100 protein-coding genes and 1 pseudogene (1 of these 101 running past the window's edge) are annotated in these 113,192 nt (G+C 73.0%); 52 read left to right on the forward strand and 49 right to left on the reverse strand.

Annotation, left to right across the window (positions count from 1 at the left end; all coding sequences use genetic code 11):
• Positions 1–208: 208 nt before the first annotated feature.
• Entirely contained in the window at positions 209–1,363 is a 1,155-nt protein-coding gene (locus ACZ3YO_RS14945; RefSeq protein ID WP_465569313.1) for an LCP family protein, read from the reverse strand.
• Between the two features lie 227 nt (positions 1,364–1,590).
• On the opposite strand from ACZ3YO_RS14945, the gene ACZ3YO_RS14950 reads away from it, so the two are divergent.
• Both ACZ3YO_RS14950 and ACZ3YO_RS14955 read left to right on the forward strand, forming a co-directional pair.
• The gene (locus ACZ3YO_RS14950) at positions 1,591–2,928 is read left to right on the forward strand and encodes a UDP-glucose dehydrogenase family protein (protein ID WP_396321312.1); all 1,338 of its coding nucleotides are present in this window, start codon (positions 1,591–1,593) and stop codon (positions 2,926–2,928) included.
• 136 nt (positions 2,929–3,064) lie between these two features.
• Positions 3,065–3,754, forward strand: a complete 690-nt coding sequence (locus ACZ3YO_RS14955) for a hypothetical protein (RefSeq protein WP_465569318.1) — start codon at positions 3,065–3,067, stop codon at positions 3,752–3,754.
• 32 nt (positions 3,755–3,786) lie between these two features.
• Here ACZ3YO_RS14955 and ACZ3YO_RS14960 read toward each other — a convergent pair whose 3' ends face one another.
• From ACZ3YO_RS14960 to ACZ3YO_RS14975, 4 genes are all read right to left on the reverse strand, one after another.
• Complete coding sequence (locus ACZ3YO_RS14960; RefSeq protein ID WP_465569319.1) at positions 3,787–4,212, reverse strand: CoA-binding protein; 426 nt, start codon at positions 4,210–4,212, stop codon at positions 3,787–3,789.
• A gap of 166 nt (positions 4,213–4,378) precedes the next feature.
• The gene (locus ACZ3YO_RS14965; RefSeq protein WP_465569320.1) at positions 4,379–5,623 is read right to left on the reverse strand and encodes a dipeptidase; all 1,245 of its coding nucleotides are present in this window, start codon (positions 5,621–5,623) and stop codon (positions 4,379–4,381) included.
• Positions 5,624–5,646: 23 nt separating this feature from the next.
• Positions 5,647–6,216, reverse strand: coding sequence for a 5-(carboxyamino)imidazole ribonucleotide mutase (gene purE, locus ACZ3YO_RS14970; RefSeq protein ID WP_465569321.1), 570 nt, complete (start codon positions 6,214–6,216; stop codon positions 5,647–5,649).
• Positions 6,213–7,370: a 5-(carboxyamino)imidazole ribonucleotide synthase gene (locus ACZ3YO_RS14975; RefSeq protein WP_465569322.1), complete on the reverse strand. Its 1,158-nt coding sequence runs from the start codon at positions 7,368–7,370 to the stop codon at positions 6,213–6,215. Before ACZ3YO_RS14975 ends, purE begins: the two co-directional genes overlap by 4 nt.
• A gap of 228 nt (positions 7,371–7,598) precedes the next feature.
• Here ACZ3YO_RS14975 and ACZ3YO_RS14980 point away from each other — a divergent pair, with 228 nt between their 5' ends.
• Positions 7,599–8,138 carry a GtrA family protein gene (locus tag ACZ3YO_RS14980; RefSeq protein WP_465569323.1) on the forward strand — a complete coding sequence of 180 codons (540 nt, stop codon included), beginning with the start codon at positions 7,599–7,601 and terminating at the stop codon, positions 8,136–8,138.
• A 110-nt stretch (positions 8,139–8,248) separates the two neighbouring features.
• Positions 8,249–8,941: an ester cyclase gene (locus tag ACZ3YO_RS14985; protein WP_465569324.1), complete on the forward strand. Its 693-nt coding sequence runs from the start codon at positions 8,249–8,251 to the stop codon at positions 8,939–8,941.
• 117 nt (positions 8,942–9,058) lie between these two features.
• On the opposite strand, the gene ACZ3YO_RS14990 is transcribed toward ACZ3YO_RS14985, so the two are convergent.
• Together ACZ3YO_RS14990 and ACZ3YO_RS14995 are read right to left on the reverse strand one after the other, a co-directional pair.
• Positions 9,059–10,306 (reverse strand): ATP-binding protein, encoded by a 1,248-nt coding sequence (locus ACZ3YO_RS14990; RefSeq protein ID WP_396321320.1) that lies wholly within the window; start codon positions 10,304–10,306, stop codon positions 9,059–9,061.
• A gap of 54 nt (positions 10,307–10,360) precedes the next feature.
• Positions 10,361–11,035 (reverse strand): response regulator transcription factor, encoded by a 675-nt coding sequence (locus ACZ3YO_RS14995; RefSeq protein WP_030290974.1) that lies wholly within the window; start codon positions 11,033–11,035, stop codon positions 10,361–10,363.
• A gap of 329 nt (positions 11,036–11,364) precedes the next feature.
• Between ACZ3YO_RS14995 and ACZ3YO_RS15000 the strand changes: the two genes are divergently transcribed.
• Positions 11,365–12,873: a peptide MFS transporter gene (locus ACZ3YO_RS15000; RefSeq protein WP_465569325.1), complete on the forward strand. Its 1,509-nt coding sequence runs from the start codon at positions 11,365–11,367 to the stop codon at positions 12,871–12,873.
• A 189-nt stretch (positions 12,874–13,062) separates the two neighbouring features.
• A complete protein-coding gene (locus ACZ3YO_RS15005; protein ID WP_465569326.1) occupies positions 13,063–15,153 on the forward strand; it encodes a prolyl oligopeptidase family serine peptidase in 2,091 nt (696 codons plus the stop codon).
• 47 nt (positions 15,154–15,200) lie between these two features.
• Here ACZ3YO_RS15005 and hutI read toward each other — a convergent pair whose 3' ends face one another.
• The 4 genes from hutI to hutU all read right to left on the reverse strand — a co-directional run bounded on the left by hutI (position 15,201) and on the right by hutU (position 20,767).
• The gene (hutI, locus tag ACZ3YO_RS15010; RefSeq protein ID WP_465550953.1) at positions 15,201–16,370 is read right to left on the reverse strand and encodes an imidazolonepropionase; all 1,170 of its coding nucleotides are present in this window, start codon (positions 16,368–16,370) and stop codon (positions 15,201–15,203) included.
• 136 nt (positions 16,371–16,506) lie between these two features.
• Positions 16,507–17,883, reverse strand: a complete 1,377-nt coding sequence (locus ACZ3YO_RS15015; protein WP_465550955.1) for a formimidoylglutamate deiminase — start codon at positions 17,881–17,883, stop codon at positions 16,507–16,509.
• Entirely contained in the window at positions 17,874–19,076 is a 1,203-nt protein-coding gene (locus ACZ3YO_RS15020) for an allantoate amidohydrolase (protein WP_465569608.1), read from the reverse strand. The genes ACZ3YO_RS15015 and ACZ3YO_RS15020 overlap by 10 nt, the downstream gene beginning before the upstream one ends.
• A 20-nt stretch (positions 19,077–19,096) precedes the next feature.
• Positions 19,097–20,767 carry a urocanate hydratase gene (gene hutU, locus ACZ3YO_RS15025; RefSeq protein ID WP_465569327.1) on the reverse strand — a complete coding sequence of 557 codons (1,671 nt, stop codon included), beginning with the start codon at positions 20,765–20,767 and terminating at the stop codon, positions 19,097–19,099.
• Positions 20,768–20,949: 182 nt separating this feature from the next.
• Here hutU and ACZ3YO_RS15030 point away from each other — a divergent pair, with 182 nt between their 5' ends.
• Together ACZ3YO_RS15030 and ACZ3YO_RS15035 are read left to right on the forward strand one after the other, a co-directional pair.
• Complete coding sequence (locus tag ACZ3YO_RS15030) at positions 20,950–21,870, forward strand: Uma2 family endonuclease (RefSeq protein ID WP_465569328.1); 921 nt, start codon at positions 20,950–20,952, stop codon at positions 21,868–21,870.
• Between the two features lie 102 nt (positions 21,871–21,972).
• Entirely contained in the window at positions 21,973–22,452 is a 480-nt protein-coding gene (locus tag ACZ3YO_RS15035; RefSeq protein WP_465569329.1) for an SRPBCC family protein, read from the forward strand.
• A 33-nt stretch (positions 22,453–22,485) separates the two neighbouring features.
• Here ACZ3YO_RS15035 and ACZ3YO_RS15040 read toward each other — a convergent pair whose 3' ends face one another.
• Positions 22,486–23,355: a MurR/RpiR family transcriptional regulator gene (locus ACZ3YO_RS15040; RefSeq protein ID WP_396321329.1), complete on the reverse strand. Its 870-nt coding sequence runs from the start codon at positions 23,353–23,355 to the stop codon at positions 22,486–22,488.
• 235 nt (positions 23,356–23,590) lie between these two features.
• Here ACZ3YO_RS15040 and ACZ3YO_RS15045 point away from each other — a divergent pair, with 235 nt between their 5' ends.
• A complete protein-coding gene (locus tag ACZ3YO_RS15045; protein ID WP_465569330.1) occupies positions 23,591–24,016 on the forward strand; it encodes a hypothetical protein in 426 nt (141 codons plus the stop codon).
• Positions 24,017–24,051: 35 nt separating this feature from the next.
• Here ACZ3YO_RS15045 and hutH read toward each other — a convergent pair whose 3' ends face one another.
• The gene (gene hutH, locus ACZ3YO_RS15050; RefSeq protein ID WP_396321331.1) at positions 24,052–25,635 is read right to left on the reverse strand and encodes a histidine ammonia-lyase; all 1,584 of its coding nucleotides are present in this window, start codon (positions 25,633–25,635) and stop codon (positions 24,052–24,054) included.
• 150 nt (positions 25,636–25,785) lie between these two features.
• On the opposite strand from hutH, the gene fdhD reads away from it, so the two are divergent.
• On the forward strand, positions 25,786–26,610 hold the full coding sequence (gene fdhD / locus ACZ3YO_RS15055) for a formate dehydrogenase accessory sulfurtransferase FdhD (protein WP_465569331.1): 825 nt from the start codon (positions 25,786–25,788) through the stop codon (positions 26,608–26,610).
• Here fdhD and ACZ3YO_RS15060 read toward each other — a convergent pair.
• Positions 26,600–27,088: a MarR family transcriptional regulator gene (locus ACZ3YO_RS15060; RefSeq protein WP_465569332.1), complete on the reverse strand. Its 489-nt coding sequence runs from the start codon at positions 27,086–27,088 to the stop codon at positions 26,600–26,602. The genes fdhD and ACZ3YO_RS15060 overlap by 11 nt on opposite strands.
• 143 nt (positions 27,089–27,231) lie before the next feature.
• Between ACZ3YO_RS15060 and ACZ3YO_RS15065 the strand changes: the two genes are divergently transcribed.
• Both ACZ3YO_RS15065 and ACZ3YO_RS15070 read left to right on the forward strand, forming a co-directional pair.
• A complete protein-coding gene (locus ACZ3YO_RS15065; protein ID WP_465569333.1) occupies positions 27,232–28,077 on the forward strand; it encodes an alpha/beta fold hydrolase in 846 nt (281 codons plus the stop codon).
• A gap of 92 nt (positions 28,078–28,169) precedes the next feature.
• Positions 28,170–28,781, forward strand: a complete 612-nt coding sequence (locus ACZ3YO_RS15070; protein WP_465569334.1) for a TetR/AcrR family transcriptional regulator — start codon at positions 28,170–28,172, stop codon at positions 28,779–28,781.
• On the opposite strand, the gene ACZ3YO_RS15075 is transcribed toward ACZ3YO_RS15070, so the two are convergent.
• The 4 genes and pseudogenes from ACZ3YO_RS15075 to ACZ3YO_RS15090 form a co-directional block, all read right to left on the reverse strand.
• Entirely contained in the window at positions 28,778–29,143 is a 366-nt protein-coding gene (locus ACZ3YO_RS15075) for a hypothetical protein (protein WP_465569335.1), read from the reverse strand. The two genes, ACZ3YO_RS15070 and ACZ3YO_RS15075, sit on opposite strands and share 4 nt — an antisense overlap.
• Positions 29,144–29,893: 750 nt before the next feature.
• Positions 29,894–31,123: pseudogene (locus tag ACZ3YO_RS15080) on the reverse strand (GGDEF domain-containing protein); the annotation flags it as partial.
• Positions 31,124–31,364: 241 nt separating this feature from the next.
• Positions 31,365–32,489 carry an adenylate/guanylate cyclase domain-containing protein gene (locus tag ACZ3YO_RS15085; RefSeq protein ID WP_396321337.1) on the reverse strand — a complete coding sequence of 375 codons (1,125 nt, stop codon included), beginning with the start codon at positions 32,487–32,489 and terminating at the stop codon, positions 31,365–31,367.
• A gap of 197 nt (positions 32,490–32,686) precedes the next feature.
• Positions 32,687–33,577, reverse strand: coding sequence for a biotin--[acetyl-CoA-carboxylase] ligase (locus ACZ3YO_RS15090; RefSeq protein WP_465569336.1), 891 nt, complete (start codon positions 33,575–33,577; stop codon positions 32,687–32,689).
• Positions 33,578–33,840: 263 nt separating this feature from the next.
• On the opposite strand from ACZ3YO_RS15090, the gene ACZ3YO_RS15095 reads away from it, so the two are divergent.
• From ACZ3YO_RS15095 to ACZ3YO_RS15110, 4 genes are all read left to right on the forward strand, one after another.
• A complete protein-coding gene (locus ACZ3YO_RS15095; RefSeq protein ID WP_396321339.1) occupies positions 33,841–35,421 on the forward strand; it encodes an acyl-CoA carboxylase subunit beta in 1,581 nt (526 codons plus the stop codon).
• Positions 35,422–35,461: 40 nt separating this feature from the next.
• Positions 35,462–35,677, forward strand: a complete 216-nt coding sequence (locus tag ACZ3YO_RS15100) for an acyl-CoA carboxylase subunit epsilon (protein WP_396321340.1) — start codon at positions 35,462–35,464, stop codon at positions 35,675–35,677.
• A gap of 145 nt (positions 35,678–35,822) precedes the next feature.
• On the forward strand, positions 35,823–35,948 hold the full coding sequence (gene mmpB / locus ACZ3YO_RS15105) for a morphogenic membrane protein MmpB (RefSeq protein WP_396321341.1): 126 nt from the start codon (positions 35,823–35,825) through the stop codon (positions 35,946–35,948).
• A 35-nt stretch (positions 35,949–35,983) separates the two neighbouring features.
• Positions 35,984–36,583: a nucleoside triphosphate pyrophosphatase gene (locus ACZ3YO_RS15110; protein WP_465569337.1), complete on the forward strand. Its 600-nt coding sequence runs from the start codon at positions 35,984–35,986 to the stop codon at positions 36,581–36,583.
• A gap of 1 nt (position 36,584) precedes the next feature.
• On the opposite strand, the gene ACZ3YO_RS15115 is transcribed toward ACZ3YO_RS15110, so the two are convergent.
• Positions 36,585–37,358: an alpha/beta hydrolase gene (locus tag ACZ3YO_RS15115; protein WP_465569338.1), complete on the reverse strand. Its 774-nt coding sequence runs from the start codon at positions 37,356–37,358 to the stop codon at positions 36,585–36,587.
• Between the two features lie 106 nt (positions 37,359–37,464).
• Here ACZ3YO_RS15115 and ACZ3YO_RS15120 point away from each other — a divergent pair, with 106 nt between their 5' ends.
• Positions 37,465–38,217 (forward strand): hypothetical protein, encoded by a 753-nt coding sequence (locus ACZ3YO_RS15120; protein ID WP_465569339.1) that lies wholly within the window; start codon positions 37,465–37,467, stop codon positions 38,215–38,217.
• 220 nt (positions 38,218–38,437) lie between these two features.
• On the forward strand, positions 38,438–40,213 hold the full coding sequence (locus tag ACZ3YO_RS15125; protein ID WP_465569341.1) for an acetyl/propionyl/methylcrotonyl-CoA carboxylase subunit alpha: 1,776 nt from the start codon (positions 38,438–38,440) through the stop codon (positions 40,211–40,213).
• Between the two features lie 96 nt (positions 40,214–40,309).
• Here ACZ3YO_RS15125 and ACZ3YO_RS15130 read toward each other — a convergent pair whose 3' ends face one another.
• Both ACZ3YO_RS15130 and ACZ3YO_RS15135 read right to left on the reverse strand, forming a co-directional pair.
• A complete protein-coding gene (locus tag ACZ3YO_RS15130; RefSeq protein WP_465569611.1) occupies positions 40,310–41,272 on the reverse strand; it encodes a DeoR/GlpR family DNA-binding transcription regulator in 963 nt (320 codons plus the stop codon).
• A 236-nt stretch (positions 41,273–41,508) separates the two neighbouring features.
• Positions 41,509–42,963, reverse strand: a complete 1,455-nt coding sequence (locus ACZ3YO_RS15135; protein WP_465550993.1) for an NAD(P)H-quinone dehydrogenase — start codon at positions 42,961–42,963, stop codon at positions 41,509–41,511.
• Positions 42,964–43,041: 78 nt separating this feature from the next.
• Here ACZ3YO_RS15135 and ACZ3YO_RS15140 point away from each other — a divergent pair, with 78 nt between their 5' ends.
• The gene (locus ACZ3YO_RS15140; protein WP_396321347.1) at positions 43,042–43,479 is read left to right on the forward strand and encodes a gamma-glutamylcyclotransferase family protein; all 438 of its coding nucleotides are present in this window, start codon (positions 43,042–43,044) and stop codon (positions 43,477–43,479) included.
• Positions 43,480–43,495: 16 nt separating this feature from the next.
• Here ACZ3YO_RS15140 and ACZ3YO_RS15145 read toward each other — a convergent pair whose 3' ends face one another.
• Positions 43,496–44,500, reverse strand: a complete 1,005-nt coding sequence (locus ACZ3YO_RS15145; protein WP_465569342.1) for a hypothetical protein — start codon at positions 44,498–44,500, stop codon at positions 43,496–43,498.
• A gap of 210 nt (positions 44,501–44,710) precedes the next feature.
• On the opposite strand from ACZ3YO_RS15145, the gene ACZ3YO_RS15150 reads away from it, so the two are divergent.
• From ACZ3YO_RS15150 to ACZ3YO_RS15175, 6 genes are all read left to right on the forward strand, one after another.
• Positions 44,711–46,954, forward strand: a complete 2,244-nt coding sequence (locus ACZ3YO_RS15150) for a HAMP domain-containing protein (protein WP_465569344.1) — start codon at positions 44,711–44,713, stop codon at positions 46,952–46,954.
• A gap of 15 nt (positions 46,955–46,969) precedes the next feature.
• Positions 46,970–48,439, forward strand: coding sequence for a poly-gamma-glutamate synthase PgsB (pgsB, locus tag ACZ3YO_RS15155; RefSeq protein WP_465569345.1), 1,470 nt, complete (start codon positions 46,970–46,972; stop codon positions 48,437–48,439).
• Positions 48,436–48,918, forward strand: coding sequence for a poly-gamma-glutamate biosynthesis protein PgsC/CapC (locus ACZ3YO_RS15160; protein WP_465569347.1), 483 nt, complete (start codon positions 48,436–48,438; stop codon positions 48,916–48,918). Before pgsB ends, ACZ3YO_RS15160 begins: the two co-directional genes overlap by 4 nt.
• 24 nt (positions 48,919–48,942) lie before the next feature.
• Positions 48,943–50,040 (forward strand): NlpC/P60 family protein, encoded by a 1,098-nt coding sequence (locus ACZ3YO_RS15165; protein WP_465569349.1) that lies wholly within the window; start codon positions 48,943–48,945, stop codon positions 50,038–50,040.
• Between the two features lie 127 nt (positions 50,041–50,167).
• Entirely contained in the window at positions 50,168–50,989 is an 822-nt protein-coding gene (locus tag ACZ3YO_RS15170) for a purine-nucleoside phosphorylase (protein ID WP_396321353.1), read from the forward strand.
• A 130-nt stretch (positions 50,990–51,119) separates the two neighbouring features.
• Positions 51,120–52,823: a phospho-sugar mutase gene (locus tag ACZ3YO_RS15175; protein ID WP_465569351.1), complete on the forward strand. Its 1,704-nt coding sequence runs from the start codon at positions 51,120–51,122 to the stop codon at positions 52,821–52,823.
• 71 nt (positions 52,824–52,894) lie between these two features.
• Here the strand turns inward: ACZ3YO_RS15175 and ACZ3YO_RS15180 are convergent, their stop codons facing one another.
• Entirely contained in the window at positions 52,895–53,572 is a 678-nt protein-coding gene (locus ACZ3YO_RS15180; RefSeq protein ID WP_465569353.1) for a PH domain-containing protein, read from the reverse strand.
• A 140-nt stretch (positions 53,573–53,712) separates the two neighbouring features.
• Between ACZ3YO_RS15180 and deoC the strand changes: the two genes are divergently transcribed.
• The 5 genes from deoC (at position 53,713) to ACZ3YO_RS15205 (ending at position 58,430) form a co-directional block, all read left to right on the forward strand.
• Positions 53,713–54,699 (forward strand): deoxyribose-phosphate aldolase, encoded by a 987-nt coding sequence (gene deoC / locus ACZ3YO_RS15185; RefSeq protein ID WP_465551009.1) that lies wholly within the window; start codon positions 53,713–53,715, stop codon positions 54,697–54,699.
• A 5-nt stretch (positions 54,700–54,704) separates the two neighbouring features.
• Positions 54,705–56,186 (forward strand): aldehyde dehydrogenase family protein, encoded by a 1,482-nt coding sequence (locus ACZ3YO_RS15190; protein ID WP_465569355.1) that lies wholly within the window; start codon positions 54,705–54,707, stop codon positions 56,184–56,186.
• Positions 56,179–57,081: an aldehyde dehydrogenase family protein gene (locus ACZ3YO_RS15195; RefSeq protein WP_396321358.1), complete on the forward strand. Its 903-nt coding sequence runs from the start codon at positions 56,179–56,181 to the stop codon at positions 57,079–57,081. The genes ACZ3YO_RS15190 and ACZ3YO_RS15195 overlap by 8 nt, the downstream gene beginning before the upstream one ends.
• A 217-nt stretch (positions 57,082–57,298) precedes the next feature.
• Entirely contained in the window at positions 57,299–57,724 is a 426-nt protein-coding gene (locus ACZ3YO_RS15200) for a hypothetical protein (protein WP_465569357.1), read from the forward strand.
• A 70-nt stretch (positions 57,725–57,794) separates the two neighbouring features.
• Positions 57,795–58,430, forward strand: a complete 636-nt coding sequence (locus tag ACZ3YO_RS15205; protein WP_396321360.1) for an ATP-binding protein — start codon at positions 57,795–57,797, stop codon at positions 58,428–58,430.
• A 240-nt stretch (positions 58,431–58,670) separates the two neighbouring features.
• Here the strand turns inward: ACZ3YO_RS15205 and ACZ3YO_RS15210 are convergent, their stop codons facing one another.
• Positions 58,671–59,453 (reverse strand): SigE family RNA polymerase sigma factor, encoded by a 783-nt coding sequence (locus ACZ3YO_RS15210; RefSeq protein WP_465569360.1) that lies wholly within the window; start codon positions 59,451–59,453, stop codon positions 58,671–58,673.
• Positions 59,454–59,945: 492 nt separating this feature from the next.
• Here ACZ3YO_RS15210 and ACZ3YO_RS15215 point away from each other — a divergent pair, with 492 nt between their 5' ends.
• The 4 genes from ACZ3YO_RS15215 to ACZ3YO_RS15230 all read left to right on the forward strand — a co-directional run bounded on the left by ACZ3YO_RS15215 (position 59,946) and on the right by ACZ3YO_RS15230 (position 63,216).
• The gene (locus tag ACZ3YO_RS15215) at positions 59,946–60,623 is read left to right on the forward strand and encodes a response regulator transcription factor (protein ID WP_148644494.1); all 678 of its coding nucleotides are present in this window, start codon (positions 59,946–59,948) and stop codon (positions 60,621–60,623) included.
• Between the two features lie 74 nt (positions 60,624–60,697).
• Positions 60,698–62,209, forward strand: coding sequence for an ATP-binding protein (locus ACZ3YO_RS15220; protein ID WP_465569362.1), 1,512 nt, complete (start codon positions 60,698–60,700; stop codon positions 62,207–62,209).
• On the forward strand, positions 62,206–62,538 hold the full coding sequence (locus ACZ3YO_RS15225) for a hypothetical protein (protein ID WP_465569364.1): 333 nt from the start codon (positions 62,206–62,208) through the stop codon (positions 62,536–62,538). Before ACZ3YO_RS15220 ends, ACZ3YO_RS15225 begins: the two co-directional genes overlap by 4 nt.
• A gap of 186 nt (positions 62,539–62,724) precedes the next feature.
• Positions 62,725–63,216 (forward strand): VanZ family protein, encoded by a 492-nt coding sequence (locus ACZ3YO_RS15230; protein WP_465569365.1) that lies wholly within the window; start codon positions 62,725–62,727, stop codon positions 63,214–63,216.
• 62 nt (positions 63,217–63,278) lie between these two features.
• On the opposite strand, the gene ACZ3YO_RS15235 is transcribed toward ACZ3YO_RS15230, so the two are convergent.
• Complete coding sequence (locus ACZ3YO_RS15235; RefSeq protein ID WP_465569367.1) at positions 63,279–63,938, reverse strand: PhzF family phenazine biosynthesis protein; 660 nt, start codon at positions 63,936–63,938, stop codon at positions 63,279–63,281.
• A gap of 141 nt (positions 63,939–64,079) precedes the next feature.
• Here ACZ3YO_RS15235 and ACZ3YO_RS15240 point away from each other — a divergent pair, with 141 nt between their 5' ends.
• Positions 64,080–64,622, forward strand: coding sequence for a hypothetical protein (locus tag ACZ3YO_RS15240; protein WP_465569369.1), 543 nt, complete (start codon positions 64,080–64,082; stop codon positions 64,620–64,622).
• A 424-nt stretch (positions 64,623–65,046) separates the two neighbouring features.
• Positions 65,047–65,229, forward strand: coding sequence for a PspC domain-containing protein (locus ACZ3YO_RS15245; protein ID WP_396321369.1), 183 nt, complete (start codon positions 65,047–65,049; stop codon positions 65,227–65,229).
• 80 nt (positions 65,230–65,309) lie between these two features.
• On the opposite strand, the gene ACZ3YO_RS15250 is transcribed toward ACZ3YO_RS15245, so the two are convergent.
• The 3 genes from ACZ3YO_RS15250 to ACZ3YO_RS15260 all read right to left on the reverse strand — a co-directional run bounded on the left by ACZ3YO_RS15250 (position 65,310) and on the right by ACZ3YO_RS15260 (position 68,194).
• Positions 65,310–65,663 (reverse strand): hypothetical protein, encoded by a 354-nt coding sequence (locus tag ACZ3YO_RS15250; RefSeq protein WP_465569372.1) that lies wholly within the window; start codon positions 65,661–65,663, stop codon positions 65,310–65,312.
• 204 nt (positions 65,664–65,867) lie between these two features.
• Positions 65,868–67,016 (reverse strand): adenosine deaminase, encoded by a 1,149-nt coding sequence (locus ACZ3YO_RS15255; RefSeq protein WP_465551031.1) that lies wholly within the window; start codon positions 67,014–67,016, stop codon positions 65,868–65,870.
• 251 nt (positions 67,017–67,267) lie between these two features.
• Positions 67,268–68,194, reverse strand: a complete 927-nt coding sequence (locus tag ACZ3YO_RS15260) for a LysR family transcriptional regulator (protein WP_465569613.1) — start codon at positions 68,192–68,194, stop codon at positions 67,268–67,270.
• A 154-nt stretch (positions 68,195–68,348) separates the two neighbouring features.
• Between ACZ3YO_RS15260 and ACZ3YO_RS15265 the strand changes: the two genes are divergently transcribed.
• The 3 genes from ACZ3YO_RS15265 (at position 68,349) to ACZ3YO_RS15275 (ending at position 71,015) form a co-directional block, all read left to right on the forward strand.
• Positions 68,349–69,653: an MFS transporter gene (locus tag ACZ3YO_RS15265; RefSeq protein WP_465569374.1), complete on the forward strand. Its 1,305-nt coding sequence runs from the start codon at positions 68,349–68,351 to the stop codon at positions 69,651–69,653.
• Positions 69,654–69,743: 90 nt separating this feature from the next.
• Positions 69,744–70,418 (forward strand): alpha/beta fold hydrolase, encoded by a 675-nt coding sequence (locus tag ACZ3YO_RS15270; protein ID WP_465569376.1) that lies wholly within the window; start codon positions 69,744–69,746, stop codon positions 70,416–70,418.
• 42 nt (positions 70,419–70,460) lie between these two features.
• Positions 70,461–71,015 (forward strand): Uma2 family endonuclease, encoded by a 555-nt coding sequence (locus ACZ3YO_RS15275; protein WP_396321374.1) that lies wholly within the window; start codon positions 70,461–70,463, stop codon positions 71,013–71,015.
• 27 nt (positions 71,016–71,042) lie between these two features.
• On the opposite strand, the gene ACZ3YO_RS15280 is transcribed toward ACZ3YO_RS15275, so the two are convergent.
• The 8 genes from ACZ3YO_RS15280 to ACZ3YO_RS15315 all read right to left on the reverse strand — a co-directional run bounded on the left by ACZ3YO_RS15280 (position 71,043) and on the right by ACZ3YO_RS15315 (position 81,636).
• The gene (locus ACZ3YO_RS15280) at positions 71,043–72,320 is read right to left on the reverse strand and encodes a thymidine phosphorylase (protein WP_465569378.1); all 1,278 of its coding nucleotides are present in this window, start codon (positions 72,318–72,320) and stop codon (positions 71,043–71,045) included.
• A 268-nt stretch (positions 72,321–72,588) separates the two neighbouring features.
• The gene (locus tag ACZ3YO_RS15285; protein ID WP_396321376.1) at positions 72,589–72,987 is read right to left on the reverse strand and encodes a cytidine deaminase; all 399 of its coding nucleotides are present in this window, start codon (positions 72,985–72,987) and stop codon (positions 72,589–72,591) included.
• Positions 72,984–74,249 (reverse strand): ABC transporter permease, encoded by a 1,266-nt coding sequence (locus tag ACZ3YO_RS15290; protein WP_465569380.1) that lies wholly within the window; start codon positions 74,247–74,249, stop codon positions 72,984–72,986. Before ACZ3YO_RS15290 ends, ACZ3YO_RS15285 begins: the two co-directional genes overlap by 4 nt.
• On the reverse strand, positions 74,246–75,400 hold the full coding sequence (locus tag ACZ3YO_RS15295) for an ABC transporter permease (RefSeq protein WP_465569382.1): 1,155 nt from the start codon (positions 75,398–75,400) through the stop codon (positions 74,246–74,248). The genes ACZ3YO_RS15290 and ACZ3YO_RS15295 overlap by 4 nt, the downstream gene beginning before the upstream one ends.
• A 4-nt stretch (positions 75,401–75,404) precedes the next feature.
• Positions 75,405–76,946, reverse strand: a complete 1,542-nt coding sequence (locus tag ACZ3YO_RS15300) for an ABC transporter ATP-binding protein (RefSeq protein ID WP_465569614.1) — start codon at positions 76,944–76,946, stop codon at positions 75,405–75,407.
• Positions 76,947–77,285: 339 nt separating this feature from the next.
• The gene (locus ACZ3YO_RS15305) at positions 77,286–78,347 is read right to left on the reverse strand and encodes a BMP family lipoprotein (protein ID WP_465569385.1); all 1,062 of its coding nucleotides are present in this window, start codon (positions 78,345–78,347) and stop codon (positions 77,286–77,288) included.
• Between the two features lie 233 nt (positions 78,348–78,580).
• Complete coding sequence (locus ACZ3YO_RS15310) at positions 78,581–79,855, reverse strand: amidohydrolase (RefSeq protein ID WP_465569387.1); 1,275 nt, start codon at positions 79,853–79,855, stop codon at positions 78,581–78,583.
• Between the two features lie 191 nt (positions 79,856–80,046).
• Positions 80,047–81,636 (reverse strand): acyl-CoA mutase large subunit family protein, encoded by a 1,590-nt coding sequence (locus ACZ3YO_RS15315; RefSeq protein WP_465569389.1) that lies wholly within the window; start codon positions 81,634–81,636, stop codon positions 80,047–80,049.
• Positions 81,637–81,775: 139 nt separating this feature from the next.
• Here ACZ3YO_RS15315 and ACZ3YO_RS15320 point away from each other — a divergent pair, with 139 nt between their 5' ends.
• The 3 genes from ACZ3YO_RS15320 to ACZ3YO_RS15330 all read left to right on the forward strand — a co-directional run bounded on the left by ACZ3YO_RS15320 (position 81,776) and on the right by ACZ3YO_RS15330 (position 85,014).
• Positions 81,776–82,516 (forward strand): SDR family oxidoreductase, encoded by a 741-nt coding sequence (locus tag ACZ3YO_RS15320; protein WP_396321382.1) that lies wholly within the window; start codon positions 81,776–81,778, stop codon positions 82,514–82,516.
• Positions 82,517–82,582: 66 nt separating this feature from the next.
• Entirely contained in the window at positions 82,583–84,235 is a 1,653-nt protein-coding gene (locus ACZ3YO_RS15325) for an alpha/beta hydrolase (RefSeq protein ID WP_465569391.1), read from the forward strand.
• 293 nt (positions 84,236–84,528) lie between these two features.
• Positions 84,529–85,014 (forward strand): 2-oxo-4-hydroxy-4-carboxy-5-ureidoimidazoline decarboxylase, encoded by a 486-nt coding sequence (locus ACZ3YO_RS15330; protein ID WP_396321384.1) that lies wholly within the window; start codon positions 84,529–84,531, stop codon positions 85,012–85,014.
• Positions 85,015–85,021: 7 nt separating this feature from the next.
• Here the strand turns inward: ACZ3YO_RS15330 and ACZ3YO_RS15335 are convergent, their stop codons facing one another.
• Entirely contained in the window at positions 85,022–85,786 is a 765-nt protein-coding gene (locus ACZ3YO_RS15335; RefSeq protein ID WP_465569393.1) for a hypothetical protein, read from the reverse strand.
• A 254-nt stretch (positions 85,787–86,040) separates the two neighbouring features.
• On the opposite strand from ACZ3YO_RS15335, the gene sdhC reads away from it, so the two are divergent.
• Genes sdhC through ACZ3YO_RS15355 form a run of 4 tightly spaced genes read left to right on the forward strand, consistent with a single transcriptional unit; the run spans position 86,041 to position 89,469 of the window.
• Positions 86,041–86,421, forward strand: a complete 381-nt coding sequence (sdhC, locus tag ACZ3YO_RS15340) for a succinate dehydrogenase, cytochrome b556 subunit (protein ID WP_360631421.1) — start codon at positions 86,041–86,043, stop codon at positions 86,419–86,421.
• Positions 86,422–86,429: 8 nt separating this feature from the next.
• Positions 86,430–86,921, forward strand: a complete 492-nt coding sequence (locus tag ACZ3YO_RS15345; protein ID WP_465551055.1) for a succinate dehydrogenase hydrophobic membrane anchor subunit — start codon at positions 86,430–86,432, stop codon at positions 86,919–86,921.
• 32 nt (positions 86,922–86,953) lie between these two features.
• Positions 86,954–88,696 (forward strand): succinate dehydrogenase flavoprotein subunit, encoded by a 1,743-nt coding sequence (gene sdhA / locus ACZ3YO_RS15350; protein WP_465569396.1) that lies wholly within the window; start codon positions 86,954–86,956, stop codon positions 88,694–88,696.
• A complete protein-coding gene (locus tag ACZ3YO_RS15355; protein WP_396321388.1) occupies positions 88,696–89,469 on the forward strand; it encodes a succinate dehydrogenase iron-sulfur subunit in 774 nt (257 codons plus the stop codon). The genes sdhA and ACZ3YO_RS15355 overlap by 1 nt, the downstream gene beginning before the upstream one ends.
• A 73-nt stretch (positions 89,470–89,542) precedes the next feature.
• Here ACZ3YO_RS15355 and ACZ3YO_RS15360 read toward each other — a convergent pair whose 3' ends face one another.
• Positions 89,543–89,800 (reverse strand): SCO4848 family membrane protein, encoded by a 258-nt coding sequence (locus tag ACZ3YO_RS15360; RefSeq protein ID WP_396321389.1) that lies wholly within the window; start codon positions 89,798–89,800, stop codon positions 89,543–89,545.
• A 144-nt stretch (positions 89,801–89,944) separates the two neighbouring features.
• Here ACZ3YO_RS15360 and ACZ3YO_RS15365 point away from each other — a divergent pair, with 144 nt between their 5' ends.
• On the forward strand, positions 89,945–91,171 hold the full coding sequence (locus ACZ3YO_RS15365; RefSeq protein WP_465569397.1) for a D-alanyl-D-alanine carboxypeptidase family protein: 1,227 nt from the start codon (positions 89,945–89,947) through the stop codon (positions 91,169–91,171).
• Between the two features lie 22 nt (positions 91,172–91,193).
• Here ACZ3YO_RS15365 and ACZ3YO_RS15370 read toward each other — a convergent pair whose 3' ends face one another.
• On the reverse strand, positions 91,194–92,162 hold the full coding sequence (locus ACZ3YO_RS15370; protein WP_465569399.1) for a YihY/virulence factor BrkB family protein: 969 nt from the start codon (positions 92,160–92,162) through the stop codon (positions 91,194–91,196).
• Positions 92,163–92,232: 70 nt separating this feature from the next.
• Positions 92,233–93,231 (reverse strand): glycosyltransferase family 2 protein, encoded by a 999-nt coding sequence (locus ACZ3YO_RS15375; RefSeq protein ID WP_465569401.1) that lies wholly within the window; start codon positions 93,229–93,231, stop codon positions 92,233–92,235.
• A 196-nt stretch (positions 93,232–93,427) separates the two neighbouring features.
• Here ACZ3YO_RS15375 and ACZ3YO_RS15380 point away from each other — a divergent pair, with 196 nt between their 5' ends.
• Together ACZ3YO_RS15380 and ACZ3YO_RS15385 are read left to right on the forward strand one after the other, a co-directional pair.
• Positions 93,428–97,000 (forward strand): bifunctional glycosyltransferase/CDP-glycerol:glycerophosphate glycerophosphotransferase, encoded by a 3,573-nt coding sequence (locus ACZ3YO_RS15380; protein ID WP_465569402.1) that lies wholly within the window; start codon positions 93,428–93,430, stop codon positions 96,998–97,000.
• Between the two features lie 285 nt (positions 97,001–97,285).
• Positions 97,286–99,784 (forward strand): CDP-glycerol glycerophosphotransferase family protein, encoded by a 2,499-nt coding sequence (locus tag ACZ3YO_RS15385; protein ID WP_465569404.1) that lies wholly within the window; start codon positions 97,286–97,288, stop codon positions 99,782–99,784.
• 7 nt (positions 99,785–99,791) lie between these two features.
• On the opposite strand, the gene ACZ3YO_RS15390 is transcribed toward ACZ3YO_RS15385, so the two are convergent.
• From ACZ3YO_RS15390 to ACZ3YO_RS15415, 6 genes are all read right to left on the reverse strand, one after another.
• On the reverse strand, positions 99,792–100,346 hold the full coding sequence (locus ACZ3YO_RS15390; protein WP_396321396.1) for a 2'-5' RNA ligase family protein: 555 nt from the start codon (positions 100,344–100,346) through the stop codon (positions 99,792–99,794).
• Entirely contained in the window at positions 100,343–101,383 is a 1,041-nt protein-coding gene (trpS, locus tag ACZ3YO_RS15395; RefSeq protein ID WP_396321397.1) for a tryptophan--tRNA ligase, read from the reverse strand. The genes ACZ3YO_RS15390 and trpS overlap by 4 nt, the downstream gene beginning before the upstream one ends.
• Positions 101,384–101,413: 30 nt before the next feature.
• Positions 101,414–102,736, reverse strand: a complete 1,323-nt coding sequence (locus ACZ3YO_RS15400) for a hemolysin family protein (protein WP_396321398.1) — start codon at positions 102,734–102,736, stop codon at positions 101,414–101,416.
• 73 nt (positions 102,737–102,809) lie between these two features.
• The gene (locus ACZ3YO_RS15405) at positions 102,810–103,802 is read right to left on the reverse strand and encodes a malate dehydrogenase (RefSeq protein ID WP_396321399.1); all 993 of its coding nucleotides are present in this window, start codon (positions 103,800–103,802) and stop codon (positions 102,810–102,812) included.
• Positions 103,803–104,015: 213 nt separating this feature from the next.
• Complete coding sequence (locus tag ACZ3YO_RS15410) at positions 104,016–104,438, reverse strand: DUF3017 domain-containing protein (protein ID WP_465569407.1); 423 nt, start codon at positions 104,436–104,438, stop codon at positions 104,016–104,018.
• A gap of 20 nt (positions 104,439–104,458) precedes the next feature.
• Complete coding sequence (locus ACZ3YO_RS15415) at positions 104,459–105,313, reverse strand: bifunctional methylenetetrahydrofolate dehydrogenase/methenyltetrahydrofolate cyclohydrolase (RefSeq protein WP_396321401.1); 855 nt, start codon at positions 105,311–105,313, stop codon at positions 104,459–104,461.
• Positions 105,314–105,853: 540 nt separating this feature from the next.
• Here ACZ3YO_RS15415 and ACZ3YO_RS15420 point away from each other — a divergent pair.
• The gene (locus tag ACZ3YO_RS15420; RefSeq protein ID WP_465569410.1) at positions 105,854–106,606 is read left to right on the forward strand and encodes an RDD family protein; all 753 of its coding nucleotides are present in this window, start codon (positions 105,854–105,856) and stop codon (positions 106,604–106,606) included.
• A 74-nt stretch (positions 106,607–106,680) separates the two neighbouring features.
• Here the strand turns inward: ACZ3YO_RS15420 and purH are convergent, their stop codons facing one another.
• Entirely contained in the window at positions 106,681–108,258 is a 1,578-nt protein-coding gene (gene purH / locus ACZ3YO_RS15425; protein ID WP_465569412.1) for a bifunctional phosphoribosylaminoimidazolecarboxamide formyltransferase/IMP cyclohydrolase, read from the reverse strand.
• Positions 108,255–108,914 (reverse strand): phosphoribosylglycinamide formyltransferase, encoded by a 660-nt coding sequence (gene purN / locus ACZ3YO_RS15430; protein ID WP_396321404.1) that lies wholly within the window; start codon positions 108,912–108,914, stop codon positions 108,255–108,257. Before purN ends, purH begins: the two co-directional genes overlap by 4 nt.
• 344 nt (positions 108,915–109,258) lie before the next feature.
• On the opposite strand from purN, the gene ACZ3YO_RS15435 reads away from it, so the two are divergent.
• The gene (locus tag ACZ3YO_RS15435; RefSeq protein WP_465551085.1) at positions 109,259–109,903 is read left to right on the forward strand and encodes a hypothetical protein; all 645 of its coding nucleotides are present in this window, start codon (positions 109,259–109,261) and stop codon (positions 109,901–109,903) included.
• Positions 109,904–109,930: 27 nt separating this feature from the next.
• Here ACZ3YO_RS15435 and ACZ3YO_RS15440 read toward each other — a convergent pair whose 3' ends face one another.
• A complete protein-coding gene (locus ACZ3YO_RS15440; protein ID WP_465569415.1) occupies positions 109,931–111,661 on the reverse strand; it encodes a cell division protein PerM in 1,731 nt (576 codons plus the stop codon).
• Between the two features lie 132 nt (positions 111,662–111,793).
• On the opposite strand from ACZ3YO_RS15440, the gene ACZ3YO_RS15445 reads away from it, so the two are divergent.
• A protein-coding gene (locus ACZ3YO_RS15445) for a LuxR C-terminal-related transcriptional regulator (protein WP_465569417.1) crosses the window boundary here: on the forward strand, positions 111,794–113,192 show its 5' portion. Its footprint extends 782 nt past the window's final position; only the first 1,399 of its 2,181 coding nucleotides appear in the window; its start codon is at positions 111,794–111,796; its stop codon lies beyond the right edge, outside the window.

Here is a 113,192-nt window from a genome sequence, read left to right on the forward strand (position 1 = left end):
CCGCCGCGAACGGAGCGATCTTCGCCTCGGCCAGCGAACGCACCGCCTCACGGAGCATCTCGTGCTCCTCGGAGATCCGGAAGAGATCGAAGTCCGCCCCTGCGCTGCCCGCCATGATTCCCGCCTCGTTCGTGTGATGAAGGAGTGAAGTGAGTTAACTACCGTTCAGTAGACAGATCCTAGGGCTCCGACCTGCGGCTGCCTAGGTTCAGTCGACGTCCACCCCCAGGGTGTCGCCGGCCCGGTGCTCCTGGAAGTACTGCGGCATCCGGTCGTTGCGCATCGCCTCCCAGAGCTGGGCGGCCGGGCGCTCGGCCAGCAGGACGACGCTCTGGCCCTCCCGCGTGTCGAAGCCGCCGAACGGCGCGTTCATGAAGCGGACGTCGTCCGGCCGCAGCGAGCGCAGGCTCCAGGCGAGTTGGAAGAGGTCGCCGTTGGAGAGCCGGTCGTCCACGCTGACCACCTCGCCGACCGACTGCAGCAGGCCGCCGAGCCTGGACGGGCTGGTCAGCGTGCCCGAGTCCATGATCCGCAGCATCAGCGCGCGCAGGAAGTTCTGCTGTCGCTTGGTGCGGTCGAGGTCGCCGCCGGGCAGGCCGTAGCGCTCGCGGACGTAGAGCAGCGCCTGCGCGCCGTCCATGTGATGAGTGCCGGCCTCCCAGGCGCGGGCCTCGCCGGCCGCCTCGATGGTGCGCGCGATGGTGATGTCCACCCCGCCGACGGCGTCGGTGAGCTCGCGGAAGCCGTTCCAGTCGATGACGGCGAGGTGGTCGATCCGGATGCCGGTGAGGTCCTGCACGGCCTCGGTCATCAGCGCCGGGCCGCCCCAGGAGTACGCGGCGTTGAGCTTGGCCTGGCCGTGGCCGGGCACGGAGACCCAGGTGTCGCGGGCCAGCGAGACCAGCGAGGCGCTGCGGCGGTCGTCGGAGAGGTGCAGCAGCATCATGGTGTCGCTGCGGGCCGCGCCCGCCTGCCAGGCCGGGGAATCGGCCCTGCTGCCGGTGGTCGGGACGTCCGAGCGGGCGTCCAGGCCGACCAGCAGCAGGTTGAGGCCGCTCGACGGGACGGGCCTCGGCTGGGCGGACTCCGGCGCGGTGGGGAAGGCGTTCGGGATCCGGGTGACGGACGAGGCGTAGTGCTCGGCCGTCCAGTAGAGCGCGCCGCCGGCGCCGCCGGCCAGCACCAGCAGCACGGAGAGGGTCCAGAGCAGGACGCGGCGGGTGCGGCGGCGCCGGCCCGGCGGCTCGCGGTCGGCGTCGGGCCCGGGCGCTCCCCCGCCGTCCTCACGCGGCTCGAAGAGGCTGAGCCCGGCCGTCTCGTCGGTGTTCTCGGGTTCGTCCGTGCGCTCGGGCTTCGGATCCATGCGCGCATTGTGCCGCCGGTCACATCTCCCGCGCGGGGGTTCCGCCGAGATCGCACCCCCGGTCCGCGCCGGGCCCCGTGCCCTGCCCGGAAACCGCGCCCCCGCGGCCGAAAACCCGGTGCCGCCGGGACGGCCTGGGCGGCACCCGTGCAGCCGGATAGCATCGGTCCTCGCACGTCATGTCCGCCCGCACCCGCCCAGGTCGAGATTCCACATAAGGGGAACCCGTGGCCCTCCGCATCTCCGTGATCGGCACCGGCTATCTCGGTGCCACCCACGCCGCCGCCATGGCGGAGTTCGGCTTCGAGGTGCTGGGGCTGGACGTCGACCCGGAGAAGATCGCCACGCTGACCGCCGGCCGGGTCCCGATGTACGAGCCGGGCCTGTCCGAGCTGCTGCTCAAGCACGTGGCGGGCCACGAGGGATCGACCGGCCGGCTGCGCTTCACCACCTCCGCCCAGGAGGCCGCCGACTTCGGCGACGTGCACTTCGTCTGCGTCAACACCCCGCAGCGCAAGGGCGAGTTCGCCGCCGACATGTCGTACGTGGACGCCGCGATCGACGCGCTCGCCCCGCACCTGACCCGCCCGGTGCTGGTGGTCGGCAAGTCGACCGTCCCGGTCGGCTCGGCGGGCCGGCTGGCCGAGCGGCTGGCCTCGCTGGCACCGGTCGGCGAGGGCGCCGAACTCGCCTGGAACCCGGAGTTCCTGCGCGAGGGCTTCGCCGTCCAGGACACCCTGCGCCCGGACCGGATCGTGGTCGGCACCCGCAGCGAGCGCGCCGAGCAACTGCTGCGCGAGGTGTACGCGGACCCGATCGCGGCCGGGGTGCCGTTCGTGGTCACCGACTACGCGACCGCCGAGCTGGTCAAGGCCGCCGCCAACTCCTTCCTCGCCACCAAGATCTCCTTCATCAACGCGATGGCGGAGGTCTGCGAGGCGGCCGGCGCCGACGTCACCCAGCTGAGCACCGCGCTCTCCTACGACGAGCGGATCGGCGGCAAGTTCCTCAACTCCGGCCTCGGCTTCGGCGGCGGCTGCCTGCCCAAGGACATCCGCGCGTTCATGGCCCGGGCCGGGGAGCTGGGCGCCGACCAGGCGCTGACCTTCCTGCGCGAGGTCGACTCGATCAACATGCGCCGCCGCTCGCGGATGGTGGAGCTGGCCCGCGAGCAGTGCGGCGGCGGCTTCCTCGGCCGCCGGGTCGCCGTCCTGGGCGCCGCCTTCAAGCCGAACTCGGACGACATCCGGGACTCGCCCGCGCTCAACGTCGCCGCCCAGATCCAGCTCCAAGGCGCCCAGGTCACGGTGTACGACCCGAAGGCGATGGACAACGCCCGCAAGATGTTCCCGGGCCTGGCCTACGCCGACTCCCCGCTGGAGGCCGCCGAGGGCGCGCACGTGGTGCTGCACCTCACCGAGTGGCAGGAGTTCCGCGCCCTCGACCCGGCCGAGCTGGGTGCGGTGGTCGCCGAGCGCCGTCTGCTGGACGGCCGCAACGTCCTCGACGCCGACGCCTGGCGCGAGGCCGGCTGGACGTACCGCGCGCTCGGCCGCCCCAGCTGACGGGAGCCCCCGCCGCCGATCGCGGGGACGGCCGAACGGCTCATCCTCGTTGGCACCGCCCGCCCGGTCCGCCGCATGCTCGACGGACGGGGCATCGGCTCCCCCGTCGCCGGAACGGGCCGGATGAGGTGAGGGCATGGCCGCAGCGGACGCGTCGGGCGTCGTCCACGACGTGGTGACGTCGGCGCTCCCGGCCACCGTGGCCGCGCTCCTCGGCGCCGCGGGGCTCTGGTTACGGGACTGGCGTGCCCGACGGAGCGCCGCGACCAGGCGGCGGCAGCAGCTGGAGGAGGCGCAGGCCTACCTCGGCTTCCTCGGCCAGTGGTTCAGCACCTACGCGGCCATCGCCCCGGGGGTGGACGCCGCCCCGGCACGGGCCTGGGCGGCCGGCTACCTGGAGGACCAGCTCCGGGCCCTGCAGACACCGGAAACCGAGGCGCCGCAGGGCGAACAGACCCCGTTCTGGAGGAGGACCAGGCTGGTCCTCCTCCTCTATCCCCTGCACTCCTTCGCCGGATCGATGGTGCGACTGCTCTTCTACGTCGCGCTGGCACTCACCTGCGAGTTCGCCTCGGCCTCCCTGGTGACCTCGGACGACTGGGCCACCAGGATCGGCCTGGCCGCGTTCTTCCTGGTGGCCGGGCTCGTGACCCTCGGCATCCTCTGGCGACTCGCCCTGGGGCTCTCACCCGAGCACGCCGTTCCCCGGGTCCCCCGCGAAGGCCCCGCGCGGCGACGGGGCCCCGTCCCGAACTGGACCGGTTCGGACCATGACCGGGCACCTCCCCCGCCGCCCTCCTCCCCGCCACCCGGGCCACCGCGCTGACCCGACGGCCCCGGAGCCGTCCCGGAGGGGCCCTAACCGAACCGGCCGGCCAGGCCGAGGCGCGGGATCTCGATGGCGGGGCACTTGTCCATCACCATCGAGAGCCCCGCGGCCCGCGTCCGCTCGTACGCGGCCTCGTCGACCACGCCGAGCTGGAACCAGACGGCCGCGGCCCCGATCGCGGCCGCCTCGTCCGCGACCCCGCCGGCGAGTTCCGGCCGGACGAAGACGTCCACCACGTCGACCTCGAACGGGATGTCCGCGAGGGAGGCGTACCCCTTCTCGCCGTGTACCGTCTCCGCCTTCGGGTGCACGGGCACGATCCGCTTGCCGAAGCGCTGCAGCACCTCGGCGACACCGTGGGCCGCCCGCCGCCGGTTGGACGAGAGGCCCACGACGGCCCAGGTGTCACCGAGCTCGGTAAGGATCTTCCGGACCGTCTCCGGGTCGCCGTACATGTCCTGCCTCCTCGCAGCCGAGAACCCACCCGACCCAGCGCCACCGCGGCCCCGGCCATTCCCGGCCGACGGCGGCGCAGGTCGGCGCAGGTCGGCGCCGGTCGGCGCAGGTCGGCGCAGGTCGGCGCAGGTCGGCGCGCCCGGCCGTCCGGATCCCGCGACCGGGTCAGGACTCCCGGGGCTCGGCGCCGTCCAGCTGCGCGATGGTGGCGATGGACGGGCCGCGGGTGGACCGGAGGTCGCGCGCGACGGCCTCGGCGTCGCGCAGCACGCGCACGGCGTTGTGCCAGGTGAGCTTTCCGAGGTCGGTCTCCGACCAGCCACGACGGAGCAGTTCGGCGATCAGGTTGGGGTAGCCGGCCACGTCGTCCAGCCCGTCCGGGAGGAAGGCGGTGCCGTCGAAGTCGCCGCCGATGCCGATGTGGTCGATGCCGGCCACCTCGCGCATGTGGTCCAGGTGGTCGGCCACGGTGGCGGGGGTGGCGACCGGGCGCGGGTTGGCCTCCTCGAAGGCGCGCTGGCAGGCCATGGCGGCCGGGGTGGTGTCGAGGTGGTCGAAGCCCTGGGCGCGCATGTTCTCGTCGGCGGCGGCGGTCCACTCGATGGCGGCCGGCAGGATGAACTTGGGCACGAAGGTGGCCATCGCGACGCCGCCGTTGGCGGGCAGCTGGGCGAGCACGTCGTCCGGGATGTTGCGCGGGTGGTCGCAGACGGCGCGCGCGGAGGAGTGCGAGAAGAGCACCGGCGCCTCGCTGACCCGCAGCGCGTCACGCATGGTGCCGGCGGAGACGTGCGAGAGGTCGACCAGCATGCCGAGCCGGTTCATCTCCCGGACGACCTCCTCGCCGAACCGGGTCAGGCCGCCGGCGGCGGGCTTGTCGGTGGCGGAGTCGGCCCACGGGGTGTTGTCGTTGTGGGTGAGCGTCAGGTACCGGACGCCGAGCGCGTACAGGGCGCGCAGGGTGGCGAGCGAGCAGTCGATGGAGTGGCCGCCCTCGGCGCCCATCAGGGAGGCGATCCGGCCCTCGGCGCGGGCGGCCTCCATGTCCGCGGCGGTGGTGGCGAGCCGGAGCCGGTCGGGGAAGCGCGCGGCGAGGGCGCGGACGAAGTCGATCTGCTCCAGGGTGGCGCTGACCGCGTGGTCGCCGGCCAGCCGGGAGGGGACGTAGACGGACCAGAACTGCGCGCCGACCCCGCCCGCGGTGAGGCGGGCGAGGTCGGTGTGCAGGCGGTCGCGCTGGTCGGCGGCCAGGTCGACCGCGTCGAGGTCGTATCCGGCCTGCTCGCGCATCGCCCAGGGGAGGTCGTTGTGCCCGTCCACCACGGGGGTGTCGCGGAGGACGGCTCGGGCACGCTCCAGCAGGGCGGTGGAGTCCGACGGGGTGGAGGAGTCCAACAGCTCAGATGTCATACGAGCTGTTGTATCCGATTTGACTACTTTCCAAAGCCGAAGGAGGAGGAACCCGCCACCTTGGCCCGCAGCTTCTTCCCCTTCTCGGTGGCCTGGCTGTTCAGCTCGGCCTGGAAGTCGGTCATCCGCTCGGTCAGCTCCGGGTCGAACGCGGCCAGCATCCGCACCGCCAGCAGGCCCGCGTTGCGCGCGCCCGCCACCGAGACGGTGGCCACCGGCACGCCGGCCGGCATCTGGACGATCGACAGCAGGCTGTCCATGCCGTCCAGGTAGCGCAGCGGTACCGGCACGCCGATGACCGGCAGCGGGGTGACCGAGGCGAGCATGCCCGGCAGGTGGGCCGCGCCGCCGGCGCCGGCGATGATCGCCTTCAGCCCGCGGGTGTGGGCGTTCTCGCCGTACGCGACCATCTCGCGCGGCATCCGGTGCGCGGAGACGACGTCCACCTCGTAGGGGATCTCGAACTCGTCGAGGGCCTGGGCGGCGGCCTCCATCACGGGCCAGTCGGAGTCCGAGCCCATCACGATGCCGACGAGGGGGGTGCGCGCGTCGGTGCTCGAGTAGGGGTGCTGGCCGGGCGACGGGTGGGTCATTCGGTGATCGTTCCTCGCAGGTAGGCGGCCGCGTGGCGGGCGCGCTCGCGGACGTCGTCGAGGTCGTCCCCGAAGACGTTGACGTGGCCGACCTTGCGGCCGGGCTTCACGTCCTTCCCGTACATGTGGATCTTCAGGCCCGGGTCGCGGGCCATGCAGTGCAGGAAGGCGTGGTACATGTCCGGGTAGTCGCCGCCGAGGACGTTGACCATGACGGTCCACTTGGCACGCGGCCGGGGGTCGCCGAGCGGCAGGTCCAGCACGGCCCGCAGGTGGTTCTCGAACTGCGAGGTGACGGCGCCGTCCTGGGTCCAGTGCCCGGAGTTGTGGGGGCGCATGGCCAGCTCGTTGACCAGGATCCGGCCGTCCCGGGTCTGGAACAGCTCGACCGCGAGGTGGCCGGTGATGTCCAGCTCGCCGGCGATCCGCAGGGCCAGCTGCTGGGCCTCGTCGGACAGGGCCGGGTCGAGGTCCGGCGCCGGGGCGGTGACCTCGGCGCAGACTCCGTTCTCCTGGAGGCTCTCCACCACCGGGTAGGCGACGGCCTGGCCGCTGGGCGAGCGGACCACGTTGGCGGCCAGCTCGCGGACGAAGTCGACCTTCTCCTCGGCCAGCACCGGGACGCCGGCCAGGAACGGCGCGTGCGCCTCCCGCTCGTCGCCGACGACCCAGACACCCTTGCCGTCGTAGCCGCCGCGGACGGTCTTCAGCACGACCGGGTAGCCGGCGCCCTCCTGCGCGAAGGCGGTGACGTCGGCCGGGTCGGCGACGATCCGGTGGCGGGGGCAGGGCACGCCGATGGAGTCGAGCCTGGCCCGCATCACGCCCTTGTCCTGGGCGTTGACCAGCGCCTCCGGGCCCGGCCGGACGGCGACGCCGTCGGCCTGCAGGGCCCGCAGGTGCTCGGTCGGCACGTGCTCGTGGTCGAAGGTGATCACGTCACAGCCGGCCGCGAAGCGGCGCAGCGTGTCGAGGTCGCGGTAGTCACCGAGAACGACCTCGGAGACCACCTGCGCGGCGGAGTCCTGGGGCGTGTCGGCGAGGAGTTTGAACCTGACCCCGAGCGGGATGCCCGCCTGGTGTGCCATGCGGGCCAACTGCCCGCCGCCGATCATGCCCACCACTGGAAAATTCGCATTGCCCGGGGAAGTCACCCCGCCAGGATATCCGGGCCGGTGGGAGCCCGTGGAACCGCTCCGCCCCCGGGGGGCGTCCCAGAATGCACGGGACCCTCGGGGCTGAGCCGAACGGCGGAAGCGGGTAGCCTGGGCCGCTAGGTCCTGGTACGCGTGGTCTGATCATGTGCGTGCACGCAGGGCTCAAGGGCCGACCGAGCATCCGCTCCGGGCCCATCGTCCGCTGGTACATGGAGGCAGCCCGGTATGGCGACGACCGAAGCGTCGAACCCCTCGCTGGCGCAGAAACTGCGTGGGCTCAAGGGCGAAGTCGTGAAGTTCGGCATCGTCGGCCTGAGCGGCGTGGTGGTCAACTTCGCCCTCTTCTGGATCTGCATCAACGGGCTGGGCCTCGCCTCGGTGCGGTCGAACATCGTGGCGACGGTCATCGCGATCGCGACCAACTACCTCGGCTACCGCTACTGGCTGTACCGGGACCGCGACGCCGCCTCCCGCAAGCGGGAGATCACGCTCTTCCTCGTCTACAGCGGCATCGGCATGCTGATCGAGACCGGCGTGCTCGGCTTCTCGAGGTACGTGCTGGGCCTCGACTCGAACTACGAGCAGCTGGGCGCCAAGGTGGTCGGCCTCGCGGTGGCCACGGTGTTCCGCTTCATCTCGTACCGGACCTGGGTGTTCACCACGACCCCCGAGCCGGAGAGGGCGGAGGAGCCCGGCAGCGAGCTGGCGGCACAGGCCGAGCTGATGCTGGCCGCCCGGGAGATCCGGTACGCCAAGGCCGAGTAGGCCTCCCCCGTCCCACTTGCCGCGCGCGCCTCCACAAGAGGACAGTGGTGACCGAGGGCGAGCACGGCCGGCGAACGATCGAGGCCCGGGGGGTACTCAGGAGGCTCGCCATGGCGTTCGTCCAGATCATCGACTGCAAGACCGACAAGTTGGACGACCTCAACCGGCTCATGGACAGCTGGGCCGAGCAGACCAAGGGCAGGCGGACGGCCGGCCACGCGGTGGTCGCCACGGACCGCTCCGACACCAAGCACGTCGTGGAGATCGTGGAGTTCGCCTCGTACGAGGAGGCCATGAAGAACTCCCACCTGCCCGAGACCGACCGGATATTCCGGGAGATGGTGGCGCTCTGCGACGAGCCGCCGACCTTCACCGACCTCGACGTGGTCCGCGACGAACAGTTCAACAAGGACACCGCGACCCGGCTCCTGGACGAGATCGCCAAGGGCAACCTCGGCATGATCGACGAGTGCATGGCCGCCGACTACCGCGACCACGACTACGCCAGTGAGGGGGAGGCGGTCGGCCCGGCGGCCTTCAAGGAGCGCTGCGCCGGCTACGTCGGAGCCTTCGACTTCACCTTCGCCATCGACAGCCAGATCGCCGAGGGCGACGAGGTCGCCACCCGGTGGACGTGGCACGCCACACAGAAGGCCGACTTCATGGGCGTGCCGTCCACGGGCAAGTCGGTCGTCGGACGCGGCACGACGACCTTCCGCTTCGCGGACGGAATGATCGCGGAAGGCTGGTGGCAGTGGGACGTCATGGGCCTGATGCGCCAGCTGGGGATGATGCCCAGCTGATCCACCGCTCACGCCGGGCCGGTGGGCCCTGCGGCTCCGCCCCAAGAGCCGCCGGTCGCGCTTGGGGCGGCACCCCCGGCCCCGCCGCTCGCCCGTGCGGCTCCGCCCCAGACACCGCTAGTCGTCCCTGCGGCTCCGCCCCAGGAAGAGCGCGAACACCGGCGGCTGGAGCGAGAGCAGTTCGAGCCGCCCACCGTCCGCCTCCGCGAGGTCGCGGGCGACGGCCAGGCCGATGCCGGTCGAGTTGCGGCCGCTGACCGCGCGCTCGAAGACCCGGTTGCCCAGCTCCGGCGGGACCCCGGCGCCTTGGTCCTGCACCTCGACCACCACCGACGTCCCGGACGGCCGCACCCGCAGGGTGATCATCCCGGCACCGTGCATCAGCGAGTTCTCGATCAGGGTGGCCAGCACCTGGGCCACGGTGCCCGGGGTGCCGACCGCGGTGACCCCGCGCAGGCCCTCCAGCTGGAGCACCCGGCCGGTGCCGCGCAGCGACGGGCCCCACTCCTCGACCTGCTGCTTGACCACGTCGTCCAGGTCGAAGGCGACGGCGGTGGGGCTGCGCGGGTCGCGCTGGGTGGTGAGCAGCCGCTGGACGACGTCGGTGAGCCGCTCGACCTGCTGGAGGGCGATGGTCGCCTCCTCCTTGACGGTCTCCGGCTCCTCGGCGAGCGCGGTGATCTCCTCCAGCCGCATGGAGAGCGCGGTGAGCGGGGTGCGGAGCTGGTGGGAGGCGTCGGCGGCGAGCCGGCGTTCGGCGGTGAGCATCCGGGCGATCCGCTCGGCGCTGACGTCCAGCACCTCGGCGACGCGGTCGAGCTCGGGCACCCCGTAGCGGCGGTCGCGCGGGCGGGGGTCGCCGGAGCCGAGCCGTTCGGCGGTCTCGGCGAGGTCGGTGAGCGGGCGGGCCAGCCGTTTGGCCTGCCAGACGGCGAGGGCGACGGCGGCCTGGACGGCGAGCAGGGCGACGACGCCGAGCAACAGCAGCATGTTGGCGATCTCGTGGTCGACCGCCTCCCGGGACTGCTCGACGGTGACGGTCTCGCCGCTGGCGCCCTGCTCCACCGCCTTCAACAGGTGGTTCCCGGCCGGGCGCTCGCCGCTGGAGACGGGCTCCTTGCCGGGGATGTCCACCTCGACGTACTGGCCGTCGGTGACCTGGTTGGCGAACTTGTCGCCGGTGACCGGCTCACCCGCGGCGAGCCGGTTCTCCACCAGGGCCAGGACCCGGACGGCGGCGGCGTCCACCCGGTCCTGGGCCGAGTTGACGATGGTGCGCTTCTCGACCAGGGCGAGCGGGACACAGAAGACCGCGACCACCACCAGGACGACGCCCAGCAGCGAGTTGATCATCCGGCGTTTCACGCTGCCGCTCCCCGTGGTGGTACGTACCCCCGCGGGGGCTGGATCGTTTCGCGGCTAATTCTTCTCGAAGCGGAAGCCCACCCCGCGCACGGTGGCGATGTAGCGGGGGTTGGCCGCGTCGTCGCCGAGCTTCTTGCGCAGCCAGGAGATGTGCATGTCCAGCGTCTTGGTGGAGGTCCACCAGGTGGTGTCCCAGACCTGGCGCATGATCTCCTCGCGGGTGACCACCCGGCCCGCGTCCCGGACCAGCACCCGCAGCAGCTCGAACTCCTTGGCGGAGAGGGTGAGCTCCTCCTCGCCGAGCCAGGCGCGGTGCGACTCGATGTCGATCTTCACCCCGTGCGCGCCCGTGGTGAGCTGGTCGACGTTGCCGCGCCGGAGCAGGGCACGGACGCGGGCCAGCAGTTCGGCGAGGCGGAAGGGCTTGGTGACGTAGTCGTCGGCTCCGGCGTCCAGGCCGACCACGGTGTCCACCTCGTCGGCGCGGGCGGTGAGCACCAGGACGGGGCAGCTCTTGCCGTCGGCGCGCAGGCGGCGGCAGACCTCGAGGCCGTCCATCTCCGGCAGGCCGAGGTCGAGGACGACGAGATCGACCTCCTCGGTGAGTCCGGCGGCCAGTGCGGTCGGACCGTCCTCGCGGACGAGCACCTCATAGCCCTCGCGTCGCAGGGCCCGGGCGAGCGGTTCGGAGATCGCCGGATCGTCCTCGGCGAGCAGCACACAGGTCATGTGGTGATGGTAGTCCGCCGGGGTATGGCCGTTTCCCCTGTGAGCTAGTTCACAGAGCGTGATCGTTATACGGGGGGTGATCACCGCTCAACGGACATGTCCGGACCGCCCGTTCGGCGAAGATTCTGCTCCCCGGGCTTCAAACCGAAGGAATTCTCTCGACGGAACCATGGATCAGCCGAGTTAGCCTGTCGCGAGCTTTACCATTGGCATACCTGATTGGCGTGTTTTGTCAGCTGATGGCGCCAAATATCGCCACGTACAGTGGTTTGGTCCACGTCCGCCGCCACCCCCCTAGGCGGACGCTGTCAGGCAAGGAACCACTACACATGGCGTCTACGACCCTGGAGCCCGGCGTTCAGTCGGCCTCTCCCAGCGGCAAGACCTTCCTCGGGCACCCCCGGGGCCTCGCCACCCTCTTCATGAGCGAGATGTGGGAGCGCTTCAGCTACTACGGCATGCGTGCCCTGCTGGTGCTCTACATGACGGCCTCCATCGCGGAGGGCGGTCTCGGCATGAAGGCGGCCGTCGCCGCCGCCGTCTACAGCGTGTACACGGCGATGGTCTACCTGCTCGCCCTGCCGGGCGGCTGGATCGCGGACCGCTTCCTCGGCGCGCGCAAGACCGTCGCCCTCGGCGGCTCGATCATCATGATCGGCCACTTCCTGCTGGCCGTGCCGGCGAGCGTGTCGTTCTTCGTCGGCCTCGCGTTCATCGCGGTCGGCTCGGGTCTTCTCAAGGCCAACATCTCGACGATGGTCGGCCACCTCTACGACGGGCCGAACGACCCGCGCCGTGACGGTGGCTTCACCATCTTCTACATGGGCATCAACCTCGGTGCCTTCGCCGCTCCGCTGGTCATCGGCACCGTCGGCCAGAGCGTCAACTGGCACCTCGGCTTCGCCCTGGCCGGCATCGGCATGGCGCTCGGCCTGATCCAGTTCCTGCTCGGCACCCGCCACCTGAGCGCCAAGAGCGACGTGGTGACCTCGCCGATCTCGGCGGCCGAGAAGAGCGCGATCTTCAAGAAGGCCGGCCTCTGGCTGGCCGTGGCCGTGGTCTTCTACGCGGTCGTCGCGCTGACCGGTCACTTCACCATCAACTGGGCGATCTGGCCGCTGTCGATCGCGGGCATCGCGATCCCGGTCTTCGTCTTCGCCAAGGTGAAGCGCGACAAGGACCTCGACGAGACCGAGCAGTCCCGGATGAGCGGCTACATCTGGTTCTTCATCGCCGCCGCCGTCTTCTGGATGATCTACGACCAGTCCGGCTCGACGCTGAGCATCTTCGCGGACGAGAACACCGCGTCCACGCTGTTCGGCTTCAACTTCCCGTCGACCTGGTTCCAGTCGCTGAACCCGCTCTACATCATGGCGCTGGCCCCGGTCTTCGCCTGGCTCTGGGTGGCCCTGGCCCGCAAGGCCAAGAACCCCAGCACCACCGTGAAGTTCGCCTTCGGTCTGCTGATGATCGGCGGCTCCTTCCTCGTCATGATGCTGGCGATGGCCGCCGCCACGGGCGGCACCAAGGTCACCCCGCTCTGGCTGGCCATGGTCTACCTGGTCCAGACCGTCGGTGAGCTGACCCTCTCGCCGGTCGGCCTCTCCGTCACCACCAAGCTGGCCCCGACGAAGTACGCCAGCCAGATGATGGGTGTCTGGTTCCTCGCGGTCACCGCGGGTGACTGTGTCGCGGCCATCTTCCAGCTGGTCCTCGGCGACAAGGTGGTCGGCTCCACCGGGTACTTCGCGGTCCAGGGCGTGATGGCGATCCTCGCCGGCGTGGCGCTGTGGATGTACCGCAAGAAGGTCGTCCGGCTGATGGGCGACGTCCACTGACGGCGCGCTGACGGCACACCTGCCACCGGGGCCGGTGCGGATTCCTGAGATCCGCACCGGCCCCGGCCGCGTTCGCCCCGGCCGGCCGCGGCTCCGGCCGTGTGTCCGGGCACGCCCGCCCCCGGCCGTGATCGAGGCCCCGGCCGATTTCCCTCGCACGCCCGCGCCCGGCCGTGCGAGGGTGTCGGGATGCCGACCGACAGCCTCCCCCGCCAGCTCGCCCGCACCCGGCGGTTCACCCTGGGCACCCCCGTCCACCCGGCCGTCTCCGCCGACGGCGGCACCGTGCTCTTCCTGCGCAGCCGGGCCGGCGACGACCCGCTCTCCTGCCTCTGGGCGCTGGACACCGCCACCGGCCGGGAACGGCTGGTCGTCGATCCGTCCACACTGGCCGGCCCCGGTGACGAACTGCCCGAGGCCGAGCGCATCCGCCGCGAACGGGCCCGGGTCCTGACCACCGGCATCACCGCGTACTCCACCGACGCCACCGGCCGGCTGGCCGCCTTCGCCCTCGGCGGCGCGCTCTGGCTCGCCGACACCACCACCGGCACCGTCCGGCCGGTCCCCACCGCCACCGAGGTGTACGACCCGCGCCTCGACCCGGCCGGCCGCCGGATCGCCTATGCCGGCGGCGGCGCGCTGCGCGTGGTCGGGGCCGACGGCAGCGGCGACCGGGTGCTCGCCGAACCCGAACAGGAGGAGGTGGCGTACGGGGTCGCCGACCACGTCGCCGCCGAGTCCATGTTCCGCACCCGGGCCCACTGGTGGTCCCCGGACGGCACCCGGCTGCTGGCCACCCGGGTCGACAACGGCCCGCTGAGCCGCCTCCACCTCGCCGACCCGGCCAACCCGCAGCGGCAGCCGCGCGTCATCCGCTACCCGCTGGCCGGCACCGCCAACGCCGACGTCTCGCTCTGGCTGCTCGGCCTGGACGGCGCCCGCACCGAGGTCCGCTGGGACCGCACGGCGTACGAGTACCTGGCCGCCGCCGGGTGGGACGGGCACGGCCCGTTCGCCGCCGTGCAGAGCCGCGACCAGCACACCGTGCTGACCCTGGCGGTCGACCCGGCCGACGGCACCACCCGGCTCCTCGCCGAGCAGCGCGACGAGCGCTGGGTCGAGCTCGTCCCTGGTCTGCCGGTCCGCACCGCGGCGGGCGCGCTGGTCGGCTCCGCCGACCACGGCGACACCCGGCACCTCACCGTCGACGGCGAGCCCGTCACCCCGGCCGGGCTCCAGCTGCGCGAGGTGACCGGGACCGACGGCGAGCAGGTGCTGTTCACCGCCACCACCGAGCCCACCGAGACCCACCTCTGGCTGTACGAACCGGTCGCCGGCCTCCGGCGGCTGAGCGACGGGCCGGGCCTCCACACCGGCGTGCGGCGCGGCGGCACGCTCGTCCTCACCACCCGGGAGCCCGGAGCCCCCGCCGGCCGGACCAGCGTCCGGAGCGACGGCCGCCCGCCGCTCCCCGTGGCCTCCCACGCGCAGCCGCCCGTCCTGACCGCGCGGCCCGAACTGCTCCGCCTCGGCCCGCGCGACCTGCGCGCCGCACTCTTCCTGCCCGCCGGCCACCGCCCCGAGGACGGCCCGCTGCCCGTCCTCCTCGACCCGTACGGCGGGCCGGCGCAGCAGAAGGTCACCACCGCCGGCGCCTGGTGGGACCTCGTCTCCCAGTGGTTCGCCGACCAGGGCTTCGCCGTGCTGACCGTCGACGGCCGCGGCACCCCCGGGCGAGGCCCCCGCTGGGACAAGGAGGTGTTCGGGGACAAGGCCACACCGGCCCTGGAGGACCAGGTCGACGCCCTGCACGAGACCGCCCGCCTGCGGCCCGGGCTGCTCGACCTCGACCGGGTCGCCATCCGCGGCTGGTCCTACGGCGGCTACCTCGCCGCGCTCGCCGTCCTCCGGCGCCCGGACGTCTTCCACGCCGCCGTCGCCGGGGCGGCCCCCTCCGACCAGCGGCTCTACGACACCCACTGGCAGGAGCGCTTCCTCGGCCACCCCGACGAGCACCCCGAGCGCTACGACGCGTGCTCGCTGGTCGGCGACGCTCCCCGGCTGCGCCGCCCGCTGCTGCTCGTCCACGGCCTCGCCGACGACAACGTGTTCCCCGTCCACGCCCTGCGGCTCTCCGGCGCCCTGCTGGCCGCCGGCCGCCCGCACGAGCTCCTGCCGCTCAGCGGCACCACCCACACGCCCTCCGACGAGTCGGTGGCGGAGAACCTCCACCACCACCAGCTCGACTTCATCCGGCGCTCGCTGGGCCTGGGCCGGTGACGGACGCCCCCGCACCCGGACCGGGGTGCGGGGGCAGGCCCTCGGCGTCAGACCTCCCGCACGCCCGCGCGCCAGACCGCCGCCGTCAGCGGCACCCCGGGCCGGTAGGCGAGGTGGACGTGCGAGGGAGCCTCCAGCAGCTGGAGGTCGGCCCGGGCACCCACCGTCACCGTCCCGACGTCCGTCCGCCGCAGCGCGTGCGCGCCGCCTGCGGTGGCGGCCCAGACCGCCTCGTCCGGCGTCATCCCCATCTCCCGGACCGCGACCGCGATGCAGAACGCCATCGAGCTGGTGAAGCTGGAGCCCGGGTTGCAGTCGGTGGAGAGCGCGACCACGGCGCCCGCGTCGAGCAGCCGGCGCGCGTCCGGGTAGGCGGCGCGCGTGGAGAACTCCGCGCCGGGCAGCAGCGTGGCCACCGTCGCCGAACCGGCCAGCGCGGCGACGTCCTCGTCCGTCAGGTGGGTGCAGTGGTCCGCGGAGGCCGCCCCCAGTTCGACGGCGAGCTGCACACCCGGCCCGTAGGAGAGCTGGTTGGCGTGCACCCGGGGGGTGAGGCCGCGCTCGATCCCGGCGGTCAGGACGGCCCGGGCCTGGTCGCCGTCGAAGGCACCGTTCTCGCAGAACACGTCCACCCAGCGGGCGTACGGCGCGCAGGCGTCCAGCATGTCGCCGGTGACGAGGTCGACGTAGCCGGCCGGGTCGTCCGCGAACTCGGGGGCGACGACGTGGGCGCCGAGGTAGGTGGTCTCGGGGGTGTACGAGGAGGCGATCCGCAGCGCCCGGGCCTCGTCCACGACCGTCAGCCCGTAACCGGACTTGCACTCGATCGCGGTGGTGCCCTGCCGCAGTGCCTCGCGGACGAAGCGGGCCAGGTTGGCGTCCAGCTCGGCGTCGCTCGCCGCCCGGGTGGCGGCGACCGTGGTGCGGATCCCGCCGGCGGAGTACGACTGGCCGGACATCCGGGCGTTGAACTCGGCGGTGCGGTCGCCCGCGAAGACCAGGTGGGCGTGCGAGTCGACGAAGCCCGGCAGCAGCGCCCGGCCCGCCGCGTCGAACCGCTCGTCGGCGGCGGGCGCCTCGGCCGCCGGACCGACCCAGGCGATCGTGCCGCCGTCCACCACCACGGCCGCGTCGGTGAGCAGGCCGAGCGGCCCGGTCCCGTGCGCGGGGTCGTTGGTGACCAGGCTGCCGACACCGGTGATCAAGGTGCTCGGCATGCCCTGGCTCTGGGGGCTGCTCGGGGTGCTCACATGGGACCTTTCACGGACGGATGGATCCGGGGGCGGGGCGGGATCGGCCCCCGCCCCGCCCCCGGGAGTGACGGGGACTTCAGCCGCTCAGCCGCTCGACGGCTCAGCAGCTCAGCGCGGCGATCGCGGAGTGCAGCGCGCCCGGGACGTCCGGCACCAGCTGGTGCACCCCGTCCCTGACCACGTGCCGGCCGCCGACCACCACGTGCCGCACGTCGGCGGCGGAGGCCGCGAACACCGCGATCTCGGCACCGAGCCGGGGCGGCGGTCCGGCGGTGCGCACCGAGTCCAGCGCGATCACGGTGAAGTCGGCCAGCGAACCGGCCTCGATCCGCCCCGCCTCCGGCCAGCCGAGCGAGGCGTGCCCGTCCTCGGTGCCGGCCCGCAGCAGCGCGTTGGCCGTCCAGTGGCCGCGGGTGCGGGTGCGCAGCCGCTCGTCCAGCTCCAGCGCGCGGGCCTCCTCGAACGGGTCGATGACGGCGTGGCTGTCGCTGCCGAGGGTGACCGGGCAGCCGGCCGAGGCCAGCTGGCGGGCCGGGCCGATGCCGTCCGCGAGGTCCCGTTCGGTGGTGGGACACATGCAGATGCTGGTGGAGGTGTCGGTGAGGAGCTTGATGTCCTCGTCGGTGAGGTGGGTGGCGTGCACCGCGGAGGTGCGCGGGCCGAGTGCGCCGTGGTCGGCGAGCAGCCGGGTCGGGGTGACGCCGTGCGCGGTGAGGCAGGCGTCGTTCTCGGCGGTCTGCTCGGAGAGGTGGACGTGCAGCGGGGCCTTGCGCATCGCCGACCAGTGCGCGACGGTGCCGAGCTGCTCGGCCGGTACCGCCCGCACCGAGTGGATGGCGGCGCCGATCCGGGCGTGCTCGCGCGGCTTGAGCCCGTCGGCGCGCTCCGCCCAGGCGTCCGCGTCACCGTCGCTGAACCGGCGCTGCGGCTTGGTCGGCTCCGCGCCGAAGCCGGACGAGAGGTAGCAGGTGTCCAGCAGGGTGATCCGGATGCCGGCCCGGGCGGCGGCCTCGATCAGCGCCTCGCCCATCGCGTTCGGGTCGTCGTAGCGGACGCCGCCGGGCGCGTGGTGCAGGTAGTGGAACTCCCCCACCGCGGTGATCCCGGCGAGTGCCATCTCGGCGTAGACGGCGGTGGCCAGCGCCAGGTAGCTGTCCGGGTCGAGCGCGGTGGCGAACCGGTACATGGTGTCGCGCCACGTCCAGAAGGTGCCGGAGCCGACCTGGACGTTGCCGCGCAGCGCCCGGTGGAAGGCGTGCGAGTGGGCGTTCGCCTGGCCGGGCAGCAGCAGCCCCTCCAGCCGGACGGCGCCGGGCGGGCACGGCCCGCTGTCCGGCGTCACCTTGGCGATCCGGCCGCCGGGCCCGGTGGCGATCAGCACGTCCTGCTCGACCACCGGCCCGTTCACGTGCGGCAGCCAGGCGTACTGCGCCCAGAAAGTCGTCGTTTGCGCGCCTCCGGCACGGCCTACTGACACGCCAGGTCCTCCAGTACGTCGGCGAGGGCGGCGACTCCGGCCAGGCAGTCGGCCGTCTCGGCGTGTTCGGCCGGGGAATGCGAGACGCCGCTCGGGTTACGTACGAACAGCATGGCGGTCGGGATCGCCGATGCCAGGATTCCGGCGTCGTGTCCCGCGCCCGTGGGCAGGATCGGCACGCCGCCGAGGGCCCCGTCCCTGTTGAGACGACGGGCGAGCCGGTCGCGCAGCGGCCCGTCGAAGTCCACCACCGGGGTGTAGGACTCGCGGGTCAGCTCGACCCGGACACCGTCGCGCTCGCCGCGCTCGTACGCGGCCCGCTCGATCTCCTCGACCAGCGCGGTGAGCGTCACCTCGTCGGCGGCCCGGGAGTCCAGCCAGCCGCGGACCAGCGAGGCGATCGCGTTGGTGCCGTTGGGCTCGACGGCGACCTTGCCGAAGGTGGCCAGGGCGCCCGCCAGCTTCGCCTTCTTCCGCGCGGCGAGCACGGTGTTGGCGTAGGTCAGCATCGGGTCGCGGCGGTCCTCGATCCGGGTGGTGCCGGCGTGGTTGGCCTCGCCGTGGAAGTCGAACCGCCAGCGGCCGTGCGGCCAGATCGCGCTGGCCACACCGACCGGCTGGTCCTCGGCCAGCGAGCGGCCCTGCTCGACGTGGAGTTCGACGAAGGCGCCGATCCGGGCCAGCCGGTCGCCGTCCGCGCCGATCGCGGCCGGGTCGTAGCCGGCCTTCTCCATCGCGTCGGGCAGCCGGACGCCGTCGGCGTCGCGCAGCTCGTACGCGGCCTCCCGGCCGAGCACGCCGGCGCTGAGCCGGGAGCCGATGCAGGCCACGCCGAACCGGGCGCCCTCCTCGTCGCCGAAGTTGACGATCGCCAGCGGCCGGGTGAGGTCCGCCTTCCTGCCGCGCAGGTCGTCCAGTGCGGCGAAGGAGGAGACGACGCCGAGCGGGCCGTCGTAGGCGCCGCCGTCCGGGACGGAGTCCAGGTGCGAGCCGGTGACGACCGCGCCACCGGCGGCCGGGTCGCCCAGCCAGGCCCACTGGTTGCCGTTGCGGTCCAGCTCGTAGGTCAGGCCGCGCTTGCGGGCCTGCTCCTCGAACCAGGCCCGGCACTCGGCGTCGGCGGAGTTCCAGGCGAAGCGGCGGTAGCCGCCGGAGGCGGCGGAGCGGCCCACGGGGAGCAGCTCCGCCCACATCTCCTCGAAACTGTCGGAGCTCACAGCTCACCCATCGGGACGCGGACCCCGCGCTCGGCGGCGACCTCGTCGGCGCGGTCGTAACCGGCGTCGACGTGCCGGATGACGCCCATGCCCGGGTCGTTGGTGAGCACCCGGCGGATCTTCTCACCGGCCAGCGCGGTGCCGTCGGCCACCGTGACCTGGCCGGCGTGGATCGAGCGGCCGATGCCGACGCCGCCGCCGTGGTGGATGGAGACCCAGGACGCGCCGGAGGCGACGTTGACCATGGCGTTGAGCAGCGGCCAGTCGGCGATCGCGTCGGAGCCGTCGAGCATCGCCTCGGTCTCGCGGTACGGGGAGGCGACCGAGCCGCAGTCCAGGTGGTCGCGGCCGATGACGATCGGGGCGGACAGCTCACCGGAGGCGACCATGTCGTTGAACCGCTCGCCGGCCTTGTCCCGCTCGCCGTAGCCGAGCCAGCAGATGCGCGCGGGCAGGCCCTGGAAGTGCACCTTCTCCTGGGCCATCTTGATCCAGCGGTGCAGCGACTCGTTCTCCGGGAAGAGGTCGAGCACGGCCTTGTCGGTCTTGGCGATGTCCTGCGGGTCGCCGGAGAGCGCCGCCCAGCGGAACGGGCCCTTGCCCTCGCAGAACAGCGGCCGGATGTACGCCGGGACGAAGCCGGGGAAGGCGAAGGCGCGGTCGTAGCCGGCCAGCTGGGCCTCGCCGCGGATCGAGTTGCCGTAGTCGAAGACCTCGGCGCCGGCGTCCATGAAGCCGACCATCGCCTCGACGTGCTTGGCCATCGACTCGCGCGAGCGCTGGGTGAACTCGGCGGGCTTCTCGGCCGCGTAGGTCGCCATGTCGTCGAAGGAGACGCCGACCGGCAGGTAGCTCAGCGGGTCGTGGGCGCTGGTCTGGTCGGTGACGATGTCGATCGGCGCGTCCATCGCGAGCAGTTGCGGGAAGAGCTCGGCGGCGTTGCCCAGCAGGCCGATGGAGAGCGGCTGCTTCTTGTCGCGGGCGGCGGTGGCCAGCTCCAGCGCGTGGGCGAGGTTCTTGGCCTCGACGTCCAGGTAGCGGTGCTCGATCCGGCGGGCGATCCGGGACGGGTCGCAGTCGATGCAGATCGCCACGCCGCCGTTCATGGTGACGGCCAGCGGCTGGGCGCCGCCCATCCCGCCGAGGCCGGCGGTGAGGGTGATCGTCCCCGCCAGGGTGCCCTCGAACCGCTTGTTGGCCACGGCCGCGAAGGTCTCGTAGGTGCCCTGGAGGATGCCCTGGGTGCCGATGTAGATCCACGAGCCGGCGGTCATCTGCCCGTACATGGTGAGCCCGAGGCTCTCCAGCCGGCGGAACTCCTCCCAGTTGGCCCAGTCGCCGACCAGGTTGGAGTTGGCGATCAGCACCCGCGGCGCCCACTCGTGCGTCTGCATGACACCGACCGGACGCCCGGACTGGACCAGCATGGTCTCGTCCTGCTTCAGCGTCTGCAGCGTGCGGACCATGGCGTCGAAGGAGCGCCAGTCGCGGGCCGCCTTGCCGGTGCCGCCGTAGACCACCAGCTTCGACGGGTGCTCGGCCACCTCGGGGTCGAGGTTGTTCATCAGCATCCGCAGGGCGGCCTCCTGCTGCCACCCCTGCGTCGTCAGCGCCGTCCCGCGCGCCGCACGCACCTCACGCGGTCCGCTCGTCTGCTGCTGCACCATGTCCCGGCCTCTCTGCGGATGAATTCATTCAAGCTCGACTCTGCTGAATATATCCAATCATTCAGCCCTCGGCCAGACCTCGGACCCCATCCGATCAGCGCCCGTACGATCGACCGCCGAGCGCTACCCCGAAGCGAGCGAACACCAGCCACTCGGCCCAGTGCCAAGGAGCGGAGGACACGATGACGGCCATCAGCGTGCGACCGGGCAGGCTCCGGGACGCGGCGGAGGAGATCGAGCGGAGCACCGGCCTCCGCGTCCAGATCATCGGAGGAACCCTGGTGATGTCCCCCACTCCTCGCGGCAAGCACGCGGGAACCGTCCGCCGGCTGAGGATCCAGCTGGAGTCGCGACTGCCGGACAGGCTCGGTGCCTTCGAGGTTTCGTCCGTCGCCATGCCCGACGACGCGGAGGACTACGCCACACCCGCTCTCGTCGTCCTCCCCACCGGCTGGGAGGAGGACGACGACTGGTTGGCCGACCCGCACGACGTCGCACTGGCCGTGGAGGTGATCTCCAGCGCCGAGCGCGCCGGCGGCATCACGGCCAAGGCCGAGTGGTACGCGATCGCCGGGGTGGCCGTGCTGCTCTCGGCCGACCCCCGCACGGGCGTCTGGACGCTCTACACCCACCCGCGCGACGGCGCTACCAGGGCGTACTGCACGGCAAGTACGGCGAGCCCGTCCCGCTCGCCGCACCCCTGCCGCCGGAGCTGCGCACCGACGAGCTGCCGCTGTACGCCCAGAGGCGCTGAGCGCACGTCACGCCGCCGCGTCGCCGTCCCAGTCGATGCCGATCTCGGCGAGCCACCGGCGGTCGTCGGCGTCGGGGCCGGCCGCGGCCGGGGGGCGGGGCGGGCGGGGGATCTCCTGGACCGGGCCGAGGCCGTACTTCTCGGCGGCGGCCGTGCCGGCGTCGGGCTCGATGACGCCGACGTGGACGGCGCTCTGGTCACCCGGGTCGAGGACGACGAGTTCGGGGTCGGGCAGACGGCGCAGGGTGACGCGGCGTCCGCAGGCGGGGCAGGACCATTCGTCGGCGCCGGAGGCGAGCCGGCCGACGAACTTCATCTCGTGGATCACGCGCATGGCGGCACCCCCTGACAGGGTGATACCCGCTCTGGGCGGATCGGCAACGTGACGGTACGGTCACTTGCGCGCGCAGAAGCGCCGACACCGGGCGGGAGCGATCGGGGAGGGGCCGCAGTGGGCCGCGAGTGGAGCGTTGAGGAAAGCATCACGGTGGCGGCCGGACCGGCCGCCGCGTACCGGGCCGTCAGCGAGGTGCGCCGGACGGGCGAGTGGAGCCCCGAGTGCCGCGCGGTCTGGGCCCGCCGGGGGTCGCTCCGGGCGGGCGAGCGGTTCGTCGGGTTCAACCGCCGCGGCCTCTTCGTCTGGTTCACCACCTGCCGGGTGACGGTCGCCGACCCGGACCGTGAATTCGCCTTCCGGGTCGACTCGTTCGGGATCCCGATCGCCGAGTGGGGCTACCGCTTCGCGGCGGACGGGAACGGCGGGACGACGGTCACCGAGTACTGGCGGGACCTGCGCACCGGTCGCAGCGCGCCGTTCGCCGAGCTGCTCGGCAAGGTCTTCACCGGGGTCTCCCCGGAGCGGCGGGCCGCGGCCAACCGGGCCGGCATGCGCGCCACCCTGGAGCGGCTCCGGACCGCCCTCGCCGGCTGACCGCCGGCCGCCGCCGGCCGCTCCGGGCCGCTTCTACTCCAGGAAGAGACCGCGCGCCGCCGCCGCCTGCTCGATCGCCTCCAACCGGGCCTCGGCGCCGGGGAGTTCGTCGCACATGGTCTGCAGCAGCACCCGGCCGAGCATCATCGGCGCACAGGCGGTGTCGAAGACCAGGCCGGTGCCGACGGCGGCCGGCAGCATCAGATCGGAGAGCTTGGCCACCGGCGCGAAGGCACTGTCGGCGACGGTGAGGACGGTCAACCCGCACTCCCGGGCCACGGCCAGGGCATCCATCAGCTCGCGCGGGTAGCGCGGCAGCGCGAAGCAGAGCAGGGCACTGGCGCCGGCCGCGGCGGCCTGTTCGAGCCGGTCGGCGAGCATGCTTCCGCCCTCGTCGAGCAGCCGGATGTCGGGGTGCACCTTGGCCGCGAAGTAGGCGAAGCCACGGGCCTGCGCGGAGGCGGCCCGCAGGCCGAGGACGGGCAGCGGGCGGGAGGCGGCGAGGAGGCGGGCGGCGCGGGTGATCGGCTCGGGGTCGGCGAGGAGTTCGGCGAGGTGGCGCAGGTGCTCGATCTCGGCGAGGACGGCCTGCTGGTGCTCGTTGCGGACGGCGTCGGCCGGGGTCTCCGGGGCGGCCGGCTCGCCCGCGCCCAGTTCGCGCAGCTGCTTGCGCAGCGCCGGGTAGCCGTCGTAGCCGAGCGCCACCGCGAAGCGGGTGACGGAGGGCTGGCTGACGCCGGCCAGCTCGGCGACCTCGACGCTGGAGAGGAACGGGGCCTCGGTGGCGTGCCGGACCAGCGAGTGGGCGATCCGGCGTTGGGTGGGGGTGAGCCGGTGGCCCTCGAAGAGCTGGAGCAGCCGGGCGGAGGGGCCGACCGTGCCGGTGTCGTCGGTGGCGGTCATCAGCAGTACCTCCGGGTGCGAGCTGTTCGGACGACGACTGTGCAGCAGCGCGCGCCCGCTGGCAAAGACGTCTCGTACGCCGGGACGCCCGGTGAGACGTCCCGAGGGGTGGGACCGGCGCCCGGACGAGGCCCCCGGGCACGTCTCGGGGGGACCCTGATTTCCCCCTGAGTCCGCCCCGATTACCGCGCGAACCGATGGACCGGCGGCGTACCGCGGGCGCAGGCTTGGCGGCATGGACACTCGCCAGGACGAACTGCGGCGCGACCTCGACGCCACCCTGCAGGCCCGCAAAGAGCTGGGCAAGGAGTACGAGTCGGAGTTGGTCGACTCGTTCCTGGCCCGGCTCGACGCACGGATGGACGCCCGCCTCGACGCCCGGGTGGAGCGCCGGGTCTCGGAGCGGCTCGACGACTACGGGCCGGCCGAGCACCTGCGCCGCCGCCCGTTCGGCCGCTCCGGCAACCGGCTGCCGCTGGTCTCGCTGGTCCTGGGCATCCCGTTGACCGCCATCGCGACCAACGGCGGCACCAACGGCTTCACCGGTTTCATGGGCCTGGTGGTCTGCTGGACCGGCATCGTCGGGGTCAACTTCGCCGCCGTGCTGTCCGACCGCCGGGACGAGCGCCGGTCGAAGCGGTCGCGGAGCGAGTGGGACTGAGCCCACCCGCTCCACGACGGCCGCGTGGGCGTGCGTCAGGCCAGCGGCCCGGTGACCTTCTGGACCGCCTGCAGCAGCGCGCCGGAGGCGACCAGCGCGGCGGCGGCCTCCAGGTCCGGCGAGAGGAAGCGGTCGCGGCCGGCGCCGCCGACCCCGGCCTCGCGGGCCGCCGCCATGGCGGCGGCGGTGGCGGGGGCCACCGTGCCGCTGGAGTCGGCCTGCTGACGGATCTCCAGCGCACGGGAGGCGGCGGTCAGCTCGACGGCGAGGATCCGGCCGAGGTTCTCGACCGCCTGGCGCAGCTTGCGGGCGGCGGACCAGCCCATCGAGACGTGGTCCTCCTGCATCGCCGAGGACGGGATCGAGTCGACCGAGGCCGGCACCGCGAGCCGCTTGTTCTCGCTGACCAGCGCCGCCTGGGTGTACTGGGCGATCATCAGGCCGGAGTCCACGCCCGGGTCGTCGGCCAGGAAGGCCGGCAGGCCGTGCGAGCGGGCCTTGTCGAGCAGCCGGTCGGTGCGGCGCTCGGAGATCGAACCGAGGTCGGCGGCGGCGATGGCGAGGAAGTCCAGCACGTACGCGACCGGGGCGCCGTGGAAGTTGCCGTTGGACTCGACCCGGCCGTCCGGCAGCACCACCGGGTTGTCGACGGAGGCGGCCAGCTCGCGGGAGGCGACCAGTGCGGCGTGGGCCAGGGTGTCGCGGCCGGCGCCGGCGACCTGCGGGGCGCAGCGGATCGAGTAGGCGTCCTGGACGCGCGGCGCGTCGTCCTGGTGGTGGCCGGTGAGGCCGGAGTCCTTGAGGACGGCCAGCATGTTGGCGGCGGAGAGCGCCTGGCCGGGGTGCGGGCGGATCGGGGCGTGCAGCTCGGGGGCGAGCACCTTGTCGGTGCCGAGCAGCGCCTCCAGGGTCATCGCGGCGGTGATGTCGGCGGTGGTGAACAGGCGCTGGAGGTCGGAGATGGCCATCACCAGCATGCCGAGCATGCCGTCGGTGCCGTTGATGAGGGCCAGGCCCTCCTTCTCCAGCAGCTCGACCGGCTCGATGCCGGCCGCGGCGAGCAGCTCGCCGGCGGGCTTCTCGACGCCGTCGGGGCCGGTCGCCACGCCTTCGCCCATCAGCACCAGCGCGCAGTGCGAGAGCGGCGCGAGGTCGCCGGAGCAGCCGAGCGAGCCGAACTCGCGGACCACCGGGGTGATGCCGGCGTTGAGGATGGCGGCCATGGTCTGGGCGACCAGGGGGCGCACACCGGTCCGGCCGGAGGCCAGCGTCTTCATCCGCAGGAACATCAGCGCGCGGACCACCTCGCGCTCCACCGCCGGGCCCATCCCGGCGGCGTGCGAGCGCACCAGCGAGCGCTGGAGCTGGGCGCGCAGCTCGGGGCTGATGTGCCGGACGGCGAGTGCACCGAAGCCGGTGGAGACGCCGTAGACGGGGCGCGGCTCGGCGGCGAGGGCGTCGATCCGGGCGCGCGCGGCCGCCATCTCGGCGAGCGCGTCGGGGCCGATCTCGATCTTGGCGTTGCCCCGGGCGACGGCCAGCACGTCCTCGGCACTGACGTCGGCCTTGCCGACCTGGACGAGCGGCGCGTGGGGGGCCGCAGCACTGTGCATATCCATATACACCATCACATCAGGTGAATGAAGATATGACAACCGTCCTGGGCCAATCGGCCGCCACGGACACTGCGCCCGTCAGCAGGATTTTCGGTTACCCCGGCCCGTGGCGCACGCTGTGGGGGTGACGGACGGCACGGAGGTGGCGGGGCGATGACGCGGGCGACGGCGCGACGGCGGGTGGTGCGGCTGCGGGGGGACGCGCGCAGTACGCGGCCGGACGCGCTGGCGGCGGAGGAGCCGCTGGAGATCCGGCTCGGCGGCGAGCCGCTCACCGTGACCATGCGGACCCCCGGGCAGGACTTCGACCTGGTGGCCGGCTTCCTGGTCGGCGAGGGGCTGGTGCACACGGCGGAGGAGCTCGCGGCGCTGCGCTACTGCGCCGGGACGGACGAGACCGGCGCCAACACCTACAACGTGGTGGACGCGACGCTGTGCGGCGCCGGCGCCGTCCCGCTCTCCGCCCACCGCAACCTGCTCACCACCAGCGCCTGCGGCCTCTGCGGCCGCGACACCGTGGACGCCGTCCGCACGCACGTCCGCCACCCGGTCGCGGACGACCCGCTGAGCGTCCCACCCGCGCTGCTGTACGGGCTGCCGGACCGGCTGCGGGCCGCCCAGCGCACCTTCGAGTCGACCGGCGGGCTGCACGCGGCCGGGCTGTTCGACGGCACGACCGGCGAGCTGCTCTGCGCCCGCGAGGACGTCGGCCGGCACAACGCGGTGGACAAGGTGGTCGGCTGGGCGCTGCGCGCGGGCCGGCTGCCGCTGGCCGGGCACGTCCTGCTGGTCAGTGGCCGGGCGTCGTTCGAGCTGACCCAGAAGGCCGCACTGGCGGGCATCCCGCTGCTGGCGGCCGTCTCGGCGCCGTCCTCGCTCGCGGTGGACCTCGCCGAGGAGCTGGGCCTGACCCTGGTCGGCTTCCTGCGCGGCGAGGGCGCCAACGTCTACACCCGCCCGGACCGCGTCACCGGCTGACCGCCCGGCCCTCGCCCGCCTCCACCTCCGCCCGAAGGCGCCGCAGCGAGGCGGGCGTCAGCCGGCGGGCGAGCACCCCCAGCGCCGCCAGCACCTCGGCCAGCTCAGCCGGGTCGTCCGTGCCGAGCGCCCGCGCCAACGCGGCGTCGACGGGCGCCGCAGCCACCTCGGCCCGGCGGGCGGAGAGCTCGGGCGCACGGCGGGCGAGCAGCCGGCGGCGGTCCCGGGGGTCGGCCCCGGTGACGATCGACCCGGCCTCCCGGAGCCGGGCGACGGCCGCGGACACCTGGCTCTGCGGCAGGCCGGTCCGCGCGGCGATCTCGCCGACGGCGCTGTCCGGATGCTCGTAGATGTCGCTCATGACGACGACGACCGCCCTGACTCCGGTGGCGTGCTTGCCGATCCCCTCGGTGGGAATGGCCTCCTCGCCGATCTTCGCCAACGTCCGGCCGAGCAGCAGCAGTTCGACTCCGTTCATGGGGCCAAGGTACCCCAGAGACGCATCGAAAGAGATCCATCCATCTTGATACATCTATCTTGATGTATCGAAAAGGATGCTTTACGGTGGAGCCCAGAAGCCGACGGCGGCCACCCGGCCGCCCCAGGGGAGGGAACCCAGCCATGACCACCGCACTGCTCGCCACCGCCGGCGCCCGCATCCACTACCAGGTTCAGGGCGCCGGCCCGGTCCTGCTGATCTCCCAGAGCGGCGAGGGCAACGCCGACCGCAGCGCCGACCTGGTGTCCCGACTGGCCGGCCGCTACACCGTGGTCACGTACGACCGACGCGGCCTCTCCCGCAGCACCCTCGACGAGCCGGACCGCACCCCGACCGTCGCCGAGCACGCCGACGACGTCCACCGGCTGCTCGCCGCCGTCACCGACCTGCCCGCCCTGATGCTCGGCTGCAGCTTCGGCGGGCTCATCGGCCTCCAGCTCGCCCACGACCACCCCGGACAGCTGAGCACCCTGATCGCCCACGAGCCGGCCGCACCACGCCTGCTGCCGGCCGAGGAGTGCACCGGGACCCTCGACGCGCTGGCCGGCATCCAGGAGGTGTTCCACCGGGACGGCTGGCAGGCGGCGCTGCGCGGGGTGATGGCGGCCACCGGGATCGACCCGGCCCGCCAGGAGCGCGAGCCCGAGGTCCGTCCGCAGCCGTTCGGCCCGGAGCGCGCGGCCGACTTCACGGCCTTCCTCGCCCACGACCTGACCACCCTGCGCCGGAGCACCTTCGGCACCGCCGGGGCCGACGCGCTCGCCGCCGGGCCCACCCGGGTGGTGCCCGCCGTCGGGGCGGCCACCGACCCGACGGTCTACAGCTACCGCTGCGCCGAGGTGCTGGCCGGGCGGCTCGGCACGGGCCTCACCCGCCTCCCCGGCGGCCACAACGGCAACCTGACACACCCCCGCGCGTTCGCGGCGCGGCTCGACGAGGTGCTGACGGCCGCGGCCCAGGCCGGCTGAGCCTCCGGGGCACCGGCCGGATCCAGCAGGGAACACCCCTCGCGACTGTCAAGACGAGACGTATCGTTTCGCCATGGCGCTAGACTGGGGCCATGACCCGCAGCAGCACACCCGACCCCGCCCGCCGCAGCGAGCGCTCCCGTCAGGCCGTCCTCGCCGCCGCCGCCGAACTGGTCGCCGAGGTCGGCTTCGGCAAGCTCACCATCGAGGCGATCGCCGCCCGCGCCGGCGTCGGCAAGCAGACCATCTACCGCTGGTGGCCCTCGAAGGGCGCGGTGGTCTTCGACGCCTTCCAGGCCGCCAACGAGGACGCCTCCGGCAGCCTCGCCCTGCCCGACACCGGCGACCTCTCCGCCGACCTGCGGGCCGTCCTGCGGCCGACCGCCGACCAGCTCGTGGACCCGGCCTTCGACAACGCCGGCCGCGGCCTGGTCTCCGAGTACCTGCTCGACCCGACCCTGCTCCGCGAGTACCGCGAACGCCTGATGGATCCGCTGCTGGAGGTCACCCGCGAGCGCCTGCGCGGCGCCCGCGCGGCCGGCCAGATCGACGCCGACGCCGACCTCGACCTCGCCGTCGAACTGCTCTACGGCCCGATGTACTACCGCTGGCTGCACGGCCTCGGCCCGCTCGACCACGCGTACGCGGACCGCCTCGTGGAGGCGGTCCTGCGCGCGCTCGGAGCCTCGGGGGGCGACAGCTAGCCGCGGTTGCGGCGGCGGAGCGCCACGACCACCGCGATGATCACCGCAATGACCACCAGCACCACCACGACGCCGATGAGCAGGCCGATGATCTTGCTGAAGCCCTTCTTCTTCTTTTTCTTCGCCTTGTCCTTCGACCCGGCCAACCGGGTGGTGTCGTGCCGGTCGGCCGCCACCCCCACGGCCGGGGCCGCGGCCGGCGCGGCAGCCGGAGCCGCGGCCGGCGCGCCCTGGACGGCGGTGCTCACCGCGGCGGCGCGCGGCGCGGCCTGGGCCGCCGAGGCCGCCGGCGCGGTGGCGAGCGCGGCGCCGCCGAAGGCGAGCACGGCGGTGAGGACGAGGCTCGTCAGACGAGCGCGCATGGTGTGAACCCCCGATCCGGCCGGCCCCCATGGCCCGCCGACCGCGGACACCATCCCACGCCCGCCCGCCCGCGCCCAACCCCCCGGCACCCTCCACACCGGACCGCGACCTGCTCGGAACCGACCGGTCACCGAACCGGCACAACCCCGCGCCCCGAGGCCTCAGCCCGGCGGCGGGGAGGCCGGGCCGGACAGCGCGACGGCGACCAGGGCGCGCATGGCGCAGGCGGCCTGGCCCAGCGGGAGCGTGGCGTCGTCGGCGAAGAGCTCGACCAGCCAGCCGCCCGCCGCGTTCTGGCCGCCGGCGGCGACCATGCCGCGGTAGCCGGAGACGACCAGCATGGCCTCCTCGGCCGGGTCGTTGCCCGCCGAGCCGGCCCGCAGGGCGAAGGCGTCGCCGCGGACGGCCCGCCGGGTCATCGGGTAGTGCCGCAGGTCGAAGACGGCGTCCGGCGCCTCGATCTGCGCCCGCTGGGTCTCCGCCCGGCTGCTGCTGGGCCCGCTGGTCATCCGGTAGACGGCGTGCTGCGCCGTCCGCATCAGGTGCGAGCCGGGCGGGACGTAGGAGATCCACCAGCCGACCGCGTCCAGCAGCCGGGCGGAGGTCTCCGCGACGACGGCCAGCTTGCCGATGGTGTCGGCGGGGTGCACGGAGCGGACCACGCCGTGCTGGTCCAGAGCGGCGAGCACGGCGGTGAGCAGCTGGCCCGGATCGGCGCTGTGCGCGGCCCCGCGGAACCGCCGCCGGTCGCCGGCCCCGGCCCGGCCGCTGCCGCGGCCCCGGGCGTCGGCCCGGTGGTGCGGGTCCGCGGCGTCGGCGAGCAGCACGGTCGGGTCGGGCGAGAAGCCGGGGCCGTGACTGCGCCCGGCGACCACGGGGTGGGCGGCGCGCGCGGCCTTGGCCCGGTACTGGGCGGCGTCGGCGAGCCGGAAGAGCCGGTCGGCGGTGGTGACCGGGCCGATCGAGTCCCCGGTGGAGGCGACCCCGCAGGCGACGCCCTCGCCCTCGGCGAGCGCGAGGGCCCGCGCGCACAGCTCCTCGGCCACGGCGACCACCTCGTCCGCCTTCTGCCCCTCGACCAGCAGGCAGAACTCGTCGCCGCCGAGCCGGGCGGCGAGGCTGCCGGGCAGCTTGGCGGCGGCCAGCGACAGCTGGTGGGCGAAGCGTTCGAGCAGCCGGTCGCCCATCTCGTGGCCCAGCTGGTCGTTGACCCGCTTCAGGCCGTTGACGTCGCAGACCACCAGCGAGACGACGGTGTTGTCCCGGTTGTGCGCCTCCAGCGCGCTCTCCAGCCGGGCGTCCACCGCGCGCCGGTTGGCCAGGCCGGTGAGCGGGTCGGAGAAGGCGAGCTTGCGCAGGTCGGCGAGGCGCTCGGTCTGGGCGAGGCCGGCCGAGATCTGGGCGGCCAGCAGGGTGGCGTAGTCGGCGTCGGCCTCGGTGAACTCGGGCTCCCCGACGGTCCTGGCGAGGTACAGCTCGCCCCAGGCCTGCCCGTGCAACACGATCGGGGCGACCACGCAGCAGGCCCGTCCGCGTCGGCGCAGCGCCGCGGCGCGCTCCTGGCAGTACGCGCCGGCGGTGGGGTGCGAGTGCCCGGCGTGCGGCTCGGAGCTTTCGGCGCTCTGCAGCCAGGCGCGCGGGAGGCGGCCGGTGGTCCAGCGCTCCTCCAGATAGGTGACGATCTCGGGGAAGTCGGCCACCGGGTAGGACTCGTCCTCCGGCAGCTCCTCCTCCCCCGGCGCCAGCTCCCCGTGGTTGACCAGCACCCGCAGCCGGCCGGACTCGCGGTCCCAGACCGAGACCGCGGCCATGGTGGCGCCGAGCGCCTCGGTGGCACGGACGGCGGCCGCCCGGACGGCCTCCAGCGGGGTGAGGGCACCCGCCATGTCCTGGGCGAGCTCGACCACGGACTTCAGCCGCCCGTCGGTGGCGGCGGCCGGCGGCTGCGACCGGTCGTACTCGCAGCCGCGGTCCGTCATGATCGCCTCACTGCTCACCGGCTCGCCTCGCTCCCTGTGCCCGGCCCTGCTCGGCCCCCCAGGACGCGACCCGCCGGGGCCCGCACCCGCCGAGAAGCTGCACCCGTACGGCCGCTTGCACCAAGACTATGGCGGTTTCATTCGGTTATGCCCCGTTTGCCGGGAAGGATCCACGCGGCCGTACGGGTTTCAACCGTTCGGCCACGCCGGGCACGCACCGGCTTCACACCGCGGACACGCGCTACTCCGAACGCTGGCGCCGCGACAGCAGCCACGGCTCGACCAGGCCGAGCCCGCGCACCGGGCGGCGCCACATCGGCTGGAGGTTGAACCGGTGCCCGGCATCCGGCCCGGGCACCGGCAGGCCGGAGGCCGGGAGTCCGGCGGAGGCCGACAGCACGTCGGCGAGGCCCGGCCCGTCCGCGTCGGCGGGGGCGACGCTGCCGTTCTGCTCCAGTGCGGTGGCGAACTCGCCGTCGATCAGCACCGCGTCCTTGGGAGCGATCGAGGTGAGCCGGCTGGCCAGGTTGACCGTGGTGCCGAAGACGTCGCCCATCCGGGAGGTGACGGTGCCGAAGGCCATGCCGACCCGCAGCGCGGGGATGGAGTCGTCCTCGGCCAGCGCCTCGACCAGGGAGAGCGCGATCTCGGCGGCGGTGGCCGGGTCCTCGGAGACGTAGAGGATCTCGTCGCCGAGGGTCTTGATCACCCGGCCGCCCTGGCCGGCGATCAGGTCGGAGCAGGTGTTCTCGAAGGTCTCGACCAGCTCGCCGAGCTCCTCCTCCTCCAGCCGGCGGGAGAGCCGGGTGAAGCCGACCAGGTCGGCGAAGCCGACGGCGAGCCGGCCGCTGGTGATCTCGGTGTCCTCGGCGGCCTGCACCACCCGGCCGGTGACGGCGGCCAGCTGCCGGCGCCAGACGTAGACCAGGAACTGCTCCAGCTCCGGCAGCAGCAGCTCGACCAGCGGGTACGCCACCTCGGCACGGGTCAGGCCGGGTTCGACGGACTGGGTGAGGTTCTCCAGGAAGGTGTCCATCTGCCAGCCGGCCAGCCGGGAGGTGGTCTGCCCGGTGGACCGCGCCACCTGGATCGCCATCGACTCGCTGAGCAGGCCCGACTCCACCAGCCCGGCCAGCCGGCGCAACGCGATCACATCGCCGTCGGTGAGCGCCCGGGACTGCCCGATGTCCGGGAAGCCCATGGCCCGCCAGAAGCGGGTGGCCAGCTCCATCGGGACGTCGGCGGCGCGCGCGGCCTGGTACGGGGTGTAGCGGCGTGGTGCGTCCAGGATCAGGCGTTCCAGGTCGAGCGCGACCGTCTGGTCGTGGCCGCCCGCCGTTCCGCCGCTGCTGCCGTCCTCTGCCACCGGTCCGTCCCCGTGCGGTTGCCGCACTTGCCTCGTGTCCTGCCTGTCCGGGCGCGCCCGCCACCCGGCGGGCAGTGGCGCGCCTCACACTGCTGCCAGGTGGAATGTTCGCACGGAATCGCGCGATCCGGGGCATCCGCCCGAGTCAAGGGGAGGTGAAGAGTCCCGCCCGGCGGGTCCCGGTCGGCCGGTCCCGCTCAGCTCGGCACGGGGCGTACGTGCACGACGTCGCCCGCGCCGACCGCGCGCCGGGCGCCGTCGGGGGTGCGGACCACGAGCCGGCCGTCGCCGTCGACCGCCACCGCCTCGCCGAGCAGCTCGCGGTCACCGGGAAGGTGCACCCTGACCTCCCGGCCGAGGGTGGTGCAGCGGTCCGCGTACGCGCGTAGCAGGCCGCTGGCGTGGGGGTCGCCGGCGGCCGCCGTCCACTCCGTGTAGAGGCCGGCGAACTCACGCAGCAGCGCGCGCAACAGAGTGGCCCGGTCGGTGACGGCGGCGCCGGCCAGGACCAGCGAGGCGGCGGTGGGGACGGGCAGCTCGCTCTCCCGCAGCGAGACGTTGACGCCGAGGCCGGCGACCACCGCGCCGCCGCTCAGCTCGGTCAGGATGCCGCCGAGCTTGCGCTCCGCGCCGCCGATGCCGACCTGGAGGTCGTTGGGCCACTTCAGGCCGACCTCGACCTCGGCGACCCGGCTCAGCGTGCTGGCGGCGGCGACGCCGACCAGGATCGGCAACCAGCCGTACCGCTCGACGGGTACCTCGTCCGGGCGAAGCAGGACGGAGAGGAAGAGCCCGGAACGGGCCGGCGCCGTCCACTGCCGCTCCAGCCGCCCGCGCCCGGCGCTCTGCGCCTCGGCGACCAGCACGGCGCCCTGCGGAGCGCCCTCCTTGGCGCGCGCGGCCAGGTCACTGTTGGTCGAGCCGGTCTCGGCGACGACGTCCAGCGAGGTCCAGAACCCGCCCGGAAGCACCAGGTCGCGGCGGAGTGCCTCGGTGTCCAGCGGCGGCCGGTCCAGGTCGGTCCAGGGCGACGGCCCGGCGTGGCCGAAGCCGCGCAGTCCACTACGGCGGGGGGTCTCTGAGGTCATGGCGACGAGACTAGGTCCTGCCGGGTCGATCCGGCGGAGCAGCGCGACCGGCCGGACGGGACCCACAAGCCGTAGGCCGCCTTATCGTCCCGCAGAACGAGCGTTGACACACTGTGTCGCTGGCCATAACGGCAAACCCTGCGCGCTGGCTACGCTACTCAACGGTAGTTCGTTGCGCCGCCCTGCCCTCGTGCGCGGGCCCCCATCCTGGCCCGCGCAGTAACCCGACAGGTCGCGGCCCATGGATCAGGGAGAGCCACCGGATGACCGAGGCGCCGTACGACCCCCACACCACCGCCGGCAAGCTCGCCGACCTGCGGCGCAGGATCGACGAGGCGGTGCACTCCGGGTCCGCCAAGGCCGTGGAGAAGCAGCACGCCAAGGGCAAGCTGACGGCCCGTGAGCGCGTGGTCGAGCTGCTGGACGAGGACTCCTTCGTGGAGTTCGACGAGTTCGCCCGGCACCGCTCGACCAACTTCGGCCAGGAGAAGAACCGCCCCTACGGTGACGGCGTCGTCACCGGCTACGGCACCGTCGACGGCCGTCAGGTGGCCGTCTTCGCGCAGGACTTCACCGTCTTCGGCGGCTCGCTCGGCGAGGTCTTCGGCGAGAAGATCGTCAAGGTGATGGACTTCGCGCTGAAGACCGGCTGTCCGGTCATCGGCATCAACGACTCCGGCGGCGCCCGGATCCAGGAGGGCGTGGTCTCGCTCGGCCTGTACGGCGAGATCTTCCGCCGCAACGTGCACGCCTCCGGGGTCATCCCGCAGATCTCGCTGATCATGGGCCCCTGCGCGGGCGGCGCGGTCTACTCCCCCGCGATCACCGACTTCGTGGTGATGGCCGACCAGACCTCGCACATGTTCATCACCGGCCCGGACGTCATCAAGACCGTCACCGGCGAGGACGTCGGCATGGAGGAGCTGGGCGGCGCGCGCACCCACAACACCAAGTCCGGCAACGCGCACTACCTGGCCACCGACGAGAAGGAGGCGGTCGAGTACGTCAAGAGCCTGCTCTCGTACCTGCCCTCCAACAACCTCTCCGACCCGCCGGCCTTCCCGGAGGAGGCGGACCTCACCGTCACCGACGAGGACCTCGAACTCGACACCCTGGTGCCGGACTCGGCGAACCAGCCGTACGACATGCACAAGGTGATCGAGCACGTCCTCGACGACGGCGAGTTCCTGGAGACCCAGCCGCTGTACGCCGGCAACATCATCACCGGCTTCGGCCGGGTCGAGGGCCACCCGGTCGGCATCGTCGGCAACCAGCCGATGGACCTGGCCGGCTGCCTGGACATCGCCGCCAGCGAGAAGGCCGCCCGGTTCATCCGGACCTGCGACTCGTTCAACATCCCGGTGCTGACCTTCGTCGACGTGCCCGGCTTCCTGCCCGGCACCGAGCAGGAGTGGGACGGCATCATCCGCCGCGGCGCCAAGCTGATCTACGCGTACGCCGAGGCGACCGTCCCGCTGATCACCGTCATCACCCGCAAGGCCTTCGGCGGCGCGTACGACGTCATGGGCTCCAAGCACCTGGGCGCGGACCTCAACCTGGCCTGGCCGACCGCGCAGATCGCGGTGATGGGCGCACAGGGCGCGGTCAACATCCTGCACCGGCGGGAGCTGGCGGACGCGGACGACGTCGAGGCCAAGCGCGCCGAGCTGATCGCCTCCTACGAGGACACCCTGCTCAACCCCTACCTGGCCGCCGAGCGCGGGTACGTGGACGCGGTCATCGCGCCGAGCGAGACCCGCCGGCACATCGTCCGCGGTCTGCGGGCGCTGCGTGGCAAGCGTGAGGTGCTGCCGCCGAAGAAGCACGGAAACATCCCCCTGTAGGCCCCTCCCCCACCAGCGGCCGTCGCGAGAGGATTGAGCCATGGCCCCGATCCATGTGCTGCACGGGCAGCCGACCCCCGAGGAGCTGGCCACCGTCCTGGCGGTGGTCCACTCCCGGGCCGCCGCCGCACAGGCCGCCGAGGCGGCCCGTGCCGGTGCCGGCCCGGACTCCCCCTGGAACGACCGCGCCCGCCGGCTGCGGGGCACCCCGCGGCCCGGCGTCAACGTCTGGCGCACCTCGGGCTGGGCCGGCTAGGGCCGGCACCGGTGCGCGGAGCAGGGGAGCCGGCCGGGCCGGCTCCCCTGCTCCGCGTCCGCTCGCACGGGCACGCCCGGATTGCCCCGAAAGCTGAGTACGGATACTCAGGCGCCACCGCGTCCCCCCGGCGCACCCTGGAGGGGTGCTCTGGTCAGACCCCCGCGACGAGCCCTCCCCCGAGGCCCGGCGGGTGCAGGAGAAACTGCGCCGCGCCGGTCCTGTGCTCGCCGCCTTCCTCCTGGTGTTCGCCGTTCTCCTGATGGTCTGAACGGACGCGCGGAGGAACCCCCTACCCTGGTGGGCATGACCGACCGCCGCGCCCTCGTCCTCGCCTCCGCCTCCCCCGCCCGCCTCGGGCTGCTGCGCCAGGCGGGCCTCGACCCGCGCGTGGTGGTCAGCGGTGTCGACGAGGACGCGATCACCGCCGCCACCCCCGGCGAGCTCGCGCTCGTCCTGGCCGAGGCCAAGGCGAAGGCGGTCGCCGCCGAGCTGACCGACGGCGAGCTGGTGATCGGCTGCGACTCGGTGCTGGAGCTGGACGGCCTGGCGCTCGGCAAGCCCGCCGACGCCGCCGAGGCGCTGGCCCGCTGGCAGTCGATGCGCGGCCGCTCCGGCGTGCTGCGCACCGGGCACTGCGTGATCGACACCGTCACCGGCGAGCAGTCCTCGGCCACCGCCTCCACCACCGTGCGCTTCGGCACCCCGGACGACGCGGAGGTCGCCGCCTACATCGCCTCCGGCGAACCGCTGCACGTGGCCGGCGCCTTCACCCTGGACGGCCGCTCGGCGCCGTTCGTCGAGGGGATCGACGGCGACCCGGGCAACGTCATCGGCCTCTCGCTGCCGCTGCTGCGCACCCTCCTCGCCGGGCTGGGCGTGCGCATCACCGACCTCTGGGCCTGACTCACCCGGCCGCCGGGGCCTGCTGGGCGAGGAAGGACAGCACGTCCGGCAGCGCGCCGTCCGCGAGCAGGTCCGCGCCGTGACGGTAGCCCGGGTAGATCTTGAGCTGCTTGACCGGCGCCGCGGCGGCGGTGTGCAGCGTCCGGGCGTCCTCGGCGAACGGCGAGTCGTCCTCCTCCGCGGCGAAGAACTCCGGCACCTGCGAAGTCCGCACGGCCTTCCCGGCGTTGTCCCCGCTGTACTGTGCGGGGCCGCTGAGCGAGACCACGGCGGCGACCGGCAGCGGGGTCGGCTCGGCGGCGGCCACCAGCGAGCCGGTGCCGCCCTTGGAGGCGCCGACCAGCACCACCCTGGTGACGCCCTTGGCCCCGAGCCAGGTCAGCGCGGCCGGGAGGTCGTTCGCGGGGCTGCCCGGCACGTTGGCGGCCAGTACGGCGTACCCGGCCTTGGTGAACTCCGGCAGGTAGGGCACCCAGTCGCAGAGGGAGCCGTCGAGCTGGTGCGAGAAGACCACGGCCGTCCGGGCCGGCCCGGCGTCCGCCTGCTGGAAGTACGCCGGGCGGATGCCGGAGGAGGCCGGCAGGTCGATGCTGCCGGCCTTGGCCTGCGCCTCGGTGAGGCAGCCGTGCGTCCGGGCCGGTCCGGCCGTCGGCGAAGCACTGCCCGGCGGGGCACCACTCGGTGCCGCGGTCGTGCCCGAACTGCCACAGCCGGCGAGGACCAGTACCCCTACGGCGGCGGCCGCCACCCCCGACTTCCCCCTGAAGAGCCTCATCTGCCGCACGCTAGGAGGACGTTCCGCCTCCGTCAATGGCCCGGGACGGTCAACCGCCGCTAGTCTGACGGACGTTCGAACGGAGAGCGGGGAAGGGGACGGGCAGGTGACCGACGGTCTGCTCAACGTGGTGCTGGGGCTGGTCGCCAGCGCGCTCAGTGCCGGGCTCGGCTGGCTCGGCCAGAACCTGCGCCGAAGACGGCGGCTGGAACGCGTCCGCTCGTTCTTCGGCCTGCCGGCCGGCAGCGAGTGCCTGCTGGTGGTGAACCGGCACACCGCCTCGGCCAGTGGCAAGAGCGTCTCGCGCAACGACGTGTTCGCACTGATGGAGCTGGCCGCGCTGGTCAAGGAGTGCGGGGCCCAGGCCGACCTGGTCGGCCACGAGGACGTCCGCCAGGGGCTGGGCCACAAGGCCGAGTTCTGCCTCGGCGGCCCGTCCAGCAACGACCGGACGGAGGCGCACCTGGCCTCCTGGCTGCCCGGGGTGACCTTCAAGGACGTGGGCAGCAGCGCCCCCGAACTGTCGCTGGCGGTGGGGGGCGAGGAGTACCGGTACGAGCCCGGCTCCGCGCCCTCCGGCGGCCAGGCGTTCGTGCTGCTGGCCCGGCTGCACCCTTCACCCGACGGCCGGCCCGCCTTCCTGGTCGCAGGACAGACCGCGGTCTCCAACCACGCCGCCGTGCGCTACCTGGTCGCCAACCACCGGAGGCTCGCCCGCACGTACGGCGCGGGCGGCACCTTCGCCCTCGTCCTCAGGGTCGTCAACCCGAGGGCGTACGGCCCCGACGTGGTCGAGCTGGCCGCCGACGTGACGGCGAGGGCACTCGAAAGGAGTGCCTCCGCGGCCCCCGTGCCGTGAGTGTGGCCAAGGCCACCGCGTCGCCGTACCTCCCCGTCACCACCCGCGCGGGGCGGGCCGCGGCGGCCTCACCGGCCGCCACCTGGGACGACCCCGGCAGGGCCGCGGATCGGCCCGCCGGACGCATCACCCTCCGTGTGGGATAGTTCACAACCTTGGGCTACTCGCCGGTACTACCGAGAAATCCATAGACTCGATCAGGTTCAAGAAGGGAGCCACAGTGCGCAAGGTGCTCATCGCCAACCGCGGAGAAATCGCCGTCCGCGTCGCCCGGGCCTGCTCGGACGCCGGTATCGCCAGCGTCGCCGTCTACGCCGAGCCGGACCGGGATGCGCTGCACGTCCGCGCGGCCGACGAGGCTTACGCGCTGGGCGGCGACACCCCCGGTACCAGCTACCTCGACATCGCGAAGGTCCTCAAGGCCGCCGCCGACTCGGGAGCGGACGCCGTCCACCCCGGTTACGGCTTCCTATCGGAGAACGCCGACTTCGCCCAGGCCGTCATCGACGCGGGCCTGACCTGGATCGGCCCGCCCCCGCAGGCCATCCGCGACCTCGGTGACAAGGTCACCGCCCGGCACGTGGCGCAGCGCGCCGGCGCCCCGCTGGTGGCCGGCACGCCGGACCCGGTCTCGGGCGCCGACGAGGTCGTCACGTTCGCCCGGGAGAACGGCCTGCCGGTCGCCATCAAGGCGGCCTTCGGCGGCGGCGGCCGCGGCCTGAAGGTCGCCCGCACGCTGGAGGAGATCCCGGAGCTGTACGAGTCCGCGGTGCGCGAGGCGGTCGCCGCCTTCGGTCGCGGCGAGTGCTTCGTGGAGCGTTACCTGGACAACCCGCGGCACGTCGAGACCCAGTGCCTGGCGGACAAGCACGGCAACGTGGTGGTCGTCTCCACCCGTGACTGCTCGCTCCAGCGCCGGCACCAGAAGCTGGTCGAGGAGGCGCCCGCGCCGTTCCTGACCGCCGAGCAGAACGCCGAGCTGTACCGGGCCTCCAAGGCCATCCTGAAGGAGGCCGGCTACGTCGGCGCCGGCACCTGCGAGTTCCTGGTCTCCCAGGACGGGCTGATCTCCTTCCTGGAGGTCAACACCCGCCTCCAGGTCGAGCACCCGGTCTCCGAGGAGGTCACCGGGATCGACCTGGTCCGCGAGATGTTCCGGATCGCCGACGGCGAGGAGCTGGGCTACGACGACCCGGAGGTGCGCGGTCACTCGATCGAGTTCCGCATCAACGGTGAGGACCCGGGCCGCAACTTCCTGCCCGCCCCCGGCACCGTGACCCTGTTCGCCCCGCCGTCCGGGCCGGGTGTCCGGCTGGACGCCGGCGTGGAGACCGGCTCGGTCATCGGCCCGGCCTGGGACTCGCTGCTGGCCAAGCTGATCGTCACCGGCACCACCCGCAAGCAGGCCCTGGAGCGGGCCAGGCGCGCGCTGAACGAGTTCAAGGTGGAGGGCATGGCGACCGCCATCCCGTTCCACCAGGCGGTCGTCACCGACCCGGCGTTCGCGCCGGAGGTGCACGGCGGCGAGGGGCCGTTCAAGGTCTACACCCGGTGGATCGAGACCGAGTTCGACAACACCATCCCGGCCTTCGCGGGTGCGCCCGGCGAGGGCGAGGAGGCCGAGGGCCGGGAGACCGTCGTGGTCGAGGTCGGCGGCAAGCGGATCGAGGTCTCACTGCCGTCCTCGCTGGGCGTCTCCGCGGCTCCGGCCGCGGGTGCGGCCGGTGCGGCCAAGGCCAAGCGCCGGGTGGGCGCCAAGAAGGCCGGCTCGGCGGTCAGCGGTGACACCCTGGCCTCGCCGATGCAGGGCACCATCGTCAAGGTCGCCGTCGAGGAGGGCCAGGTCGTCGCGGAGGGCGAGCTGATCGTCGTCCTGGAGGCGATGAAGATGGAGCAGCCGCTGAACGCGCACAAGGCGGGCACCGTGGTCGGCCTCAAGGCCGAGGTCGGCGCGAGCGTCTCCAGCGGCGCCGCCCTCTGCGAGATCAAGGACTGACGAAGTCTCGTTCGCCGGACCGGTCCGTACACCCCCGTGGTGTGCGGACCGGTTCCGTTTCCGGCCGGAGCGGCCGCCGGCGCCGCCGGGCGCCGGCTACCGCACGCGCGGGATGCCGCCCAGCTCGGCGAGCCGGGCCGGCAGCGGCCCGCCGGGGCCCGCGGGGCCGCCGTGCGCGCCCGGGCGGCGCTGGCCGGGCAGCGGGGTGCCCCCGGGCGGCGGGGCGGCCCTGCGGGCCATCGGGCCGGGCTGGGTCTGGTGCACGGGACCGCTGCCGGTGCCGTGCACCGGGGCGTCCCCGGTGGGGGCGGCACCGAGCGGCGCCAGGTCGATCTGCACGCCGCAGTCGGCGAGCGCGTCCAGCTCGCGCGCGGTGGCGTCGTCGGAGGTGGCGTGCTCGTCGGTGACCAGCCGGGTGATGGTCTCGGTCGGCACGGTCTGGAACATGGTGTCCGCGCCGAGCTTGGTGTGGTCGGCGAGGACGATGACCTCGGCGGCCGACTGCACCAGAGCCCGGTCCACGCTCGCGGAGAGCATGTTCGTGGTCGACAGGCCGCGTTCGGCCGTCAGCCCGCTGCCGGAGATGAACGCCTTGGAGACCCGCAGCCCGTGCAGCGACTGCTCGGCCCCGCTGCCCACCAGGGCGTAGTTGGAGCCCCGCAGGGTGCCGCCGGTCATCACCACCTCCACCCGGTTGGCGTGCGCCAGCGCCTGGGCGACCAGCAGCGAGTTGGTGACCACCGTCAGCCCGGGCACCCGGGCCAGTCTGCGGGCCAGCTCCTGGGTGGTGGTACCGGCGCCGACCACCACGGCGTCACCCTCCTCCACCAGGCCCGCGGCGAGATCGGCGATGGCGCTCTTCTCGGCCGCGGAGAGGTGGGTCTTCTGCGGGTAGCCGGGTTCGCGGCTGAAGCCGCCGGGGAGCACCGCGCCGCCGTGCCGGCGGTCGAGGAGCCCTTCTGCCTCCAGCGCCCGTACGTCTCGGCGCACGGTCACTTCGGAGGTCTGGACGACGCGGGCCAGTTCACGGAGCGACACGGCTCCGTTGGCGCGCACCATTTCGAGGATCAACTGGCGACGTTCTGCTGCAAACACAGAACCGACGGTAACCTGCGTGACCGTCTGCTTTCAGGCGTTTGCAGCTGGTAGCCGGAATTGCTCACGCACGAGCGGCGCGTGACCGTACAATACGCGCCGTCAGCAATCCGGGACTGCGCCCGCCGTCCGGGTGACTCCCCGGGACGCGCGAAGGGCGGCCGCCGACCGGCAGCCGCCCTCAACTTCGCGTCAGGTGCTCAGTTTTCGCCCTCGGCCCGCTTCCTGATGTGGAGCTGGCGGGCGGCCTCGGCCGTCGAGCCGGAGACCGACGGATAGACGGTGAAGGCGCTGGCCACCTGTTCGACCGTCAGATTGGCGTCCACCGCGAGCGAGATCGGGTGGATCAGTTCGCTGGCGCGCGGGGCGACCACCACGCCGCCGACCACGATGCCGGTGCCCGGGCGGCAGAACAGCTTCACGAAGCCGTCCCGGATGCCCTGCATCTTGGCCCGCGGGTTGCCGCGCAGCGGCAGCTTGATCTCGACCGCGTCCATCTTGCCGCACTTCACGTCGGCGGCGGTGTAGCCGACGGTGGCGATCTCCGGGTCGGTGAAGACGTTGGAGGCCACGGTCTTCAGGTTCAGCGGCTGCACCGCGTCGCCCAGCGCGTGGTACATCGCGATCCGGCCCTGCATGGCGGCGACCGAGGCGAGCATGAAGACGCCGGTGCAGTCGCCGGCCGCGTACACGCCGGGGGCGCTGGTGCGCGAGACCCGGTCGACCTGGATCTGGCCCCAGTCGTTGAGCTTGACCCCGGCCTCCTCCAGGCCCATGTCCGCGGTGTTCGGGATCGAGCCGACCGCCATCAGGCAGTGCGTGCCCTTGATCACCGTGCCGTCGGAGAGGGTCACCTCGACGTGGTCGCCCACGCGCTTGGCGCCCTCGGCGCGGGAGCGGCTCATCACGTTCATGCCGCGGCGGCGGAAGACCTCCTCCAGCACCTCGGCGGCGTCCGGGTCCTCGCCGGGCAGCACCCGGTCGCGGCTGGAGACCAGGGTGACCTTGGAGCCGATCGCCTGGTACGCGCCGGCGAACTCGGCGCCGGTGACGCCGGAGCCGACCACGATCAGCTCGCGCGGCAGCTCGTCCAGGTCGTACACCTGGGTCCAGGTCAGGATCCGCTCGCCGTCCGGCTGGGCGTCCGGCAGCTCGCGCGGGTGGGCGCCGGTGGCGATCAGCACCGCGTCGGCGCGCAGCGACTGCACGGTGCCGTCGGGCGCGTCCACCAGCACCTCGCGGGAGCCGTCCACGGCCTGCCCGCCGGTGCCGAGCCGGCCCCGGCCGCGCAGCACGGTGACGCCGGCGCGGGTCACCGACTGGGTGATGTCGTGCGACTGCGCGATGGCCAGACGCTTCACCCGTCGGTTGACCTTGCCGAGGTCCACGCCGACCACCCTCGCCTGCTGCTCCAGCGGCGGGGTGTCGTCGGCGACGATGATGCCCAGCTCCTCGTACGAGCTGTCGAAGGTCGTCATCACCTCCGCGGTCGCGATCAGGGTCTTCGACGGCACGCAGTCCGTGAGCACCGCCGATCCGCCCAGACCGTCGCGGTCGACGACGGTCACCTCCGCGCCGAGCTGGGCGGCGACGAGCGCCGCCTCGTAGCCGCCGGGTCCGCCACCGATGATCACGATCCGAGTCACATTGCCCATTGTCCCGTACGCCGGGAGCACTGCCACGCCGGGGTCGGGGCTTCTGTGCAATCGCCCCGTGAACGTAGGCTTCCCCCCATGCCCCTTTACGCCGCGTATGCCACCAACCTCGATGCCCGGCAGATGACCCGCCGCGCGCCGCACTCCCCACTGCGCGGTACCGGGTGGCTGGACGGCTGGCGGCTCACCTTCGGTGGTGAACAGCTCGGCTGGGAGGGCTCGCTGGCCACCGTGGTCGAGGACGAGAAGGACCAGGTCTTCGTCTCGCTGTACGACGTCGCGCCGATGGACGAGGAGGGCCTCGACCGCTGGGAGGGCGTCCAGCTCGGCATCTACCGCAAGATCAAGCTGCGCGCGCACACCCTGGACGGCGACATCCCGGTCTGGACGTACGTGCTCAACGACTACGAGGGCGGCCTTCCCGCCGCCCGCTACCTCGGGCTGATCGCCGACGCCGCGGAGAGTGCCGGCGCTCCGCACGACTACGTCCTGGACCTGCGCCGCCGCCCCTGCTAGGTCGTGCCGGGCCCTGTCAGGGCGTGGCCGGGCTGCGCCAGGCGACGGCCGTGGCGGCCAGCGCCCTCACCACCGCGGCCCGCCGGGCCGCCTCGGTGCGCAGCGCGTTGGCCAGCTCGACGTGCAGCCACGGCACCGCGAGACCGGCCGCGAACCGGCCCTCGACGTTGGTGGTGCCCTCCAGCTGCCCGCACTTCTCCCGCCACGCCCGGCAGACCGCGAACCCGGCCTGCCCGAGCCCGCCGGCCGTCAGCTCGGCGGCCGGCCCGGCCTGTCCGGTGCCGCCGGAGACGACCGCGTCCTGCCCGGGCAGGCTCCCCTCGTCGAAGCCGTGCACCTGGATGCCGGGCAGCCCGCGCGCGGTGAGCGCCTCGATCACGGCGGCGAACACCGTGTCGCTGCGGTGCGCCGGGTCGGAGGAGCCGTCCGCGCCCGCCCTGCGGTGCGCCCCGGCGAGTACCAGCACCGCGCCCGGCGCGGCCCGGAAGAGCTCCACCCCGAGCCGTTCGGTACGGCTGTCGGAGACGGGGTGCGGCACCTGGACCGTCCAGTAGTCCTTCACCGAGAGGTCCAGGTAGACCCGGCCCCAGCCGCGCCCGTCCGCCGTCCCCGCCGTGTCCTCGGCGATCTCGGCCACCCGGCGCCCGCTGCCCGCCTCGGTGAACTCGTTCAGCCGGTAGCCGACCGGTGCCAGCGCGCGGCCCGCCTGCTCGGGCCGCCCGTCGAGCGCCGCCAGCACCCCGTCGGCGACGGCCCTGCGCTGGACCGCGTCCGGCACCGAGTACGGGGTGTCGGGGGCGAAGCCCGCGCTGTACGCGTCCACCCGGGCCGCCAGGTCCACCGGCTGCGGGCCGCTCGGGGCCGCCGGCCCGGCCGGGCCCACCGCCGCCGTCGTCCGGCCGGCCGAGCCGCGGGCCGCGACGGTCAGCCCGACGGCCAGCGCCGCCAGCACCAGCAGCACCGCCACCGGCAGCACCACCGAGCGCCGGGAACCCGCGCTCTTCACGGGCAGAGTCTCCATGGGGCGAGAACCTACCTTGATTGCCTCTCTTTCCATGATCCAAACCAATAGACACCGAAGCTTCTCTGGTTCGATATGGAAACGTGACAGCATTCGGTGAACCGACTCGTAAGCTCGTCAGGTTTTGACCGTGGCTTGACCACAGGTCGCGGCGAAGCTCCACGGGGGAGGCGGGCGCGCCGCCGCCCCCGAACCGATGACGAGGCCCCCGTGAGCACGGCAAGCAACCCGCCGCGACAGCACCGCTATCGCCGCCGGGCCGACATGCCGCTGCTCGGAGGCATCCGCCCGCCGATCGCCCTGCTGCTGATCCTGCTGCTGGCCGTCGCCGCGATCACCGCGCTGGCCGTCGGCGGCCTCCGCGTGGACGACACCCCGCTGGCCGTCCGCGAGTCCCACCAGTTCGCCGCCGAGGACACCGCCGCCTCGCTCCGCGCCGGACTCCACGAGAGCGCCACCGACCTGCGCCGCGCCGCCGCCCGCTACGACAGCGCACCCGCCGAGCCCGCCGCCGTCCTGACCGCGCTCGGCGAGGCGTACCAGAAGTGGCGCGGCACCGTGATCGTCCGGCCCGGCACCGGCCGGCTGCTCGCCGCCCGCGGCGAGACCGTCCCGCTGGCCGGCCTCGACCTCGCCAAGGTCACCGACACCGCGCCCGCGCCGCTGCTGGTGCCCTCCGCCGCCGGCACCCGGCTGCTGACCTTCGCCCTGGTCACCACCAAGACGGACGGCCGCGCCCTGCTCGTCGCCTCCGACAACCTGCGGCTGCCCGGCATCGCCACCCGCAAGGAGCAGACCATCCAGGTCCTCGACGCCACCGGCGCCGTCCTGGACTCCACCGGCGCCCCGCTCGCCGAGCCCGACAAGCGGCTCGTCGCCACCGCCCGGGAGCACGCCTCCCTCGCCCGCCCCGTGCCCGGCGAGAGCGCCTCCGGCAGTCTGGCCGGCAGCCCCGACGACAAGGGCGTCCGCCGGGTGGCCGGCTACGCGGCCGTCGCCCCCGCCGACGGGCACGACCCGGCCTCCCCGCTCGGTCTCACCGTGGTCTCCACCAGCACCATCGACGGCAAGCCCGGCAGCCTGCGCCACCCCGCCCTCGGCCTGGCCGCGGCCGGCGCGCTGCTGCTGGTCGCCCTGCTGCTGGCCTGGTTCCTGATCCGCACCCTCCAACGCCCGCTGCTCCGACTGTTCCTGGAAGCCCGCCGGCTGACCCGCGGCGAGCTGGACCAGCCGGTCCGCGGGCCCGGGCGCGGCGAGGCCGGCCGGATCAACCGCGCCCTGGAGGAGCTGCGGCTCCAGCTGCTCGACCCGGCCCGCCCGCCGGCCGGCCCCCCGGTGGTGAAGCGCCGCCGCCCCGGCATCGCGCTGCCGCTCGCCCTGTGCGCCGTCGTCATCCTCGGCTGGTCCGGCCCGCTGCTCCTGCTCGGCGGCTCCGACACCGAGGTCCGCGTCCCCACCCAGGTGGTGGCCGGCCAGCGGGACCGCACCGACACCGCCGCCGACCGGGTCCGCCAGGCGCTCAACGAGGGCTACGCCGACCTGCGCTCGCTCGCCCCCGCACTCGCCGACGCCTCCGTCGGCCAGGCCACGACCCTGCTCCGCGCCACGCTCACCGAGCACGACCGGTACCGCTCGCTCTACGTCCTCGGCGCAGGCGGCGAGCTGCTCGCCCAGGCCGGCGAGGCGCCGCACCGCACCGGGCCGGACGCGCTCGGCCCGAACGGCGTCCTGCTGCTCAACACGTCCGGCAAGGAGCCGCGGATCGCCGCCCGCGCGGCACTCACCGCCGCACCCGACGGGGACGACGGGGACGACAGCGGGACGGGCAGGGGCCCGGTGGTGGTCGGCGAGTTCAAGACCGACTTCCTGAGCGCCCTGCTCACCCGCCCCGGCCTCGGCCGGGTCTGGCTGGTCGACGACCGCCGGCGCGTCCTCGCCGCCAACGAGGGCTACAGCTCCTTCGGCGATCTGCCCGAGGGCCGGGCCAAGGCCGTCCTGGAGACCGCCGAGAAGGACGCCGCCGCCGACGTGGTCCGGAGCGGCGGCGACCCGTCCCTGGTCTCCGCCGCCCCGCTCGGCGGCAACGGCACCGTCGCCAAGCTCGGCTGGTCGGTGGTCACCGCCCACCCGGTGGCCTGGCTGCACCTCGACCAGAACCGGGCCGACCGGCGCGCCGTCCTGGCCGGCATGCTCGGCCTGGCCGCCGCCACGCTCTGCCTCGGCTGGCTCTTCATCGCCGTCGGCCTGCCGCTGCGCCGGCTCGCCGCGAGCGCCGAGGCGCTGGCCGCCGGGGACCGCCGCACCGTGCTCTACCCCGTCCACCACGACGAGGTCGGAGCCGTCGCCCGCAGCCTGGAGCTGATCCGCCAGGACCTCGGAGCCGTCGCCAGGCCCCGGCCCGCCGGCGGCACACCCGCCGCCGCGTCCGCCGCCGCACCCACCGCCACCCGCTGAGAAGGACCGCCCGAAGTGCTCTTCCTCTACCTCGTGCTGCTGGTGTGCTGCGCCGTCCTGCTGGTGGCGGGGATCGTCGAGCAGCGCCGGCACTTCGCCGCGTTGGAGCAGATCCCCGCCCGGGTGCTGGTCAACGGCATCCGCGGCAAGAGCTCGATCACCCGGCTCTGCGCGGGCGCGCTGCGCGGCGGCGGCCTGGTCACCGTCGCCAAGACCACCGGCACCGCGGCCCGGTTCATCCACCCCGACGCGACCGAGGAGCCGGTCTACCGCAAGTTCGGCATCGCCAACGTGGTGGAGCAGATCGGCATCGTCCGCCGCGCCGCCACCTACCGCCCGGACGCCCTGGTGATCGAGTGCATGGCGGTGATGCCGGCGCTCCAGGAGGTCAACCAGACCAAGCTGATCCGCTCCACCATCGGTGTGCTCTGCAACGTCCGCGAGGACCACCTCGCCGAGATGGGCCCGACCCTTGACGACGTCGCCCGCTCGCTCTCCCGCTCGATGCCGGTCGGCGGCGTCTGCGTCACCGCCGAGCAGGAGCGCGCGCACATCCTGCGCGAGGAGGCGGCCAGGCGGAACTGCGAGCTGATCGTGGTCGATCCGGAGTCGGTCACCGACGAGGAGCTGCGCGGCTTCAGCTGGTTCACCTTCAAGGAGAACGTGGCCATCGCCCTCGCCGTCGCCGAACTCCTCGGTGTCGAGCGGCAGACGGCGCTGCAGGGCATGTGGCAGGCACCGCCGGACCCGGGCGTCCTCTCGGTCGAGCGCTACCGCACCGAGGACGGCAAGGCGCTGCGGTTCGCCAACGTCTTCGCGGCCAACGACCCCGAGTCCACCCTGATGAACGTCCGCCAGCTGGAGGACCTCGGCGCGATCCACCGCCCGCTGAACGTGGTGATCAACTGCCGCCCGGACCGCGTCGAGCGCAACGGCCAGATGGGCCAGATCGTGCCGGACCTCGACCCGGACACCGTCTTCCTGATCGGCCACCCCACCAGGAGCGCCCGGGACGGCATCCCGGCCGGCTGGCAGGGGCGGGTGGTCGACCTCGGCGGTGACCGGCGCGACCCGGCGGCGCTCACCGCGGAGCTGCTGGCCGGGCTCGGGCCGGACTCCTCCCTGGTGGCGATCGGCAACATCCACGGCCAGGGCGAGCTGTTCCTGGAGGAGCTGGCCCGGCTGGCCCCGGACGAGGAGCCGGACGCCCCCCGGTACGAGGAGCCGGACGAGGAGCCGGCCCACCGGCCGTACGAGGAACCCGGGCCCGCGTACCGCCCGGAGCCCACCCACCGGCCGTACGACGACCCCGGGCCGGCGTACCGCCCGGAGCCCGCGTACACCGGGCCGGCGTACGCGGAACCCTCCTACCCGCAACCGCCGTACGTCCAGGCCGTGTACGTCCCCGAGCCGCTGCCCGACTCCTGGTTCGACCCGGCCCCAGCCCGCCCGCGCCAGCCCTTCCCGTACGGAGACCAGCAGTGATCCCCACCGAGCTCACCCCCGAGATCGCCGCCATCGGCATCGCGCTCGGCCTGGTCTTCTCACTCGTCTGCTACCTGACCACCAACCTCTCCCCCGGCGGCATGATCACCCCCGGCTGGCTGGCCCTCACCCTGGTCGAGGACGTCCAGCGGGTGGCGATCGTGATCGGCGTGACGGTGCTGACCTACCTCGCCACCCGGGTCGTCCAGAAGCTGGTGATCCTCTACGGCAAGCGGCTGTTCGCCGCCGTGGTGCTGACCGGCGTCCTGCTCCAGGCCACCGTGATGCTGGTCCTCCAGCGCGAGCTGCCGACCCTGTACGCCAACCAGACGCTCGGCTTCATCGTCCCCGGCCTGATCGCGTACCAGCTGGTCCGCCAGCCACGGGCCGCCACCCTGATGGCCACCAGCACGGTGACGCTCGCCAACTACGTCGTGCTCACCGCCGGTGTGCTGCTCGGCGCCCTCCCCGGTACCTGATCCCGCCCACTGGAAAGCAGCCCCATGCCCGTCACCCGGAAGTCCCTGCTCAGCGGCGGCCTCGCCGTCACCCTGCTGGCCGCCAGCGGGTACCTCACCGTCCAGCTGCGGGACCGCGGCGGGCAGCCCGGCTCGGTCGGCGGCACCGCGCCGCTGATCGCCGCCACCGTCACGCCGAGCCCGGCCGCCGCCCAGGGCACCGCCGCGGCCGGCGCCGGCTACCGGTACGAGCGGCTGGCCGGCCCGGACCGCACGGTGGTCCGTGACGCCCGCGGCGGCGTGGTCGCCACCCTGACCGACGGTGCCCGCACCGCCGTCCTGGCCGGCCCGAGCCGCACCTTCACCGAGCCCGGAACCACCACGGCCACGCTGGTCAGCGACAGCTGGGTCCGGCTGATGCCGCAGACCTGGAAGGCCGGCGCGGAGAACGAGGGCTGGTTCCGCACCTGGTTCCAGCAGTCGCTGGGCTCCACGACGGACGACGTGCTGGCGATCGCCACCCAGTACCTGGCCGGCGCACCCGAGGGCAAGGACGCCAAGGGCGTGCGGATCAAGGGTGACGCCTCGTTCGGCCCGCTCAACCCGAACGGCTCGGCCGGCAACGACCTGCGGCTGGAACAGACCGACTTCCTCGACTACCTCGGCACCGCGTACACCTTCGCCGACAAGGTCACCAAGCAGCCGGACAAGACCCGCTACGGCTCCTTCGACTGCTCCGGCTTCGTCCGGATGGTCTACGGCTACCGATCCGGCTACCCGCTGCTCAGCAAGGACGTGGCCGGCGCCGGCCTGCAGCGCACCGCCAACGGCCTGGCCCGCCTCGCCCCCGGCGTGCCGGTGCTGCCGCTGACCACCGCCCCCGGCTCGGACGCCACCCTGCGACCCGCCTCGATCGACCCGCTGCAACCCGGTGACCTGGTCTTCTTCGAGATCGACGCACGCACCGGCGCCCGGCTCGACCACACCGGCATCTACCTCGGCCTGGACACCGACGGCCACCCCCGCTACGTCTCCAGCCGGGAGGAGGCCAACGGCCCGACCTTCGGCGACAAGGGCGGCACCGCGCGGCTGGACGACAACGGCATGTACGCCAAGGGGCTGCGGAGCGCCAAACGGCTGTAGGTTGCTCCCGTCCGAGCGGGCGAAAAGGGGCCTGCGAGCTGTACTTTCACGCCATCCGGGTAACGATCCGGCACGTCGGGCCGCGATTTTCTACGCGCGTAGTCGTTTCCCGTCTATCCTCGGACGTGTGAACGCATCTCCTCAGTCGGTCGTCTCCGCCGACCCCTACGCCGCCGCCCAGGCCGCCGCTGCGCGCCTGCGCGAGCTGACCGGTGCCGAGCGCCACGACGTCGCCCTGGTGATGGGCTCCGGCTGGGTGCCGGCCGCCGACGCCCTGGGCGAGACCGTGGCGGAGTTCCCGGTCACCGACCTGCCGGGCTTCCCCGCCCCCGCCGTGGCCGGCCACGCCGGCACGATCCGCTCGGTGAAGATCGGCGACAAGCGCGCCCTGATCTTCCTGGGCCGCAACCACTACTACGAGGGCCACGGCGTGGCCACCGTGGTCCACGGCGTGCGCACCGCCGCCGCGGCGGGCTGCGGCATCATCGTGCTGACCAACGGCTGCGGCGGTCTGCGCGAGGGCTGGGTCCCCGGCCAGCCGGTCCTGATCAGCGACCACATCAACCTGACGGCGGACTCCCCGATCGTCGGCGCCAACTTCGTCGACCTGACGGACCTCTACTCCAAGCGCCTGCGCGACCTCTGCCGTGAGGTGGACTCCACCCTCGACGAGGCCGTCTACGTGCAGTTCCGCGGCCCGCACTACGAGACCCCGGCCGAGGTCAACATGGCCCGGGTGATCGGCGGCGAGCTGGTGGGCATGTCCACCACGCTGGAGGCCATCGCCGCCCGCGAGGCCGGCTCCGAGGTGCTCGGCATCTCCCTGGTCACCAACCTGGCGGCCGGCATCACCGGCGAGCCGCTCAACCACGCCGAGGTGCTGGAGGCCGGCAAGGCCTCCGCCGAGCGCATGGGCGCGCTGCTGGCGAAGGTCCTTGAGCGGATCTGACCCGGATCTGGTTCACAATCGTGAGCGACGGGGTCCGCGGGCGGCTGTGATCCGCTGATCACACCCGCCCGCGGGCCCCGTCCGCATGCGCACACCCACGACATCGCGGAACTTTCCAACGGAGCTGGCCATGACGCAGGCACCTACCACCGACCTCCTCGCCCGGGCCCGGACCTGGCTGGCCGAGGACCCCGACCCGCAGACCCGCGAGGAGCTGGCCGCGCTGCTGGCCGAGGCCGAGGGCCCGGACGCCGAGTCGGACAGCAAGATCGCCTGGTCCCAGCTGGCCGAGCGGTTCTCCGGCCGCCTCCAGTTCGGCACCGCCGGCCTGCGCGGCGAACTGGGCGCGGGCCCGATGCGGATGAACCGCGCCGTGGTGATCCGGGCCGCCGCCGGCCTGGTCGCCTACGTGAAGAAGCAGAACCTCGGCAACCTCGTCGTCATCGGCTACGACGCCCGGCACAAGTCGTACGACTTCGCCCGCGACACCGCCGCCGTGGTGGTCGGCGCCGGCCTGCGTGCCGCGCTGCTGCCGGCCGCCCTGCCCACCCCGGTGCTCGCCTTCGCCGTCCGCCACCTCGGCGCGGCCGCCGGCGTCACCGTCACGGCCAGCCACAACCCGCCGCAGGACAACGGCTACAAGGTCTACCTGGGCGACGGCTCGCAGATCGTCCCGCCGGCCGACGCCGGGATCGCCGCCGAGATCGACGCGATCGGCACGCTCGCCGAGGTCCCGCTCGCCGAGGACGGCTGGGACGTGGTCGGCGATGACGTCGTCGAGGCCTACCTGGCCCGCGCGGTCTCGATCGTGGACCCGCACAGCCCGCGCGACCTCGACGTGGTCTACACCCCGATGCACGGCGTCGGGCGCGACACCCTGGTCGCCGCCTTCCGCCGGGCCGGCTTCCCCGCGCCCACCGTCGTCGCCGAGCAGGCCGAGCCCGACCCGGACTTCCCGACCGTGGCCTTCCCCAACCCGGAGGAGCCGGGGGCGATGGACCTCGCCTTCCGGACCGCCGCGTCGGTCGGCCCGGACATCGTCATCGCCAACGACCCGGACGCCGACCGCTGCGCGGTGGCAGTCCCCGCCAACGGCAACGGCAACGCCTGGCGGATGCTCCGCGGCGACGACGTCGGCGCGCTGCTCGGCGCGGCCCTGGTCGCCAAGAAGGCCGCCGGCACCTTCGCCACCACCATCGTCTCCTCCACCCTCCTCGGCCGGATCGCCGAGGCGGCCGGCCTCGGGTACGCCGAGACGCTGACCGGCTTCAAGTGGATCGCCCGCGCCGACGGCCTGCGCTACGGCTACGAGGAGGCGCTCGGCTACTGCGTGGACCCGCAGGGCGTGCGCGACAAGGACGGCATCACCGCCGCCCTGCTCGTCGCCGAGCTGGCCGCCACCCTCAAGCAGTCCGGACGCACCCTGACCGACCTGCTGGACGACCTGGCGCTGGAGCACGGCCTGCACGCCACCGACCAGCTCTCCGTCCGCGTCCAGGACCTCTCCCTGATCGCCGACGCGATGCGGCGCCTGCGCGAGCAGCCGCCGACCGAGCTGGCCGGCCTGAAGGTGACCCAGGCGGACGACCTGACCGCCGGCTCCGCCGACCTGCCGCCCACCGACGGGCTGCGCTACTACCTGGGCGGCGAGGCCGTCCGCTCGGCCCGGATCGTGGTCCGGCCGTCCGGCACCGAGCCCAAGCTGAAGTGCTATCTGGAGGTCGTCCTCCCGGTCGCCTCGGCCGCCGACCTGGCGGACGCCCGCGAGCGCGCCGCCGAGCTGCTCGCCGCGGTCAAGCGCGACCTGGCCGCCGCCGCCGGCATCGACGCCTGACGCGCCCCGCGTACGACGAAGGGGCCCGCCGATTCGGCGGGCCCCTTCCCGTCTTCCGCCGTGGCGCTTGCCTAGGCCGCGATCACGGTGATCAGTGCGGCCAGACCGGCCAGCGTCGGCGCGATGATCCACCAGCACCAGCGGACGGTCACCGGCCCTGCGGCGTCCGGGCGGGACGCGTTCCGCTCGGCCATGTCCTGCAGCACCCCGACCACCTGGTCGGACCAGGCCCGGTTCGGGTCCGGCGCGCCCTCGACCACCGCCGGCGCCGGGCCTGCGAAGGTCGCCCCCAGCCGGGACGCGTGACGGTCCGCCCCGCCGCGCTGCTCCATCCGGCTGGCCCGCTTGCGCTGCCGCAGCGACACCGGCACCGCCCACACCTGGTACTTCTTGTCGCCGGCCAGCAGCTCCACCGAGTACCCGGCCCGCAGCGCGTCCACCGACGCCCACGGCGCCGTGATCGTCCGCAGCGGATTGCGCACCACCAGCCGCCTGTCGTTGGCCAGCACCGCCGGCCGCAGCGTGTAGGCGATCACCGGGAAGGCGAACACCGGCACGGCCGCCAGCGACACGTACGGCGTCTTCCCCGTCCCGTTCAGCGCCGCGTCCCCGATCAGCCACCCGGCCACGGCCAACAACAGCACGCCGGAGATCACGCCGGGAATGGAGCGGTACACGCGGTCGGCGTACACGGGCTCCCCATCGGAGCCGGCCGAGCCCTGGTGGGGCTTGCCGTCGGATTCGGTCATGCCGACGATTCTGCCGCATGCCCCCCACGATCTACAGGGGTGACGGGCGGGGTACATGGGGTGCCGAGGTCTCGGTCCGGCATCGAAAAGGTCCCGCCCTAGCGCGATGTTACGCGCGTAGATATGCTGGTCTGGTGACTATGTCCACTCTTGCAGCCAATGCCCCCGGCGTTGCGGGCAGCGGTCTCCAGGACGTTGCGGCGTCCGAGGCCTCGCTCCGCCGCTTTCTGCACGGCCTGCCCGGCGTCGACCAGGTCGGCCTGGAGGCGCGTGCCGCCACTCTCGGTACCCGCTCGATCAAGACCACGGCGAAGGCGAACGCCATCGACCTGGCCATCTCGATGATCGACCTGACCACGCTCGAAGGCGCGGACACGGCCGGCAAGGTGCGCGCGCTCTGCGCGAAGGGCCGGACCCCCGACCCCGCCGACCCGACCACCCCCCGCGTCGCCGCGATCTGTGTCTATCCGGACATGGTCGCCACCGCGAAGGCCGCGCTGCAGGGCACCGACATCCAGGTCGCCTCCGTCGCCACCGCCTTCCCCGCCGGGCGCGCCGCGCTCCCGGTGAAGCTGGCCGACACGGCCGACGCGGTCGCGGCCGGCGCCGACGAGATCGACATGGTGATCGACCGGGGTGCCTTCCTCTCCGGCCGCTACCTCGACGTCTTCAACGAGATCGTCGCCGTCAAGGAGGCGTGCAAGCGCCCGGACGGCACCGCCGCCCACCTCAAGGTGATCTTCGAGACCGGCGAGCTGCAGACGTACGACAACGTGCGCCGCGTCTCGTGGCTGGCGATGCTGGCCGGCGCCGACTTCATCAAGACCTCGACCGGCAAGGTCGCCGTCAACGCGACCCCGCCGGTCACCCTGCTGATGCTGGAGGCCGTCCGCGACTTCCGGGCGCAGACCGGCGTCCAGGTCGGCGTGAAGCCCGCCGGCGGCATCAAGACCACCAAGGACGCGATGAAGTACCTGGTGATGGTCAACGAGACCCTCGGCGACGACTGGCTCACCCCGCACTGGTTCCGCTTCGGCGCCTCCAGCCTGCTCAACGACCTGCTGATGCAGCGTCAGAAGCTCACCACCGGACGGTACTCCGGTCCCGACTACGTGACGGTGGACTGATCACCATGGCCAAGAAGAAGACCATCGAGGAGCCCGTGGCCCCCAAGCGCGGCGGCCTCTTCGAGTACGCGCCGGCCCCCGAGTCGCCCGCCGCCGCGGGTGACATCGCCACCTCCTACGGCCACTTCATCGGCGGCGAGTTCGTCGACTCCTCCGGCAGCGAGGCCCTGAAGACGGTCAACCCGGCCACCGAGCAGGTGCTCGCCGAGTTCGCCCAGGGCACCGACGAGGACGTCGACCGCGCGGTCGCCGCCGCCCGCAGGGCCTTCGCCGACTGGTCGGCGCTGCCGGGCAGCGAGCGCGCCAAGTACCTGTTCCGGATCGCCCGGATCATCCAGGAGCGCAGCCGCGAGCTCGCCGTGCTGGAGTCGATCGACAACGGCAAGCCGATCCGTGAGACCCGCGACGTCGACCTGCCGCTCGTCGCCGCGCACTTCTTCTACTACGCCGGCTGGGCCGACAAGCTGGACTTCGCCGGCTACGGCCCCAGCCCGAAGCCGCTCGGCGTGGCCGGCCAGGTCATCCCGTGGAACTTCCCGCTGCTGATGCTGGCGTGGAAGATCGCCCCGGCGCTGGCCACCGGTAACACGGTCGTCCTCAAGCCGGCCGAGACCACCCCGCTGACCGCGCTGCGCTTCGCCGAGATCTGCCGCCAGGCGGGCCTGCCGAAGGGCGTCGTCAACATCGTGACCGGTGACGGCCGCACCGGCGCCGCGCTCACCGCGCACCCGGACGTCAACAAGGTCGCCTTCACCGGCTCCACCCCGGTCGGCCGGGCGATCGCCAAGCAGCTGGCCGGCACCCGCAAGAAGCTCTCGCTGGAGCTCGGCGGCAAGGCCGCCAACATCGTCTTCGACGACGCGCCGATCGACCAGGCGGTCGAGGGCATCGTCAACGGCATCTTCTTCAACCAGGGCCACGTCTGCTGTGCGGGCTCGCGCCTGCTGGTCCAGGAGTCGATCCAGGACGAGCTGCTGGACGCCCTGAAGCGCCGGATGGGCACCCTGCGGGTCGGCGACCCGCTGGACAAGAACACCGACATCGGCGCCATCAACTCCGCCGAGCAGCTGGCCCGGATCACCGCGCTGACCGACGCCGGCGAGGCCGAGGGCGCCGAGCGCTGGTCGCCCGCCTGCGAGCTGCCGGGCACCGGCTTCTGGTTCAAGCCGACCATCTTCACCGGCGTCAGCCAGGCCCACCGGATCGCCCAGGAGGAGATCTTCGGCCCGGTCCTGTCGGTGCTGACCTTCCGCACCCCCGCCGAGGCGGTCGAGAAGGCCAACAACACCCCGTACGGCCTCTCCGCCGGCATCTGGACGGAGAAGGGCTCGCGGATCCTGTGGACCGCGAACCGGCTCAAGGCCGGTGTGGTCTGGGCCAACACCTTCAACAAGTTCGACCCGACCTCGCCGTTCGGCGGCTACAAGGAGTCGGGCTACGGCCGCGAGGGTGGCCGCCACGGTCTGGAGGCCTACCTCGATGTCTGATGTCGTGAGTCGTCTTGATGTCCTCAAGACCTACAAGCTGTACGTCGGCGGGAAGTTCCCGCGCTCCGAGAGCGGGCGGGTGTACGAGGTGACCGACTCCAACGGCGAGTGGCTCGCCAACGCCCCGCTGGGCACCCGCAAGGACACCCGCGACGCCGTCCTGGCCGCCCGTGCGGCGGTCAAGGGCTGGGCCGGCACCACCGCGTACAACCGCGGCCAGGTGCTCTACCGGGTCGCCGAGATGCTCCAGGGCCGGCGCGAGCAGTTCGCCGCCGAGGTGGCGCTCTCCGAGGGCATCGGCCCGAAGAAGGCCGCCGCCCTGGTGGACGCGGCGATCGACCGCTGGGTCTGGTACGCGGGCTGGACGGACAAGGTCGCCCAGATCGCGGGCGGCGCCAACCCGGTCGCGGGGCCGTACTTCAACCTCTCCACCCCGGAGCCGACCGGCGTGGTCGGGATCGTCGCCCCGCAGGCCGGCTACGGGCACTCGCTGCTCGGCCTGGTCTCGGTGATCGCCCCGGCGATCGCCACCGGCAACACCGTGGTGGTCGCGGCCGCGGCCGACGCCCCGCTGCCGGCCCTGTCGCTGGGCGAGGTGCTGGCCACCTCGGACGTCCCCGGCGGCGTGGTCAACATCATCTCCGGCCGCACCGCCGACATCGCGCCCACCCTGGCCTCGCACCAGGACGTCAACGCGCTGGACCTCACCGGGGCGATCGCCTCCGACGGTCCCGGCGCGGCGGGCGCGCTGGAGGCCGCTGCCGCGGATACCCTGAAGCGGGTGGTCCGTCCGGAGCTGGACCCGTTCGCCCAGGACTGGACCAATGCTCCCGGTACCGACCGGCTACTCTCCTTCCTGGAGACGAAGACGGTCTGGCACCCGATGGGGATCTGACCGTCCCGTCGGCCACCGAGTAACAACTCCACAAGCTGGCCGTCCCCAGGGCCCTCTCCCCCCCAGGGCCCGGACGGTCATTGGACGGACCCGCGCCTCTCCCCCCCTGGCGCGGGTCCGTCGACTTTCGTCGCCGTGCACGTCCGTCTTTCGGCGCTCCCGGCCGCCCCGCCGCCCGAGCAGACTGTGATCACACCGCACACCGAGGGGGACGCACGTGGGAGAGATCGCCGGCGAGCTGATGGCGCTGTTCGCGGACGGGTTCGTCCGCCGGCTGCACCTGGCCCGGACGCGGCGCAGGCTGGCCGCCCGCAGGACGGTCCGGATCCCCTGCTCCGCCCGGTCCCACCGGCCCGGCTGGCCCTCCGGGCGGTACGTCAACGGCAAGCTGCGGGTGACCCCGGGCGGACCGGTCGTGGTCTTCACCGTCCGCGGCGGCGCCGCCCTCGAACTGCCCGCCGGCGGGACCTTCCACGAGCCCGAGCCCGACACCTGGCACGACCAGGACTGGGCCGCCACCGCCTACCTGGCGCCCGGCGCCGAGGAGCCGGTCTTCCTCCAGGTGGACAGCGGCTACCTGCCGCTGCTGCACGCCGCGCTCACCGCGCCGGCCGCCGTGGCGGACTCGGCGGCCGAGGTCTGAACAGGGCCCGGGAAAAGGTCCGGTCCGACCGGTTTCGGCATCCGGCCCGGATGCGTCAGACTGGTGTCTCGTGAGTGACTCCCCGCTGAACCCTGTGCCGATAGCCCGCGCCCGGGTGGTCCTGCTGTCCGGGCCCTCCGGTTCGGGGAAGTCCTCGCTGGCCGAGCGCAGCGGCCTGCCGGTGCTCCAGCTCGACGACTTCTACAAGGACGGGGACGACCCCACCCTCCCGCTGCTGCCCGACGGCGCGGTCGACTGGGACTCCCCGCTCGCCTGGCACCGCGAACAGGCCGTCGCCGCCATCCGCCGCCTGCACGAGACCGGCCGCGCCGACGTCCCGGTGTACTCGATCCCGGACAACGGCCGCGTCTCCACCCGGGTCCTGGACCTGGCCGGCGCCCCCGCGTTCATCGCCGAGGGCATCTTCGCCGCCGAGATCACCTCCGACTGCGCCGCCGAGGGCGTGCTGGGCGACGCGCTCTGCCTGCGCAACGGCGCCCTCACCACCGCCTGGCGCCGCCTGCGCCGGGACGTCCGCGAGGGCCGCAAGTCGCTGCCGGTGCTGCTGCGCCGTGGCTGGCGGCTGATGCGGGCCGAGCGGTCGATCGTCGGGCGCCAGGTCGGCCTGGGCGCCCACCCGTGCACCGGTCCGGAGGCGGACCGGCGGATCCGCGCGGCGGCCTCGCGGGAGCTGTCGGCGGTCTGAGCGCCGTCCGCCGCCGCCCGGGCCGCCGGTCCGGACAGGGGCGGTACCGCTGCCGAACCGCGGCGGACACGAACGAACGACGGGCCCGGTGCGTCTCCCCCGCACCGGGCCCGTCGCCTTCCCGGACGGCCGTAGGGCTCCCCCGGCTGCGCCGCTCCCCCGAGCCGGCGCCACCAGTCCCTGACCGTCCTCACCCGTCCCCCGACGGGAGTCCTCTGTGTTCCTCCGTGCCTACGGTCGTTACGCGACCAGCTCGCCGAACGCCCGGACGGTGTCGCCCGAGTTGTTCAGCTGCTCGTCGTCGCGCAGCCGGCGCAGCGCGCGCCAGATGCTGCTCTTGACCGTGCCGACGCTGATGCCGAGCACGTCGGCGATCTCCGGGTCGGTCTTGCCCTCGTAGTACCGCAGCACCAGCATGGTCCGCTGGTTCTCCGGCAGCTTGGCCAGCGCCTGCCAGAGCACGGCGCGCAGCTCGGTGCCGCCCATCGCGTCGGTGTCGCCGGCCGTCTCCGGCAGCTCCTCGGTCGGGTACTCGCTGACCTTGCGGCGCCGCCAGGCGGAGATGTGCAGGTTGGTCATGGTGCGGCGGAGGTAGCCCCCGACCGCGGCCTTGTCGGTGATCCGGCCCCAGGCCCGGTAGGTGCTGAAGAGCGCGCTCTGCAGCAGGTCCTCGGCCTCGTAGCGGTCACCGGTGAGGTGGTACGCCGTGGCGTACAGGGAGGCGCGGCGCTCGCGCACGTACGCGGTGAACTCCTTGGTGTGGTCCTCCGCGACGGCCGGGTGCTCCCCCTGCGCGCCTCCCTGTCCCGCCTCGGTGGTGCGGGCTGCTGCGGGGTTCAGCCGCAGCAGCGTCGCACCGGCGGCCTCGCGGCCGGCCGACTCCCCCGAGTCGGCCTTCCGCAGGCCGGTTCCCCCGATCCCCCTGGTTCCCCCGTTACCCCCCAGGGCGTCCTTGCCCTCGACGCGGACGGGGAGGATCCCCCGCAGCGTGAGGGTGTTGGCGGAGTCGACCGGACTCCCCATCCGGCCGATTCCGTACAGCTCCCCCTGCCTGCCGCCGCCGCTCACCCGGCATGCAGCAGTGTTTCCACCGGTGCTGTGTGCGCACCCCCGTACGATCACGGCACCGGAGGTCTCGTCGGTCCTGACCTCGTACCGGGTCCGGTGGGTGGTCGCTGAGGAACGCGCGGTGCGGTCAGCCGGGTTGGTCCGGGCCTGAAGCATGGCGTTCATCGTGCGCCCCCTTGGTCGGTACGAGCGGTTCCTGTTGCCGCCTTCCAGCCGGCCGGTTGGCCCGCTGTCCTGCGGCGACATGGAAAATCTTGCCCGCCGGTTGTGATGGCGCTGTCCGCCGACTGTCACAGGGGTGTCACAGGGGCGGGCCTTTCGTCCCGCACTCCCATCTGCCGTCACGGACGCCGGTAGCACGCATTCCGGTTCCCGGACGGCCGACGGGTGACGGGCCGGTCCGGGCCGGGGGGTGATTCGGCGCCCCGGGTGAGCCAGAATGAGGCCGTGCCTTTCCTCCTACTGATCGAGGACGACGACGCCATCCGCACCGGCCTCGAACTCGCCCTCACCCGCCAGGGCCACAAAGTGGCCACCGCCGCCTCCGGCGAGGACGGTCTGAGGCTCTTCAAGGAGCAGCGGCCGGACCTGATCGTGCTGGACGTCATGCTGCCCGGAATCGACGGCTTCGAGGTCTGCCGCCGCATCCGCCGGACCGACCAGCTGCCGATCATCCTGCTCACCGCCCGGTCCGACGACATCGACGTGGTCGTCGGCCTGGAGTCCGGTGCGGACGACTACGTGGTCAAGCCGGTGCAGCCGCGCGTCCTGGACGCCCGGATCCGGGCCGTGCTGCGCCGCGGCGAGCGGGAGAGCTCGGACTCCTCCGCGTACGGCAGCGTGGTGATCGACCGTGCGGCGATGACCGTCACCAAGGACGGCGAGGACCTCCAGCTCACCCCGACCGAACTGCGGCTGCTGCTGGAGCTGAGCCGCCGGCCGGGGCAGGCGCTCTCCCGGCAGCAACTCCTGCGGCTGGTCTGGGAGCACGACTACCTGGGCGACTCCCGCCTGGTGGACGCGTGCGTGCAGCGACTGCGGGCCAAGGTCGAGGACGTCCCCTCGGCGCCGACGCTGATCCGCACCGTGCGCGGGGTCGGCTACCGGCTGGACCCGCCCGCGTGACCGCCTCCGCCCGCCCGCTCTCCCTGATATCCCCTCCGATCCTCTGATCCTCCGGTTCGCAACGACAGGCTCCCGTGACTGACCATCAGACGACGACCCGCCGGTTCTCCTCGGGCCCGTGGCGGCGGCTGCGCTCCCTGCGGGTGCGGCTGATCGCGGTGTTCGCCGCGGTCGCGCTGCTCACCGCCGTCTCGGCCTCCGGCATCGCCTACTGGCTCAACCGGGACGCGGTCCTCAAGCGCGCCCAGGACACCGCGCTCAACGACTTCCGGGTCTCGCTCAGCCGCAACGTCTCCGAGCTGCCGTTGAACGCCACCTGCGCCGAACTGGCCCAGCTCGCCTCCAACGTCGCCAGCTCCGGCCTCAGTTACGAGGTGGTGGTCACCGACACCGCCCACCCGGAGTGCACCGCGTCCTCGGACCCGACGCGCTACACGCTCGCCAACGTCCCGGCCAAGCTGCAGGACATCGTCGCCAAGCAGCGCGACATCACCGAGAGCAACCCGTACCCGTACCACCTGTACTGGCAGCGGCAGAACCTGGAGGGCCGGCCGTATGTCATCGGCGGCACCAGGGTGGTGCCGACCGGCCCGACCGCGTACATGTTCAAGTCGCTGGAGAACGAGCGGGCCGACCTCAACACGCTCGGCTGGTCGCTGGCCATCGCCACGCTGCTGGCGCTGATCGGCTCGGCGCTGCTCGCCCAGGCCGCGTCCGCGACGGTGCTGCGCCCGGTCAAGCGCCTCGGCGAGGCCGCCCGGCAGCTCGGCGAGGGCCACCTGGACACCCGCCTTGAGGTCGAGGGGTCGGACGAACTCGCCGACCTGGCAAGGACGTTCAACCGCACCGCGGAGTCGCTCCACGAGCAGGTCGAGGAGCTGAGCGCGCGCGAGGCACAGAGCCGGCGGTTCGTCGCCGACATGTCGCACGAACTGCGCACCCCGCTGACCGCGATGACCGCCGTCACCGACATCCTGGAGGACGAGGCCGAGTCGCTGGACCCGATGATAGAACCGGCGGTGCGGCTGGTGGTCAGCGAGACGAGGCGCCTCTCCGACCTGGTGGAGAACCTGATGGAGGTGACCCGCTTCGACGCCGGCACCGCCAAGCTGGTCGCCGACGAGGTGGACATCGCCGACCTGATCATGTCCTGCATCGACGGCCGGGCCTGGTACGACGCGGTCGAGCTGGACGCCCCGCGCGGCGTCCGGGCCGTCGTCGACCCGCGCCGGCTGGACGTCGTCTTCGCCAACCTGATCGGCAACGCCCTCAAGCACGGCGGCTCGCCGGTGCGGGTGAAGGTCCGCGAGTCGGACGACGCCATCACGGTGGAGGTCTCGGACAGCGGGCCCGGCATTCCCGAGGACGTGCTGCCGCACGTCTTCGACCGGTTCTACAAGGCCGACAAGGGGCGGGCGCGTTCGGAGGGCAGCGGGCTGGGCCTGTCGATCGCGATGGCCAACGCACAGATCCACGGGGGGACGATCACGGCCGCCAACGGGGAGGTGGGGGCGGTGTTCACACTGACGCTGCCGTTGACCCCGCCTTCCCCGCCGGCCGCCGCTTCCGAGGAGAGTGCGCAGTGAGCGCCCGTTCGTTCCGTCTTCCCGCCTGCTGCGCCGTCGGCGCGGTGCTGCTGCTCGCGCTCGCCACCGGCTGCGGGATCCGCCCGACCCCCGTGCCGGTGGACGCGGGCGCGCCGGCCAGCCGGACCGCCTGCCCGACCGCGCCGCAGATACCCACCGCGCTGCCCACGCCCTCGCCCGCCGGGCCGACGGCGCCCGCGGCTCACGCCTCGGCCAAGGCGGGCGCGAAGCCGTCGCCCTCGCCGTCCGTCGTCTCCGCCTCGCCGGCGGACAACCCGTTCAGCGCGCTGCCGACGCCGTCGGCCCCGGTGTCCGCGACCTGCCGCTGACCCTGCGGGGCCGGTTCCGGCGGCCTCGCGGGCGTGCGTCGGAATGTTCACGCCCGCCGTGGAACCGCCGCGCCACCGGCTCACGTCCTTCCCCGCGTGCAGCGAGATGGCACCAGGACACGCGACGAGCGTTCCGGCGTGCGGACCGAGACCGGGCCGGCGGCGGCCGTCCACCGTTCCCTCCGCATGGCGGGCCTCCTGGGACTCACCCTCCACATGGTGCTGGCCGGCTGGCTCGTGCTGAGACCCCTGCCGGTCGCGTGGGTCTACGACGCCAACCTGACGCCGCTGGCCTCGCTCCACTTCTCCACCGCCGGGCAGGTCCTCGGGGAACTGCTGCTGCTGGCCCCGCTCGGCGTGCTGCTCCCGCTGGCCGGCGGCCGGATCCGGGCCCCCTGGCTGCCGTCCTTCCTCCGCACCACCGGCGCCTCGGCGCTGCTGGCCACCGCGCTGGAGTTCCTCTCCTCCTGGACGCCGGGGCACGTCCTGGACGTCGACCACATCCTGTTCGCCGTCGCCGGCGTGGCCGCCACCCACCTGGCCCTGGTGCCCGCCTCCCGCTCGCTCGCTCTCCACACCACCCGCCGCCCGGCGCCCCCGCCCCCGGCGCCCCCGCGCCCGGCCCAGGCCGCACCGGCCGCCGTCTACGCGGAGACGGTCTCCTCCTCCGGCCGCTGAGGGGTCACGCCCGCCCCCGCCCCGTCCTCGGCCGCCCGGTCCTCGGCCACCCGACCACCCGGCTACCGGCCGCCCGACCTCCCGGCCGTGCGGACCCGGCCGCCGACCTCGATCAGGCCGCCGGCCCGCACCGCCGTGGCGATCTGCGAGCCGAGCCCCTGGGTGATCGTCAGGTCGCGGCCCAGCTCCGCGGTCAGCAGCAGGGCGGCGGCCCCGGTCGCCTCGTCCTCGTCGATCCCGTCGCCGCGGCCCGGGAAGGCCCGCGCCCGGACGGTGCCGGCCGACTCGTCCTGCCAGGCCCAGGCGTAGATCCACTCGCCCGGCGGCGGCACCTCCAGGGCGTCCACCTCCGCGGCCGAGCCGTACTGCAGAGTCGTCCGCGCCGGAGCCCACTCCGGGCGCGCCGCGATCCGGGTGAACTCGCCGTCGTGGCGCACGCCGACCACACCGGCGGCGGTGACCAGCCGGTCCGCGCCGAGCAGCCAGGCCGCGCCGACGCACGGGTGGCCGGCGAAGGGGAGGCGGACCCCGGGCGTGTAGATGTCGATCGCGCCGCTCCCGGCGTCGTCCACGAAGACGGTCTCGCTGAAGCCGAGTTCGCGCGCGAACGCCAGCCGGTCCGCCTCGCCGGGGACGGCGGCGCCGTCGCGGACCACGCCGAGTTCGTTGCCGTGCGCGCCGTCGGGGCCGCAAAAGACACGAAGGACCTCATAGTCAGTCATCCGCCCACCCAACCACGGGTGTGGTGGGGATTCAGCAATGACTCCGTGACGAAAAGGCGGGGACGGATGTCGGCGCGTTCCAGTACTGTGCGCACTCGTCCCCATCAGCAGTTCTTCCTCACTCCCCACAGGAATGCCTCAGTGAATCTCGACTTCAGCGCCGAGCCCCTCTTCTCCTGGTACGTCGTCCTGCTGGCGATCAGCGGCATCGCGATGGTCGTCCTCGGCGCCATCAACCTCGGTGGCGGCCTGAGCGGCGGCTGGCGCGTCATCAACGTGCTGGCCGGTATGGCGTTCGCCGGCTACGCGTACTATCTGGCGTTCGTCTTCGAGGGCGGCGAGTACCGCATGTTCTTCCAGGCGTTCATCCTGCCGCTGCTGCTGATAGCCAACGCGGTGAAGGCGCTGCTGGCCCGCAGCGCGCCGGCCCCGCAGCCGGTCCCGACCGCGCCGTACAACCCGAACATGGCGTACAACCCCAACGCGCAGTACGACCCGAACGCCCCGCAGCAGCCCGACGCCCAGTACAACCCGTACGCCCAGTCGGCGCCCGTCCCGCCGCAGGGTGCCCCTGCCGCCCCGGTCGCCCAGCCCGGACAGCCCCAGGCCCCGCAGTACCCCCAGGCCCCGCAGTACCCCCAGGCGCCGCAGGCCCCGCAGGCCCCGCAGTACCCGGCCGGCTGACCTGCCCCGTCAGGGCGGGGAGTCCCCGCCACGCCGCCGGGCGCGGTGTCCCGCGGAGGCGCTCCGGCCGTTGCGCCGGGGCCGCGGCACGAAGCCGCGGCCCGCGGATCAGGGCGTGAGCCGGTGCAGGTCGCGGGGGAAGAGCGTGGTGCGGCGGACGTTGTCCGCTCCCGTCAGCCGTGCCGTCCACCGCTCCAGCTGAAGCCGTTCCCGCGCAGGTGGCGGGCCCACCGGCTCCCCCTCCGGCCGGGCGGGCCTCCGGGGTGCCCCCGAGGAGAACCCCTAGAACGGGTACTCCCTCCCGGTGAGGAACACCGGGGTCGGGATCGTCGTCCGGTGTGAGGATTCGGCGGCGGGCGGGGCGGAGCATGGAAGTACGCCGACCGGAGGGACCGGACCAGGCGCGAAGACCACGGAGTACGTCATGAGCCGCCTCGCCCGCCCCCGTCACAACCGCGTCATCGCCGGCGTCTGCGCCGGGATCGCCGAGCGCTTCGGCCTGACGCCCTGGACCGTCCGGATCATCTTCCTGGCCTCCTGCCTGCTGCCCGGCCCGCAGTTCCTGATCTATCTGGCGCTCTGGCTGGTGCTGCCCCAGGAGCCGTGAACCGGCGCCCGGAACGCCGAACGGGCCGTCCGCCCCGGGATCACCGGGTGCGCGGACGGCCCGTTCGGCCTGCGGGAGCGTCAGCCGCCGAGGCCGGGCAGCGGGAGGGCCTGGGTCAGCCCGCCGATCGGGGTCTTGTCCAGGCCCGGGACGCTCGGCACACCGGCGCGGGTGGCGGCGTCGCCGGCCGGGGCGGCGGCCTGGCCGGCGCTCGGGCTAAGGGTGCCGAGGGTGCCGGCGACCTTGTCACCGCCGGGCAGCTTGCTCGCGGTGTCGACGACGGCGCCGGTGACGGCGGGGTTGCTCACCGCGCCGGTGGGAAGCCCGAGGCCGCCGGCGGCGGCGGGGTCGGCGGACGCGCTGCCGACGCCGACCGCCGCGATGGCGATGCCGAGCACGGCGGTGCCGGCGGCCTTGAGACTGGCCTGCTTCATGTTCGTCCCCTTGGATCCTCGTCGGTGGCCGACATTCACGGCAGGCGGCGGGTTCCGCCGCCACGGCCGGTCGGCGATGACTGGCACACCGTAGTGATTGGATCGCACGAGGATCAAAGGCGGTTAACCCACACGAGCGGTAAGTCAGATGAACGCCAACGCCCTTACGGGACAAAGGCGTTCATCCGACCCCATCGCACGCTCTCAGGCGCCGGCGCTGAACAGCCACTCGGCCTTGAGTTCGGCGTAGCCCGGCTTGATCACGTCGTTGATCATCGCCAGCCGCTCGTCGAACGGCAGGAACGCCGACTTCATCGCGTTCACCGTGAACCACTCCATGTCGCCCAGCGTGTAGCCGAACGCCTCCACCAGGTGCCCGAATTCGAGGCTCATGCTGGTGCCGCTCATCAGCCGGTTGTCGGTGTTGACCGTCACCCGGAACTTCAGCCGGCTGAGCAGCCCGATCGGGTGCTCGGCGTACGAGGTGGCCGCCGCGGTCTGGAGGTTGGAGGTCGGGCACATCTCCAGCGGGATGCGCTTGTCGCGCACGTACGCGGCCAGCCGGCCGAGCTCGACGCTGCCGTCCTCGTTCACCGTGATGTCGTCGACGATGCGGACACCGTGGCCGAGCCGGTCGGCGCCGCAGCACTGCAGGGCCTCCCAGATCGACGGCAGGCCGAACGCCTCGCCCGCGTGGATCGTGAAGTGGTTGTTCTCGCCCTTGAGGTAGTCGAAGGCGGCCTGGTGGCGGGTGGGAGGGTAGCCCGCCTCGGCGCCGGCGATGTCGAAGCCGACGACGCCCTGGTCGCGGTGGCGGTTGGCCAGCTCGGCGATCTCCTGCGAGCGCGCGGCGTGGCGCATCGCGGTGATCAGGGTGCCGATCCGGATGCGGTGGCCGGCGGCGCGGGCGTTGGCCTCGCCGAGGCGGAAGCCCTCCTGGACGGCCTCGACGACCTCGTCGAGGGTGAGGCCGGCCTCCAGGTGCTGCTCGGGGGCGTAGCGGACCTCGGCGTAGACGACGCCGTCGGCGGCCAGGTCCTCGGCGCAGTCGGCGGCGACCTTGATCAGGGCCTCGCGGGTCTGCATGACGGCGCAGGTGTGCGCGAAGGTCTCCAGGTAGCGGACCAGCGAGCCGGAGTCGGCGGCCTCGCGGAACCACTCACCGAGTGCCTTCGGGTCCGTGGTGGGCAGGCCCTCGTAGCCGACCGCGGCGGCCAGCTCGACGATGGTCTCGGGCCGGAGCCCGCCGTCGAGGTGGTCGTGCAGGAGCACCTTCGGGGCGCGGGCGATCTGGTCGGGCGTGGGGATCCGGGGGCCGGTGCCCACGGTGGTGACGGGGATCTGGTTCTCCATTGCGGGAGTGTAGCTCCTACGCGCGTAGACTGGCCACACCCCACACGGCCGGTTCGGCCAATGTGCACCCTGAATTCCACCGAAGGGGCGAGCCGCGCCGCACCGACCTCGCAGGCCGAGCCGTCCGGCCCTCGTGAACCACGCCGTCCGGCCCCGTCCGCGACGCCGCCCAACGCTCGGGCGTGTTGCCGCACCCGGCCCTCGGACGTGCTGCAGCAACCGACCCTCGGACGTGCTGCAGCAACCGACCCTCAGTCGTGCTGCAGCAACCGACCGCGCCGGGACAGCACGAAGTCCCGGAACGCCGCCACCGGCGGGGTCATCGGCCGGCCCGCCGCCCACGCCAGGCCGATCGCCCGCCTGGTCCGCGGCGCCGTCACCTCCAGCTCCACCACCCCGGGCCGCGGCACCAGCGCGGGCGGCAGCAGCGCCACCCCCAGCCCGGCCGCGACCAGCCCCCGCAGCGTCTCCGCCTCCTCCCCCTCGAACGCGATCCGCGGCACGAAGCCGGCCTCCGCGCAGAACCCGTCGGTGATCGCCCGCAGCCCGTACCCGCGCTCCAGCCCGACGAAGGGGTCGTCCGCCACCTCCGCCAGCCGGATCCGCCGCCGCCCGGCCAGCCGGTGGTCGGCCGGAACCACCAGGTGCAGCCGCTGCTCGTCCAGCGGGCGGGCCACCAGCGCCGGATCGTCGTCCGGCACCGGGGCGACCAGGCAGAGGTCCAGCTCACCGGCGCGCAGCCGCTCCAGCATCGCGCCGACGTAGTCCTGCACCAGCTGGAACCGCACCTGCGGGTGCGCCGCCCGGAAGCCCCGCAGCAGCGCCGGCACCGCGTCCGTCCCCATCGTGTGCAGAAAGCCGAACGCCACCCGCCCGGCCGCCGGGTCCGCCTCCGCCCGGGCCGCCTCGGCGCCGCGCTCGACCTCGGCCAGCGCCCGCTCCACCGAGGCCAGCAGCAGTCGGCCGGCCCGCGTCAGCCGGACCGTCCGCCCCTGACGGGCCAGCAGGTCCACGCCCAGCTCGGCCTCCAGCCGGGCCACCGCCCGGGACAGCGTCGGCTGCGGCATGCCCAGCACCGCGGCCGCCTGCGTCACGTGCTCCAGCCTGGCCACCGCCGCGAACTGGGCCAGCCGGGGCGCCAGTTGGACGGCCGGCAGCTCCGAGCCCAGCTCGGCCAGCCGGTGCGGGAGCTCGAACCCCTCGGCACCGCCCGTTCCCTCCGTCACTGTTCCCCACCCTCACCGCGACGACCTCTGCTCATACCCTGACGCATGCATTATCGACGGATCATGCATTGGACGCATCAGCGGCGGCGGTCCTAACGTCGACGTCATGCAGCCCTCCAGTACCGGGGCATCCGTGGCCACTCCGGATGCCCTCGCCCAGCCGTCCCCACTCCCCGCCGGCGCCGACGGCCGCCACCGCGACGACCGCCACCGCCCCGGGCAGCGCGCCTTCCGCCGCGCCAACCTCGCGCTCTTCGCCGCCGGTATCGCGACCTTCGTCCTCCTCTACTCCACCCAGGGCCTGCTGCCGGTCCTCTCGGCCGACCTCGACCTCACCCCCGGCCAGGCCAGCTGGACGGCCTCCGCCGCCACTCTCGGCCTCGCCCTCGCCCTGCTGCCGGCCAGCGCGCTCTCCGACCGGTACGGGCGCACCGCGGTCATGACGGCCTCCACGCTCGCCGCCTCCGCCCTCGCGCTGGCCCTGCCGTTCGCCCCGGACCTCACCACCCTGGTCGTCCTCCGCGTCCTCCAGGGCGCCGCACTCGCCGGGCTGCCCGCCACCGCGATGGCCTACCTCGCCGAGGAGGTCCACCCCAGCGCGCTCGCCTCCGCGATGGGCCTGTACGTCGCGGGCAACAGCATCGGCGGCATGGGCGGCCGGCTGGTCTCCGGCTGGGTGGCCGCCGGCTTCGGCTGGCGCTGGGGCCTCGCCGCCTCCGCCGCGCTCGCCCTGCTCGCCGCGCTGGCCTTCCGGCTGCTGATCCCCGCCGCCCGCCACTTCACCCCGGCCCCGGTGGACGCCCGCGCCCTCGCCCGCACGGTCGGCCGCCACCTGAGCAACCCGCTGCTGGTCCGGCTGTACGCGCTCGGGCTGCTCTTCATGGCCGTGTTCGGCGCGGTCTACAACACCGTCGGCTACCGCCTGATCTCCGCGCCGTTCCACCTGCCGGAGTCGGTCGCCGCCTCGATCTTCGTGGTCTACCTGGTCGGCACCGGTACCTCGGCCGCCGCCGGCCGCCTCTCCGGGCGCCTCGGCCGCCGCGGCGCCCTCTACGTCTCCATCGGCGTGACCGCCGCCGGTCTGCTGCTCTCCCTGGCCGGCTCGCTGCCCTGCGCCCTGCTCGGCCTGGTCCTGATCACCGCCGGCTTCTTCGCCGGCCACGCCACCGCCTCCTCGGCGGTCGGCCGCACCGCCACCGAGGGCCGCGCCCAGGCCTCCGCGCTCTACCTGATCGCCTACTACCTGGGCAACAGCCTGGGCGGGACGGTCGGCGCCGACGCCTACCACTCCACCGGCTGGCCCGGCGCGGCCGCCGTCGGCCTCACCGCCATGACCCTCGCCGCGGGCGTCACCCTCTACGCCACCCGGCAGGCCCACACCGCCCGCCGCAGCGTCCGGGCCGTCCACTGACGGCATCTCACGGCGGATACCTGACGCACGGTGTCAGGTATCCGCCGTAGTTTTCCCCTCGTCCCGCCAGACCGACCAGAGGAACCCGACATGGCCACCTTCGTCCTCGTCCCCGGCATGCTGCACGGCGCCTGGTGGTACCGGCCCCTCACCGACGGGCTGCGGGCGGCCGGGCACGACGTCTACCCCCTGACGCTGACCGGGGTGAGCGAGCGCGGGCACCTGAACAACGCGGCGGTCAACCTGGACACCCACATCCAGGACGTGCTGGCGACGCTGGAGGCCGAGCAGCTGACCGACGTGGTGCTGGTCGGGCACAGCTACGGCGGGATGGTCCTCTCCGGGGTGGCCGACCGGGCGCCGGAGCGGATCGGGGCGCTGGTGTACGCGGACGCCTTCGTGCCGCGCAGCGGCGAGTCGGCCTACCGGATCGTCAACGAGGTCTGGAAGCAGCGCTACCTGGCCGGCGCCGCGGCGGGCAACGGCTCCACCGTGGTCGGCCTGAGCCCCTTCCTCGACCCGCGTGCCACCGTCCACCCGCTGGCCAGCCTGTTCCAGCCGGTCACCCTCACCGGCGCGGCCGAGAGCGTCACCCGCCGCGTCTACATCCACGCAGAGCGCTTCGAGGACACCCCGTTCCTGGAGACCGTCGACCGTGTCCGCGACGACCCGGCGTGGAGCGTGCACACCCTCCCGGTCGGCCACGACCTGATCCGCGAGGCCCCCGAGGAGTTCCTCAAGATCGCCCTCGCCGCGGCCGGATGACGAGCACCCCGGCGGTCGGCGGCCGCCGATACACTCCGGAACATGAGCATCGATCCTGCTGTGTACGCCCGGTTGCGTGAGATCGCGGATCAGCTGCCGCAGGTGCCGGGGATAGGGAAGATCGAGATCGCCGACGGCGAGATCGTCATGATGATGTCGCCCGTCAAACGACACGAGCTAGCGGTGCTGCGGATCGCCCGGCAGCTCAACGCCCAGCTCCCGCACACGCACCCCGGGTATGTCGCCCACCCCGGCGCCGACTTGGAGGACATCGGGCTCGGTCGGCTGCGCAACCCGGATCTGATGGTGTTCCCCGAAGCGGTCCTCGACGACGACGAAGCCGCAATCCTCCCCCATGAGGTGCTTCTGGTCGTCGAGATCGTCTCCAAGTCCAACCCCGAGAACGACTACCGCGACAAGGTCCGCGACTACGCGGCCATGGGTATCCCGCTCTACCTGCTCGTGGACCCACGCAAGGGCACCGGCATCATCCACGACGAACCCGGCTACGCCCGCCGCAAGGAGTTCGTCTTCGGCGACACGATCGCCGTCGGCGCCTGGACCCTCGACACCAGCGTCCTGCGCACGTACGCCTGACCGGCCGTACGTGCGCAGGACGGATGATCAGGCGATCCGGTCCAGCACGATCGGGTTCGGGGTGAACGCCGTACCGGCCGGGGAGACCTCGATGCCGCCGGTGAGGGCCTCGATGGCGTAGTCGTAGCGCTCGGGGGTGTCGGTGTGCAGGGTCAGCAGGGGCTGGCCCGCCACCACGGTGTCGCCGGGCTTGGCGTGCATCTCGACGCCGGCGCCGGCCTGCACCGGGTCCTCCTTGCGGGCGCGGCCGGCGCCGAGGCGCCAGGCGCACACGCCGACGGCGTACGCGTCCAGCGTGGTGAGGACGCCCGAGGCCGGGGCGGGGATGACGTGCTGCTCGCGGGCGACCGGCAGCGGGGCGTCGACGTCGCCGCCCTGGGCGGCGATCATGCGGCGCCAGTGGTCCATCGCGGAGCCGTCGCGCAGGGCGTCGGCCGGGTCCTTGCCGTGCACGCCGGCCGCGGCGAGCATCTCGCGGGCCAGGGCGAGGGTCAGCTCGACGACGTCGGCGGGGCCGCCGCCGGCCAGCACCTCGACGGACTCGCGGACCTCCAGCGCGTTGCCCGCGGTGAGGCCGAGCGGGGTGGACATGTCGGTGAGCAGGGCGACGGTGTTGACGCCGGCCGAGGTGCCGAGGCCGACCATGGTGCGGGCCAGCTCGCGGGCGTTGTCCAGGTTCTTCATGAAGGCGCCGGAGCCGACCTTGACGTCCAGGACCAGCGCGCCGGTGCCCTCGGCGATCTTCTTGGACATGATCGAGGAGGCGATCAGCGGGATCGCCTCGACCGTGCCGGTGACGTCGCGCAGCGCGTACAGCTTCTTGTCGGCGGGGGCGAGGCCGTCGCCGGCCGCACAGATCACCGCGCCGGTGTCGTGCAGCACCTGGAGCATCTCCTCGTTGGAGAGCAGGGCGCGCCAGCCGGGGATGGACTCCAGCTTGTCGAGGGTGCCGCCGGTGTGGCCGAGGCCGCGGCCGGAGAGCTGCGGGACGGACGCGCCGCAGGCGGCGACGAGCGGGGCGAGCGGCAGGGTGATCTTGTCGCCGACGCCGCCGGTGGAGTGCTTGTCACTGGTGGGCTGGGCCAGCGAGGAGAAGTCCATCCGGACGCCGGAGCGGATCATCGCGTCGGTCCAGCGGCTGATCTCGCGCAGGTTCATGCCGTTGAGCAGGATGGCCATGGCCAGGGCGGACATCTGCTCGTCGGCGACGTCGCCGCGGGTGTAGGCGTCGATGACCCAGTCGATCTGAGCGTCGCTCAGCTCTCCGCGGTCGCGCTTGGTCCTGATGACGGAGATGGCGTCCATGGCTGCTCCATTGCTACCGGAGGGGTTCGAAAGAGCTTCGGGAAGCTCTGGAAAGCTGTGAAAAGCGAAGAGTGTCGGGGGGGGGGGGGGGGGGGGGGGGGGGGGGGGCGCGCCCCCGGGGCCCCCCCCCCCCCCCCCCGGCGGCCCCCCCCCCCCCCCCCCCCGCCCCGCCCGCCCCCCCCCCCCCCCCCCCCCCCCCCCCCCCCCCCCCCCCCCCCCCCCCCCCCCCCCCCCCCCCGACACTCTACGCGCGTAACAAAGGCAAAGACTAGAGCCGCTCCGGCCCGAACGCGTCGGGCAGGACCTCGCTCATCGGCTTCACGCCGGACGGCAGCTCGATCAGCAGCTCCGGCCCGCCGTGCTCGTACAGCAGCTGGCGGCAGCGCCCGCACGGCATCAGCAGTCGGCCGTCCCCGTCCACACAGGTGAACGCGGTCAGCCGCCCGCCGCCGCTCGCGTACAGCGCGGAGACCAGGCCGCACTCGGCGCAGAGGCCGAGCCCGTACGAGGCGTTCTCCACGTTGCAGCCGGTGACCACCCGGCCGTCGGCCACCAGGGCGGCCGCGCCCACCGGGAACTTGCTGTAAGGGGCGTAGGCGTGGGTCATCGCCTCCCGCGCCGCCGCGCGCAGCGCCTCCCAGTCGACCTCCGGGGCCGCGGACGTCACTTGCCCTGACCCTTGCGGTAGATCTGGCCGTCGGCCTTCGGCGGCCGCAGCCGCTGCGAGGCCAGCGAGAGCACCACCAGGGTGATCACGTACGGCGTGGCCACGATCAGCGGACGCTGCACCTCGTCGGTGGTCGCGTACCAGACGAAGAGGCCGCCGGAGACCACGAAGGTGATGACCGCGGAGGTCAGCTTCCGGCGGTAGACGTTCCAGAGCGCCAGCAGGAGCATCGCGATCGCGACGACCAGGATCAGCACGTGCACCGACCCCGGGTCGCGCAGCTGGAGGCTGTCGGTGAAGCCGAACAGGCCGGCGCCCATGGCGAGGCCGCCGGGCATCCAGTTGCCGAAGATCATCGCCGCGAGGCCGATGAAGCCTCGGCCGTTGGTCTGGCCGTCCTTGTAGAAGTGCGCCGCGACCAGCGAGAGGTACGCGCCGCCGAGGCCCGCGAAGGCGCCGGAGGCGATGACCGCGAGGTACTTGTACTTGTAGACGTTGACGCCCAGCGACTCGGCCGCTGTCGGGTTCTCACCGCAGGAGCGCAGGCGCAGACCGAACACGGTGCGCCAGAGGGCGAAGTAGCTGACCACGATCAGCGCGCCGGCCAGCACCACGACGACCGAGATGTTGGTGACCAGACCGCCGAGCACGCCGGCCACGTCGGAGACCAGGAACCAGTGGTGGCCCTCGATGTCCTTCAGACCGGAGGAGAGGCCGGGGATGGTGATGTACGGCAGCGGATCGGCCGGCGGGGACTGGTTCGCGCCGGCACCGACGGAGATGTAGTCCTTGTAGTAGATCCGGTTGACGTACGCGCAGATACCGGGGATCAGCAGGTTGACGCCGACACCGGAGACGATGTGGTCGACGCCGAAGGTCACGGTGATGACGGCGTGCAGCAGACCGCCGAGCGCGCCGCCGATCATGCCGGCCACCAGGCCGAACCAGGGGTTGACCAGGTAGCCGCCCCAGGCGCCGCAGAAGGTGCCGGCGACCATCATGCCTTCGAGGCCGATGTTGACCACGCCGGCCCGCTCGGACCAGAGACCACCCAGACCGGCCATGCCGATCGGCACGGCGGCGCTGAGCGCGGCGGTGACCTGTCCGGAGGAGGTCAGCGAGTGGTTGCCGGTGGCCATGCCCACGGCGGAGAACAGCACCAGGGCGCCCGCGATCAGCAGCAGCACCACCGGCCAGGACAACTTGCGCTTCTTCGCGGGAGCGCCCTGCGCCTTCGCGCGGGCAGCGGTGGCCGTGCTCATGCGGACACCTCCTTCTTGACGTTGGCCGCGGCCTGGGCGGCGAGTTCGGCGCCCACCTTCTGCTGCTGGCGCTTGAGGCCGTAGCGGCGCACCAGCTCGTAGGCGACGACGACGCAGATGACGATGGTGCCCTGCATGACCGGGACGATCTCGAACGGGAAGCCGCCCTGGAGCGGCAGCTGCGAGCCGGTGGCGTCCAGGAAGGCGAACAGCAGGGCGGCGAAGGCCATGCCGATCGGGCTGTTGCGGCCCAGCAGGGCGACCGAGATGCCGAGGAAGCCGAGGCCGCCCTGGAAGCTCTGGCCGAAGTTGTACGAGTTCTGCAGCAGCTCGGGCAGGCCGATCAGGCCGGCCAGCCCACCGGAGACCACCATCGAGGTGACGACCATGCGCTTGACGTTCACGCCGGACGCGGTGGCCGCGGTCTCCGAGCGGCCGGTGGCGCGCAGGTCGAAGCCGAAGCGGGTGCGGGTCAGGGTGAACTGGAAGGCCACGCCGACCAGGATCGCGATGAAGAGGAAGCCGTAGAGCGGCCCGCCATCGGTGTTGATCGAGAAGAAGTGGCTGGACTCCGAGACCGGGGCGGTCTGGATCGAGTTACTGGTGCCGCTCTTCTCCGGCGCGAAGATGCCGGGGACGAGCAGCAGACCCACGATGGCGACCGCGATGGCGTTCAGCATGATGGTCGAGATGACCTCGCTGACGCCGCGGAAGACCTTCAGCAGACCGGCGATGCTCGCGTACAGGCCACCGACCAGCATGGCGGTGATCAGCAGCAGCGGGATCTGGATGAACGACGGCAGGTCGAGCCGGCTGCCGACGAACGCCGCGAACAGTGCCGCGACCTTGTACTGGCCCTCGACACCGATGTTGAAGAGGTTCATCCGGAAGCCGAAGGCGGCGGCCGCGGCGGCCAGGTAGTACGTGGTGGACCGGTTGAGGATGGCCACCTGACCGTCCGACTTGGTGGCGTACGTGATCATCACGTTCCAGGCGTCGAACGGGTTCTTGCCCGAGGTCGCCAGGAGCACCGAACAGATCGCGACGGAGAGCAGCACGGCGAGCACCGGAGCTGCGAGGGCGAGCACGATCTTCTCGCCGTCGAACCGCTGCGCGAAGGTGCGCTTGGCGGCGGGGTTGGGACTGGTCATGTGGCTACTCCCCCGCCTGCGGGTCGGCGGTGTCGGTGGGGGTGTCGGACGGAGTGCCGTCCTCGGCTGCGGCAGCCTCGGTGCCCTCCGCGCTGAGCGCGTGGAACTGGTCCACCGCATCGGCGTCGGACTCGATGTGGCCGCGGGCCGCACCGGTCATCGCGGTACCCAGGTCCTCGGCGGTGACGGTGGCCGGGTCGGCGTCGGCGACCAGACGGCCGCGGTAGATCACCCGGATGGTGTCGGAGAGGCCGATCAGCTCGTCCAGGTCGGCCGAGATCAGCAGGACGGCCAGGCCGGCCCGCTGGGCGACCCGGATGTGCTCCCAGATCTGCGCCTGCGCGCCGACGTCCACACCACGGGTGGGGTGGGCGGCGATCAGCAGCTTGGGGTCATGGCTCATCTCGCGGCCGATGATCAGCTTCTGCTGGTTGCCGCCGGAGAGCGACGCCGCGGTGACCTCGATGCCGGGGGTGCGGACGTCGAACTCCTCGACGATCCGCTGGGTGTCCTTGCGGGCACCGGCCGGGTCGAGCAGCACGCCCTTGGAGTTCGGGGTCTCGGTGACGTGGCCGAGGATCCGGTTCTCCCAGAGCGGGGCCTCCAGCAGCAGGCCGTGCCGGTGGCGGTCCTCGGGGATGTAGCCGATGCCGGCCTCGCGGCGGGCCCGGGTGAGCGAGCCGGAGAGGTCCTTGCCGTCCAGGGTGATCGTCCCGCCGTCCAGCGGGAGCATGCCCATGATGGCCTCGACCAGTTCGGCCTGGCCGTTGCCCTCGACGCCGGCGATGCCGAGGATCTCGCCCTTGTGGATGCGCAGCGAGATGTCGTCCAGCACCACGCGCTCGATGCCCTCGGCGTCGGTCTTGGCGATCCGCAGGGCCTCGACGTCGAGCATCGCGTCGGTGGTGACGGTGGACTCGCGGCTCTCCGGGGAGGGCAGCTCGGCGCCGACCATCATCTCGGCGAGCTGGCGCGCGGTGACGTTGCCCGGGTCGGCGTCGCCGACCGTGGTGCCGCGCCGGATGACGCTGATCGCGTCCGCCACCGAGAGCACCTCGTGCAGCTTGTGCGAGATGAAGATGACGGTGACGCCCTCGGCCTTGAGCTCCCGCAGGTTGTCGAAGAGCGCGTCGACCTCCTGCGGGACCAGCACGGCGGTGGGCTCGTCGAGGATCAGGATCTTGGCGCCGCGGTAGAGCACCTTGAGGATCTCGACGCGCTGGCGGTCGGCGACGCCGAGGTCCTCGACCAGGACGTCCGGGCGCACGCCCAGCCCGTACTGGTCGGAGATCTCCTTGATCTTCGCCTTCGCCTTGGCACCGATGCCGTGGAGCTTCTCGCCGCCGAGGACGACGTTCTCCCAGACGGTGAGGTTGTCGGCGAGCATGAAGTGCTGGTGCACCATGCCGATGCCGCGCGCGATCGCGTCACCCGGGGTGTTGAACTCGCACAGTTCGCCGTTGATCGCGATGGTGCCCTCGTCCGGCTTCTGCATGCCGTAGAGGATCTTCATCAGCGTCGACTTGCCGGCGCCGTTCTCACCCATGAGGGCGTGCACGGTGCCGGTGCGGACGGTGAGGTTGATGTCGTGGTTGGCCACGACGCCGGGGAAGCGCTTGGTGATGCCGCGCAGTTCGACGGCCGGTGTCGCCGTCCCCGCGCTGGGGGTACCGCCCTTGCTGAGGGCGGGGTCGGATGCGGTGATGGCGATCTCCTGGTGGTCTGGAGGCGCGTCGTTGCGCTGGAGGGCCAAGAAAAAACGGTGAGGTACAGGACGGGGCCCGGGGGTGCGCACTGAGCGCACCCTGCCGGGCCCCTCCCTGATGCTGTGTCAATCATTGCGCTGCCGGGCAGGTGGCAGCGGCAGCGACGTCCCGCTGCGCCCTTACTTGGCGGGCGCGGTCGGAACGGTGGTGGCACCCGAGGTGATCGCCTTGGAGGCCTCGTCGAGCTTGCCCTTGATGTCGTCGATCTTGCCGCCGGTGGTGGCGAGCGAGACGCCGTCGGCCTTCAGGTCGAAGTTCTTCACACCGGTGAAGGGGGAGCCCTTCTTGGCCGACTCGATGTAGGCGTAGACGGCCTTGTCGACGTTCTTCACCATGGAGGTGAGGATGCTGTTCTTGTACTTCGCCAGGGCCGGCTGGGCGGCCTGGTCGGAGTCGACGCCGATGGCGTACGCGCCCTGCTTGTTGGAGACGGCCTCGATGGCGCCGTTGCCGGAGGAGCCGGCGGCGGAGTAGATGACGTCCGCACCCTTGTCCAGCTGGCCCTGCGCGGCCTCCTTGCCCTTGTCGGGCGAGTTGAAGCCGGAGAAGTCCGGGGGCGTGGTCAGGTAGGTGGTCTCGATCGCGATGTTCGGGTCGACGGACTTCACACCCGCGACGTAACCGGCCTCGAACTTCTTGATCAGCTCGGACTGCACACCGCCGATGAAGCCGACGTGCTTGGCCTTCGACTTGAGGGCGGCGGCCACACCGGCCAGGTACGAGCCCTCCTGCTCCGAGAACGTCAGCGAGGTGACGTTGCTGGGCTGGGTGTCGGAGGCCGAGTCGATGATCGCGAACTTGGTGTTCGGGTTCTCCTTGGCGACCTTCTCGACCGCGGCCTGGTACACGAAGCCGACGGCGATGATCGGGTTGTACCCGGAGGTGACCAGGTTCTTGAGCCGGGTCTCCTTGTCGGCCTCGGCCTCACCGGTCTTGGCGTCGGCCTCGGTGACGGCGACGCCCAGGTCGGCCTTGGCCTTGTCGAGACCGCGGGCGGCCGAGTCGTTGAACGACTGGTCGCCACGGCCGCCGATGTCGTAGGCCATACCGACCTTCAGGCTGCCCTCGGATGCGCCCGAGGAGGCGTTGGTGTCGTTGCTCTTTGCGCCGCAAGCGGCGAGCGAGGCAATGCCCAGGGAACCCGAGAGCACAACCGCGGCGAGCTTAGTTGAACGGCGCAAGGGAGTATCTCCTTCTCACACGCACCCGATTAGCGTGGTCGGACGCCACCGTAACGCGCGTAGAACACGGTTGGGTTACGGGCCGCCGGAGCATTCGGGTTGTTATCAAACCGTGGTCTGACAACCCTCCCGGCGCCCCTCTCCCTCACGCACAGGTGATCGGAACTGGCCCGGCCCAGTTTACGTAACCGGATGTAAAGCCTGAATTCCGACAAACCGGGCATCGGTGAGACCTACGACCCTTCCACCGGACGCACGTCCGCCCCCGCTCCCAGCGCCAGTGCCGCGAACAGCTCCACGCCGATCCCGATCGCCCGCTCGTCCACGTCGAACCGGCCCTGGTGCAGGTCACGCACGGTGGCATCACCGGGGGCGCGGACGCCGAGGCGGGCCAGCGCGCCCGGGGCGTGCTCCAGGTACCAGGAGAAGTCCTCACCACCCAGGCTCTGCTCGGTGTCCTCCACCACCTGGCGGCCGTCCTGCCCGAACCGGGCCGTCATGGCGGCCTCCAGCAGGCCCACCGAGACCGCCTCGTTGACCACCGGCGGCACCCCGCGGTGATAGTCGAGCGTCCACTTGGCCCGGTAGGTCTCGGCCAGCTTGGCGATCAGCTCGTGCAGCAGGTCCGGCGCCTCGCGCCAGCCGTCCAGCTCCAGGCAGCGGACGGTGCCCTCCAGCTCGGCGTGCTGCGGGATCACGTTGGGCGCGGAGCCGGAGGCGATCCGGCCCCAGACCAGGCTGACTCCCCAGCGCGGGTCCATCCGGCGGCCCAGCGCGGCCGGCAGGTCCGCGGCCATCCGCGCGATCGCGGTCACCAGGTCGGTGGTCAGGTGCGGGCGGGCGGTGTGGCCGCCGGGGCCGTCCAGGTGGAGCACCAGCCGGTCGCAGGCCGAGGTGATCGCCCCGGTGCGCAGCCCGATCCGGCCGGCCTCCACCTTGGGGTCGCAGTGCACCGCGAAGATCCGGCCGACGCCGTCCATCCCGCCGGCGTTGATCACGTCCAGCGCCCCGCCCGGCATGACCTCCTCGGCCGGCTGGAAGACCAGGCGGACCGGGCGCCGCAGCTCGCCGGTGCGGGCGGCCTCCGCCAGCACCAGGGCGGTGCCCAGCACCACCGAGGTGTGCACGTCGTGGCCGCAGGCGTGGGCCCGGCCGGGGACGGTCGAGCGGTAGGGCACGTCCGTCTTGGCGTCGTCGATCGGCAGCGCGTCGATGTCGGCGCGGAAGGCCAGGAACTCGGTGCCGGGCGCGGTCCCGTCCGGGACGATGTCGACGGTCATGCCGGTGCCGCCGGGCAGCACCCGGGGGGCCAGACCGGCCGCCGTCAGCCGGTCGCGCAGCAGGCCGGTGGTGCGGAACTCCTGGCGGCCCAGTTCCGGGTGCCGGTGCAGATCGCGGCGGAAGGCGATCAGCTCGGGCTCCAGCGCTCTGACCCTGCCCCGCAGGTCTGCGGCGGGGCGGGAAGCGGTGAGAGTGACGGCCGGCTGGGCGGGGTCAGGACGGTTCATCTCAACAAGGGTAGGCCTGTTGGGGGGATTTGGCCCGACTTCCCCGAAAGTAGTCCCCGGATGGGCGCATAGCGGCCGAGCAGGTGGGTATGACATCTCGTTTCAGCCGCCTTCCCCGGGTTGCGTGCCCTGTGCAACGACCGCCCGCGCCGGCGGTCACGGGCGCCACGTGACAGCAGTGTGACGATCCTTCAGAACCGCTCGCTCGGCGCGTACGTCCCCCACACCTCGCGCAGCGCGTCGCAGACCTCGCCGAGCGTGGCCCGGGCGGCCAGCGCCTCCCTCATCGGGTACAACACGTTGTCCCGCCCCTCGGCCGCCCGGCGCAGCGCGCCGAGCGCGCGGGCGACCGCCCGGGAGTCGCGCCCGGCCCGCAGCCGGGCCAGCCGCCCGGCCTGGCGGGCCTCGATCGCCGGATCCACCCGCAGCGGCTGGTACGGCTCCTCGGCGTCCAGCCGGAAGCGGTTGACGCCGACGACCGTCCGCTCACCGGAGTCGGTCTCCTGCTGGACGCGGTAGGCGGTGCGCTCGATCTCGGCCTTCTGGTAGCCCGCCTCGATCGCGGCCACCGCACCGCCCAGGTCCTCGATCCTCGCCATCAGGGCGAGGGCGGCGGCCTCCACCCCGTCGGTCAGCGACTCCATCACGTACGAACCGGCGAAGGGATCGACGGTGGCGGTCACGTCGGTCTCGTGGGCGAGCACCTGCTGGGTGCGCAGCGCCAGCCGGGCGGCCTTCTCGGTGGGCAGGGCGATCGCCTCGTCGAAGCTGTTGGTGTGCAGCGACTGGGTGCCGCCGAGCACCGCGGCCAGGGCCTGCACCGAGACCCGGACCAGGTTGACCTCGGGCTGCTGCGCCGTCAGCTGCACCCCCGCGGTCTGGGTGTGGAAGCGGAGCATCTGCGACCGCGGGTCCTTCGCGCCGAACTCCTCGCGCATGACACGGGCCCAGATCCGTCGGGCGGCGCGGAACTTGGCCACCTCCTCCAGGAGCGTCGTGCGGGCCACGAAGAAGAAGGAGAGCCGCGGCGCGAAGTCGTCCACCGCCATGCCGGCCGCGACGGCGGTGCGCACGTACGCGATGCCGTTGGCGAGGGTGAAGGCGATCTCCTGTGCGGGGTCGGCCCCGGCCTCGGCCATGTGGTAGCCGGAGATCGAGATGGTGTTCCAGCGGGGGATCTCGGCCCGGCAGTACCGGAACACGTCGGCGACCAGCCGCAGCGAGGGCACCGGCGGGAAGATGTAGGTGCCGCGGGCGATGTACTCCTTCAGGACGTCGTTCTGCACGGTGCCGGTCAGCCGAGCCGGCGGGACGCCCTGGGCCTCGCCGACCAGTTGGTAGAGGAGCAGCAGCAGGGCCGCGGGCGCGTTGATGGTCATGGAGGTGGAGACCTCGCCCAGCGGGATGCCGTCGAAAAGGACGCCCATGTCCTCGACGCTGTCGATCGCGACCCCGACCTTGCCGACCTCGCCGGACGCGATCCGGGCGTCCGAGTCGTAGCCCATCTGGGTGGGCAGGTCGAAGGCGACCGAGAGGCCGGTGCCGCCGCCCGCGATCAGCTGCCGGTAGCGGGCGTTGGACTCGGCCGCGGTGCCGAAGCCCGCGTACTGGCGCATCGTCCACGGCCGGCCGGTGTACATCGTCGGGTAGACGCCCCGGGTGTACGGGTACTCCCCCGGCTTGCCGAGGCGCTCCTGCGGGTCCCAGCCGGCCAGGGCCTCGGGGCCGTAGAGCGGTTCGACGGGGAGACCGGACTCGGTGCGGCGTGGCTCGGCTGCCATGGTGTCCTCCGCGGGGATCGGCGGGGCGGTGCGCTCGTCCCTTCGCAATCTAGGCGGTGGCGAGCGGCGCCGACACCGTTGAGATGATCGGGTGAGCGACCGAAGAGCTTCCGACCCCCCACGCTTCCGAGGAGTGGCAATGACCGAACAGAAGGTGGCCGTGGTCACCGGTGCGAGCAGCGGAATCGGCGCGGCGACCGCCCGCCGGCTCGCCGCCGAGGGCTTCGACGTGGTGCTGACCGCCCGCCGGACCGACCGGATCGAGGCACTGGCCAAGGAGATCGGCGGCCGGGCGTACACCCTGGACGTCACCGACCGGGCCGCCGTGGACGCCTTCGCGGCCGGGATCGGCCGGGTGGACGTCCTGGTCAACAATGCCGGCGGCGCCATCGGCGCGGAGCCGGTGGAGACCGGCGACCCGGCCGACTGGCTGGCGATGTTCCAGGTGAACGTGCTCGGCGTGCTGCACATGACCCAGGCGCTGCTGCCGGCGCTGCGGGCGAGCGGCGACGGCACCGTGCTGGTGCTCTCCTCCACCGCCGCGCTGGCCGCGTACGAGGGCGGCGGCGGCTACGTGGCGGCCAAGCACGCGGCGCACACCATCGCGGCCACGCTGCGGCTGGAGCTGTGCGGCGAGCCGATCCGGGTGATCGAGATCGCGCCGGGCATGGTGAAGTCCGAGGGCTTCGCGGTCACCCGGTTCCGGGGCGACGAGGAGAAGGCGGCCGCCGTGTACGCGGGCGTCGCCGAGCCGCTGACCTCGGAGGACGTCGCGGACACCGTCGCCTGGGCGGTCACCCGGCCCTCGCACGTCAACATCGACCTGCTGGTGGTGCGCCCGCGCGCCCAGGCCGCCAACCACAAGGTCCACCGGGCCTGACGCCGGACGCGGGCAGCGCGGGGGGCCGTGATCGGACGTGTCACCCCCCAGTGGTACATACGTGCGATGAAATCTCTCCGGGCTGCCCGCCCGCGGGTTCTGCTGACCGCCTTCGCGGCCGGCGCCCTGCTCCTCAGCTCCGCCTGCAACGACAGCGCCAAGCCCGCCCAGGACCACGCCGCGGGGACCTCCCCGGCCGCGTCCGCTCCGGCGCCCACCGCGGCGCCGACGCCCACCCCCAAGCCCACCGGGGCGGACGACCCGGCGCTCAAGTCCTTCTACGGCCAGCAGATCGCCTGGGCCGCCTGCCCGGCCGACCCCCAGGCCGCGAAGTCCAAGATCGACATATCCGGGATGCTCTGCGGCAGGCTCCACGTCCCGCTCGACTACGCCAACCCGGCGACCGACGCCCTCGACATCGCTCTGATCAAGCTGCCGGCCGCCAAGCCGGACCGGAAGATCGGCTCGCTGATGGTCAACCCGGGCGGCCCGGGCGGTTCGGGTGTCGAGATGGTCAAGTACAGCCCCAAGGACTACGACGGCGCCCTGCACGACCGCTTCGACGTGATCGGCTTCGACCCCCGCGGCACCGGGGAGAGCTCGCCGGTCGTCTGCTTCGACGACCAGCAGATGGACGCCCGCAACGAGGCCGACGACCCGCTCGACCCGGCGGCCCGCAAGGCCGAGCACGTCAAGAACGCCACCGAGCACGCCGCGGCCTGCCAGGCCAGGTCCGGCCGGCTGCTGCCCTTCGTCGGCACCCGCAACACCGCCCGGGACCTGGACGTCCTGCGCGCCGCCGTCGGCGACAAGAAGCTGAACTACCTCGGCGTCTCCTACGGCACCTATCTCGGCGCGGTCTACGCCGAGGAGTTCCCGAAGAACGCCGGCCGGCTCATCCTGGACGGCGCCGTCGACCCCGCCCAGGACCAGCTCGACCACGGCGTCGACCAGCAGGTCGGCTTCGAGAAGTCCTTCGAGCGCTTCGCCGCCGACTGCGTGGAGAACCACGCCTCCGAGTGCCCGCTCGGCAAGGACCCGGCCAAGGCGGCCAAGAAGGCGGCCGACTTCATCGACGGCCTGCACGACCACCCGATGACCGCCAAGGACGGCCGCAAGCTCGGCCGGGACCTCGCTTGGACCGGCACCACCGAGCTGCTGTACGGCGACGAGAAGACGACCTGGCAGTACCTGCGCAACGCGCTCGGCTGGGCGATGGTCGGCAACAAGCCCGACGTCCTGCTGGCCTTCGCCGACGAGTACAACGGCCGCGACGAGAAGGGCCACTACAGCCCGATGGAGGAGGCGAACGGCGCGATCCGGTGCGCCGACAACGCCGCCCCCGCCCCGAGCCCCGAGCGCGCCCAGCAGGCCGTGGCCAGGCTCCGGGCCGAGGCCCCGCTGTTCTCCAGGGGCGTCACGGTGGACGACTACAGCGAGCCCGGCTGCGCGTACTGGCCGTTCAAGACCCCGGAGAAGGCGCACGCGATCCGCGCCGAGGGCGCCGATCCGATCCTGGTCGTCGGCTCCACCGGCGACCCGGCCACCCCGTACGCCTCCGCCGAGGCGCTGGCCAAGGGCTTCGCCAACGCCACCCTGCTGACCCGGGTGGGCGAGGGCCACGGCGCGTTCGGCCGGGGCAACGCCTGCATCGACGCGGCCCTGCAGGCCTATCTCGTCGAGGGCACACTGCCGGCGGCCGGGACGCGCTGCTCCTGAGCGCTCGGCGTCATTAGCAGACGAGGACGGGGAGGGCGCTGACACCGAGGTGTCAACGTCACAACTTGATAGCTCGATCGGATGAATTCCGCGTGCGCCCTCCCCAACTGATGACTGCTCAACTACCGTTGAGCCGCTGCCCGGCGGGCGCTGGACGCCGCCCCGCAGTCTGATACTTCACCTGCTCCACCTCCCTTTCACCGGCACCTTCCCGCCCTCACGAGGAGGACCCGCTGGCCAGCGACATCCCGTCACAGCGGCTCGATCCCAGCTCCGAGCCGACCCTCCTCGGGTTGCACCGCTTCAACGAGGCCGACGCCGGCGCCGCCGAGGAGGCCCTCCTCGCCTGCTGCGGAAGCCACCGCTGGGCCCTGCGGCTCACCGCGCACCGGCCCTACCCCGACATAGAGTCCCTGCTGGCCGCCGCCAGCGAGGCCTCCTACGACCTGCGCCCGGCCGACCTGGCCGAGGCGCTGGCGGACGAGAGCTGGATGCCGCAGCCGCTCCTCGGCATGCGCGCCCCCGGCAGCCAGGCCGCGCACACCGCGCTGCGGGCGGCCCACGCCGCCTACGAGGCCCGGTTCGGGCACGTCTTCGTGGTCTGTCTGGAGGGAGTCGCCCCCGAGGAGATGCTCGACACCGTGCTCAGCTCGATCCGCACCCGGCTGGCCAACGACCCGGACGAGGAGCGGCTGATCGCCTCGGACGAGTTGCGCCGGATCGCCCTCACCCGCCTGGAGCACCTGGTCGCCACCCACTCGGAGGCCGGAGCGCGCTGAACCGGGCTCACCTCTTCGCCTGCGCGGCGCGGAGCTTGGCCACCTGTTGCCGGACGATCCGCTCGTCCGGCACCGTGGCCGGCTCCGCGCCGACGCCCACCGTGGTGAAGACCGCCAGCGCCGGGCCGACCCAGGCCACCACCGCACGCTGGGAGAGCGCCACCGAGCCCGATTCATTCGTCAGAGTGAACCCGGTGGCCGCGTCGGCTCCCCCGGTCGTGGGCGTGTCGTCCCGGATCAGCCGGTGCCTGGTCCGCACCCCCTTCCGTGACCTGTCCGCCGGTGGCGGCGGTGCGGTGGAGGTGAACGAGGCGCACGGACCGAACAGCTTCTCCAGGTCCTCCTGGAGCTGAGCCGCCCGCCCGGCCCGGTAGCCGAGCAGCCCTCCGTACACGCCGCCCTCCGGGTCCGCCGCCCGTGCCACGCCCAGATCTGTCTCGGCGTACGGATCCCCCGGCCCGGGCGTGGGCACGGTGCCGCCCACCGAGGCGGCCGGGGTCACCGCGTCCAGCAGCGGCTGGCAGGCGGGCACGTCGGCGGTCTCCCGTGCGCCGCCCGATCCGGTCTCGCCGTGACCGGGCTTCATCACCGTCACCGTGTAGCCGGGCCCGAGGTCGGCGTCGGCCACCGCGGCCGCCCGCAGCTCGGCGGCGGACAGCTCGCGACCGGGCCCGGCCCGGTCGGCCGAGCCGCCGACCGTGGTGCAGCCCGCCGCGAGCAACAGGGCGCAGACGACGAAGAGGGCGGGCGGGCGGGACGGTCGGAGCGGCACGGCGGCCTCGGCAGGGTGTCGGTGCGGGAGGGGGCCGCTACGGTAGCGCAACCGGACGCTCACCCTGCGTGCCGATTTCGGGCCCGGTTCCCACCCGACTAGGCCAGTCGTGCCTGATTGATCACACCTCGGGCCCCCGGAGGCGGTTGGCGAGACGGCGTCGATAGGATGCTCGCGGCCGGTGGACCGTACCCGGCCGGGCTGACCGACACCGAAGCCGGCCGAGCCCCCAATCGCTTCCGGAGGGTTTTTCCGTGCCGGCTGGAACGTTGTACCGCGGCCGGGAAGGCATGTGGAGCTGGGTGGCTCATCGAGTCACCGGCGTCCTCATCTTCTTCTTCCTGTTCGCTCATGTCCTGGACACCGCACTGGTGCGGGTGTCGCCCGAGGCGTACGACTCCGTCATTCAGACGTACAAGACGCCGCTGGTGAACCTGATGGAGTACGGCCTGGTGGCCGCCATCCTGTTCCACGCTCTCAACGGCCTGCGGGTCGTCGCCGTCGACTTCTGGTCGAAGGGCCCGAAGTTCCAGAAGCAGATGCTCTGGACCGTGGTCGGGGTGTGGGTCGTCCTGATGGCCGGCGCCTTCTACCCGATCCTTCAGCACACGCTGACCTCCTGGTTCGGGAAGTGATCTGAGACATGTCCACGGAAATCTCCGACGCCCTGGTGGTCCCCTCCGCCCAGGCGCACACCGGCAAGGGTCTCGGCACCGGCAACCCGGCGGACGAGTTCGTCATCGAGCCGGCCCGCCAGCGGACCAAGAGGACCCCGCGCCGCACCCGCACCAACTTCGAGATGCTGGCCTGGCTCTTCATGCGCCTGTCCGGCATCGTCCTCGTGGTGCTGATCCTCGGCCACCTGCTGATCATGCTGGTGCTCGACGGCGGCGTCTCGAAGATCGGCTTCGCCTTCGTGGCCGGCCGCTGGGCCTCGCCGTTCTGGCAGGGCTGGGACCTCCTGATGCTCTGGCTCGCCATGCTGCACGGCGCCAACGGCATGCGGACGGTCATCAACGACTACGCCGAGAGGGACTCCACCCGGCTCTGGCTGAAGGGCCTCATGGGCGCCGCCACGGTCTTCACCGTGCTGCTCGGCACCCTGGTCATCTTCACCTTCGACCCGAACATCTAATCGGCAGAGGCCAGAGGCGAGTTAGAACCCCCATGCAGATTCACCAGTACGACACCGTCATCGTCGGCGCCGGCGGCGCCGGCATGCGCGCGGCCATCGAGTCGACCCAGCGCAGCCGCACCGCGGTGCTCACCAAGCTCTACCCCACCCGGTCCCACACCGGCGCGGCCCAGGGCGGCATGTGCGCCGCCCTCGCCAACGTCGAGGAGGACAACTGGGAGTGGCACACCTTCGACACGGTCAAGGGTGGTGACTACCTGGTCGACCAGGACGCCGCCGAGATCATGTGCAAGGAGGCCATCGACGCCGTCCTCGACCTGGAGAAGATGGGCCTTCCCTTCTCCCGTACCGAGCAGGGCCGGATCGACCAGCGCCGCTTCGGCGGCCACTCCCGCAACCACGGCGAGGCCCCGGTCCGCCGTTCCTGCTACGCGGCCGACCGCACCGGTCACATGATCCTCCAGACGCTGTTCCAGAACTGCGTCAAGCACGGCGTCGAGTTCTTCAACGAGTTCTACGTCCTCGACCTGCTGATCAACGAGGGCAAGACGTCCGGCGTCGTCGCCTACGAGCTGGCCACCGGCGAGATCCACGTCTTCCAGGCCAAGTCGGTCGTGTTCGCCTCCGGCGGCACCGGCAAGTTCTTCAAGGTCTCCTCCAACGCCCACACCCTCACCGGTGACGGCCAGGCCCTGGTCTACCGCCGCGGCCTGCCGCTGGAGGACATGGAGTTCTTCCAGTTCCACCCGACGGGCATCTGGCGCATGGGCATCCTGCTCACCGAGGGCGCCCGCGGCGAGGGCGGCATCCTGCGCAACAAGGACGGCGAGCGCTTCATGGAGCGCTACGCCCCCGTCATGAAGGACCTCGCGTCCCGTGACGTCTGCTCCCGCGCGATCTACACCGAGATCCGCGAAGGCCGCGGCTGCGGTCCGGACGGCGACCACGTCTACCTGGACCTCACCCACCTGCCGCCGGAGCAGCTGGACGCCAAGCTCCCGGACATCACGGAGTTCGCGCGCACCTACCTCGGCATCGAGCCCTACACGGACCCGATCCCGATCCAGCCCACCGCGCACTACGCCATGGGCGGCATCCCGACCAACGTCGAGGGTGAGGTCCTGCGCAACAACACCGAGGTCGTCCCGGGCCTGTACGCGGCCGGCGAGGTCGCCTGCGTCTCCGTGCACGGCGCCAACCGTCTGGGCACCAACTCGCTGCTGGACATCAACGTGTTCGGCAAGCGCGCGGGCATCGCCGCCGCCGAGTACGCGCAGACGGTGGACTTCACCGAGCTGCCCGAGAACCCGGCCGAGAAGGTGCAGGCGCTGGTCGACGGCCTGCGCGAGTCCACCGGCACCGAGTCGGTGGCGCAGATCCGCAAGGAGCTGCAGGAGACCATGGACACCAACGCCATGGTCTACCGCACCGGCGCCACCCTGAAGCAGGCGGTCGAGGACATCGCCGCGCTGCGCGAGCGGTACAAGAACGTCGCCATCCAGGACAAGGGCTTCCGTTACAACACGGACCTGCTGGAGGCCGTCGAGCTGGGCAACCTGCTCGACCTGGCCGAGGTGCTGGCGGTCTCCGCGCTGGCTCGCGAGGAGTCGCGCGGCGGCCACTACCGCGAGGACTTCCCGACCCGTGACGACGTGAAGTTCATGCAGCACACCATGGCGTACCAGGAGGTTGCCGAGGACGGCACCACCTCCATCCGCCTCGACTACAAGCCGGTCGTCACGACCCGCTACCAGCCGATGGAGCGTAAGTACTGATGAGCACTCCGACTGTGGAGAAGCACTCGGCCGCTCTGGACGCGGTCGAGGCGGGCGGTGTCGAGCTGATCACCGTCACCTTCCGGATCCGCCGGTTCAACCCGGAGGAGCACCCGGACCCGGTGTGGGTCGACTACCAGCTGACCCTGGACCCGAAGGAGCGCGTCCTGGACGCGCTCAACAAGATCAAGTGGGAGCAGGACGGCACCCTCACCTACCGCCGTTCCTGCGCGCACGGCATCTGCGGCTCCGACGCGATGCGGATCAACGGGCGCAACCGGCTGGCGTGCAAGACCCTGATCAAGGACGTCAACCCGGACAAGCCGATCACGATCGAGGCCATCAAGGGCCTCACGGTCCTCAAGGACCTGGTCGTGGACATGGACCCGTTCTTCCAGGCGTACAAGGACGTCATGCCGTTCCTCATCACCAAGGGGAACGACCCGACCCGCGAGCGCCTGCAGTCCGCCGAGGACCGCGAGCGCTTCGACGACACCACCAAGTGCATCCTCTGCGCCGCGTGCACGTCGTCCTGCCCGGTCTTCTGGAACGACGGCCAGTACTTCGGCCCGGCCGCGATCGTCAACGCGCACCGCTTCATCTTCGACTCGCGCGACGAGGGTGCGGAGCAGCGGCTGGAGATCCTGAACGACCGTGAGGGTGTCTGGCGCTGCCGGACCACCTTCAACTGCTCGGAGGCCTGCCCGCGTGGCATCGAGGTCACCAAGGCGATCCAGGAAGTGAAGCGGGCGCTGGTCACCCGCCGCTTCTGACCCACCGCCGAACCGAGGGCCCGTCCGATCCTGTGATCGGACGGGCCCTCGGTCGTTCTCCGGCGGCTGCCGGTCAGCCGGCGGCCGGCTCCCGGCGGGCGGCGCGCAGGCCGCGGACGCCGACGGCCCCGACGGCGATGCCGAGGAGGAAGGAGGTCACGGCGAGCAGGAGGTGGATCCAGAAGAACGCGGTGGGCTGGGAGTGGTCGCCGTCGGTGAAGGCCTGGCCACCGGAGTCCTTCCAGAGGTTCTTGACGAAGGTGGTCCAGATGATCATGGACCAGACGCCGAAGGCGGTCAGGAACCAGGAGGTGCGGCGGCTGAGCTTCATGAGGGTCCTCAACGGGCGGTGGCGTGAAGATGCTGTGCCCTCCCAGTATGCGCAGGCGTCCGTTCGGCGTACGTCTGCCCCCTCCTGCGGAGGACGGGCCCGGAGGGGCGGACGGCGGGGGCTCCGACTGGGTACGGTCTGCGGGTGCCCAAACGTCCTAAGCTCGCACACCTGCTCGCCGCGTACGTCGCGGCCCTCCCGGCTCTCCTCGCCGCCCCGGCGGCCCTCGCGGCCCCGCACGAGCCGCCACCCCCGGCGGCCGCGATCGGCGGCGAGCGGCTGGGACTCTCCGGGGTCCAGGTGGCCCCGCTGGCCGGCGCCCCGGCACTGCCGGGGGGCCTCACCGGACAGTCCTGGATAGTCGCCGACGCGGCGTCAGGAAACGTGCTCGCGGCCAGCAACCCGCATCGGCGGCTCGCACCGGCCAGCACCCTGAAGATCCTCTTCGCGGACACCGTGCTGCCCAAGTTCGACCGCAACGCGGTGCACAAGGTCGCGGACGCGGAGATCCAGGGGATCGGCGCCGGCAGCAGCCTGGTCGGCATCAAGGAGGACCTGGAGTACAAGGTCGAGGACCTCTGGCGCGGCGTGTTCCTCAGTTCGGGCAACGACGCGGTGCACGTCCTGTCGCACATGAACGGCGGTGTCCAGCAGACCGTCGCCGAGATGCAGGCCCGCGCGGACGCGCTCCAGGCGAGGGACACCAAGGTGATCTCGCCGGACGGCTACGACATGGACGGCCAGCTCTCCTCGGCGTACGACCTGACGCTGTTCGCCCGGGCCGGGCTGCGCAACCCCGACTTCCGGATGTACTGCGCCACCCGGGACGCACTGTTTCCCGGCGCGGTGGACAAGAACACCGGCCAGCGCGGCAGTTTCGGGATCGCCAACACCGACCGGCTGCTGGGCAAGTACCCCGGTCTGATCGGCGTGAAGAACGGTTTCACCACCGAGGCCGGCTCGACCTTCGTCGGGGCGGCCGAACGGGACGGGCGGACCCTGCTGGTGACGGTGATGCACCCGTCGACGTATCAGAAGGTGTACGACGAGACGGCGGCACTGCTGGACTGGGGGTTCGCGGCGGCCGACAAGGTCACGCCGGTCGGGCACCTGGTGGACGAGGCCCCGGCCGGGGGCGCCGAGCCGACGCCGACCGGGCAGGCGGGCGGCACCGCCGGAGTGCCCGCGCCGCCGCCGCACCCCTCGCCCTCCCCCACGCCGCCGGCCGCCGCAGCCCCTGCCGCGGCCGGGGACGGCGGCGACGACGGGCTCGGCCCGGCCGGCTGGCTGGCGGTCGCGCTCGCCCTGACGGTGGGCGGCGCCGGCGCCCTGGTCCTGTTGCGGCGGCGCGGCCGCCCGTCGTCCGGCTGACGGAGTGGTGCGGGGCCCGGTCTCACTCCTGGGACCGGGCCTCCCCCTTGCCCGCATCCGCCTTGCCCGCCTCCGCCTCCGCCTCGTCGGCCGCCTCCACCATCTCCCGGGCGCGCTCGCGGGCCCGGTCACGGGCGGCGGCCGGGTCGGCCGTGGCCGTCCAGGCGACGCAGTACATCAGCAACCGGCAGACGAAGTTGATCCAGAGCAGCAACGCCACCGGCACGCCGAACGCGCCGTAGAGGCTCTTGCCGGCGACCGATCCGAGGTAGGAGGCGAGCAGGACCTTCAGCAGCTCGAAGCCGACCCCGCCGATCAGCGCGCCCCGCAGCACGTCCCCCCGGTGCTGGCCGCGGATCCCGGGGAAGGGCGCCAGCAGGTAGGCGAAGAGCACCGTGTCGGAGGCCACCGCGATCAGCAGGCCGACGCCGGTCAGCAGGTAGCCGCCGGGCCCGCCGGTGCCCAGGCCGATCCACTCGGCGATCCGGCCGGCCAGGGTCGTCCCGGCGGCGGAGGCGGCCAGCGAGAAGAGCGAGACCAGGCCCAGCCCGCAGAGCACCACGCAGTCCCGGGCCTTGCGCAGCACCGGGTTGCCGTCGTCCTCGGGCAGCTGCCAGACGTCGCGGACCGAGGTGCGCATGGTGTCCACCCAGCCGAGGCCGGAGATCAGCAGCAGCACACCGCTGACCAGCCCGACGGCGCCCGCGTTGGCCACCAGCGAGGGCAGGTTGAGCGCATCGGAGATGCCCGGCAGCTGGTCGGAGATCCGCTTCTGCAGCTCGGCGACCCGGGTGTCGCTGAGGGTCGCGACCGCGATCGCCAGCGCCACGGTGAGCAGCGGGAAGAGCGCGAGGAACCCGAAGAAGGTGATCGCGCCGGCCAGCCGGTTGCCGCGGGCGGCGGTGAAGTGCTCGTACGCGCGGTACGGGCGGCTGCGCAGCACCCGCGCCACGAGCGGGCCGATCACCGGGAGGCGGGTCAGGAAGTCCACCCGACCGGTTATACCGGCCGTTCGCCCGAACGGCCGTCAGACTCCCCGCGTGCCACGGAGGTTCGGCGCCTCAGCGCCTGACGAGCCGGCGGGCGCGGGCCAGGGCGCGGACGGCCTGGTAGGCGCCGTAGCGGCCGTGGCTGAGCAGCTCGGTACGGACCCCGTCCACTCCGGCGGGCGGGCGGTAGCCGGCCGGGCGCAGCCGGGCGCAGTGCGCGGCGGCGCGGCGGAAGTACTCGCGGCGGTCGCCGGGCGGGACGCGGCCGGCCTTGGAGACGACGGTGTTGAGGTGGTGCAGCATCCGGCCGTAGACCACCGGCCGCCAGTGGCCGAGGTCGGGACGGCGGTCCAGGAAGGCGAAGACCAGGTCGTACTGGGCGAAGACGTCGAAATGCTTGCGGCTGGCGGTGGCGAGGATGTTGCCGCCCTCCTGGCGCTGGCGGTAGTGGACGCCGACCTGGTCGAGCAGGGTGATGCTCGCGGCGGCGAGCAGCGCCGGGTAGGTCCAGGGGGTGTCCTCGTAGTATCCCGCGGGGAAGGTGAGGCGCTGCTCGGTGACGAAGCCCCGGCGGTAGGCCTTGTTCCAGACCACCTGGAGCAGGTCGAGCAGGTCGGGGCGGCGGTCGAGGTCGAAGACGTCCGGGGAGTCGGCACCGAAGACGTGGGCCGAGGCGGCCCGGGTGATCCGGCCGTCCGCGTAGGTGCGGGCGTAGTCGTAGACCAGGATGTCCGGGTCGCCGCCGGCCGCGAGCCGGTCGTCGACGGCCTTGAGCAGGCCGGGGGTCAGCGTGTCGTCGCTGTCCAGGAAGATCACGTACTCGCCGGTGGCGACCTCCAGGCCGGCGTTGCGGGCCCGGCCGAGGCCGACGTTCTCCGGCAGGTGCAGCACCCGCACCCGGGGGTCGCCGGCGGCGGCCTCGTCCAGCAGGGCGCCGCAGCCGTCCGGGGAGCGGTCGTCCACCGCGATCAGTTCGAAGTCCGGGCCGCCCTGGCCGAGCACCGAGTCGAGACACTCGGGGAGGTACTCCTGGACCTGGTAAACGGGGACGATGACGCTGAAACGGGGCATGGGCACAGAGTAGTGGCCGCCCGCCCGGCCGGTCCGGCGAGGGCCCGCCGGGGCCCCCGCGTCCGCCGCCCGGGCGGCTCCGGAGGGCCTCCGGAGCCGGACGGTAGGATCGGTGGGCACGTACGCACCGGTTCAAAGTGCGGTCAGGCCCCGAACGGGCTGCCACGCTCCTTCCCAAGAAAGGCCTGCGTAGCCGATGGCTCCCCGCCTCTCCATCGTCGTTCCGATCTACAACGTCGAGCGCTACCTCGTGGAATGCCTCGACTCGATCGCCGCCCAGACGTTCACGGACTTCGAGTGCGTCATGGTCGACGACGGTTCGAAGGACGGCAGCGCGGCACTCGCCGAGGCGTATGCCGCCCAGGACTCCCGGTTCCGGCTGGTCCGCCAGGTGAACAAGGGCCTCGGCGCGGCCCGCAACACCGGCATCCGGCACATCGACCCGGAGGGCGAGTTCCTCTGCTTCGTCGACAGTGACGACTCGATGCCGCCGAGCGCGTACGAGCTGATGATCAACACGCTGGACGAGACGGGCTCGGACTTCGCCACCGGCAACGTGCTGCGGTTCCGCGCGGTGGGCTACTACCAGTCCGGCGGGCACGTGAAGCCGTTCAAGGCGACCAGGCTCAAGACCCACATCACCGAGATCCCCGCGCTGGTCACCGACCGCACGGCGTGGAACAAGGTGTACCGCCGGTCCTTCTTCGACGCGGCCGGCCTGCTCTACCCCGAGGGCATCCTGTACGAGGACGCCCCGGTCAGCGTGCCGCACCACTACCTCGCCAGGAGCGTGGACGTGCTCGCCGAGCCGATCTACCACTGGCGCGAGCGCGAGGTCGGCGAGATGTCGATCACGCAGATGCGCACCAACCCCAAGGGCCTGATCGACCGCGTCGCCTCGGTGGAGCTGGTCCGCGGCTGGCTGAAGAAGCAGACCGACCCGCGCTTCGCGCAGTACCTGCACTCCTACGACGAGAACACCCTCGTCGAGGAGATCCCGATGTTCTTCTGGTCCGTCGTGGACGGCGACAAGGAGTACCGGGACGCCTACCTCAAGCACGTCAGCCGGCTGCTCCGGGCGATCGGCCCCGAGCAGGTCCGCAAGCTGCGCGCGCCGCTGCGGCTGAAGTACCACCTGACCCTGGCGGGCCGGATCGACGAGTTCGTCGAGCAGATCAAGTACGAGGGCGAGAGCAACGGCGGTGTCGCGGCCCGCGGCCTGCTGCGCCCGTACGCCGACTACCCGTTCCTGCGCGGCGGGCGCAAGAGCGTGCCGGCCGGCGTGCTCAAGCTGGACAACTCGCTGGTGATGCGCAGCCGGCTCTACGGGTCGGCCTGGGCCGGCGGCAGGCTGGAGCTGACCGGGCACGCGTACCCGGAGCAGCTGGGCGCCGCCAACAAGCTCGACATGGTCCGCACGCTGGTGCTGCGCGAGACCAAGGGCCGCCGGGTGATCGCCGTGCCGATGAAGACCCAGTACAGCCCCGAGGCCACCGCCAGCTCCAAGCACGACCTGTACAACTGCGACTGGGCCGGCTTCACCGTCTCCCTCGACCCCAAGAAGCTCAAGCACCGGGGCCAGTGGAAGGACGGCAACTGGCGCGTCCTGGTGGCCGGCGCCGGCAAGGGCGGCGTCTACAAGGGCCGGGTCTCGGCCGGGTGGAGCGACACCTCCGCGTACATCCCCGCGCAGTGGGTCGAGCCGGACGTGCGGATCGTGCCGTGGGTCCGGGACGGCCACGTCTACCTCCGGGTGGAGACCGTCCGGGCGCGGGTGACCGGCCTGGCCACGCACGACGGGCGGCTGGAGGTGTCCGGCGCGGCCCGCACCGGCCCGGACCTCGCCGGGGCCCGGCTGAAGCTCACCCACGTCGAGTCCGACCGCGAGCTGCTGCAACCGCTGGAGCTCGCCTCCCCGGTCGGCACGCTGCAGCCGTTCTCGGCGTCCGTCTCGCTGGCCGAGCTGACCGCCGTGCGCGAGGCCTGGGCCGAGCTCGACCCGGTCGCCCCTGAGCGTGCCCGCGACCGCTGGGACACCACCCTGCTGCTCGCCGACGGCAGCACCATGCCGTTGGCCTGGGACGACCGCAACGCCCCGGCGGGGCTGCACCTGGCGCTCAACCCGCAGGCCCCGGCCGCCGAGCGCCGCGCGCTCTACTCCAAGCCCTCCCCCGGCGGCTACCTGCAGTTCTCCGACCAGCTGCTGCAGCCGGTGGTGGACGAGGTCGCCGCCCGCGGCGCCGACGGCTTCCTGCTCAGCGGTGCCTTCCCGCTGCCCGGCAACCACCGCTGGGAGCTCGTCGTGCGCCACAACTGGCGCGAGGAGGAGCACGTCTACCCGGTGGAGATCGCCGAGGGCCGGTTCCGGGCCGCGCTGCCGCCGGTGCCGACGGCCTCCTTCGCCGGGCGGGTGCCGCTCGCCCAGGGCACCTGGGACGTCTTCTTCCGCCCGGTCGGGGAGCCGGCCGAGACGATCGCCACCCGGTACGCGCTGATCGCGCCGGAGTGCTTCGGCGCCCTGCCGCTGGAGGTTGAGTCGCGCGGCAAGCGGATCGTGCTGGAGCGCCGCCACTACGACGGCCTCTCGCTGGAGTCGCACTCGGCGCTGCTGCCCGAGGAGCGCAGCGGTTACCGGCAGCGGCAGCTGCGCACCGTCGACTACCCGACGGCCCGACGGCTGCCGGTGCGCGACACCGTGCTCTACAACGTCGCGCTCGGCGGCCTCTACGCCGACTCGCCGCGGGCGATCCACGAGGAGCTGGTCCGCCGCGGCCTGCCGCTGGAGCACCTGTGGGGCAGCGACGACCTGCAGGCCGAGCTGCCGCAGACGGCGGGCGCGATCCGGCTCTGGAGCCCCGAGTGGTTCGAGGCGCTGGCGACCGCCAAGTACATCGTCACCAGTGCGCACCTGCCCGACTTCTTCGTCCGCCGTCCCGGCCAGGTGGTCGTGCAGACCTGGCACGGCACCCCGCTGAAGCAGATCGGGTACGACTTCGAGAAGGTCTGGTTCACCGACGCCAACTACCTGAAGGGCGTCGCCAAGGAGGTCCCGAACTGGTCGATGCTGGTCGCCGGGAACACCTGGGCCGCGCCGGTGCTGCGTCGCGCGTTCGATTTCAAGGGCGAGATCCTGGAGAGCGGTTCGCCCCGCAACGACCTGCTGTTCGCGCCCGACCGGGAGAAGACCGCCGAGCAGGTCCGCGAGCGGCTCGGCCTGCCCGAGGGCAAGAAGGTCGTGCTCTACGCGCCGACCTTCCGTGAGGACCGGCGCCGCCCGAACGGCGGCTACCAGATCGACCTGCGGATCGACCTGGAGGCGGCGAAGGCCGCGCTCGGCGACGACCAGGTGCTGCTGGTCCGCCGGCACAGCGTGATGTGCGGCCAGATCCCCGGAGCCGGCAACGGCTACATCTGGGACGTCGGCAGCTACCCCGACATGGCCGAGCTGCTGCTGATCGCCGACGTGCTCGTCACCGACTACTCGGCCACGCTGTTCGACTTCGCCGCGACCGGCAAGCCGGTGCTGTTCTTCACGCACGACCTGGAGCACTACCGCGACAACCTGCGCGGCTTCAGCCTCGACTTCGAGTCGGAGGCGCCCGGCCCGCTGCTGGGCACCTCGGAGGAGCTGCTCTCCGCGCTCGCCCGGGTCGACGAGGTGACCGCGGAGTACGCCGACAAGTACACGGCCTTCCGCGAGGCGTACTGCGACCTCGACGACGGCCAGGCCGCGGCCCGCGTGGTGGACGGGATGCTCCGCCAGCAGTAGTCCGCCGAAAGCCGGCAGCGCCCCGGAGGCGCCCGACGCATCACGCGTCGGGCGCCTCCGGGCTTTTCTGGGAGTTATCTGGAAGGAACCTGTCCTTTACTGCCGCATTGCATTCGAACTCACGTTTCGCTGGCGAATCTCTCAGCAATTCCGCCGGACAGTTCAGTTGACCCCGCATGTCATTTCGGTATGGGATATCGAATCGGCCCCGTCCGACCAGCCGCTCGGCACGAAGGCCCCCGGGCCACCGCCACGGCCCGGGATCCCCTCCCGAAGGGCCACCACATGCCTGTCCTCACCCGGCTCGTCCTGCCGCACGCCGCCCCCCGTGCGGGCGAGGGCCTGCCGCTCGGTGACGAGGACGCCGCCTTCGGCCTGCTGCGCGCCCGCTGGACCGCCCGCGGTCTCGAACTCACCGGCTTCGCCCGCCCCCACGACCTGGACACCGCCCGACCCGGCTCCGCCTGGACGTGGCTCACCCTGCACCGCGACGAGGACGATCCGCCCGTCCACCTGCGGTCCAGACCCCGTCGGCTGCCCGAGGTCACCGACGACAGCGCCCAGCCCGACCACAACCACGACTGGTCCGGCTTCACCGCCCTGATCGAGCCGCGCCGGCTGCGCCGCGGCGAGGAGTGGCTCCTCGGCGACTGGCGGATCGGAGCCACCCTCTTCACCCGCCCCCGCCCGACCCGGCTGCGCCGCCAGTACGGCGCGCTCGCCCCGCACTGGTGCGGCTCCGGCGAGTACCCGCCCGCCCACTGGGTCGACCACGACGTCCGGCTCCAGCCGCACTTCGCCGACGGCCGGCTGCGGCTGCTGCTCGAACGCCCCGGCGTCCGGCTCACCCGCGCCGCCCCGGCCCAGGACGGCCTCGACCTGCGCGGCACCGCCGACCACTGCCCGGCCGGCACCGTCCTGCGGCTGCGCCACCGGGAGAGCGACGCAGTCCTGCTGCGCCCGGTGGCCCGCACCGGCAACACCTTCGCCGTCCACCTGCCGAACCGGCCGTTCACCGCCGACGGGTGCGGCACCGGCGACCTGGAGCACTGGGACGCCGACCTGCTGCGCCCGGACGGCTCCGCCGAGCAGCTCACCCTGGACGAGCGCGGCGGCCCGGTGGCCGGCCAGCACCCGCTGCCCGGGCCGCACGACCGGGCGCTCCAGCTCAAGCACCTGGCCGACGGCCGGCTCCAGTTCTGCGTCCGGCGCGCCGCCGGCCACGTCGAGCGGATCGCGGTCCGGGCGGAGGGCTTCGAACTCACCGGCCGCTGCCCCGGCGCCGGGCCGCTCGAACTCGTCCTGCGTCACAGCGGCACCGGCGGCGAGGTCCGCCACCCGGTCGAACGCGGCGACGACGACCGCTTCCGGATCCGGCTGCCCGCCACCCGCACCGGCTCGGACGGCATCGCCCTGCCGCTGCGCAAGGGCATCTGGGAGGCCACGCTGCGCCCCGCCGGCCGCAGCGGCCCGCAGCGCCCGCTGATCGCCGCCCCCGCCGTCCTCCCGGCCCTGCCGGCCGCCACCCGGGCCGGCGGCAAGCGGATCCTGCTCCAGCGCCGCTGGCACGACACCCTGCTGGTCGACTCCACGCCGGTGCTCACCGCCACCGAGCGCAGCGCCTGGGCCCAGGAGCGCCAGCGCGCCGTCGGTTACCCCGCCGCCCGCCGCGAACCGCTGCGCGAGGCCGTGCTGTACGACGTCTTCGGCGGCCGTGGCTACTCCGACTCACCGCGCGCCGTCCATGCCGAACTCGCCCGCCGGGGCGCCCCGTTGGAGCACCTCTGGGTGGTCGACGACGCCCAGGCCGCATTGCCCGCCGACGTCCGCGCGGTACGGATCTGGAGCCCCGAGTGGTACCGGGCGCTGGCCACCAGCCGCTACCTTGTCGGCAACACGCACTTCCCGGACTTCCTGGAGCGCCGCCCCGGCCAGGTGGTCGTGCAGACCTGGCACGGATCGCTGCTCAAGCGGATCGCCCACGACGTCGACAACCCCTGGCTGGCCGACCACGGCTACCTGGAGGCGCTCGACAGGGAGACCCCGCAGTGGAGCCTGCTGCTCTCCCCCAGCGCCTTCGCCACCCCGATCCTGCGCCGGGCGTTCCGCTACGACGGCGAGATCCTGGAGGCCGGCTACCCGCGCGGCGACGTCCTGGCCCGGCCGGACGCCGGGCACGCCGCGGCCGTCCGGCGCCGGCTCGGCATCCCGGAGGGCAAGCGGGTCGTGCTGTACGCCCCGACCTGGCGCGAGGACCAGCGGCGCGGCAACGGCGACGGCTTCCGGCTGGACCTGCGGATCGACCTCGGCCACGCCCGGAGCACCCTCGGCCGCGACCACGTGCTGCTCGTCCGCCCGCACGTGCACGTCCGCGAGCCGCTGAGCGGCGCCGGCGACGGCTTCCTGTACGACTGCGGTGACTACCCCGACGTGCAGGAGCTGCTGCTGATCGCGGACGTGCTGGTCACCGACTACTCGTCGATCATGTTCGACTTCGCGATCACCGGCCGCCCGGTGCTCTTCTTCACCTACGACCTGGAGCACTACCGCGACACCTTGCGCGGCTTCTACTTCGACTTCGAGTCGCAGGCCCCCGGGCCGCTCGTCCCCGGCTCGCCCGAACTGCTCGCCGCGCTGCGCGGCCTCGCCGACGGCGGCGCCGAGCTGCCCGCCGGTTACGAGGAGCGCTACCGCCGGTTCCGGGCCACGCACTGCGGGCTGGACGACGGCGGCGCCGCCCGCCGGGTGGTCGACCGGATGCTCGGCGCCGGCGGCGGGGGCTGAAGCCGCGTCAGGAGAAGGCGTAGGCCCGCCAGGGCCGCCAGACCTCGTCGGCGTCGAACCGGGAGAGGCTGAAGCCCGGCACCGTGAACGCCGCCCGGAAGCCCCGGGCCTGCTCGTACGCCTGGTCCAGCACGTCCTCCGGCAGGCCGTGCGCCACCGTGACGTGCGGGTGGTACGGGAAGGCCAGCTCCCGGGCCAGCGGGCCGGAGCGGACGTCCGCCTCCAGCAGCCGGCACTCCTGCGCGCCCTCCTCGACCCGGACGAAGACCACCGGGGAGACCGGGCGGAAGGTGCCGCTGCCCTGCAGCAGCATCCGGAACGGCCGGTGTGCGCCGGCCACCGACGCCAGGTGCTCCTCGATCTTCGGCAGCTCCGCGGCCGCCACCTCGGTCGGCGGCAGCAGGGTGACGTGCGTGGGTATCGACCGGGCCAGCGGATCGCCGTGCCCGGCCCGCGCGTCCTGGATCGCCGAGCCGTACGGATCCGGGACGCTCACGGACACGCCGATGGTGACGACCTCCGGGAGGTCGCCACCATCGGGCAGGCTCGTCAGCTGCGTCACCGCTTGGCGGCCGGAAGGAAGCCGATCCGGTCGTAAACCGTCTCCAGCGTCTGCGACGCCACCTCCCGGGCCTTCTCGGCGCCGATCGCCAGGACGCGGTCCAGCTCGGCCGGGTCGTCCAGGAAGGTGTTGGTGCGCTGCTGGAACGGCGTCACCCACTCGGTGAACAGCTCGGCCAGCTCGGTCTTCAGGGCGCCGTACATCTTGCCCTCGAAGTGCGCGACCAGCTGGTCGATCGACTGGCCGCTGAGCGCGGAGTGGATCCGCAGCAGGTTGGAGACGCCGGCCTTCTCCTCCTCGTCGTAGGAGACGACGGTGCCGGTGTCGGTGACGGCGCTCTTGAACTTCTTGGCGCTCACCTTCGGCTCGTCGAGCAGGTTCACCAGGCCCTTGGCCGAGGAGGCTGACTTGCTCATCTTGGCGCCCGGGTCCTGGAGGTCCTGGATCTTCGCCGTCTCCTTGAGGATGTACGGCTTCGGCACCGTGAAGGTGGGGCGGTAGCGGGTGTTGAAGCGCTCGGCGAGGTCGCGGGTGAGCTCCAGGTGCTGGCGCTGGTCCTCGCCGACCGGAACGGCGTCGGCCTGGTAAAGCAGGACGTCCGCGACCATGAGGACCGGGTAGGTGAACAGGCCCACCGTGGTGCTGTCGGCGCCGTGCCGGGCGGACTTGTCCTTGAACTGGGTCATCCGGGAGGCTTCGCCGAAGCCGGTGAGGCAGTTCATCACCCAGGCGAGCTGCGCGTGTTCGGGCACGTGCGACTGGACGAAGAGCGTGCAGTGGTCCGGGTCCAGGCCGGCGCCCAGCAGCTGGGCGGCGGAGATCCGGGTGTTCTCGCGCAGCTCCTTCGGGTCCTGCGCCACGGTGATCGCGTGCAGGTCGACGACCATGTAGAAGGCGTCGTTCTCCTTCTGCAGGTCGACCCACTGGCGGACCGCGCCGAGGTAGTTGCCGAGGTGGAACGAGCCGGAGGTGGGCTGGATGCCGGAGAGAACCCGGGGACGGTCCTTGACCGGACCAGTGACCGCTGCGTTGACCATGGGGGCCATTGTTCCAGTTACAGCGACCGGTCAGGAAACGTCTTCGCCTGGAGGTTCCGCCAGTGTGACCGCACTCACCCTGACCCTGGCGATCCGCCGGCCCTCCAGCTTGGCCACCGTCAGCCGGACCTCCTCGGCACCGACCGGGATCCTGACCTGGTCGCCGTCGGCCGGCAGCCGGCCCAGCGCGGCGACCAGGCAGCCGGCCACCGTCTCGTACGGCCCCTCGGGCAGGGTGACGCCGGTCTCCTCGGTGAAGTCGCCGAGGTTCAGCAGGCCGTCCAGCTCCATGCCGCCGCCGGCCAGCTGCCGGGTGGTGCTGGGCTCCTGGGAGTCGTACTCGTCGCGGATCTCGCCGATCACCTCCTCGACCAGGTCCTCCAGGGTGACGATGCCGGCGGTGCCGCCGTACTCGTCGACCACGATCGCCAGGTGGTGGCCCTCCCGGCGCATCTCGCCCATCGCCTCCAGCACCCGCTTGGTGCCCGGCAGCAGCTTGACCGGCCGGGCCAGGTCGCGGACCTTCACGGCCTGCTCGGCGCGGGCCCCGTACAGGTCGCGGACGTGGACGAAGCCGGTCACCGCGTCGTAGCTGCCCTCGACCACCGGGTAGCGCGAGTGCGGCGAGGAGCTCGCCTGTTCGCGCACCTCGGCGAGCGGGCGCTCGGCGTCCAGGAAGGTCACCTCGGTGCGCGGGACCATCACCTCGCGCAGCTGGCGCTCCCCGGCGGAGAACACGTCGGCGATCAACGCCCGTTCGTCGCTACCGAGTTCGGTGTTGGCGGCGACCAGCCCGCGCAGCTCCTCGGAGCTCATCGAACCGCGCCCGGCGGCCGGGTCCCCGCCGAACAGGCGGACCATCAGGTTGGTGGAGTGGCCGAGCAGCCAGATCACCGGGCGCAGCACCACCGACATCACGTCCACCACCGGGGCGGCGAGCAGCGCGATGGAGTCGGCGCGCTGCAGGCCGATCCGCTTGGGGGTGAGCTCGCCGAGCACCAGCGAGACGTAGCTGATCACCAGGGTCAGCCCGACCAGCGAGACCGCGTCGGCGACGCCCTCGGAGAGCCCGGCCCGGACGAACACGGGGGCCAGCTTTCCCGCCAGGGTGTCCGCGCCGAAGGCCGCGGACAGGAAGCCCATGCAGGTCACCCCGACCTGGACGGCGGCCAGGAAGCGGTTCGGGTCGGCCGCCAGGTGCGCCGCGCGGGCGGCCCGCCGGGTGCCGCGTGCCTCCAGCGACCGGATCTGGCCCTCGCGCAGCGAGATCAGCGAGATCTCCGCGACGTTGAACAGGCCGCCCAGCATGATGAAGACGAGGACGAGCGCCGCGTCCTCGATGGTTTCGCTCACGGGGGGTCATCCTACGCACGCGGCCCGCCGCCTCCCGGGGAGGCGACGGGCCGGTGCGTCAGCGTGGCTTCGCTCAGATCAGGCCGAGGGCCTGGACCGCGTCGCGCTCCTCGACCAGCTCGTTGACCGAGGCGTCGATGCGGCCGCGGGAGAAGTCGGAGATCTCCAGGCCCTGGACGATCTCGAACTTGCCGTCCTTGGTGGTGACCGGGAAGGAGGAGATCAGACCGGCCGGGACGCCGTAGGAGCCGTCGGAGACGACACCCATGGAGGTCCAGTCGCCCTCGGCGGTGCCGTTGACCCAGGTGTGGACGTGGTCGATGGCGGCGTTGGCGGCGGAGGCGGCCGAGGAGGCGCCACGGGCCTCGATGATCGCCGCACCGCGCTTGGCGACGGTCGGGATGAAGTCGCCCTCCAGCCAGGCCTGGTCAGCGCCGACGGCCTCGAAGGCCGGCTTGCCGGCGATCTCGGCCTGGAAGATGTCCGGGTACTGGGTGGCCGAGTGGTTGCCCCAGATGGTGACGCGCTTGATGTCGGACACGGCGGCGCCGGTCTTCAGGGCCAGCTGGCCGACGGCGCGGTTGTGGTCGAGGCGGGTCATCGCGGTGAAGCGCTCGGCCGGGACGTCCGGGGCGTTGCGCTGGGCGATCAGGGCGTTGGTGTTGGCCGGGTTGCCGACGACCAGGACCTTGATGTCGTCCGCGGCGTGGTCGTTGATGGCCTTGCCCTGCGGGCCGAAGATGCCGCCGTTGGCCTGCAGCAGGTCGCCGCGCTCCATGCCCGCGGTGCGCGGACGGGCGCCGACCAGCAGCGCGACGTTGGCGCCGTCGAAGGCCTCGTTGGCGTTGTCGGTGATCGTGATGTCGCGCAGCAGCGGGAACGCGCAGTCGACGAGCTCCATCGCGGTGCCCTCGGCGGCCTTGACGCCCTGCGGGATCTCCAGGAGGCGCAGGTTCACCGGCACGTCGGCGCCGAGCAGGTGGCCCGAGGCGATGCGGAAGAGCAGCGCGTAGCCGATCTGGCCGGCCGCTCCGGTGATGGTGACGTTGACGGGGGTGCGGGTCATTTCTACCTTCTCCAGCAAATCGCCAGGTGCCCCAGGCACACCGGCGCACTGGAGCCGAGGACGGTCTCTCGACATCGAGAGACCCGCGTCAGGTTATCGCAAAGCGAAGCGTACGCCGCGTGTGCGGTCGTGGCTGATACGTCACAGCGGACGGCCCCCGCCGGGAGTCTCCGGGCGGGGGCCGTCAGGGTCCGGTCGGCCGCGGTCCGGCCCTCAGCGGCGCGGACGTCCGATCAGCTGGCCGATGTTGTCGAGCAGCGGCATCTCCAGCCACGGGTTGGGCTGGGCCACCAGCGTCAGCAGCACGATCGACAGGCCCAGGAAGGACAGGACGATCACGTCGGTGAACCGGCTGCGCACCGCCAGCATGCCGACCTCGGGCAGGACCAGCCGGAGCAGGGCACCGAGCAGCACGCCGCCGCCGAGGATCAGCAGCCCGTACTTGAAGCCGTCCTTGAAGTCGGCGAACCAGGTCACGGCGAGCCCGGCGCCGACCACCAGCAGGACCAGCGTTATCGGCCACTGGCGCACCGGCAGGGCGTGCTCACGCCCCAGCGCCGCGGCCGAGCCCTCGGGGGGCAGGGTGCCGGTGGTCTTGACCGGCCTGCGCCGAGACCTCACCGGTCGATTGCTCATGGCTCGCCGTCCCTCCGGTGTCAGATGCCGGCGCGGCGCTCGGCCGCCTCGACGATGTTGTTCAGCAGCATGGCGCGGGTCATCGGACCGACGCCGCCGGGGTTCGGGGAGATCCAGCCGGCCACCTCGGCCACGCCCGGGTGCACGTCGCCGACGATCTTGCCCTCGCTGCGGCTGACACCGACGTCCAGGACGGCCGCGCCGGCCTTGACGTCCTCCGGCTTGACCAGGTGCGGCACGCCCGCGGCGGCCACGACGATGTCGGCCTTGCGCAGGTGGTAGCCGAGGTCACGGGTGCCGGTGTGACAGAGGGTGACGGTGGCGTTCTCGCTGCGCCGGGTGAGCAGCAGGCCGATCGAGCGGCCGACGGTGACGCCGCGGCCGATCACGACCACCTCGGCGCCGTCGATCTCGACGTCGTGGCGGCGCAGCAGCTCGACGATGCCGAGCGGGGTGCACGGCAGCGGGCCCTGGATGCCCAGCGCGAGACGGCCGAGCGAGGTGGGGTGCAGGCCGTCGGCGTCCTTGTCCGGGTCCATCAGCTCCAGGACCGGGTTCTGGTCGAGGCCCTTGGGCAGCGGGAGCTGGACGATGTAGCCGGTGCAGGCCGGGTCGGCGTTGAGCTCGCGGACGACGTTCTCGACGTCCTCCTGGGTGGCGGTGGCGGGCAGTTCGCGCTGGATCGAGGCGATGCCGACCTCGGCGCAGTCCTTGTGCTTGCCGTTGACGTACCAGCGGCTGCCCGGGTCGTCGCCGACCAGGACGGTGCCGAGGCCGGGCGTGACACCCTTGGCCTTGAGGGCCGCCACGCGGGCGGCGAGTTCGGACTTGATCGCGGCCGCGGTGGCCTTGCCATCGAGAATCTGGGCAGTCATGACCCCATTCTCCCGGATCGCGGCAACCTGCTGCGCCAGCCCCGGCGCCGCCGCCGCGCTCCCCGTCCTGCTCCCCGCCGCGACGGCCCCGCTCCGGTACGGAACGTGCGGGCCACGTTGCGGTTGCGCCACAGTCCGGTCCGGTGCGCGGGCGCGGCTGGACAGCACCGGGCCGTCCGGTTGACGATGAGCGGGCATTCCCTGCCGCCTCCGGCCCGGTGACGGGCCGACGGACACACACCGGCGGGGGCGTACCCGGGGGAAGAACAGAGTGAGCCGACCACACCACGCCGTGCCGCCCGACCACTACGGCCGCATGTTGCCAGGACCGCAGCCGTCGATGCTCCCGTTCACACCGTCGCCCCGACTCCCACCGTCCTCGCGGTCCTGAGCCGCGACGGCGGGCGCCCGAATCCGCGCGCCCCCGATGTCACCGCGCTCCGCTATCGTCCCGTCCGTCCGGCGTGCCCCACACCGCCGGTCCGGTCCGGGTGCCCCGCCGTCCCGTCCCCTGTCCCCACATCCTGCCCGGAGGCATCGATGAGTTACCCGCCCGACCCGAACAACCCGTACGGCCAGCCGCAGCAGCCCGGTTACGGCTACCCGCAGCAGGCCCCGCCGGCCGCCGGCTACGGCTACCCCCAGCAGCCCCCGGCCCCGGGCTACGGCGTGCCGCAGCAGCAGGCGTACGGGTACGCGCCGATGCCGGGCACCATCCAGGCGAACAACGGCTACATCAACATCGCCCAGCTGGGCACGGTGAAGATCGCCACCATGGGGCAGCGGTTCGCCGCCCGGCTGATCGACGGCCTGTTCTTCGGCGCGCTGTACGCGCTCTTCACGCTGTTCGGCGTCGTCGGCGCGATGGGCGTGGCCAAGGACCAGCAGGACTGCAGCTCGAAGCTCGACTACGGCTCGTCCTACAGCGGCTCCAACTCCGCCTACTACGACTGCGTGCACCAGAACTCGCAGGCGGCGGCCGGCTGGTTCGTCACGCTGATGGTGATGTTCGGCCTGTTCATGGCGGTCGGCCTGCTCTACGAGTGGCTGCTGGTGGCCTTCACGGGCGCGACGCTCGGCAAGTTCGCCATGGGCCTGCGGGTCGTGAAGGAGAACACCGGCCAGAACCCCGGCGTGGGCGGCGGCTTCATCCGCTTCATCATCCCGAGCGTCGGCGCGCTGCTGTGCGGCATCGGCCAGCTGCTGGTCTACCTGTCCCCGTTCTTCGACAACACCGGGAAGCTGCAGGGCTGGCACGACCGTGCCGCCGGCACCGTGGTGATCAAGAAGTAGCGCCCACCGGACGCAGCAGAGCGGCCCGGCTCCCCGCGAGGGGGAGCCGGGCCGCTCCGTCTGTCACACCGTCATCAGTGGAAGAAGTGACGGGTGCCGGTGAGGTACATGGTCACGCCGGCCTCGGCGGCGGCCGCGATCACCTCTTCGTCGCGGATCGAACCGCCGGGCTGGACGATGGCCCTGACGCCGGCGGCGATCAGGATCGCCGGCCCGTCCGCGAACGGGAAGAACGCGTCGGAGGCCGCGTACGAGCCCTTGGCCCGCTCGCCGGCCCGCTCGACCGCGAGCTTGCAGGAGTCGACCCGGTTGACCTGGCCCATGCCGACGCCGACCGAGGCGCCGTCCTTGGCCAGCAGGATCGCGTTGGACTTGACGGCCCGGCAGGCCCGCCAGGCGAAGGCCAGCTCGGCCAGCTCGGCCTCGCCGAGCGCCTCACCGGTGGCCAGCGTCCAGGTCGCCGGGTCGTCGCCCTCGGCGTGCACCCGGTCGGTCTCCTGGAGCAGCACGCCGCCGGAGATCGGGCGCACCTCCTGGCGGTTGGCCGGCGCCTCGGGGGCGAGCAGCACGCGCAGGTTCTTCTTGCGGGCGAGCACCTCGACGGCGCCCTCCTCGTAACCCGGGGCCACCACGACCTCGGTGAAGATCGGCGCGATCTGCTCGGCCAGCTCGACGGAGACCGGGCGGTTGACCGCGATCACGCCGCCGTACGCGGAGACCGGGTCGCACTCGTGCGCCTTGCGGTGCGCCTCGGCGACGTCCGCGCCGGTCCCGATGCCGCACGGGTTGGCGTGCTTGATGATCGCGACGGCCGGCTCGGCGTGGTCGTAGGCGGCGCGGCGGGCGGCATCGGTGTCGACGTAGTTGTTGTACGACATCTCCTTGCCGTGCAGCTGCTCGGCGCCGGCCAGGCCACCGGTGCCGTCCACGTACAGCGCGGCGCCCTGGTGCGGGTTCTCGCCGTAGCGCAGCACGTTCTGCCGCTCCCAGGTGGCGCCGAGGAACTCGGGGAAGCGCTCGTCGCTGGGCGCGTAGCCGGCCTCGAACCAGGAGGCGACCGCGACGTCGTACGCGGCGGTGTGCGCGAACGCGGCGCCGGCCAGGCGCTTGCGGGTGGCCAGGTCGAAGCCGCCCTCCTGAGCGGCCTTCAGCACGTCGCCGTAGCGGGCCGGGTCGACCACGACGGCGACCGACGGGTGGTTCTTGGCGGCGGCGCGAACCATGCTCGGGCCGCCGATGTCGATCTGCTCGACGCACTCGTCGGGGGTGGCGCCGGAGGCGACGGTGGCCTTGAACGGGTAGAGGTTCACGACGACCAGGTCGAAGGGCTCGACGCCCAGCTCGGCCAGCTGCGCGCGGTGCGACTCCAGGCGCAGGTCGGCGAGCACGCCGGCGTGCACGCGGGGGTGCAGCGTCTTCACGCGCCCGTCCAGGCACTCCGGGAAGCCGGTCAGCTCGGAGACCTCGGTCACCGGCACGCCGGCGGCGGCGATCCGGCCGGCGGTGGAGCCGGTGGAGACGATGGCGACCCCGGCGGCGTGCAGGCCCTGGGCCAGCTCCTCCAGACCGGTCTTGTCGTACACGCTGATCAGCGCGCGACGGATCGGACGGACGTTCTCGGAGACAGGGGGGGTGGTGGAGCTGGCACTCATGCCGGGATCCATACCTTTCGGTCCTCGATGCGGTGACCTTCGCGGGCCAGCCGGCCCACGATGTCGACGAGCAGCTTGCGCTCGACTGTCTTGATGCGCTCGTGCAGCGCTTCGCCGCCATCGGCGTGATCGGCGTCGGCGACCTCGACGACGCCCTGCGCGATGATCGGCCCGGTGTCCACACCGGCGTCGACCAGGTGGACGGTGCAGCCGGTGACCTTGACCCCGTACGCGAGCGCGTCGGTGACGCCGTGGGCGCCGGGGAAGGCGGGCAGCAGTGCGGGGTGGGTGTTGACGATCCGCCCGGAGAAGGCTTCGATGAAGCCGGGACCGAGGATCTTCATGAAGCCGGCCGTGACCACGAGGTCCGGCTCGTACGCGGCGACGGAGGCGGTCAGCGCGCCGTCCCAGCCGGCCCGGTCGGGGAAGTCCTTCACCCGGTGCACGAAGACCGGCAGGCCGGCGCGCTCTGCGCGCTCCAGGCCGGCGATCCCGTCGCGGTCGGCACCGACGGCGACGATCACGGCGCCGAAGGCCGGGTCGGCGGCGGCGTCGATCAGCGCCTGCAGGTTGGTGCCGGAGCCGGAGACCAGCACCACCAGGCGGGCCGGTCCGGGCGTGCGGGGCGGGAAGAGCTGGGCGGGGGCGGCGGCCACTGCGCGATTCTCCGTAGGTCGGGGCGCCGCCCGCTGGTACGTCCACCGGTGGTGGGGCCACTACGAACGGCAGGTCGAGCAAGGGGGAACATCAGGAGAACCCGCCGCGACGCGGGCCCCGGGAACCTCTGTGAGCTGCTGACCGTCACCACGATAACGGCAGGTCGGACGGCCTCTGAAACGGCCCGGTGGCGCTACGCGCGTAGTTGAGACGGGGATCTCCTCGGCCCGACGGAACCCGCACCCGGCCGGCCGCCCCGGTCGCAGGGGTGCCCGCGGGCGACTGCGGGATCATAGGGTGGCGCGGGCGTCCGCCCCACCGACCGAGAAGGAATGGCTGAACCATGAGCAGCGGTGACGACACCGGCGAGCGCAACCCCTTCGCGCCGCCGCCGGCGGATGCCCCGGACCAGCCGTGGCGGCCGCGCAACCCCGGGCCCGCCGAGGGCTCGGACGCGCCGGACGGTGACGGCGGCCAGGACGAGCGCCCGCACGTCCCCCCGCCGCACCCGTGGAGCCCCGGCTACCAGGGCGGCGGCTGGCACCCCCGGCCGCCGGCCCCGCAGCCGCCCAAGCTCGACCCGAGCGACCCGGCGCAGCGCAAGGCCCGCAACGCGGCCCTTGCGGGCATGGCCTCGCTGGTCTGCGCGTTCGCCGCGCTGCACTACGTCGCCCTGTTCGTCGGCGCGCTCGCCATCGTCTGGGGCGTCGGCGCGATGCGCACGCCCAAGCCGGCCGCGCCCTCCGCCGTCGTGACACCGGCCGTCACCACCGAGGCCGGCGCACCCAACCCGCTCACCCCGGCGGCGCTCGCCGGGATCCTCACCGGCGCGATGACCCTGGTCTTCGTCTCCTCGGTGATCGGGCTGAGCCTGTACTACAACGACTACGTCACCTGCGTCCGGGACTCGCTCACCACCACCGGTGCGGACAACTGCGACCGGCTGGCGCCGAAGTGGTACGTGGACATCACGACCAAGAGCGAGTAGCCGCCCTTGGCGGGTAGGGCGGGTCGGTCAGTTCCCGGGACCGGGGGCGGAGACGGCGCCGTCGGCGCCGTCGGCGCCGTCCGTTGCGACCGCCCCGCCGTCGCCGTCCGTTCCGCCCGCCCCGTCGGCGGACGTGCCCAGCCGCAGCACCACCGCGTAGGCGCGGACGCGCAGCAGCAGTGCGGCCCGGCGCGTGTGGCCGGCGAGCGCTGTGCCGGCGCGTGCGGTGCGGACGAGTGCGATGCCGGCGAGTGCGGTGCCGGCACGTGCGATGCCGGCACGTGCGATGCCGGCGAGTGCGGTGCCGGCGAGTGCGGTGCCGGCCCCGGTGGGCATGGGCGCCTCCGGCTCTTCGGTGCCGCTCCGGCCATCGGCGGTGCCGCCCTCGATGACGCCGCCCGCGACGACGCCCCGGCCGATGGGCCTGACCAACGCCCCGCCCAGCAGCCCGCCCCACGGCCGGCCGAGTGCTCGGGCCCGCACCAGCAGCGCGCCCGGCACCGCCACCGCCGCGACCCACCCCGCCGCCGCCAGGCCCGTCCACCACGGCACCGGCCCGAGCTGCGCCATCCGGCCGCCCGCCAGCGCGCCGCCGGAGAGCCAGCCGAGCGCCGCGGCCGCCGCCCCGGTCAACAGCGCCGCCGCCAGCACGGCGACGCCCGTCGCCACCGGGTGCCACGGGGCGCCCGCCCCGGAGGGCCGGCCGTCCGCGGCCCGAGTGCCCGGACGCGTCGCCCCCTCGGCCGCCGCCCGGCCCAGCAACAGGGCCGGTGCCACCCCGGCCAGCGCCGGCAGCAGACACGCCACCAGCCGCCAGCCACCCGCGCCCGGCTCCGCCACCAGCGCGAACAGCGGAAAATCCGGCACCGGCCCCAGCACCGTCCCGCCCGGCGCCACCGCCGTCCCCTCCCCCACCGCGAACCCCGGGCCCAGCGCGTACGCCGCGCCCCAGAGCACCGCGTTCGGCAGCAGCGCCACACTCAGCAGCACCAACCCGGCCACCGCGGCCGGGCCCCCGCCGAGCGCCGCCATCGCCTGACCGCTGCCGTCCACCGCGTCCACCACCGCCGCCACGGCCAGCACCGCCGCACCCGACGCCACCAGCCCCGCCCCGGCCGCCAGCCCCGCCCTGCGGACCGCCGCCGCTCCCCCGTCGGGCCGGGCCCAGGCCGGCACCCGGGCCGGCACCCGCCACCGGGACGCCGGCCGGCGCACCCCCGAGAGTCCGTGGCCGCCCCCCGCGCGCCGCGCCGTCCGCGCACCGGCCGCCGTCGCGGCCGCGGCCAGCACCGTCACCACCAGCACGTCCGGCAGCACCCGCGCGCGGAACAGCCCGGCGCCCGAACAGTGCGCCACCACCGCCACCGCCACCGCGCAGTAGCCGCACCACACCGCCGGCGGGCCGCTCCAGCGCGGCCGCGGACCACGCCGGGCCGCCACCCGGGCGCCCGCCCGGTACAGCTGCGCCACCGCCAGCAGGCCGAGCAGCAGCGGAGTGACGGTCAGCGGGGCGTCCGCGGCGCCGCGCAGCACCGGCGCGCCGTGCCCGAGCAGCCAGAGCGCGCCCGCCAGCCGGACGGCGTCGGCCGCACCGTCGTCCGCGAACGGGGTCACCACCCAGAGCCCGAGCACCGGCACCGCGACCACCGCCAGGCCGAGCAGCGCCGTCCGCACCCCGGTGAGCACGTCGGCCAGGACGGGCCTGGTGCCCAGCTCCCCCGGCACTTCCACGATCGGACGGCCCATCAGCTGCGTCATGCGCCTCATGGTGCCAAGGCGACTCGCCATGCTCCGTGAAGAGGCAAACCGCCGTCGTGTCCCAGATTATTGGCTTATGCGCATTTTCAGACCCTGCCCTCTCGCCGCCCCCACTCCGGCTCGGAGCGTCTGATGGCCACGCCGCCGAAAAACGCCGAGCGCCCCACCGGCGCCCCCACGACCGACGAGCGCCCCAGCGGTGCCCCCACGACCGACGAGCCCCCGCCGCAGGGCCGTTCCGGGAAGGGCCGGGCCGGACGCGGCCGGGCCGCCAAGAACACCAAGGCGACGCGGGCCGGGGCGGCCGGCGGCCCCCCCGGCGGCCCCTCCGGCGGCCAGGAGGAGGTGGCCCGGTTGCTCCGACAGCTGACACCGCGTGAAGCCCAGGCCCTGGCCCACCTCGCGGCCGGCCGGGACCTCGCCGAGTCCGCGGCCGCGCTCGGTGTCACCCCGGCCACCGCGCGCAGCTACCAGCACCGCGCCATGCGCAAGCTCGGCACGCGGACCCGCACCGAGGTCTCCGCCTTCGCCGCTCTGCTGAGCCCCGCTCAGACCGCTCCCGAGGCCGTCCGAGCGGCACCCGGTACGCCGGCCCGCGAGCGGGGCCCCGCGCCGAAGGCCCCGTCCGAGCCCGCCCGGGGCGGGAAGACCGCCCCCCGGCCGCACACCGCGAAGGCCCCGGCCCCGGCCCCGGCTCCGGCACCGACTCCAGGCCCCGCCGAGCGCCGGCGGGCCCAGCGGGACCAGCGGGACCAGGGGAAGCCGGCCCCGCCGAACGGTCATCCGAAGACCGCTGCCGCGCCCACCGCTCCGGCCCGGCGGGAGACCCCGGCGCCTACGGCAACCCCGGACGGCCGCCGCTCCCCCCGACCCGGGGCGCCGGGCCTGCCGGACGGTCAGCCGAGGGGTGCCGCGGAGGCCGCCGGGCACCGCCGCCCGCAGCGCGAGAAACCGGCCGCAGTCCACGGCCACCCCGGAGCTGCCGACGCCGCGCCGCCCGCCGTACCCCCCGGTGTCGCCACCCCCGCCGGCGGACCGCGCCGGACGCCCCAGGTCCCCTCCGGAGCTTCGGCCGAAGCCCCCTCCGCAGCACCCGCCGACCGCCGTCCGCCACAGGGCGGGAAGCCGGCCCCGCTGAACGGCCACCGGAAGGCCCCCGCCCCGGCGCCCACCCCGGCCCGTCGGCCCGGAGTCGCCGACGGCGGACCGCAGCGCACGGACCCCGGCCGGCCCGGGCCCCCGCCCGCACCCGTGCCCCGGAAGGACACCCGCCCGGAGACCGCCGACGCGGCCACCCTCGCCTTCGAAGAGTTGTACGAGACCGCCCACACCCGCCTCGTGCAGCAGGTCTTCCTCCTCACCGCGTGCAAGCACCGCGCCGTGCACTGCGTCCAGCGGGCGTTCGGCGAGGCCCGGCGGCAGTGGGCCGAGGTGGCCGCCGAGCCCGACCCGGAGGGCTGGGTACGGGCGCGGGCCTGCGAGGCGGCGCTGTCGCCGTGGCACCGGGGCGGCCCGCGCCGGGCGCACGCCT

The sequence above is a fragment of the Kitasatospora sp. NPDC022785 genome (assembly GCF_055561295.1).

Bases quoted from the DNA above. Each gene is read 5' to 3' on its own strand.
- ACZ3YO_RS15345 (WP_465551055.1), top strand. From the start codon at position 86,430: ATGTCCACGGAAATCTCCGACGCCCTGGTGGTCCCCTCCGCCCAGGCG.
- ACZ3YO_RS15140 (WP_396321347.1), top strand. From the start codon at position 43,042: ATGCCCCTTTACGCCGCGTATGCCACCAACCTCGATGCCCGGCAGATG.
- ACZ3YO_RS15145 (WP_465569342.1), bottom strand. From the start codon at position 44,500: ATGGAGACTCTGCCCGTGAAGAGCGCGGGTTCCCGGCGCTCGGTGGTG.
- ACZ3YO_RS15030 (WP_465569328.1), top strand. From the start codon at position 20,950: ATGACGGCCATCAGCGTGCGACCGGGCAGGCTCCGGGACGCGGCGGAG.
- ACZ3YO_RS15375 (WP_465569401.1), bottom strand. From the start codon at position 93,231: ATGCCCCGTTTCAGCGTCATCGTCCCCGTTTACCAGGTCCAGGAGTAC.
- ACZ3YO_RS15385 (WP_465569404.1), top strand. From the start codon at position 97,286: ATGCCTGTCCTCACCCGGCTCGTCCTGCCGCACGCCGCCCCCCGTGCG.
- ACZ3YO_RS15195 (WP_396321358.1), top strand. From the start codon at position 56,179: ATGTCTGATGTCGTGAGTCGTCTTGATGTCCTCAAGACCTACAAGCTG.
- ACZ3YO_RS15380 (WP_465569402.1), top strand. From the start codon at position 93,428: ATGGCTCCCCGCCTCTCCATCGTCGTTCCGATCTACAACGTCGAGCGC.
- ACZ3YO_RS15280 (WP_465569378.1), bottom strand. From the start codon at position 72,320: ATGGACGCCATCTCCGTCATCAGGACCAAGCGCGACCGCGGAGAGCTG.
- ACZ3YO_RS15440 (WP_465569415.1), bottom strand. From the start codon at position 111,661: ATGACGCAGCTGATGGGCCGTCCGATCGTGGAAGTGCCGGGGGAGCTG.
- ACZ3YO_RS14960 (WP_465569319.1), bottom strand. From the start codon at position 4,212: ATGTACGGCGACCCGGAGACGGTCCGGAAGATCCTTACCGAGCTCGGT.
- ACZ3YO_RS15070 (WP_465569334.1), top strand. From the start codon at position 28,170: ATGACCCGCAGCAGCACACCCGACCCCGCCCGCCGCAGCGAGCGCTCC.
- ACZ3YO_RS15100 (WP_396321340.1), top strand. From the start codon at position 35,462: ATGGCCCCGATCCATGTGCTGCACGGGCAGCCGACCCCCGAGGAGCTG.
- hutH (WP_396321331.1), bottom strand. From the start codon at position 25,635: ATGGATATGCACAGTGCTGCGGCCCCCCACGCGCCGCTCGTCCAGGTC.
- ACZ3YO_RS15315 (WP_465569389.1), bottom strand. From the start codon at position 81,636: ATGGCAGCCGAGCCACGCCGCACCGAGTCCGGTCTCCCCGTCGAACCG.
- ACZ3YO_RS15410 (WP_465569407.1), bottom strand. From the start codon at position 104,438: ATGAGCAATCGACCGGTGAGGTCTCGGCGCAGGCCGGTCAAGACCACC.
- ACZ3YO_RS15190 (WP_465569355.1), top strand. From the start codon at position 54,705: ATGGCCAAGAAGAAGACCATCGAGGAGCCCGTGGCCCCCAAGCGCGGC.
- ACZ3YO_RS15020 (WP_465569608.1), bottom strand. From the start codon at position 19,076: ATGTGGGCGGAGCTGCTCCCCGTGGGCCGCTCCGCCGCCTCCGGCGGC.
- ACZ3YO_RS15130 (WP_465569611.1), bottom strand. From the start codon at position 41,272: ATGGTGCGCGCCAACGGAGCCGTGTCGCTCCGTGAACTGGCCCGCGTC.
- ACZ3YO_RS15090 (WP_465569336.1), bottom strand. From the start codon at position 33,577: ATGACCTCAGAGACCCCCCGCCGTAGTGGACTGCGCGGCTTCGGCCAC.
- ACZ3YO_RS15210 (WP_465569360.1), bottom strand. From the start codon at position 59,453: ATGGGGAGTCCGGTCGACTCCGCCAACACCCTCACGCTGCGGGGGATC.
- ACZ3YO_RS15230 (WP_465569365.1), top strand. From the start codon at position 62,725: ATGGCGGGCCTCCTGGGACTCACCCTCCACATGGTGCTGGCCGGCTGG.
- ACZ3YO_RS15110 (WP_465569337.1), top strand. From the start codon at position 35,984: ATGACCGACCGCCGCGCCCTCGTCCTCGCCTCCGCCTCCCCCGCCCGC.
- ACZ3YO_RS15255 (WP_465551031.1), bottom strand. From the start codon at position 67,016: ATGGAGAACCAGATCCCCGTCACCACCGTGGGCACCGGCCCCCGGATC.
- ACZ3YO_RS14945 (WP_465569313.1), bottom strand. From the start codon at position 1,363: ATGGATCCGAAGCCCGAGCGCACGGACGAACCCGAGAACACCGACGAG.
- ACZ3YO_RS15235 (WP_465569367.1), bottom strand. From the start codon at position 63,938: ATGACTGACTATGAGGTCCTTCGTGTCTTTTGCGGCCCCGACGGCGCG.
- ACZ3YO_RS15325 (WP_465569391.1), top strand. From the start codon at position 82,583: ATGAAATCTCTCCGGGCTGCCCGCCCGCGGGTTCTGCTGACCGCCTTC.
- ACZ3YO_RS14985 (WP_465569324.1), top strand. From the start codon at position 8,249: ATGGCGTTCGTCCAGATCATCGACTGCAAGACCGACAAGTTGGACGAC.
- ACZ3YO_RS15045 (WP_465569330.1), top strand. From the start codon at position 23,591: ATGGACACTCGCCAGGACGAACTGCGGCGCGACCTCGACGCCACCCTG.
- ACZ3YO_RS15175 (WP_465569351.1), top strand. From the start codon at position 51,120: ATGACGCAGGCACCTACCACCGACCTCCTCGCCCGGGCCCGGACCTGG.
- ACZ3YO_RS15065 (WP_465569333.1), top strand. From the start codon at position 27,232: ATGACCACCGCACTGCTCGCCACCGCCGGCGCCCGCATCCACTACCAG.
- ACZ3YO_RS15295 (WP_465569382.1), bottom strand. From the start codon at position 75,400: ATGACCAGTCCCAACCCCGCCGCCAAGCGCACCTTCGCGCAGCGGTTC.
- ACZ3YO_RS15420 (WP_465569410.1), top strand. From the start codon at position 105,854: ATGAGTTACCCGCCCGACCCGAACAACCCGTACGGCCAGCCGCAGCAG.
- ACZ3YO_RS15245 (WP_396321369.1), top strand. From the start codon at position 65,047: ATGAGCCGCCTCGCCCGCCCCCGTCACAACCGCGTCATCGCCGGCGTC.
- deoC (WP_465551009.1), top strand. From the start codon at position 53,713: ATGTCCACTCTTGCAGCCAATGCCCCCGGCGTTGCGGGCAGCGGTCTC.
- ACZ3YO_RS15320 (WP_396321382.1), top strand. From the start codon at position 81,776: ATGACCGAACAGAAGGTGGCCGTGGTCACCGGTGCGAGCAGCGGAATC.
- ACZ3YO_RS15290 (WP_465569380.1), bottom strand. From the start codon at position 74,249: ATGAGCACGGCCACCGCTGCCCGCGCGAAGGCGCAGGGCGCTCCCGCG.
- ACZ3YO_RS15355 (WP_396321388.1), top strand. From the start codon at position 88,696: ATGAGCACTCCGACTGTGGAGAAGCACTCGGCCGCTCTGGACGCGGTC.
- ACZ3YO_RS15275 (WP_396321374.1), top strand. From the start codon at position 70,461: ATGAGCATCGATCCTGCTGTGTACGCCCGGTTGCGTGAGATCGCGGAT.
- ACZ3YO_RS15005 (WP_465569326.1), top strand. From the start codon at position 13,063: ATGCCGACCGACAGCCTCCCCCGCCAGCTCGCCCGCACCCGGCGGTTC.
- ACZ3YO_RS14995 (WP_030290974.1), bottom strand. From the start codon at position 11,035: ATGACCTGTGTGCTGCTCGCCGAGGACGATCCGGCGATCTCCGAACCG.
- fdhD (WP_465569331.1), top strand. From the start codon at position 25,786: ATGACGCGGGCGACGGCGCGACGGCGGGTGGTGCGGCTGCGGGGGGAC.
- trpS (WP_396321397.1), bottom strand. From the start codon at position 101,383: ATGGTCAACGCAGCGGTCACTGGTCCGGTCAAGGACCGTCCCCGGGTT.
- ACZ3YO_RS15000 (WP_465569325.1), top strand. From the start codon at position 11,365: ATGGCGTCTACGACCCTGGAGCCCGGCGTTCAGTCGGCCTCTCCCAGC.
- hutI (WP_465550953.1), bottom strand. From the start codon at position 16,370: ATGCCGAGCACCTTGATCACCGGTGTCGGCAGCCTGGTCACCAACGAC.
- sdhA (WP_465569396.1), top strand. From the start codon at position 86,954: ATGCAGATTCACCAGTACGACACCGTCATCGTCGGCGCCGGCGGCGCC.
- hutU (WP_465569327.1), bottom strand. From the start codon at position 20,767: ATGGTGCAGCAGCAGACGAGCGGACCGCGTGAGGTGCGTGCGGCGCGC.
- ACZ3YO_RS15115 (WP_465569338.1), bottom strand. From the start codon at position 37,358: ATGAGGCTCTTCAGGGGGAAGTCGGGGGTGGCGGCCGCCGCCGTAGGG.
- ACZ3YO_RS15180 (WP_465569353.1), bottom strand. From the start codon at position 53,572: ATGACCGAATCCGACGGCAAGCCCCACCAGGGCTCGGCCGGCTCCGAT.
- ACZ3YO_RS15250 (WP_465569372.1), bottom strand. From the start codon at position 65,663: ATGAAGCAGGCCAGTCTCAAGGCCGCCGGCACCGCCGTGCTCGGCATC.
- ACZ3YO_RS15300 (WP_465569614.1), bottom strand. From the start codon at position 76,946: ATGGGTGAGAACGGCGCCGGCAAGTCGACGCTGATGAAGATCCTCTAC.
- purH (WP_465569412.1), bottom strand. From the start codon at position 108,258: ATGAGTGCCAGCTCCACCACCCCCCCTGTCTCCGAGAACGTCCGTCCG.
- ACZ3YO_RS15310 (WP_465569387.1), bottom strand. From the start codon at position 79,855: ATGAACCGTCCTGACCCCGCCCAGCCGGCCGTCACTCTCACCGCTTCC.
- ACZ3YO_RS15060 (WP_465569332.1), bottom strand. From the start codon at position 27,088: ATGAACGGAGTCGAACTGCTGCTGCTCGGCCGGACGTTGGCGAAGATC.
- ACZ3YO_RS15270 (WP_465569376.1), top strand. From the start codon at position 69,744: ATGGCCACCTTCGTCCTCGTCCCCGGCATGCTGCACGGCGCCTGGTGG.
- ACZ3YO_RS15435 (WP_465551085.1), top strand. From the start codon at position 109,259: ATGAGCAGCGGTGACGACACCGGCGAGCGCAACCCCTTCGCGCCGCCG.
- ACZ3YO_RS14980 (WP_465569323.1), top strand. From the start codon at position 7,599: ATGGCGACGACCGAAGCGTCGAACCCCTCGCTGGCGCAGAAACTGCGT.
- ACZ3YO_RS15265 (WP_465569374.1), top strand. From the start codon at position 68,349: ATGCAGCCCTCCAGTACCGGGGCATCCGTGGCCACTCCGGATGCCCTC.
- ACZ3YO_RS15075 (WP_465569335.1), bottom strand. From the start codon at position 29,143: ATGCGCGCTCGTCTGACGAGCCTCGTCCTCACCGCCGTGCTCGCCTTC.
- ACZ3YO_RS14965 (WP_465569320.1), bottom strand. From the start codon at position 5,623: ATGACATCTGAGCTGTTGGACTCCTCCACCCCGTCGGACTCCACCGCC.
- ACZ3YO_RS15135 (WP_465550993.1), bottom strand. From the start codon at position 42,963: ATGGGCAATGTGACTCGGATCGTGATCATCGGTGGCGGACCCGGCGGC.
- ACZ3YO_RS15040 (WP_396321329.1), bottom strand. From the start codon at position 23,355: ATGACCGCCACCGACGACACCGGCACGGTCGGCCCCTCCGCCCGGCTG.
- ACZ3YO_RS15405 (WP_396321399.1), bottom strand. From the start codon at position 103,802: ATGACCCGCACCCCCGTCAACGTCACCATCACCGGAGCGGCCGGCCAG.
- ACZ3YO_RS14955 (WP_465569318.1), top strand. From the start codon at position 3,065: ATGGCCGCAGCGGACGCGTCGGGCGTCGTCCACGACGTGGTGACGTCG.
- purE (WP_465569321.1), bottom strand. From the start codon at position 6,216: ATGACCCACCCGTCGCCCGGCCAGCACCCCTACTCGAGCACCGACGCG.
- ACZ3YO_RS15165 (WP_465569349.1), top strand. From the start codon at position 48,943: ATGCCCGTCACCCGGAAGTCCCTGCTCAGCGGCGGCCTCGCCGTCACC.
- ACZ3YO_RS15360 (WP_396321389.1), bottom strand. From the start codon at position 89,800: ATGAAGCTCAGCCGCCGCACCTCCTGGTTCCTGACCGCCTTCGGCGTC.
- ACZ3YO_RS15415 (WP_396321401.1), bottom strand. From the start codon at position 105,313: ATGACTGCCCAGATTCTCGATGGCAAGGCCACCGCGGCCGCGATCAAG.
- ACZ3YO_RS15095 (WP_396321339.1), top strand. From the start codon at position 33,841: ATGACCGAGGCGCCGTACGACCCCCACACCACCGCCGGCAAGCTCGCC.